111 protein-coding genes, 3 tRNA genes, 1 other RNA gene and 2 pseudogenes (1 of these 117 cut by a window edge) are annotated in these 112711 nt (G+C 69.7%); 69 read left to right on the plus strand and 48 right to left on the minus strand.

Annotation, left to right across the window (positions count from 1 at the left end):
- Positions 1–118: 118 nt before the first annotated feature.
- Positions 119–904 carry an ESX secretion-associated protein EspG gene (locus IF64_RS0111450; RefSeq protein WP_030532052.1) on the plus strand — a complete coding sequence of 262 codons (786 nt, stop codon included), beginning with the start codon at positions 119–121 and terminating at the stop codon, positions 902–904.
- Between the two features lie 148 nt (positions 905–1052).
- Positions 1053–1469: a hypothetical protein gene (locus IF64_RS0111455; protein ID WP_030532053.1), complete on the plus strand. Its 417-nt coding sequence runs from the start codon at positions 1053–1055 to the stop codon at positions 1467–1469.
- Positions 1470–1513: 44 nt separating this feature from the next.
- Here the strand turns inward: IF64_RS0111455 and IF64_RS0111460 are convergent, their stop codons facing one another.
- Complete coding sequence (locus tag IF64_RS0111460) at positions 1514–2788, minus strand: uracil-xanthine permease family protein (RefSeq protein WP_036876412.1); 1275 nt, start codon at positions 2786–2788, stop codon at positions 1514–1516.
- A gap of 179 nt (positions 2789–2967) precedes the next feature.
- Between IF64_RS0111460 and IF64_RS0111465 the strand changes: the two genes are divergently transcribed.
- Together IF64_RS0111465 and IF64_RS26030 are read left to right on the plus strand one after the other, a co-directional pair.
- Positions 2968–3747 (plus strand): thioesterase family protein, encoded by a 780-nt coding sequence (locus IF64_RS0111465; protein ID WP_030532055.1) that lies wholly within the window; start codon positions 2968–2970, stop codon positions 3745–3747.
- Positions 3748–3834: 87 nt separating this feature from the next.
- Positions 3835–4527: a hypothetical protein gene (locus tag IF64_RS26030; protein WP_030532056.1), complete on the plus strand. Its 693-nt coding sequence runs from the start codon at positions 3835–3837 to the stop codon at positions 4525–4527.
- A gap of 46 nt (positions 4528–4573) precedes the next feature.
- Here the strand turns inward: IF64_RS26030 and IF64_RS27480 are convergent, their stop codons facing one another.
- Entirely contained in the window at positions 4574–5605 is a 1032-nt protein-coding gene (locus IF64_RS27480) for an Ig-like domain-containing protein (protein WP_169741944.1), read from the minus strand.
- A gap of 299 nt (positions 5606–5904) precedes the next feature.
- Here IF64_RS27480 and IF64_RS0111480 point away from each other — a divergent pair, with 299 nt between their 5' ends.
- A complete protein-coding gene (locus tag IF64_RS0111480) occupies positions 5905–6867 on the plus strand; it encodes a pirin family protein (protein ID WP_030532058.1) in 963 nt (320 codons plus the stop codon).
- A 60-nt stretch (positions 6868–6927) separates the two neighbouring features.
- On the opposite strand, the gene IF64_RS0111485 is transcribed toward IF64_RS0111480, so the two are convergent.
- The 5 genes from IF64_RS0111485 to IF64_RS0111510 form a co-directional block, all read right to left on the minus strand.
- Positions 6928–7233: a GNAT family N-acetyltransferase gene (locus IF64_RS0111485; protein WP_030532059.1), complete on the minus strand. Its 306-nt coding sequence runs from the start codon at positions 7231–7233 to the stop codon at positions 6928–6930.
- Between the two features lie 41 nt (positions 7234–7274).
- The gene (locus IF64_RS0111490) at positions 7275–8924 is read right to left on the minus strand and encodes a long-chain-fatty-acid--CoA ligase (RefSeq protein WP_030532060.1); all 1650 of its coding nucleotides are present in this window, start codon (positions 8922–8924) and stop codon (positions 7275–7277) included.
- 17 nt (positions 8925–8941) lie between these two features.
- Positions 8942–9907, minus strand: a complete 966-nt coding sequence (locus tag IF64_RS0111495; protein WP_030532061.1) for a cyclase family protein — start codon at positions 9905–9907, stop codon at positions 8942–8944.
- 309 nt (positions 9908–10216) lie between these two features.
- Positions 10217–10675 (minus strand): GNAT family N-acetyltransferase, encoded by a 459-nt coding sequence (locus IF64_RS0111500; RefSeq protein WP_030532062.1) that lies wholly within the window; start codon positions 10673–10675, stop codon positions 10217–10219.
- Positions 10676–10922: 247 nt separating this feature from the next.
- Entirely contained in the window at positions 10923–11714 is a 792-nt protein-coding gene (locus IF64_RS0111510) for a maleylpyruvate isomerase family mycothiol-dependent enzyme (protein WP_030532063.1), read from the minus strand.
- 154 nt (positions 11715–11868) lie between these two features.
- Between IF64_RS0111510 and IF64_RS0111515 the strand changes: the two genes are divergently transcribed.
- The 4 genes from IF64_RS0111515 (at position 11869) to IF64_RS0111530 (ending at position 15433) form a co-directional block, all read left to right on the plus strand.
- Positions 11869–12408 (plus strand): DinB family protein, encoded by a 540-nt coding sequence (locus IF64_RS0111515; protein WP_030532064.1) that lies wholly within the window; start codon positions 11869–11871, stop codon positions 12406–12408.
- On the plus strand, positions 12405–12839 hold the full coding sequence (locus IF64_RS0111520; RefSeq protein WP_030532065.1) for a VOC family protein: 435 nt from the start codon (positions 12405–12407) through the stop codon (positions 12837–12839). Before IF64_RS0111515 ends, IF64_RS0111520 begins: the two co-directional genes overlap by 4 nt.
- Positions 12840–13342: 503 nt before the next feature.
- Positions 13343–14656: a Na+/H+ antiporter NhaA gene (gene nhaA / locus IF64_RS0111525; protein WP_030532066.1), complete on the plus strand. Its 1314-nt coding sequence runs from the start codon at positions 13343–13345 to the stop codon at positions 14654–14656.
- A 93-nt stretch (positions 14657–14749) separates the two neighbouring features.
- Complete coding sequence (locus IF64_RS0111530; protein ID WP_051757809.1) at positions 14750–15433, plus strand: class I SAM-dependent methyltransferase; 684 nt, start codon at positions 14750–14752, stop codon at positions 15431–15433.
- Here IF64_RS0111530 and IF64_RS0111535 read toward each other — a convergent pair.
- Entirely contained in the window at positions 15410–16222 is an 813-nt protein-coding gene (locus IF64_RS0111535; protein WP_030532068.1) for a nitroreductase/quinone reductase family protein, read from the minus strand. The two genes, IF64_RS0111530 and IF64_RS0111535, sit on opposite strands and share 24 nt — an antisense overlap.
- A gap of 277 nt (positions 16223–16499) precedes the next feature.
- On the opposite strand from IF64_RS0111535, the gene IF64_RS0111540 reads away from it, so the two are divergent.
- The 3 genes from IF64_RS0111540 to IF64_RS0111550 are packed head-to-tail and all read left to right on the plus strand — an operon-like array spanning position 16500 to position 19229.
- The gene (locus IF64_RS0111540) at positions 16500–17231 is read left to right on the plus strand and encodes a (Fe-S)-binding protein (protein ID WP_030532069.1); all 732 of its coding nucleotides are present in this window, start codon (positions 16500–16502) and stop codon (positions 17229–17231) included.
- The gene (locus IF64_RS0111545) at positions 17213–18634 is read left to right on the plus strand and encodes a LutB/LldF family L-lactate oxidation iron-sulfur protein (RefSeq protein ID WP_030532070.1); all 1422 of its coding nucleotides are present in this window, start codon (positions 17213–17215) and stop codon (positions 18632–18634) included. The genes IF64_RS0111540 and IF64_RS0111545 overlap by 19 nt, the downstream gene beginning before the upstream one ends.
- Positions 18627–19229, plus strand: a complete 603-nt coding sequence (locus tag IF64_RS0111550) for a LutC/YkgG family protein (RefSeq protein WP_030532071.1) — start codon at positions 18627–18629, stop codon at positions 19227–19229. The genes IF64_RS0111545 and IF64_RS0111550 overlap by 8 nt, the downstream gene beginning before the upstream one ends.
- On the opposite strand, the gene IF64_RS0111555 is transcribed toward IF64_RS0111550, so the two are convergent.
- The gene (locus IF64_RS0111555) at positions 19222–19917 is read right to left on the minus strand and encodes a TetR/AcrR family transcriptional regulator (protein WP_048807598.1); all 696 of its coding nucleotides are present in this window, start codon (positions 19915–19917) and stop codon (positions 19222–19224) included. The genes IF64_RS0111550 and IF64_RS0111555 overlap by 8 nt on opposite strands.
- Before the next feature lie 141 nt (positions 19918–20058).
- Between IF64_RS0111555 and IF64_RS0111560 the strand changes: the two genes are divergently transcribed.
- The gene (locus IF64_RS0111560; protein ID WP_030532073.1) at positions 20059–20508 is read left to right on the plus strand and encodes a nitroreductase/quinone reductase family protein; all 450 of its coding nucleotides are present in this window, start codon (positions 20059–20061) and stop codon (positions 20506–20508) included.
- A 12-nt stretch (positions 20509–20520) separates the two neighbouring features.
- Here the strand turns inward: IF64_RS0111560 and IF64_RS0111565 are convergent, their stop codons facing one another.
- A complete protein-coding gene (locus IF64_RS0111565) occupies positions 20521–21315 on the minus strand; it encodes an IclR family transcriptional regulator domain-containing protein (RefSeq protein WP_246134797.1) in 795 nt (264 codons plus the stop codon).
- Between the two features lie 122 nt (positions 21316–21437).
- Between IF64_RS0111565 and catC the strand changes: the two genes are divergently transcribed.
- Complete coding sequence (gene catC, locus IF64_RS0111570) at positions 21438–21713, plus strand: muconolactone Delta-isomerase (RefSeq protein ID WP_030532075.1); 276 nt, start codon at positions 21438–21440, stop codon at positions 21711–21713.
- A gap of 85 nt (positions 21714–21798) precedes the next feature.
- Here the strand turns inward: catC and IF64_RS0111575 are convergent, their stop codons facing one another.
- The 3 genes from IF64_RS0111575 to IF64_RS26540 all read right to left on the minus strand — a co-directional run bounded on the left by IF64_RS0111575 (position 21799) and on the right by IF64_RS26540 (position 24224).
- Positions 21799–23325 (minus strand): catalase, encoded by a 1527-nt coding sequence (locus IF64_RS0111575; protein WP_030532076.1) that lies wholly within the window; start codon positions 23323–23325, stop codon positions 21799–21801.
- 55 nt (positions 23326–23380) lie between these two features.
- Positions 23381–23851, minus strand: a complete 471-nt coding sequence (locus tag IF64_RS0111580; RefSeq protein ID WP_030532077.1) for a Fur family transcriptional regulator — start codon at positions 23849–23851, stop codon at positions 23381–23383.
- A gap of 106 nt (positions 23852–23957) precedes the next feature.
- Positions 23958–24224, minus strand: coding sequence for a glutaredoxin family protein (locus tag IF64_RS26540; protein WP_030532078.1), 267 nt, complete (start codon positions 24222–24224; stop codon positions 23958–23960).
- A gap of 94 nt (positions 24225–24318) precedes the next feature.
- Between IF64_RS26540 and IF64_RS26035 the strand changes: the two genes are divergently transcribed.
- Positions 24319–25269 carry a hypothetical protein gene (locus tag IF64_RS26035; RefSeq protein WP_051757751.1) on the plus strand — a complete coding sequence of 317 codons (951 nt, stop codon included), beginning with the start codon at positions 24319–24321 and terminating at the stop codon, positions 25267–25269.
- A gap of 105 nt (positions 25270–25374) precedes the next feature.
- Here IF64_RS26035 and IF64_RS0111600 read toward each other — a convergent pair whose 3' ends face one another.
- Positions 25375–27006 (minus strand): ABC transporter permease, encoded by a 1632-nt coding sequence (locus tag IF64_RS0111600; protein ID WP_030532079.1) that lies wholly within the window; start codon positions 27004–27006, stop codon positions 25375–25377.
- Positions 27003–27959 carry an ABC transporter ATP-binding protein gene (locus tag IF64_RS0111605; RefSeq protein WP_051757753.1) on the minus strand — a complete coding sequence of 319 codons (957 nt, stop codon included), beginning with the start codon at positions 27957–27959 and terminating at the stop codon, positions 27003–27005. Before IF64_RS0111605 ends, IF64_RS0111600 begins: the two co-directional genes overlap by 4 nt.
- Positions 27960–28072: 113 nt before the next feature.
- Between IF64_RS0111605 and IF64_RS0111610 the strand changes: the two genes are divergently transcribed.
- The 5 genes from IF64_RS0111610 (at position 28073) to IF64_RS0111630 (ending at position 32391) form a co-directional block, all read left to right on the plus strand.
- On the plus strand, positions 28073–28609 hold the full coding sequence (locus tag IF64_RS0111610) for a GbsR/MarR family transcriptional regulator (RefSeq protein ID WP_084705806.1): 537 nt from the start codon (positions 28073–28075) through the stop codon (positions 28607–28609).
- Between the two features lie 640 nt (positions 28610–29249).
- The gene (locus IF64_RS0111615; protein WP_030532082.1) at positions 29250–29864 is read left to right on the plus strand and encodes an RNA polymerase sigma factor; all 615 of its coding nucleotides are present in this window, start codon (positions 29250–29252) and stop codon (positions 29862–29864) included.
- Entirely contained in the window at positions 29861–30052 is a 192-nt protein-coding gene (locus tag IF64_RS0111620) for a hypothetical protein (RefSeq protein ID WP_030532083.1), read from the plus strand. Before IF64_RS0111615 ends, IF64_RS0111620 begins: the two co-directional genes overlap by 4 nt.
- A 49-nt stretch (positions 30053–30101) precedes the next feature.
- Positions 30102–32063 carry an FUSC family protein gene (locus tag IF64_RS0111625; RefSeq protein WP_030532084.1) on the plus strand — a complete coding sequence of 654 codons (1962 nt, stop codon included), beginning with the start codon at positions 30102–30104 and terminating at the stop codon, positions 32061–32063.
- A 64-nt stretch (positions 32064–32127) separates the two neighbouring features.
- The gene (locus tag IF64_RS0111630) at positions 32128–32391 is read left to right on the plus strand and encodes an antitoxin (protein WP_030532085.1); all 264 of its coding nucleotides are present in this window, start codon (positions 32128–32130) and stop codon (positions 32389–32391) included.
- 32 nt (positions 32392–32423) lie between these two features.
- On the opposite strand, the gene IF64_RS0111635 is transcribed toward IF64_RS0111630, so the two are convergent.
- Together IF64_RS0111635 and IF64_RS0111640 are read right to left on the minus strand one after the other, a co-directional pair.
- Positions 32424–33422, minus strand: coding sequence for a prephenate dehydrogenase (locus IF64_RS0111635; protein ID WP_030532086.1), 999 nt, complete (start codon positions 33420–33422; stop codon positions 32424–32426).
- A 97-nt stretch (positions 33423–33519) separates the two neighbouring features.
- Positions 33520–34749 carry a M20 metallopeptidase family protein gene (locus IF64_RS0111640; protein ID WP_030532087.1) on the minus strand — a complete coding sequence of 410 codons (1230 nt, stop codon included), beginning with the start codon at positions 34747–34749 and terminating at the stop codon, positions 33520–33522.
- Between the two features lie 106 nt (positions 34750–34855).
- Here IF64_RS0111640 and IF64_RS0111645 point away from each other — a divergent pair, with 106 nt between their 5' ends.
- The 4 genes from IF64_RS0111645 to IF64_RS0111660 all read left to right on the plus strand — a co-directional run bounded on the left by IF64_RS0111645 (position 34856) and on the right by IF64_RS0111660 (position 38141).
- The gene (locus IF64_RS0111645) at positions 34856–35338 is read left to right on the plus strand and encodes a tRNA adenosine deaminase-associated protein (protein WP_030532088.1); all 483 of its coding nucleotides are present in this window, start codon (positions 34856–34858) and stop codon (positions 35336–35338) included.
- The gene (locus IF64_RS0111650; RefSeq protein WP_030532089.1) at positions 35335–35811 is read left to right on the plus strand and encodes a nucleoside deaminase; all 477 of its coding nucleotides are present in this window, start codon (positions 35335–35337) and stop codon (positions 35809–35811) included. Before IF64_RS0111645 ends, IF64_RS0111650 begins: the two co-directional genes overlap by 4 nt.
- A gap of 48 nt (positions 35812–35859) precedes the next feature.
- Positions 35860–35944: transfer RNA gene (locus IF64_RS27120), tRNA-Ser, on the plus strand.
- A 334-nt stretch (positions 35945–36278) separates the two neighbouring features.
- Positions 36279–38141, plus strand: coding sequence for an endonuclease/exonuclease/phosphatase family protein (locus tag IF64_RS0111660; RefSeq protein ID WP_425468448.1), 1863 nt, complete (start codon positions 36279–36281; stop codon positions 38139–38141).
- A 57-nt stretch (positions 38142–38198) separates the two neighbouring features.
- On the opposite strand, the gene IF64_RS0111665 is transcribed toward IF64_RS0111660, so the two are convergent.
- The 4 genes from IF64_RS0111665 to IF64_RS0111680 are packed head-to-tail and all read right to left on the minus strand — an operon-like array spanning position 38199 to position 41867.
- Positions 38199–38582, minus strand: coding sequence for a hypothetical protein (locus IF64_RS0111665; protein WP_030532091.1), 384 nt, complete (start codon positions 38580–38582; stop codon positions 38199–38201).
- A complete protein-coding gene (locus tag IF64_RS0111670) occupies positions 38575–41322 on the minus strand; it encodes an FtsK/SpoIIIE domain-containing protein (protein ID WP_030532092.1) in 2748 nt (915 codons plus the stop codon). Before IF64_RS0111670 ends, IF64_RS0111665 begins: the two co-directional genes overlap by 8 nt.
- A 7-nt stretch (positions 41323–41329) precedes the next feature.
- Positions 41330–41590: a hypothetical protein gene (locus IF64_RS0111675; protein WP_030532093.1), complete on the minus strand. Its 261-nt coding sequence runs from the start codon at positions 41588–41590 to the stop codon at positions 41330–41332.
- Positions 41591–41606: 16 nt separating this feature from the next.
- Positions 41607–41867: a hypothetical protein gene (locus tag IF64_RS0111680; protein WP_030532094.1), complete on the minus strand. Its 261-nt coding sequence runs from the start codon at positions 41865–41867 to the stop codon at positions 41607–41609.
- Between the two features lie 200 nt (positions 41868–42067).
- On the opposite strand from IF64_RS0111680, the gene IF64_RS0111685 reads away from it, so the two are divergent.
- The 6 genes from IF64_RS0111685 (at position 42068) to IF64_RS0111715 (ending at position 46691) form a co-directional block, all read left to right on the plus strand.
- The gene (locus IF64_RS0111685) at positions 42068–43672 is read left to right on the plus strand and encodes an FAD-dependent oxidoreductase (RefSeq protein WP_030532095.1); all 1605 of its coding nucleotides are present in this window, start codon (positions 42068–42070) and stop codon (positions 43670–43672) included.
- Complete coding sequence (locus tag IF64_RS0111690; RefSeq protein ID WP_030532096.1) at positions 43669–44229, plus strand: nuclear transport factor 2 family protein; 561 nt, start codon at positions 43669–43671, stop codon at positions 44227–44229. The genes IF64_RS0111685 and IF64_RS0111690 overlap by 4 nt, the downstream gene beginning before the upstream one ends.
- 317 nt (positions 44230–44546) lie before the next feature.
- Positions 44547–45095, plus strand: a complete 549-nt coding sequence (locus tag IF64_RS0111700; protein WP_169741945.1) for a potassium channel family protein — start codon at positions 44547–44549, stop codon at positions 45093–45095.
- 218 nt (positions 45096–45313) lie between these two features.
- Positions 45314–45787 carry a DUF4396 domain-containing protein gene (locus IF64_RS0111705; protein ID WP_030532098.1) on the plus strand — a complete coding sequence of 158 codons (474 nt, stop codon included), beginning with the start codon at positions 45314–45316 and terminating at the stop codon, positions 45785–45787.
- Between the two features lie 208 nt (positions 45788–45995).
- Positions 45996–46322 carry a DUF2795 domain-containing protein gene (locus IF64_RS0111710; protein WP_030532099.1) on the plus strand — a complete coding sequence of 109 codons (327 nt, stop codon included), beginning with the start codon at positions 45996–45998 and terminating at the stop codon, positions 46320–46322.
- A gap of 30 nt (positions 46323–46352) precedes the next feature.
- On the plus strand, positions 46353–46691 hold the full coding sequence (locus IF64_RS0111715; RefSeq protein ID WP_030532100.1) for a DUF8129 domain-containing protein: 339 nt from the start codon (positions 46353–46355) through the stop codon (positions 46689–46691).
- A 91-nt stretch (positions 46692–46782) separates the two neighbouring features.
- On the opposite strand, the gene metH is transcribed toward IF64_RS0111715, so the two are convergent.
- The 8 genes from metH to gndA form a co-directional block, all read right to left on the minus strand.
- Positions 46783–50511: a methionine synthase gene (gene metH, locus IF64_RS0111720; RefSeq protein WP_030532101.1), complete on the minus strand. Its 3729-nt coding sequence runs from the start codon at positions 50509–50511 to the stop codon at positions 46783–46785.
- Between the two features lie 303 nt (positions 50512–50814).
- Positions 50815–50903: transfer RNA gene (locus IF64_RS0111725), tRNA-Ser, on the minus strand.
- Between the two features lie 73 nt (positions 50904–50976).
- Positions 50977–51633: a GNAT family N-acetyltransferase gene (locus IF64_RS0111730; protein WP_030532102.1), complete on the minus strand. Its 657-nt coding sequence runs from the start codon at positions 51631–51633 to the stop codon at positions 50977–50979.
- Between the two features lie 30 nt (positions 51634–51663).
- Positions 51664–52311, minus strand: a complete 648-nt coding sequence (locus IF64_RS0111735) for a potassium channel family protein (RefSeq protein ID WP_036876417.1) — start codon at positions 52309–52311, stop codon at positions 51664–51666.
- A 25-nt stretch (positions 52312–52336) separates the two neighbouring features.
- Positions 52337–52969, minus strand: a complete 633-nt coding sequence (locus IF64_RS28210; protein ID WP_425468447.1) for a potassium transporter TrkG — start codon at positions 52967–52969, stop codon at positions 52337–52339.
- Complete coding sequence (locus IF64_RS28215; RefSeq protein WP_428829418.1) at positions 52957–53094, minus strand: hypothetical protein; 138 nt, start codon at positions 53092–53094, stop codon at positions 52957–52959. Before IF64_RS28215 ends, IF64_RS28210 begins: the two co-directional genes overlap by 13 nt.
- Positions 53095–53100: 6 nt before the next feature.
- Positions 53101–53691 carry a potassium transporter TrkG gene (locus tag IF64_RS28220; protein ID WP_425468445.1) on the minus strand — a complete coding sequence of 197 codons (591 nt, stop codon included), beginning with the start codon at positions 53689–53691 and terminating at the stop codon, positions 53101–53103.
- 1 nt (position 53692) lies between these two features.
- Positions 53693–55132, minus strand: a complete 1440-nt coding sequence (gene gndA, locus IF64_RS0111745; protein WP_030532104.1) for an NADP-dependent phosphogluconate dehydrogenase — start codon at positions 55130–55132, stop codon at positions 53693–53695.
- A gap of 66 nt (positions 55133–55198) precedes the next feature.
- Here gndA and IF64_RS0111750 point away from each other — a divergent pair, with 66 nt between their 5' ends.
- A complete protein-coding gene (locus tag IF64_RS0111750) occupies positions 55199–56056 on the plus strand; it encodes a helix-turn-helix domain-containing protein (protein WP_030532105.1) in 858 nt (285 codons plus the stop codon).
- Positions 56057–56140: 84 nt separating this feature from the next.
- Here the strand turns inward: IF64_RS0111750 and IF64_RS0111755 are convergent, their stop codons facing one another.
- A complete protein-coding gene (locus IF64_RS0111755) occupies positions 56141–56359 on the minus strand; it encodes a hypothetical protein (protein ID WP_030532106.1) in 219 nt (72 codons plus the stop codon).
- Between the two features lie 282 nt (positions 56360–56641).
- Here IF64_RS0111755 and IF64_RS0111760 point away from each other — a divergent pair, with 282 nt between their 5' ends.
- From IF64_RS0111760 to IF64_RS0111770, 4 genes are all read left to right on the plus strand, one after another.
- On the plus strand, positions 56642–56908 hold the full coding sequence (locus tag IF64_RS0111760; RefSeq protein ID WP_030532107.1) for a DUF397 domain-containing protein: 267 nt from the start codon (positions 56642–56644) through the stop codon (positions 56906–56908).
- Between the two features lie 104 nt (positions 56909–57012).
- Positions 57013–57111: signal recognition particle sRNA small type (gene ffs, locus IF64_RS26545), an RNA gene on the plus strand.
- 252 nt (positions 57112–57363) lie between these two features.
- Positions 57364–58767, plus strand: coding sequence for a hypothetical protein (locus tag IF64_RS0111765; protein WP_211252567.1), 1404 nt, complete (start codon positions 57364–57366; stop codon positions 58765–58767).
- 45 nt (positions 58768–58812) lie between these two features.
- Positions 58813–61209, plus strand: a complete 2397-nt coding sequence (locus IF64_RS0111770) for a DNA polymerase III subunit gamma and tau (protein ID WP_030532109.1) — start codon at positions 58813–58815, stop codon at positions 61207–61209.
- A gap of 12 nt (positions 61210–61221) precedes the next feature.
- Here IF64_RS0111770 and IF64_RS0111775 read toward each other — a convergent pair whose 3' ends face one another.
- Positions 61222–62070, minus strand: coding sequence for an N-acetylmuramoyl-L-alanine amidase (locus tag IF64_RS0111775; protein ID WP_084705809.1), 849 nt, complete (start codon positions 62068–62070; stop codon positions 61222–61224).
- Positions 62071–62147: 77 nt separating this feature from the next.
- Between IF64_RS0111775 and IF64_RS0111780 the strand changes: the two genes are divergently transcribed.
- The 8 genes from IF64_RS0111780 to IF64_RS0111815 all read left to right on the plus strand — a co-directional run bounded on the left by IF64_RS0111780 (position 62148) and on the right by IF64_RS0111815 (position 69745).
- Positions 62148–62513: a YbaB/EbfC family nucleoid-associated protein gene (locus IF64_RS0111780; protein WP_030532111.1), complete on the plus strand. Its 366-nt coding sequence runs from the start codon at positions 62148–62150 to the stop codon at positions 62511–62513.
- A gap of 2 nt (positions 62514–62515) precedes the next feature.
- Entirely contained in the window at positions 62516–63112 is a 597-nt protein-coding gene (gene recR / locus IF64_RS0111785) for a recombination mediator RecR (RefSeq protein ID WP_030532112.1), read from the plus strand.
- 20 nt (positions 63113–63132) lie between these two features.
- Entirely contained in the window at positions 63133–63753 is a 621-nt protein-coding gene (locus IF64_RS0111790; RefSeq protein ID WP_048807616.1) for a uridine kinase family protein, read from the plus strand.
- Positions 63754–63947: 194 nt separating this feature from the next.
- Entirely contained in the window at positions 63948–65615 is a 1668-nt protein-coding gene (locus IF64_RS0111795) for an ABC transporter substrate-binding protein (protein WP_030532114.1), read from the plus strand.
- Between the two features lie 78 nt (positions 65616–65693).
- Positions 65694–66698 (plus strand): ABC transporter permease, encoded by a 1005-nt coding sequence (locus IF64_RS0111800; RefSeq protein WP_030532115.1) that lies wholly within the window; start codon positions 65694–65696, stop codon positions 66696–66698.
- Entirely contained in the window at positions 66695–67615 is a 921-nt protein-coding gene (locus tag IF64_RS0111805; protein ID WP_030532116.1) for an ABC transporter permease, read from the plus strand. The genes IF64_RS0111800 and IF64_RS0111805 overlap by 4 nt, the downstream gene beginning before the upstream one ends.
- Before the next feature lie 4 nt (positions 67616–67619).
- A complete protein-coding gene (locus IF64_RS0111810) occupies positions 67620–68618 on the plus strand; it encodes an ABC transporter ATP-binding protein (RefSeq protein WP_030532117.1) in 999 nt (332 codons plus the stop codon).
- 74 nt (positions 68619–68692) lie between these two features.
- Positions 68693–69745 (plus strand): ABC transporter ATP-binding protein, encoded by a 1053-nt coding sequence (locus IF64_RS0111815; RefSeq protein ID WP_051757816.1) that lies wholly within the window; start codon positions 68693–68695, stop codon positions 69743–69745.
- Between the two features lie 19 nt (positions 69746–69764).
- On the opposite strand, the gene IF64_RS0111820 is transcribed toward IF64_RS0111815, so the two are convergent.
- Positions 69765–70685 (minus strand): EamA family transporter, encoded by a 921-nt coding sequence (locus IF64_RS0111820; protein WP_030532119.1) that lies wholly within the window; start codon positions 70683–70685, stop codon positions 69765–69767.
- A gap of 92 nt (positions 70686–70777) precedes the next feature.
- Here IF64_RS0111820 and IF64_RS0111825 point away from each other — a divergent pair, with 92 nt between their 5' ends.
- From IF64_RS0111825 to IF64_RS28320, 4 genes and pseudogenes are all read left to right on the plus strand, one after another.
- Positions 70778–71677, plus strand: a complete 900-nt coding sequence (locus tag IF64_RS0111825; protein ID WP_030532120.1) for a LysR family transcriptional regulator — start codon at positions 70778–70780, stop codon at positions 71675–71677.
- 169 nt (positions 71678–71846) lie between these two features.
- Positions 71847–72761 (plus strand): SDR family oxidoreductase, encoded by a 915-nt coding sequence (locus tag IF64_RS0111830; protein ID WP_030532121.1) that lies wholly within the window; start codon positions 71847–71849, stop codon positions 72759–72761.
- A gap of 39 nt (positions 72762–72800) precedes the next feature.
- A pseudogene (locus IF64_RS28315) lies at positions 72801–72914 on the plus strand (HTH domain-containing protein); the annotation flags it as partial.
- Between the two features lie 316 nt (positions 72915–73230).
- The gene (locus IF64_RS28320; RefSeq protein ID WP_484266849.1) at positions 73231–73800 is read left to right on the plus strand and encodes a helix-turn-helix transcriptional regulator; all 570 of its coding nucleotides are present in this window, start codon (positions 73231–73233) and stop codon (positions 73798–73800) included.
- On the opposite strand, the gene leuA is transcribed toward IF64_RS28320, so the two are convergent.
- On the minus strand, positions 73781–75598 hold the full coding sequence (leuA, locus tag IF64_RS0111840) for a 2-isopropylmalate synthase (RefSeq protein WP_030532122.1): 1818 nt from the start codon (positions 75596–75598) through the stop codon (positions 73781–73783). The two genes, IF64_RS28320 and leuA, sit on opposite strands and share 20 nt — an antisense overlap.
- Positions 75599–76043: 445 nt before the next feature.
- Between leuA and IF64_RS28225 the strand changes: the two genes are divergently transcribed.
- Positions 76044–76343 (plus strand): hypothetical protein, encoded by a 300-nt coding sequence (locus IF64_RS28225; protein WP_425468482.1) that lies wholly within the window; start codon positions 76044–76046, stop codon positions 76341–76343.
- 46 nt (positions 76344–76389) lie between these two features.
- Here IF64_RS28225 and IF64_RS0111850 read toward each other — a convergent pair whose 3' ends face one another.
- Positions 76390–77010, minus strand: coding sequence for a nitroreductase family protein (locus IF64_RS0111850; RefSeq protein ID WP_030532124.1), 621 nt, complete (start codon positions 77008–77010; stop codon positions 76390–76392).
- 171 nt (positions 77011–77181) lie between these two features.
- On the opposite strand from IF64_RS0111850, the gene IF64_RS0111855 reads away from it, so the two are divergent.
- From IF64_RS0111855 to IF64_RS0111870, 4 genes are all read left to right on the plus strand, one after another.
- Positions 77182–78444, plus strand: a complete 1263-nt coding sequence (locus IF64_RS0111855) for an aspartate kinase (RefSeq protein ID WP_030532125.1) — start codon at positions 77182–77184, stop codon at positions 78442–78444.
- The gene (locus tag IF64_RS0111860; protein WP_030532126.1) at positions 78444–79490 is read left to right on the plus strand and encodes an aspartate-semialdehyde dehydrogenase; all 1047 of its coding nucleotides are present in this window, start codon (positions 78444–78446) and stop codon (positions 79488–79490) included. The genes IF64_RS0111855 and IF64_RS0111860 overlap by 1 nt, the downstream gene beginning before the upstream one ends.
- A 187-nt stretch (positions 79491–79677) precedes the next feature.
- Positions 79678–80553, plus strand: a complete 876-nt coding sequence (locus IF64_RS0111865; RefSeq protein ID WP_030532127.1) for a class I SAM-dependent methyltransferase — start codon at positions 79678–79680, stop codon at positions 80551–80553.
- A gap of 55 nt (positions 80554–80608) precedes the next feature.
- The gene (locus IF64_RS0111870) at positions 80609–80983 is read left to right on the plus strand and encodes a hypothetical protein (RefSeq protein WP_030532128.1); all 375 of its coding nucleotides are present in this window, start codon (positions 80609–80611) and stop codon (positions 80981–80983) included.
- Between the two features lie 14 nt (positions 80984–80997).
- Here the strand turns inward: IF64_RS0111870 and IF64_RS0111875 are convergent, their stop codons facing one another.
- Entirely contained in the window at positions 80998–82188 is a 1191-nt protein-coding gene (locus IF64_RS0111875) for an MFS transporter (protein WP_030532129.1), read from the minus strand.
- A 372-nt stretch (positions 82189–82560) separates the two neighbouring features.
- Between IF64_RS0111875 and IF64_RS27485 the strand changes: the two genes are divergently transcribed.
- Positions 82561–83112, plus strand: coding sequence for a hypothetical protein (locus IF64_RS27485; RefSeq protein WP_030532130.1), 552 nt, complete (start codon positions 82561–82563; stop codon positions 83110–83112).
- Positions 83113–83225: 113 nt separating this feature from the next.
- Here the strand turns inward: IF64_RS27485 and IF64_RS0111885 are convergent, their stop codons facing one another.
- Positions 83226–84287 (minus strand): alpha/beta hydrolase, encoded by a 1062-nt coding sequence (locus IF64_RS0111885; protein WP_030532131.1) that lies wholly within the window; start codon positions 84285–84287, stop codon positions 83226–83228.
- A gap of 196 nt (positions 84288–84483) precedes the next feature.
- Here IF64_RS0111885 and IF64_RS0111890 point away from each other — a divergent pair, with 196 nt between their 5' ends.
- Positions 84484–85053, plus strand: coding sequence for an NADPH-dependent FMN reductase (locus IF64_RS0111890; protein ID WP_211252568.1), 570 nt, complete (start codon positions 84484–84486; stop codon positions 85051–85053).
- A 176-nt stretch (positions 85054–85229) separates the two neighbouring features.
- Positions 85230–85706 carry a DNA starvation/stationary phase protection protein Dps gene (gene dps, locus IF64_RS0111895; protein WP_030532133.1) on the plus strand — a complete coding sequence of 159 codons (477 nt, stop codon included), beginning with the start codon at positions 85230–85232 and terminating at the stop codon, positions 85704–85706.
- A gap of 85 nt (positions 85707–85791) precedes the next feature.
- On the opposite strand, the gene IF64_RS0111900 is transcribed toward dps, so the two are convergent.
- Positions 85792–87669 carry a prolyl oligopeptidase family serine peptidase gene (locus IF64_RS0111900; RefSeq protein WP_030532134.1) on the minus strand — a complete coding sequence of 626 codons (1878 nt, stop codon included), beginning with the start codon at positions 87667–87669 and terminating at the stop codon, positions 85792–85794.
- A gap of 58 nt (positions 87670–87727) precedes the next feature.
- On the opposite strand from IF64_RS0111900, the gene IF64_RS0111905 reads away from it, so the two are divergent.
- From IF64_RS0111905 to IF64_RS0111915, 3 genes are all read left to right on the plus strand, one after another.
- On the plus strand, positions 87728–88516 hold the full coding sequence (locus IF64_RS0111905; protein WP_051757761.1) for a potassium channel family protein: 789 nt from the start codon (positions 87728–87730) through the stop codon (positions 88514–88516).
- A 391-nt stretch (positions 88517–88907) separates the two neighbouring features.
- Positions 88908–89732, plus strand: coding sequence for a hypothetical protein (locus tag IF64_RS0111910; RefSeq protein WP_246134796.1), 825 nt, complete (start codon positions 88908–88910; stop codon positions 89730–89732).
- Between the two features lie 170 nt (positions 89733–89902).
- Positions 89903–92197 (plus strand): PQQ-dependent sugar dehydrogenase, encoded by a 2295-nt coding sequence (locus tag IF64_RS0111915; protein ID WP_246134795.1) that lies wholly within the window; start codon positions 89903–89905, stop codon positions 92195–92197.
- 325 nt (positions 92198–92522) lie between these two features.
- Here IF64_RS0111915 and IF64_RS0111920 read toward each other — a convergent pair.
- The 3 genes from IF64_RS0111920 to IF64_RS0111930 all read right to left on the minus strand — a co-directional run bounded on the left by IF64_RS0111920 (position 92523) and on the right by IF64_RS0111930 (position 95896).
- Positions 92523–92596: transfer RNA gene (locus tag IF64_RS0111920), tRNA-Pro, on the minus strand.
- A 46-nt stretch (positions 92597–92642) separates the two neighbouring features.
- Complete coding sequence (locus IF64_RS0111925; protein WP_030532138.1) at positions 92643–93596, minus strand: metallophosphoesterase; 954 nt, start codon at positions 93594–93596, stop codon at positions 92643–92645.
- Positions 93597–93778: 182 nt separating this feature from the next.
- Positions 93779–95896, minus strand: a complete 2118-nt coding sequence (locus IF64_RS0111930) for a transglycosylase domain-containing protein (RefSeq protein ID WP_030532139.1) — start codon at positions 95894–95896, stop codon at positions 93779–93781.
- A gap of 338 nt (positions 95897–96234) precedes the next feature.
- Here IF64_RS0111930 and IF64_RS0111935 point away from each other — a divergent pair, with 338 nt between their 5' ends.
- On the plus strand, positions 96235–96528 hold the full coding sequence (locus IF64_RS0111935; RefSeq protein ID WP_030532140.1) for a WhiB family transcriptional regulator: 294 nt from the start codon (positions 96235–96237) through the stop codon (positions 96526–96528).
- Positions 96529–96571: 43 nt separating this feature from the next.
- Here IF64_RS0111935 and bagB read toward each other — a convergent pair whose 3' ends face one another.
- The 3 genes from bagB to IF64_RS0111950 are packed head-to-tail and all read right to left on the minus strand — an operon-like array spanning position 96572 to position 98990.
- Entirely contained in the window at positions 96572–97705 is a 1134-nt protein-coding gene (gene bagB, locus IF64_RS0111940) for an ATPase BagB (RefSeq protein WP_030532141.1), read from the minus strand.
- A 1-nt stretch (position 97706) separates the two neighbouring features.
- The gene (gene bagA / locus IF64_RS0111945; RefSeq protein WP_030532142.1) at positions 97707–98711 is read right to left on the minus strand and encodes an ATPase BagA; all 1005 of its coding nucleotides are present in this window, start codon (positions 98709–98711) and stop codon (positions 97707–97709) included.
- Positions 98712–98741: 30 nt separating this feature from the next.
- Positions 98742–98990, minus strand: a complete 249-nt coding sequence (locus IF64_RS0111950) for a hypothetical protein (RefSeq protein ID WP_030532143.1) — start codon at positions 98988–98990, stop codon at positions 98742–98744.
- A 41-nt stretch (positions 98991–99031) separates the two neighbouring features.
- On the opposite strand from IF64_RS0111950, the gene sp36 reads away from it, so the two are divergent.
- From sp36 to IF64_RS0111980, 6 genes are all read left to right on the plus strand, one after another.
- Complete coding sequence (gene sp36, locus IF64_RS27125; protein ID WP_005466698.1) at positions 99032–99193, plus strand: Sp36 family protein; 162 nt, start codon at positions 99032–99034, stop codon at positions 99191–99193.
- A 7-nt stretch (positions 99194–99200) separates the two neighbouring features.
- A complete protein-coding gene (locus tag IF64_RS0111960; protein ID WP_030532144.1) occupies positions 99201–99656 on the plus strand; it encodes a RidA family protein in 456 nt (151 codons plus the stop codon).
- Positions 99656–100285 carry a hypothetical protein gene (locus tag IF64_RS0111965; RefSeq protein WP_030532145.1) on the plus strand — a complete coding sequence of 210 codons (630 nt, stop codon included), beginning with the start codon at positions 99656–99658 and terminating at the stop codon, positions 100283–100285. Before IF64_RS0111960 ends, IF64_RS0111965 begins: the two co-directional genes overlap by 1 nt.
- A 36-nt stretch (positions 100286–100321) precedes the next feature.
- Positions 100322–101590 carry a hypothetical protein gene (locus IF64_RS0111970; protein ID WP_030532146.1) on the plus strand — a complete coding sequence of 423 codons (1269 nt, stop codon included), beginning with the start codon at positions 100322–100324 and terminating at the stop codon, positions 101588–101590.
- 91 nt (positions 101591–101681) lie between these two features.
- Positions 101682–102497: an NUDIX hydrolase gene (locus IF64_RS0111975; protein WP_051757818.1), complete on the plus strand. Its 816-nt coding sequence runs from the start codon at positions 101682–101684 to the stop codon at positions 102495–102497.
- A gap of 92 nt (positions 102498–102589) precedes the next feature.
- The gene (locus tag IF64_RS0111980; RefSeq protein WP_030532148.1) at positions 102590–103375 is read left to right on the plus strand and encodes an MBL fold metallo-hydrolase; all 786 of its coding nucleotides are present in this window, start codon (positions 102590–102592) and stop codon (positions 103373–103375) included.
- 55 nt (positions 103376–103430) lie between these two features.
- Here IF64_RS0111980 and IF64_RS0111985 read toward each other — a convergent pair whose 3' ends face one another.
- The 3 genes and pseudogenes from IF64_RS0111985 to IF64_RS0111995 all read right to left on the minus strand — a co-directional run.
- On the minus strand, positions 103431–104699 hold the full coding sequence (locus IF64_RS0111985; protein WP_030532149.1) for an MFS transporter: 1269 nt from the start codon (positions 104697–104699) through the stop codon (positions 103431–103433).
- 686 nt (positions 104700–105385) lie between these two features.
- Entirely contained in the window at positions 105386–106060 is a 675-nt protein-coding gene (locus IF64_RS0111990) for a Crp/Fnr family transcriptional regulator (protein ID WP_030532150.1), read from the minus strand.
- 477 nt (positions 106061–106537) lie between these two features.
- A pseudogene (locus tag IF64_RS0111995) lies at positions 106538–106780 on the minus strand (hypothetical protein); the annotation flags it as partial.
- Between the two features lie 116 nt (positions 106781–106896).
- On the opposite strand from IF64_RS0111995, the gene nth reads away from it, so the two are divergent.
- Genes nth through IF64_RS0112015 form a run of 4 tightly spaced genes read left to right on the plus strand, consistent with a single transcriptional unit; the run spans position 106897 to position 110205 of the window.
- Positions 106897–107694, plus strand: a complete 798-nt coding sequence (nth, locus tag IF64_RS0112000; RefSeq protein ID WP_425468444.1) for an endonuclease III — start codon at positions 106897–106899, stop codon at positions 107692–107694.
- Positions 107691–108314 carry a TlpA family protein disulfide reductase gene (locus IF64_RS0112005; protein WP_030532153.1) on the plus strand — a complete coding sequence of 208 codons (624 nt, stop codon included), beginning with the start codon at positions 107691–107693 and terminating at the stop codon, positions 108312–108314. The genes nth and IF64_RS0112005 overlap by 4 nt, the downstream gene beginning before the upstream one ends.
- Positions 108311–109018 carry an NUDIX hydrolase gene (locus IF64_RS0112010; RefSeq protein ID WP_030532154.1) on the plus strand — a complete coding sequence of 236 codons (708 nt, stop codon included), beginning with the start codon at positions 108311–108313 and terminating at the stop codon, positions 109016–109018. The genes IF64_RS0112005 and IF64_RS0112010 overlap by 4 nt, the downstream gene beginning before the upstream one ends.
- 2 nt (positions 109019–109020) lie before the next feature.
- Positions 109021–110205 (plus strand): MarP family serine protease, encoded by a 1185-nt coding sequence (locus IF64_RS0112015; protein ID WP_030532155.1) that lies wholly within the window; start codon positions 109021–109023, stop codon positions 110203–110205.
- A gap of 87 nt (positions 110206–110292) precedes the next feature.
- Here the strand turns inward: IF64_RS0112015 and IF64_RS0112020 are convergent, their stop codons facing one another.
- Both IF64_RS0112020 and IF64_RS0112025 read right to left on the minus strand, forming a co-directional pair.
- A complete protein-coding gene (locus IF64_RS0112020; protein WP_048807631.1) occupies positions 110293–111966 on the minus strand; it encodes an ABC transporter permease in 1674 nt (557 codons plus the stop codon).
- On the minus strand, positions 111963–112711 hold the 3' portion of the coding sequence (locus tag IF64_RS0112025; RefSeq protein ID WP_084705811.1) for an ABC transporter ATP-binding protein. It continues 286 nt past the right edge of the window; 749 of the gene's 1035 nt are visible here — the last part of the coding sequence; the start codon falls outside the window, past its right edge; its stop codon occupies positions 111963–111965. The genes IF64_RS0112020 and IF64_RS0112025 overlap by 4 nt, the downstream gene beginning before the upstream one ends.

Genomic DNA, 112711 nt, shown 5'->3' on the forward strand with positions numbered 1-112711 from the left:
GCGTCAGTACGTGGTCTCGACCGATGAGGCGTTCGCGTTGACCGAGGACGGCGAAGTGCTGCGCGACCCGACCACCGGCAACGTCGTGACACCCCCGACGATCGGCGAGTAGACCCGCATGACCGTCCTGACTCGACCCGTGACCGTTCCCCGGTCCGTCCTGCTCCACGTGTGGCAACTCGAAGGGCTCGGCGACTCGCCGCCCGTGTTCGGTGCCGACGACATCTACGTCTCCCAACAGCGCCGCGCCGAACACGACCGCGAGTGCTTCCGGCTGCTCGAACAACTCGGCGTTGCGCACGGCGACATGCTGACCCGCGAATTCCGCGTCGCACTGCGGATTCTCGCCGCACCCTCACGCGAGCTGTACTGCTGGAGCACGGTCAACGGCCCTGGGAATGGCCCTGGCGACGGCTCCGGCAACGGCCCTGGGAACGGCTCCGCGAAACGCAAGTTCGCCGCCGCGATCGCAGGCGGCGAAGGCGTCGCTGTCCAGGTCCGTGGAGACCTCGTGTCGTTCGTCGGCTTCGAGGAACGACACTTCATCGACGACTTCGTCTCCGAACTGCCGCAGTACCCGGCCGCTTCCGTGCCCGAAATGCACATCACGCGTGCCGCCTTCGAACAACGCGACGAACGACACGACATGTTCGCCGCCAAACAGCCGCCGGAAAAGCAGCTGGAGAAACTGATGAAGGCGCCCCGGCTCGGCGTGCATCAGGTGTACGTCGCCGGAACTGTCAACGGAACGCACCAGCGCAGCAAGCCGTTCACCGTCATCGACATCCGCGACCAGGGCCGCGTGCTCACCTTCACCGACGGCCGAGGCGACATCCACTGCCTACCCGGAACCCCGGCGAACCTGGCCAAGACGTTCCTCGCCACGTGGCAGTCGATGTCCTGACCCGGCACGCCCGACCACCGCGCTGACCCGGCACGTCCGGACCACCGCGTGCCACCGAACCGGCCCGCCGCGTACCACGTGCCTGCCACACCGGGCAGGCAACCTTGTGCGTGCTTCATCCACCGACGCACAGGAGGAGTGCATGCGGATGACCAGGTTCAGGGCAGCGCTACTGGCGCCCGTCGTGGCCGGCTTGGTGGCCGGGCCGGCTCTCGCCGCGCCTGCACAGGCCGCCGAGGCGGCAGCGCCGCAACCCGCAGCGACCCACACCGCAAGCGCCCAGCAGGGCGGCGTGTCGGCCAGCGGAAGTTGGGTCATCTACGGCGACGGGATCAAGATCCTCGCCCTGCCCGACCCCGCCGCGGAGGTGCGCGGACTCGGTTACTCGGGCCAGACGGTGACGATGCACGCCGAATGGAAACAGCCCGGCACTCCCCCTTACACGTGCTTCTGGGGCCAGGTGACCACGACCTACGTCGACGTCACGGTCGACGAGACCGGCGTGCGCGGCTGGGTACCGGACTGCCACCTGTCGCCGCCTCCCTCGCCGACACCGCCGCAGTGACCCGGCGCCGCGGTCCCGGCTCCCCGGCCCGGGACCGCGGACGCCTACCCGCGCTCGGCGTCGACCGGCTCGTCGGTCGTGACGGTGCCGCGCGCGGATCCGACGATGCGCATCACGTGGTAGACGGCGATGGCCGCCAGCGAGCCGAGCACGATCCCGCCGAACGTCATGTCGCCCACCGTCAGCGTGTAGTCGGCGATGCCCAGGATCAGCGCCACCGCCGCCGTGAACTGGTTGATCGGCTTGCCGAAGTCGACCCGGTTGCTCACCCAGATGTGGACGCCGAGGATGCCGACCAGGCCGTACAGCGCGGTTGTCACGCCACCGAGCACACCGGCGGGGATGGCCGCGATCGCCGCACCGATCTTGGGGGAGAACCCGAGCAGTACCGCCGCCGAGCCCGCCACCCAGTAGGCCGCCGTGGAGTACACCTTGGTCGCGGCCATGACCCCGATGTTCTCGGCGTACGTGGTGGTCGCCGACCCTCCGCCGCTGCCTGCCAACACCGTGCCCAGTCCGTCGGCGGCCAGTGCACGGCCGATCCGCCGGTCGTTGTCGATGCCCGTCATCTCGTTGACCGACTTGATGTGCCCGATGTTCTCCACGACCAGCACGAGCACCACCGGAACGAACATCGGCAGCACTGACAGCGAGAACGTCGGCGCCGTGAACTCGGGCAGGCCGACCCACGGCGCCGACGCGATCGCACCGGTGTCGACCTCTCCCCGCACCAGCGCGAAGACGTACCCGGCGACGACGCTCACGAAGATCGCCAACCTGCCGAGCAGGCCGCGGAACACCACCAGCGAGACGACCAGCAACACGAGCGTCACCGTGGCCGTCACCGGTTCGGCCGCGTAGTTGTCCTTGGCCGACGGCGCCAGGTTGAGTCCGATCAACGCGACGATCGCGCCCGTGACGATCGGCGGCATGCTCAGCTCGATCCACCGCGTGCCCACGAAGTGCACGACCACGCCCACGACGACCAGCAGCACGCCGACCATCACGATGCCGCCCAGGGCCCCCGACTGCCCGTGCGAGGCCGTCGCTGCCGTCACCGGCGCGATGATGGCGAAGCTCGACCCGAGATAGCTCGGCAGCTTGTTCTGCGTGATGACCAGGAACAGCAGCGTGGCCACACCGGAGAAGACCAGCGTCGTACTGGGCGGGAACCCGGTGAGCACGGGCACCAGGAAGGTCGCACCGAACATCGCGACCACGTGCTGCAGTCCGACGCCGATCGTGCGCGGCCAGCTGAGCCGTTCGTCGGGGGCCACGACCCCGCTACCGTCGCTCGGTCGCCATGTCAGCAGCTTCATGGATTCGCCCGCTCCCGTTTCCTCACCTGATCGGCCGAACGCAACCTACCCGCGACGAGGCGCGCGCGGCTGACGCCTGTTCCGCCGGTCACAGCGTCAGACGCGGCACGTTCGCCCCGTTCGCGCGGCCGCCGCCGTTACGCTGACCTCCGGTCGCCGAGCAGGGAGGGATCCGCCGGGTGAGCAGCGGCAGCTACTACGAACGCATCGACGAGCAGCGGTACAAGCCCACCCCGCACACCAGCGGCGCGTGGAATCCGGCGGAGCAGCACTTCAGCCCGCTCGGCGGGTTGATCGCGCACGCCATCGACCTCGACCGTCGCGGCCGTGGCAGCGAACTCGCCGTCTCCCGCCTCAGCTTCGACATCCTCGGCAAGCTCGCGCTCGACGAATGCGACATCCGGGTCGAGGTGATCCGCCCAGGGCGCACGATCGAACTGGTGGAGGCCGTCGCGGTCATCGCCGGACGTCCCGCCGTCCGCGCGAGGGCGTGGCTGCTGGCCCTCGGCGACACCGCTGCGGTCGAGGGTGGGCAGGCGCCGCCGCTCACCCCGCCTGCGGAGCTCGAGCCGTGGTCGGCGAGCGAACTGTGGCCCGGTGGTTACATCGCCTCCCTGGACCTGCGGCCGTGCGCGCCGCCGCAGCCAGGGCGCACCGCTGCCTGGATCTCGTCCACGCTGGATCTTGTCCAGGGAGAGTCCGTCGGCCCGGTCGCCGCGTTCGTGACCCACGTCGATGCGGCGAACGGCATCGCCGTCCGGCGCCCGCCGACGGAGTGGATGTTCCCCAACGTCGACCTGACCGTCCACCTGGACCGGACCCCGCAGATCGGCTGGACCGGCCTCGACACGACCGTCACGTTCGGCCCCGACGGAAGGGGCATCACCAGCAGCGTGTTGCACGACGTCCACGGACAGGTCGGCCACGCACAGCAGATCCTCACCGTGCGTCCGCTGTAGACGCGTGCAACCCCGCGCGCCGTTCGTCCCGTCCTGACACCGAGTCCGCGTGACAGGCACGCGGTACGACATCGCGAGGGGGCTGCGATGAACACCGTCAGGAAGACCATGAAGACCGCTGTCGGCGTCACGACGACGGCATTGCTGGGTGGCGCCATGGTTTCGGCACCCGCCGCCGCGGCTACTCCTGCCACGGCGGACACCGAAGGTGACGCACCGCCGCCGTCGGCCTCGGTTCAGGCCGACATCAACGGCGACGGCGGGCCCGAACTCGTCACGCTGCGCGAGAGCGGCGCCGAACACGTCGTCTCCGCACGGTTCGCCGACCATTCCTATGTGGAGTCCGCATTCCCTGTGGACTCCTCGGGACGTTTCCTGCTCGAACCGCGGGTGGCCGACCTGAATCGCGACGGCACCGCCGAGATCATCGCCGCGACCGAGGCAGGCGCGAACACCGTCACGTTCACCGCATTCACCTACGTTCCCGAACAGGGCCTGGTGCGGATCAGCGACGCCGAAGGCGCCGCCTTCGACTTCCACGATGGTGGCGGCGCGACCGCGCGCGTGTCGTACGGCTGCTACGGCCCGGACGACGACGGTGCCACGTTCCGGATCGTCAAGGCACAGCGCTCCGACGTCGACGGTTCCTATCACGGTGTGCGCACCACGTACGCCCTTCAGGGCGACACGTTCGTCCGGAGTGGACAGGACGCGTTCACCGGACTCTCCGAGGAGGCGCCCGAGCTGCAGGCCGACCCGGCGTCCTGCGACCCGAGCTGACGGGGCGGAGCGCGGCCCGGTCCGCCCGCACCGGGCCGCGCCCACCTCAGCTCCGGCGGTCGCGGCCGAGCATTCGGGCGGTGAGGCCGGCGAGCAGCGCCAGCGCGGACACGATCACGAGCGCACCGATCGGGGCGCCCGGGCCGGTGCGTGCGAGCGGTGCCGTATCGGACGTGCCGGTCGTCGTCGGCGGGGCGGCGTCCTGCGTGGACGACCCGGTCGGCGACGTTCCGGACGACGTGGTCGGTTCCGGCTCGCTGGTCGGCTGATCCGTCGTGGTCGGCGGTTCGGTCGATGTCGTGGTGGGTGGCTGTGTCGTGGTGGGTGGCTGTGTCGTGGTGGGTGGCTGTGTCGTGGTGGGCGGTTCCGGATCGGGCGGCGGCGCGACGTCCACGGTGATCGCGGCGGTGCCGACCGGCTCACCCGCGGCGTCGAACACCGTGTAGGTGGCGTGCGCTTTGCCGCTGAACCCGTCCGACGGGGTGAACACCACCGTGCCGTCGTCGCGCACCGACCACTCGCCGCCGGCCGGATCGCCCGGACTCACCTCGACCCGTGCGCCCTCGGGGACGTTGAGATCGTTGTCGAGCACGGGAATGGTGATCGGCTCTCCGGCGGAGGTGATGGCTGCGTCGTCCACGGCCTCGAACTCGGCGGGCAGTGGCGGTTCGACGGGGGTGATCTGCCAGTTCCAGTGCACCTGGCCGCTCGTGCCCTGTGCCTCGTTGCCGGTGTCGCAGGGCATTTCCACCGTGAAGGTGAAGACACCGGTGCGTTCTCCCGGTTGCAGAACGACGTCCTCCCAGTTCTCGATACCCAGCACGAGGAACGGCGCGATCGTCCCCGTGGCCTCCGAACCGGTGTACGTGATGGACGCGGGCAGGTCGGTGTTGTTGACGATCTGACCCGTGACTTCCGCACGGGCACACGGATACAGGCCGCCGATGTTGAAGGCGGCGGTCCAGCTCGGTTCTCCGAAGGCGCCGATCTCGCCCACCCAGTCGGGCTGCGGATCCTGCGCCTGCGCGGAGGGTGTGGTCGTGATTCCGGGAGCGAGCACGGCGGCGAGTAATGCCATCAGTGCCGCGAATGTGGTGACGTGCCGGGGATTTCGCATGGGATTCGCAATCTGTCGGGGTGCCCAGCGTTTCCTTCGTCGAGCCGTTTCCTTCACGGAACCGTTTCGTACATCGAACCACCGATCCGAAATGTACGCAGATTTCGTCTATTTCGCGCGTCGCGGTGAATGCGATCTGCCATTCGGGCGACGGACGCGGGCGGCGCGTCACCGGGCGCGGCACGCCCCCGGATGCGGCGGGATGATGAGGTGGTGAGCCGGGCGGACCGTCCGCACGGCCGGCGTCCAGGAAGGCCCGCATGAGCAACCTCGACCCCGCACCCGAGGAACTGACCTGCACGTCGGCTCCCAACGCTCACGGCAGGGTGCTCGAACCCCGAAGCGTGCCGCTGGGCGGGCCGCGCGCGATGCCGGTGCGGCGGACGTTGCCGCAGCGCGCGCAGTCGCTCATCGGGGCGTGGTGCTTCGTCGACCACTACGGACCCGACGACGTGTCGGTCACCGGCGGCATGCGGGTCCCGGGCCATCCGCACACCGGGCTGCAGACGGTGTCGTGGCTGTTCCGCGGCGAGATCGAACACCGTGACACCACCGGCGCGCACGCGTTCGTCCGCCCCGGCGAGGTCAACCTGATGACCGCGGGCAGAGGCATCGCGCACTCCGAGTTCTCCACCCCCGGGACCACGACCCTGCACGGCGTGCAGCTGTGGGTCACGCTGCCGGAGCCGGACCGGTTCGCCGAGCCCGGGTTCGAGCACTACACACCCACGCCGGTGGACGTCGAGGGCGCGCGGATCCTGGTCTTCCTGGGATCGCTGGCCGGGCAGGCGTCGCCGGTGCACACCTTCACGCCGCTGCTCGGTGCGGAGATCACCCTGCCCGCCGGTCTGGAACTGCGGCTCGCCGTCGACCCCTCGTTCGAACACGGCGTGCTCGTCGACCGGGGCACGGTCGAGACCTCCGGTGTCACCGCAGGCGACGGCAACCTGGTGCACCGGCCGGCCGGGTCCGGCGCGCTGACGATGCGCGCCCACACCGACGCGCGCGTACTGCTGCTCGGCGGCGAACCGCTCGGCGAGCAGATCGTCATGTGGTGGAACTTCGTCGGCCGGTCGCACGACGAGATCGCCGAGTACCGGCGCGAGTGGGAACGTGCACGCACGACACGCGAGCCGGGGCGGTTCGGTGCGTTCCCCGGCAGCTGGGAGGAGACGATTCCCGCGCCCGAGCTGCCCCACGTCCGCCTGCGACCCCGCGGGTGACGAGCGGGCAACGGTCAGGTGCCCCGGGCGCGCCGGTCAGAGGTGCACCGGTGGCGCAGGTCAGAGGTCGAATCGCGCCCGCTGGTCCTCCGGCACGAGGTCGAGGTACTCGTCGTGCTTGGCGATGTAGTCCCGGACGAACGGACAGTGCGGATGCACCGCCAGCCCCTGGGACCGGGCGTCGTCGAGCGCCCCGCGTACCAACCGGCCCGCCAGGCCCTGTCCCTCGTGGCCGGGGTCGACCTCGGTGTGGGTGAGGGCGATGACGCCCTCGCGCCGCCGGTACTCCGCAATACCCGCGCGGGCGCCGTCGACGTGGATCTCGAACCGCTGCTCGTCGCGGTTGTCGGTCACGGTGGTCGTCATGCCCGCACCCTACGTGCGTGCGGCCGCCCACGCGCTTCTTCTCATCCGCGCAGCTCCCTGCGCAGGAGCTTCCCGGTGACGGTCTTCGGGAGCTCGTCGCGGACCTCGATCTGCCGGGGGTACTTGTAGGCCGCCATCCGTTCCTTGCAGAACGCGATCAGTTCGTCCGGATCGGCCGACCGGCCCGGGCGCAGGCTCACGAACGCCTTCACCGTCTCGCCGCGGTAGTCGTCGGGGACGCCGACCACCGCGGCCTCGCGAACCGCGTCGTGCTCGTACAGCACGTCCTCGACCTCCCGCGGCCACACCTTGTACCCGCCTGCGTTGATCTGGTCCTTCTTGCGATCGACGAGGTAGAACCATCCGTCGGAGTCCATGTAGCCGACGTCGCCGGTGTGCAGCGCGCCGCCGGGAAGGGCCTTCGCCGTCTCCTCGGGCTTGTTCCAGTAGCCGGGCACCACCTGCGGTCCCGACGTGACCAGTTCGCCGACCTCGCCCGGCGGCAGGTCGCGGCCGTCGTCGCCCACCACGCGCACGACCGTGTCGAACACCGGAACGCCGACCGACAACGCGCCCGACGTCGGGTCGACGGGCGCGTCGGCACCGACGGGCACGGCGTGGGACGGCGACGTCGTCTCCGTCAACCCGTAGACGTTGTAGATGTAGTGGCCGAACATGTCCTGGAACGCACGCACCGTGCTCGGCGGGATCGGTGCACCGCCCGAATAGACCTTCGTCAGGCTCGCCAGCGCCGACCTCTCGGCGTTGGGGGCATTCATCAACGCGATGAACACGGTGATCGAACCGGCCGCGAACGTCACCCGCTCGTCGCGGATCGTCTCGATCGTCACCTCGGGGTCGAAGCGGTACATCAACACCAGCGGAGCCCCGGTGAGCAGCGACAACGCGATGTGCGCGATCAGCCCGGTGATGTGGAACAGCGGTGCCGCGCCGAGCAGCACGTCGTCGGGCCCGACGCCGATCCAGTCGCGGTAGGTCTGCGCGTTGAACACGACGTTGCGGTGCGTCGTCATCGCGCCCTTCGGCGGTCCGGTCGTGCCGGAGGTGTAGGTCAGCAGCGCGACGTCGTCCGGGTCGAGCTGCACCTTCGGCGTCGCGGTGCCGCGGAACCGGTCGATGAGTGTCGCCATGTCGACCGTGCCGGCACAGTCGATGCGTTCGACACCCGAGAACACCCGTTTGTCGCAGCGCGTCTGGTGTTCGAGTTCCGACGTCGTGATCACCGTGCGCACGTCCGTGCCGGGCACCACGTCGGCCGCCACGTCGCGGTACAGCCCCTCGAGACACACCAGCACACTCGCCCCTGAGTCCCGCAGGATCAGGTCGAGCTCGCGGGCCCGGTTCATCGGGTTCACCGACACCGCGATGCCTCCCGCCTTCCACGTGCCCAGCTGGGCGATCACGAACTGCGGAACGTTCTGTGCGTAGATGGCCACGCGATCACCGCGGACGAAGCCGGTGTCGGCAAGGCCCGCGGCGAACGCGTCCGACAGCTCGTCCAGCTCGCGTGCCGTGATGCGGCCGTCGAAGTAACGGACCGCGTCGGCGTTCGGCCGCGTCGCGACCGTGGCGGCGAACATGTCCACCACGTTGGCGAACTCCGGGGTGATCCCGTGGGGCTTTCCCTGCTGGTACAGCGCGAGCCACGGTTTGTCGTCGTAGACGCTCATGTTCGCCGCTCCATGCATCAGCGGATCGCGATCGGATTGACCGGCGAGCCCGTCCCCTGAACCACCTTCAGCGGTGCGGCCGCGTACAGGAACGTCCATCGGCCGTCGCGGGCACAGGCCTCGGCGAGGTCGTCGAGCCAGATCACCTCGCTCAGCGTCACGCCGAGATTGCGCATCAGCGCGCAGTGCAGTGGAAGCGCGACGCCGGTTTCGGGTTCCTTCGTGACCTCGTTGGCGATCGTGTCCGTGACGAGATTCGGGATCTCGGTGTCGCGGAACCATTCCACGAGTTCCCGCGAATACGTCAGACCCGGTTCGTTGAAATCCTGGTAGAACTCCTCGGGAGTCGTTCGATACCAGTAACCGATGAATCCGGTGCGGATGAGCAGGACGTCGTGTTTCTCGATCGTCACGCCCTGGGCCGCCGCCGCCTCCATCAGGTCGTGGTGGTCGAACGTCTCGCCCTTCTCCAGGTTGTCCTTGCCCCGGTGGCGGGCCATGTCGATCAGCACACCTCGGCCGACGACGCCCTTCTCGGCGATCGGCAGCACCGACGCCTTGTCGAGTCCGCCCACGGTGGTTTCGGCGTCGTATCCGTTCCAGATCTTGCCGTCGTACCAGACGTGGCCGAGCGCGTCGTACTGCGACGATCCCTGGAGGAAGATCTTCGCGACGTCGTCGGCGTAATGGAGTCCGCCGGGGAAATCAGGAGCGTCCTCTTTGCCCGGTCCCCAACTCGACTCGTCGAGAATGTTCTCGCGGTCGATGCTCTCGCGGCCGGGAAAGACTGGATCGCCCTTCGGATGCCCCATCGGCGTCTGCAGGGTGAACACCTCGCCGGTGCGCACGTGGCGGATCCCCCGCAGAACCTCACCGGCGTCGAGATAGTTCAAGCAGCCGACTTCGTCGTCCGGCCCCCATTTTCCCCAATTGGTCGGTGTGTCCTCGCCCAAGAGTTCCCGCATGGCAGGCGCTTCGGTCATCGGTCAGCTCCTTTGCTGCCGTCGGCTCCGCGGGCTGATAGTGCGGTCGGAGGTGATCGCGTGTCAAGGTTGGCCACCACGACGAGGACCCGAGCATTCTTCCCACGGTTGAGCCGTTTTGCGCCATGTGAGGGAGTGGAATCGTCGGCCCGTGGTCGTCGGAATTCAAGTCCGTAATGCGTGCGCGTGTTGCGCCCTCAGGGTCGCGTGTTGCGCTTCCAGGGTCGCGTGTTGCGTTCCTGGGGTCGCGTGTTGCGGATCCAGGGACGCGTGTTGCGTCCTTGGGGTCCGAAGGTGCCGTGCCCCAACTCAGAGCTTGACCTGGAGCAGCCGTGGGGATACGGCGAAGCCGCGTCTCTCATACGCCGTGACCGCGCGCTTGCTGGAATGCACCGTCACCCACTCGAGGCCGAGTTCGTCGGCCAGTTCGAGCGCGGCGGCGATCATGCGGTCCCCGTGCCCGGACGCCCGGTGTTCGGGCACGACGTACACGCACTGCAGGTCTCCGACGGCACGTCCGGTCGAAAGTGGTGACGGCACGCGGGGTTGGATCGCCAACCAGGTCATACCGATGACGTCGTCGCCACGCAGCATGACGAGCGGTCGGTGACCCTGCGCGTGCGCCCGCGCCCACGTCACGAACGAGTCGACGAACTCACCTCGTCCGATCGAGGGCCGGTCGCCGCGGTCGACCACCCAGCGCCACCGCATATCGGCCAACAGCGGAAGTTCGTCGTCGCGGGCGCCGCGGATCACAATGTCGTCCATACTCGGAATTCTCCAGCAGGCGGCCGGATGTGGGAGGCGATTGCCTGGCACGAGCGGCACGTCGACCTGCTCGGCAGGAAAGAACTCGATGTGGGTTTCCGCGTGATCGTGGCCCGCTGATACGGGACCGGCGCTACGGCGAGACGGCTACGCGAGGTGCTGACACGCGCACCTGGGAACGCAACACGCGTCCCTGGATCCGCAACACGGGCTCCTGGGGGCGCAACACGGGCCTACCACACGCGCCTCACGGTGGCAGGAAGCGTTTCGCCAGACCCGGCGCCAGCCACGGCCTGCGCCCGGAGGCGACGACCTTGCCGGTGAGCGCGGCTCGCGCGGCGCTGCCGCGTCCGTAGACGAGCAGCAGCCACGTCGCGGGGTCGGCGGTGATGCGCACGTCCGGCCGTCCGCTCTCGCCGATGGTCAACGCGCCGTTGCGGAAGGCGTAGATCTGCATCGGGCCCCGCCGCAGCCGGACGTGGTAGGTCGCGGTGTGCCCCGAGGCACGCGCGGGGTCGAGCCAGCCGGGCATGATCTGGTGCATCCCGGTGAGCACCATCGGCACGTACTCCCGCTCGATGGGCCAGCGTCTGCCGAGCGTGCGGGCGATGTCGTAGCCGTGGACGAGGAACTCGCCGATGAGTGTCCCCAGTGCACGGTCGACCCGGATCCGCTGGTCGCCGTCGAACATCATGTGTGCGCCGGGACCGAGTTCGGTGATCGTGGCCAGGAAGTCCTCGAGACCGGCGTGCAGGATCGTGGCGAGGCTGCGCAGGTCGCGGGTCGGAAGGGTGGCGACCTGTTCGGCGTTGAACTCGGGGAGATCCGCCGCGCGCGTGGGCCAGGTGCCGTGGCCGCGGGCGAGGTCGCGGTACCGCGCGGGTTCCATCGCCACGTGTCCGAAGACGTCCGTGATGGACCACGGCGGCGTGGCCGGCACGGCCAGGGTGGGATCGACCGTCGACAGCACGAGTTCGACCAACTGGTCGGCCGCCGCCCGCGCCGCGGCGGGTGTCGGTTCGACGGTGACTTCGGGCATGCGGCGGCTCCGGCTGGGGACGGCGTCGTGACCTCGCGGGAACCGTATCCCGGACGTTCGGCCTCCGGCCACGTCGACGCGGCTGTTCGGGCGACAACGTCGGTGGCGGCGGCTACGCTGCGCCTTTTCCACGCCGGGACGATTCGGAGCGCACATGTCTGATGTGGACGAACAGGGCAGAACGGAACCACCGCTCGAAGGCGGCGAGGAGGACCAGCTCCTGGGGTTCCTCGACTATCAGCGCCAGACGCTCGAATGGAAGTGCTCCCGGCTGGGTCCCGATGCGCTGCGCGCGACGACGTCCGCCTCGGCCATGACGCTGGGCGGGCTGCTCAAGCACCTGTCGTTCGTCGAGAACCACTGGTTCGCGCGGCGGCTGCACGGCCTGCCCGCCGAGCCGCCGTGGGACGCGGTCGACTGGGCGCGCGATCCCGACTGGGAGTGGCGGACCGCCGCGGACGACACCCCCGAGGAGCTGTTCGCGCTGTGGCGCGACACGGTCGTCGCGTCGAGGAGGCTGACGGCCGAGGCGATCGCCGAGGGCGGTCTCGAGCGCATGGCCGACGCGCCGTGGCCGGACGGGCGGGCGCCGAACCTGCGGTGGATCGTGCTGCACATGATCGAGGAGTACGCGCGGCACAACGGGCATGCCGATCTGCTGCGCGAGTCGATCGACGGGGAGACCGGCGAGTGACCCGCGGCGTGCTGCATCACCTGGAACTGTGGGTCGACGCCCTGGACGTGGCCGAGCGGGAGTGGGGCTGGCTGCTCGGCGAGCTCGGTTACGAATGCGCGGACCTCTGGCGCGCCGGGCAGAGCTGGCGGCACCCGGAGGCCGGATACGTGGTGCTGGAGGCGGGGCCCGATCGCCGAGCAGGCGGCCACGACCGGATGCGCGCCGGGCTCAACCACGTCGCGTTGTGGGCGGGCACCCGAGCGGACGTCGATCGGCTCGCGGCGGAGGCGCCCGGGCACGGCTGGCGACTTCTGTTCGCCGATCGGCACCCGTACGCGGGCGGCCCGCACCACTACGCGGCATTCGTCGAGAACAGCGAGGGATTCGAGGTCGAACTCGTCGCAGGTCCGGAGGCTGCGCATGCCGACATTACTCCCCCAATTGGGTGAGTTCGAACGTCGGGCGTCATCGCGGGCGCACTGAGCCGTTCCCTCTACGTGCGGTCCCCTCCCTCCCCCAGAGGGGCCCGCACGCGCCGGCCCTTGGACCCCCAGCGAGGGCCGGCGCCCCAAACCTCTCCCGTCCCCAGGAACCCCGGGGCGCCGTGAACGACACCGGCGCCCCGGGTTTTTTCGTGCCCGCGCCCGGCCGGGGCGCTTCCGCGGAGTCGATCGTTGCGGCGGAGCGTGACCACCCCGGTACGATGCGTCGATGAACACGGCCGGTAAGTGATCATCGAGGTACATGTCACAGTCAGTCACGCCGGCGCTGGTGCTCGATGTGCGCGGGGACGAAATCGCAGGTAGTGGTGTCAAGTCGAACGTGTTCGACGGCCGCCGAGGGCGCTCGCAGGGGCTAGTCTTCCCGTTCGTGACCACTATCCTGGCGGGCAAAGGTGCGCCGGGAAGTCTGGTCGGCAATGGCCCTGACCGCTGCCTTCCCTGGAGTGTGAATGTCGCAATCGTCTTCCCACGACTACGAGACGTTCGGTCGCGGGTCGTGGTCGGAGACTCGCCGAATCGGGGACATCCTTCGCAAGGAGACCGTCGGCGGAACTCTGCTGATCATCGGCGCGGTGCTCGCGCTCATCTGGGCGAATTCGCCGTGGTCGGAGTCGTACCAGTCGCTGGTGTCGTTCAAGTTCGGCCCGGAGTCGCTGCATCTCGATCTGACCGTCGCCCACTGGGCCTCGGACGGCCTGCTGGCCATCTTCTTCTTCGTCGTCGGACTCGAACTCAAACGGGAGTTCGTCGCCGGCGATCTGCGTGACATCCGCAAGGCCATGGTCCCGGTAGTCGCCGCGGTCGGCGGTGTCGTCGTCCCGGCCCTGATCTACGTCGCCTTCAACCTCGGGGGCGCGGTTGGCGGCTGGGCGATCCCGACCGCCACCGACATCGCGTTTGCCGTGGCGATCCTGGCCGTGGCGGGGCCTTTTCTGCCGTCCGCGCTGCGCATGTTCCTGCTGACGCTGGCCGTTGTCGACGACCTCATCGCGATCCTGATCATCGCGCTGTTTTTCACCGACGAGCTCGCGGTCGTCCCGCTCGTGACGGCCCTGATCCCGCTGGGCATCTTCACGTTCCTGGTGCAGAAACGCATCCGGTCGTGGTGGTTGCTCCTGCCGCTCGCCGCCGTGACGTGGGCCCTGGTGCACGCCTCGGGCGTGCACGCCACGATCGCCGGTGTCGCGCTCGGCATGGTGGTACCGGTGCTGCGCAGCGAGAAGGCGGGCGGTAAGGACGCCGGACCCGGTCTCGCGGAACACTTCGAGCATCGGTTCCGCCCGATCTCGGCAGGGATCGCGGTTCCCGTGTTCGCGTTCATGGCGGCTGGCGTGACCGTCGGCGGCTTCTCCGGGCTCGTTGAGTCGTGGCAGGAGCCCGTGTCGCTCGGCGTCATGGTCGGGCTCGTCGTCGGAAAGACCGTCGGCATCGTCGGTGCGACCTGGTTGATCACGAGGCTCACCGGAGGCCGCATGGCCGAAGGGATCGCGTGGATCGACGCTGTGGGTGTCGCCATGCTCGGCGGGATCGGGTTCACGGTGAGCCTGCTGATCGGTGAACTCGCGTTCGGTGTCGGAACGCCCGAGGACGACCACGTGCGCATCGCGATCCTGTCCGGATCGCTGCTCGCGGCGCTGCTCGGCACGGCGGTGCTGAGGACCCGTAACCGGGTTTACAAGCGGCTCTACGAAGAGGAGAACCGCGACGAGGACGCCGACGGCGTGCCGGACGTCTACCAGACGAAGGGCGACGACACCGCGTAAGCGCGACGAGTCCGCGTGATGTGAACCGACGCGGCGGCGGTGCGGATCATCGCACCGCCGCCGCGTTCGTGTGCACGGGGGCACACTGGGGGCGTGACGAGCGACAACGCCCGATGGCAGCGCTACTGGGACAAGCATTCCGGCGACTACGACCGGCAGATGGCGCTCTGGGAACGCAGGCTGTTCGCCGACTCGCGGGCCTGGGCGGCCTCGCGTGCCCGCGGAGAGGTGGTCGAGGTAGCCGTCGGTACCGGCCTCAACCTGCCGTGGTACCCGCACGGAACCCGGTTGACGGGTGTCGACATCTCCGCGGGCATGTTGGAACGGGCACGTACCCGGGCCGCCGAGCTGGGCACGGCCGTCGAGCTGCGCCAGGCCGGTGCGGACGACCTGCCGTTCGCCGACGCCTCGTTCGACACGGCCGTGTGCACGTTCGGGCTGTGCGCGATCCCCGACGAGGACGCCGCGCTCGGTGAGATGGCCAGGGTGCTGCGTCCTGGCGGCAGGCTGGTGCTGGTCGACCACGTCGCGGCGACGTCCCGGTTCGTGCGGCTGGCGCAACGTCTACTCGAGGCCGTGACGGTCCGCCAGGCCGGTGAGCACTTTCTGCGCAGGCCGTACGAGCGGCTCGGTGGCCACGGGTTCGAGGTCGTCGAACACGAGCGGTTCGGCTTCGCGGGTGTGGTGGAACGCCTCGTCGCGGTGACGCCGGACCGGTCCGCCGCCTCGGAGACGTCAGAGACGTCAGAGACGTCACCAACCGGCCAGCAGGGGTAACAGCCACTCCTCCTCGTCGTCGAGATGCCGCTCCAGCTCCGTGGTGAGCCGGACGAGTTCGGCGCGGGCGACGTCGCGGGACTGTGCGTGCGCCGCGGCCCGGAGCCGTTCGGTGGTGTCGGCGATCCGCTCGTGGTCGGCCTTCAGCCGCTCCAACACGGACGAGCTGCCGGGATGGCGTTCGGCGATCGCGGGGAACAGGCCGGTGTCCTCGCCGACGTGGTGCTGGTGCAGGCCCTGGCACAGCGTGAGGCAGTTGATCCGCAGCTGCGCCCCCAACAGCGATCCGGAGGAATCGAGTTCGGTCCGGATGCGGTGCAGTTCGGCGCGGAAGGCCTCGTGCACGCCGACCAGCAGCTCGGTGATCGACCCGGCGGGCGGACCGCCCACCGGGTCGAGCGCGACGACCGGGAGCGTCCGGTCGGTTGCCCGCTGGTACTCGTCCCAGCCGGGGTCGGCCTCGACCGCGCGGGCGAACGCGGCGTCCCGTTCCTCGCCCTCCAGCACGGTGGCGGTCGCGGCATACGTGAAGGCGCCGTCCTCGACGGTGACGTTCGGGTCGGCCAGCACGTTGTGGAACCAGTCGGGATGCGAGTCGGCTCCGCCCGCCGAGCCGATGACGAGGACGCGCCCGCCGTCGGGCAGGTAGCCCAGCGGCGTGGTGTGGGTCCGCCCGGTGCGGGCGCCGGTGGTGGTGAGCAGCAACAACCGCGCGCCCTCGAACGGGCCGCCGACCCGTCCACGCTGGGCACGGAACTGCTCGATGACAGACTTCTGGACATCGTTCATGCGCACTGCTTTCGGTAGGTGGTGTTTCTGACCTGCGGAAATACAGTGCGCTGAGGCGGGCTTCGGGCCCGCCGCGCGGTCACGCGGAGGCCGGGAACCGCTCTCGTGAATGGCCGCGCGACGCGGCCGACCCGGCAGTCACGAGGCCGACGCTAGCGCGCCCGGTTCGCCGTGGTCAACGCTCGCGTGTGAGCCTGCGGCGTCGTAAGCTCGGGGCCGTGGTGATCGGATACGGGACACGGAAGTCCACTGAGGACGGAAGTGGGGCGGTTCCGGGATGAGCGGACCGCGCGTCGCACTGTTCATGACCTGCCTCACCGACACGCTGTATCCGAACACCGGCAAGGCGCTCGTGCGGCTGCTGGAACGGCTGGGTTGCGATGTCGACTTCCCGCTCGATCAGACCTGCTGCGGGCAGATGCACTTCAACACCGGCTACCGCGAGCACGCCCGCCCCATGGCGGAGGCCTACGCGTCGGTGTTCGGCGGCTACGACTATGTGGTCGCGCCGTCCGGTTCGTGTGCGGGCATGGTGCGCGAGATCCATCCGGGGCTGTGCGGCACCTCGCCCGCCGTCGAGCGCACCTACGAGCTGAGCGAGTTCCTCGTCGACGTGCTGGGCGTGACCGACGTCGGCGCCTACTTCCCCCACCGCGTCACCTACCACCCGACGTGCCACTCGCTGCGGATGCTCGGGGTCGGGGACAAGCCGCTGCGCCTGCTGCGGGCCGTGGCCGGTCTGGACCTTCGCGAACTGCCGCAGGCCGAGCAGTGCTGCGGTTTCGGTGGGACGTTCGCGTTGAAGAACGCCGAGACGTCGACGGCGATGCTCGCCGACAAGATGCGCTGCGTCCAGGACACCGGAGCCGAGGTCGTGTCGGCGGGCGACAACTCGTGTCTGATGCACATCGGCGGCGGACTGTCGCGGCTGCAGGCCGGTGTCCGGGCCGTGCACCTGGCGGAGATCCTGGCGAGTACGGAGGAGGAACCGTGGGCCGCAACCCCGTGACCTGGCTCGGCAGTCCGACGTTCCCGGATGCGGCCCGTGCCTCGCTCACCGACACGCAGCTGCGCGGCAACCTCAGGAAGGCCACGACGACCATCCGCACGAAACGTGCGGCCGCCGTGGGCGAACTCGACGACTGGGAACGACTGCGGCGCGCGGGTGAGTCCATCAAGGACGACGTGCTGGCCGATCTGGACTTGCATCTGGAACGCCTCGAGGCCGCGGTGACGGCGCGCGGCGGGGTCGTGCACTGGGCGCGCGACGCCGACGAGGCCAACCGCATCGTCCTCGACCTCGCTCGCCAGGAGGGCGCCGACGAGGTCGTCAAGGTCAAGTCGATGGCCACGGCCGAGATCGGGCTCAACGAGGCACTGGAAGCCGGCGGGATCCACGCCGTCGAAACGGATCTGGCCGAGGTGATCGTCCAGCTCGGCGACGACCGTCCCTCGCACATCCTCGTTCCCGCGATCCACCGGAACCGGGCGGAGATCAAGGAGATCTTCGCGAAGATGCCCGAGCCGCCGACGTCGGACGATCCGCGTGCGCTGGCCGAGGCGGCGCGCCGGTACCTGCGCCGGAAGTTCCTCTCCGCGAAGGTCGCGATCTCGGGTGCCAACTTTGGCGTCGCCGACACCGGGTCGATTGTGGTCGTCGAGTCGGAGGGCAACGGCCGCATGTGCCTGACATTGCCGGAAACGCTGATCACGGTGATGGGCATCGAGAAGGTGCTGCCCAGTTGGCAGGACCTCGAGGTGTTCCTCCAACTGCTGCCCCGCTCGTCCACGGCCGAGCGGATGAACCCGTACACCTCGATCTGGTCGGGCGTGACGCCGGGCGACGGTCCGCAGAAGTTCCACCTCGTGCTGCTCGACAACGGCAGGACGGCGACGCTGGCCGACGAGGTCGGCAGGCAGGCGCTGCGCTGCATCCGCTGTTCGGCCTGCCTCAACGTCTGCCCGGTGTACGAGCGCACCGGCGGCCAGGCCTACGGCTCGGTGTACCCGGGTCCGATCGGCGCGATCCTGGCTCCGCAGCTCGGCGGCGATCTCAGTGATCCGCAGGCGGCCTCGCTGCCGTACGCCTCGTCGCTGTGCGGCGCCTGTTACGAGGTCTGCCCGGTGCGGATCAACATCCCGGAGGTGCTCACGCACCTGCGTGGCGAGGTCGTGGAGGCCAAGGGCAAACGCACCGGCGAGGCCGCGGCGATGTCGGCGGCGGCGTGGATGTTCCGCGACCGCAGGCGCTACGAGGCCGCACAGAAGGCGGGGTCGCTGAGCCGGTTCATCGCGCGCGGCGGCACCATCTCGTCGCTGCCGTGGCCGGGTTCGAAGTGGACGGACACGCGTGATGTGCCCGCGGTGCCGAAGGAGTCGTTCCGGGCGTGGTGGAGGCGCAATCGTGGCTAGCGCTCGTGAGGAGATTCTGGGCCGGATCCGGAGCGTTCCGCGCCCGCCCGCGCCCGAGACCGTGCGCGACTACGACCGCGAACGCGGTTACGAGGACGTCGTCGCACTGCTCGACGAACGGATCACCGACTACCGCGCGCGCGTGCACCGCGTGGCCGCCCACGAGTTGCCGTACCGGATCGGCGAACACCTCGACGGCCGCGGCCGGATCGTCGTGCCCGCGGACGTACCCGCCGCCTGGCGCGTACCGGGAGTCGAGTGGTTGCCCGACGAACCGCCGCTTCCGCTGTCCGAACTGGACTCCGCCGACGGGGTGCTGACCGGATGCGCGCTGGCGATCGCCGAGACCGGGACGATCGTGCTCGACGCGGGTCACGCGCAGGGCAGGCGCATGCTGACACTCGTACCCGACTACCACCTGTGCGTGGTGCACGCCGACCAGGTGGTGGGCGCCGTGCCCGAGGCGGTCGCGGCGCTCGAACCGACGCGGCCGCTCACCTTCGTCAGCGGCCCCTCCGCGACGAGCGACATCGAGCTCGACCGCGTCGAAGGGGTGCACGGCCCGCGGACGCTCGAGGTGCTGCTCGTCAGCTGAGTCCAACGAGGTGCACCTGGAGTTCGACCGCGTGGGCGACGTAGTCGTCGGCCGGGTCGAACGAGCCGACGAACTGGCCGTTGATCTCCAGCGCGATCGCGCCGAACAACTGCGTCCACGCATCGATCGCCGCGACGACGGCGTCGTCGGGCAGGTCGGGTAGCTCGAGGGCGTCGATGATCTGCCGAACCTGGGTGTGTGGTGCCGAGACGGGGGACGGATCCGGCGGGTCGAGGGTGCCCGCCCGCCACGCATCGGCGACGATCCCGAGGAACGCACCCGGGACGCGGCCGGCAGGGCCGACCGTGTCGCGCGGCGCCTGATATCCGGGCACGGGCGTGCCGTACAGGAGCGCGTACTCGTGCGGATGGGCGTGTGCCCAGTCGCGCATGGCGTGGGCGGCGGCCCGCCAGCGGTCGGCGAACGTGGCTTCGCCTGCCGTCTGCACGGCTGCGTCCAGCGCGTCGGCCAGTGCCGTGTAGGCGTCGAGGATGAGCGCGGTGAGCAGGTGGTCGCGGCTCGGGAAGTAGCGGTAGATCGCCGACGAGACCATGCCCAGCTCGCGGGCGACCGCGCGGAGGGACAGGCCGCCTGCGCCCCGGTCGGCCAGCTGTATGCGCGCCTCCTCCTTGATCGCCACGGTGAGTTCGGCTCGGGCGCGTTCGCGCGCGGTTCGATGGGCGGGCATGTCCGGCATCCTGACATCGAAGTGATCGCCGCACCAAATCGAGAGCAGTGCTCTTGCTTTTCGGCGCTCGGAAGGGCACTCTGAAGGAACAGAGAGCAGTGCTCTCGAATCAGTTCGGTGGTCTCCCGAAGGGTGTGGATGATGGATCAACAGGCGCGATACCTCGAACCGAGCAGGTCGGCGGTGTGGTTCAACGCCGTCGTGGCACGGATGACGAAGCTGGGCGTGAGTCTGTGGGGAAGCCGGGTGCTGTCGGTGCGCGGGCGGACCAGCGGGCAGTGGCGATCGGTACCGGTCAACGTGCTGACGATCGACGGTGAGCGCTACCTCGTCGCCGCGCGCGGGCACACCCAGTGGGTGCGCAATCTGAGGGCCGCGGGCGCGGGCACCCTCCGCGTGGGCAGGCGGGTCGAGGGGTTCCGGGCGACGGAACTGGCCGATGTCGACAAATCGCCGGTGGTGCGTGCCTACCTCGCACGCTGGGCGTGGGAGGTGGGCGCGTTCTTCGACGGGATCAACGCCAGGTCGTCGGAGGACGAGTTGCGTGCGGCCGCTCCGGGGATCCCCGTGTTCCGCATCGAGCCCGCCTGAACAGTGCGGTCGTCAGGGCCTGGACGGTCTGGAGGCCGGGTCGCCGAGCTGTTTGCCGATCTCGGCGGCGGCCTCGACGACCACGGGCAGGACCTCACGGTGGATCTCGTCGACGCTCAGTTCGCTGGCCGGCACCGACATGCTCAGTGACGCGATCGTCGCACCGTGGGCGTCCCGCACCGGTGCCGAGAACGACCGCACGCCCTCCTCGAACTCCTGGTCCACGAGGGCCCACCCGCGGGCGCGGGTGGTCGTCAGCGCCGAGGCCAGCTCGTCGGCCGTCACCTTCGTGTGCGTGGTCAGGCGGGGGAACGGCGCCTTGGCGAGGAAGTCCTCGACCTCGTGGTCGGGAAGGCCGGCCAGCAGCACCCGGCCCATCGACGTCGCGTAGGCGGGCAGGCGAGTCCCCGTCGTCAGGGTGTGGCGCATGACCTGCCGGGACGGAACACGGGTGACGAACACGGCGTCCTCGCCGTCAAGTACCGAGAGCGAGCACGTGTGGCCGGTGACCTTCGTGACGTTCTCCATGAACGGCTGTGCCACCTGGGTCAGGTTCAACGACGACAGGTAGGCGTGGCCGAGCGCCAGTACGCGCGGCGTCAGTGAGAAGTCCCGGCCGTCGGTGCGGACGTAACCGAGGCGTTCCAGGGTCAGCATCACGCGGCGGACCGTGGGGCGCGACAGGCCCGTGACCTGCGCGACCCGTGCCAGCGTCATCCGCGGGCCGTGGTCGGAGAACGCGAGGATCACGCTCAGACCGCGTTCGAGCGACTGCACGTAGTCCTTGTCCTCGGGCGCCTTCACCACGGGGAGGCTCCTCACGTGTGTACGCATTGCGTAACGGTTGTTCGCTATCCGACTGCTAGGTACTGTGCGATCGCCTGGCGAAGGTGTCAAGTTCCGCCGATCTGCGAGCAGGAGGGAAGCCGATGCTCTTCCACGTGGAAATGCAGGTGAATCTGCCGCCCGACATGGACCCCGACGCGGCCGCGAAGCTCAAGGCCGACGAGAAGGCCATGTCGCAGGAGTTGCAGCGGGCGGGGACCTGGCGGCACCTGTGGCGGGTCGTCGGCCAGTACTCCAACGTCTCGGTGTTCGACGTCGCCTCCGGCGACGAGCTGCACGAGATCCTGTCGAACCTGCCGCTGTTCCCCTACATGGACATCACGGTGAAGGCCCTCACGCGGCATCCGTCCGCGATCTGACCCGCCCTGCACACGAAACCGGGCACGGACCTCCGCGAGGGAGATCCGTGCCCGGTGGATTCGGACGCGATACCGGAGGGCCGGCTCAGGCCTTCTGCTGCATGCTGCTCCGCGCGGGATTGGCCTGCTGCTCGGCCTTCGGGTCCTTCTCGTCCTGTTTGGCGCGCACGCCGTCCTCGATGCGCTTGCCGACGGTCGGGTCGATGTTCTTCCAGTACTCGAACGCGCGCTCCAGCACCGGTTCGGTGACGCCGTTGAGCAGGTGGCCCACGACGTTGTCGACGAGCCGGTCGCGCGCCGCGTCGTCCATGACCTCACGCACCAGGGTGCCCGGCTGTGACCAGTCGTCGTCCTCCGCGTGCGACACGTAGGCCGCGCGCGTGATCTCCCCGTCCGCGTGCCACGTCGGCGGTGTGTTCCGCTCGGAGTCCGCGGCGGGGCCGCCCTTCGAGTTCGGTGCGTACACCGGATCGGTCACCTTGCGGTACGCCATCGTGCCGTCCTTCGAGTACGACTGGAGCGGCACGACCGGAGCGTTCACCGGAATCTGCTGGTAGTTCACGCCGATCCGCGCGCGGTGGGCGTCGGCGTAGGAGAACAGGCGCGCCAACAGCATCCGGTCGGGGCTCGGGCCGATACCGGGCACGAGGTTGTTCGGCTGGAACGCGGCCTGCTCGATCTCGGCGTGGTTGTCCGTGGGGTTGCGGTCCAGCGTCATGCGGCCGACCTCGATGAGCGGGTAGTCGCCGTGCGGCCACACCTTCGTCAGGTCGAACGGGTTGAACCGGTAGGTCTTCGCGTCCTCGTACGGCATGATCTGCACGTACAGTGTCCAACTCGGATAGTCGCCCGCCGCGATGTGCTCGAACAGGTCGCGCGTGTGGTAATCGGTGTCCGCGGCGGCCATCTGGTCGGCCTCGTGCTGGGTGAAGCACTCGATGCCCTGATCGGTCTTGAAGTGGTACTTGACCCAGAACTCCTGGCCCTTGTCGTTGATCCACATGTACGTGTGGGACGTATAGCCGTTCATGTGCCGCCACGTGCGCGGGATACCGCGGTCGCCCATCAGCCACGTCACCTGGTGCGCCGACTCCGGCGAGAGCGTCCAGAAGTCCCACTGCATGTCGTGGTCGCGCAGGTTGTTGTCGGCGCGGCGCTTCTGCGACCGGATGAAGTGCTGGAACTTCATCGGATCCTTGACGAAGAAGACCGGCGTGTTGTTGCCGACCATGTCGTAGTTGCCCTGCGACGTGTAGAACTTCAGCGCGAACCCGCGCGGGTCACGCCACGTGTCCGGGCTGCCGCGCTCACCCGCGACGGTCGAGAACCGCGCCATCATCTCGGTCTTCGCGCCCGGCTGGAACACGGCGGCCTTCGTGTACTGGCTGACGTCGTTCGTGACCTCGAAACGCCCGAACGCGCCGCTGCCCTTGGCGTGCGGTTGCCGCTCCGGGATGCGTTCGCGGTTGAACTGGGCCATCTGCTCGATCAGGTAGGCGTCCTGCAGCAGGATCGGCCCGCCTGCGCCCACGGTGAGCGAATGTTCGTCGCTTTCGACGGGGGCGCCGGAATCGGTGGTGGTGGCGGGGCGGTTGTTGGTGGGTGCGGCCATGTTCGTCTCGATCCTCCTCGTCGCGCCGCCGCGGACACCGTCGGAAGGCTCCGGGTCAACCGCCGGACGCGGTGTGCTGGAGTTCCGATTCGTCCCGCTGCCTCCTGCGGCACGCGGGACACAGGCCCCAGAACATGACCTCGGCCTCGGCGATGTCGAAGCCGTGGTAATCGCTCGGAGTCAGACACGGTGACGCGCCGACGGCGCAGTCGACGTCTTCCGTCCGCCCGCATGACTGGCAGACGAGGTGGTGATGGTTGTCGTGCACGCGCCGTTCGTAGCGGGCCGCGTGTCCCGCCGGCTGGATGGAACGCACCAGACCGGCCTCCTCGCAGGCGCGCAGGACGTCGTAGATCGCCTGGCGCGACACCGAAGCCGGCTGACCGCGGACACCCGCCCATACGGCGTCCGCGGTGGAGTGCGGGTGGTGTTCGAGCCAGTTGAGTACGCGTCGGCGTGGGCCGGTGACCCGCAACCCGGCCGAGCGAAGCAGCTCCGCGACGTCCGACGGTGAACCTGCATCCATCGCACGCGAACTACCCCGATCTGTACCCCGTCAAACCGCACGCCCCACACCCATGCCCGGGTTACACCCGTTCGGCGTAGGCGGAGCTCCGGGGGTGCTGGGGCTGTCAGTTGTCGAGGAGTTGCGGCGCCTCGGCGCGGACGGCGTCCATGAGCTCGGTCATGCTGGGGTTGACCAGCGAGCGCTCGCCGACGAACACGGTCGGCACCGTCTCGTTGCCGTCCGCGGCGGCCTTGACCCGGTCGGCGGCGCCGTCGGTTTCCCAGATGTTGATCTTGCGTACCGGCAGGTTCGTCGCGTCCAGCTGGGCCTCCAGCATCATGCAGAAGGGGCAGCCGGGTCGCCAGTAGAACTCGATCTCGTCATTCGCCACGGTGTCGACGGTACGTCGCCCATCGCACCGCTTGGCCCCGATGTGACACACGTCGACCTGCGTCGGTGCGCGGCGGCCCGGCATCCTGAACGACATGGACGTCGACGCCGCGTTGGACTCGGTGGCCGCGGAGTTGTACGCGGTCGACCGGGACGAGTTCGTACGCGAACGCGACGCCCGCGCTCGTGCCACCGAGGACCGCGATCTGGCCGCGCGGATTCGGAAGCTGTGCAAACCGACCGCCGCGGCGGCACTGGTGAACCGGTTCGTCCGCGAGCAGCCCGACCGCGTGCGCGAGCTACGTGATCTCGGGGACGCGCTCAGGCAAGCACACCGCGACCTCGACGGCGTGCGCATTCGAGAACTTTCTCCACAGCGCGGCCGGCTTGTGGATGAACTGTCCACAATGGTGACCGACGGGGCGAGTGACACGGTGGCGCGCGAGGTACGCGAGACGCTCGACGCCGCGGTCGCCGATCCGGACACCGCCGAGGAGGTCGCACGTGGACAACTCGTGACAGCCCTGCATCCCGGGACCGGGATCGGGGACGACGACATGGCCGCGTGGTTCGCTTCGGCCCCCGCGTCGGGAGGAACGGTCGACACCGAGTCCGGCTCCCGTGCGAAGGAACGTGGCAAGTCCGACCGGAAGCCGGAACAGCGCCGCGACGAGAAGCGGCAGCAGCAGAAGCGACAACCGGACGAACAGCGCCGGCAGGAGCAGCGTCTCCGCGAGGAACAGGAACAAGAGGAAGAGCAACAAGAGGAAGAGCGGCGAGAGGAACAGAAACGAGCGAAAGAGTACCGAGAGAAACAGCGCCGAGAAGAACGGCAGCGACAACAGCAGCGAGAGCAGCAGCGACGGCTCCGGGTGCGACTCGACGAGGCGAGGCAGCGCCGGAACGCGGCGGTCACCGAACTCCGGGAGGCCGAGGCTGCCGAAGCGCAGGCCCGGCGGCGGGCCGCCGACGCGCGTAAGGAGTTCGAGGCGGCCGATCGTGAGGTGAGCGACGTGGAAACGGAACTGTCCGAACAGGACTCCTGACGGAGGAGTCCGGCTCGCCGCGGTGCGGCGGTCGAGCGGGCCGGCCCCGAATGTGGCCCGCCCGACCGCCTTCCCCCGGCTCCTGCACCGCCCCCGCGGGCAGGGTCACCCGATGTCGCGCCTGCGGAACGCCGTCGCGCCCAGCACCGCGAGGGCCGCGGCCACGACCGTCAGCCACACCATCGGCGTCATCGTGAACTCGGCGTTCGGCAGCTGGGGCACGTGCCCGAACGGCGAGAGGTTCAGCACCGCCTGTGGCAGTTCGAGGATCGGGCCGAACATGCTGATCAGAATGAAGGCCGCCGCCACTCCCCACGCCGCCACCGACGCGTTCGGCACCAGACCGAACAACGCGGCGGCCGCACCGGCGACGACCCACATCGCGGGCAGTTGGGCCAGCACCGCGCCGAACACGCGTGGCCATTCCCCGGCCACGTCACCGGAGCGCAGTCCGTACCCCAACGCGAGCAGGGCCGCCGCGACCGCGAGCACGACCGCCGTGCCTGCGAAGACGAACAGCAGGTGCCCGCCGAGCCAGCGCAGCCTGCCCACGCCGCCGGAGAGCAACGGCTCGACACGCAGCGCCGTCTCCTCCGCGCGCATGCGCAGCGTGGCCTGCACGGCGTACAGCGCACCGATCATCGCGATCATGCCTGCCATCGTGGCCAGGAAGGCGTCCTCGATGCCCTGTGCGCCGCCCATCTGCTGCAGGATGCGCTCCATTTCCGCGCTGTCGCCCACGATGTCGGACACGCCGGAGGCGAGCGAACCGAACAGCCCGCCCATGACCGCGAAGCCCACGATCCAGCCCAGCAGCGCGCCGCGGTGCAGGCGCCACGACAGCGCCAGGGAGGTCCGTAGGCCGGGAGTCGCCGCGGACGGACCCGGCCTGCCGGGGATGAGGCTCATGCCGACGTCGCGCCGCGGCAGCAGGGTGTACGCCACAGCGCACAGCACGGCCGTGGCCGCGAGGGGCAGAGCGAGCACCGCCCACTCCTCACCGGCGAACGCGCGCACCCGATGCACCCAGCCGAGCGGCGACAGCCACGACAGCCACTCCATGTCCGACGTGTCCCCCGCGGCGCGGATCAGGAACAGCACGCCGAGTGTGGCCCCGGCCAGGGTGTTCGCGGTGCGGGAGTACTCGGCGAGCTGCGCGGTCACGGCAGCCACGCCGGTGAACACGAGCCCGCACAGGGCGACCGCGGCGCCGAACGCCACCGATCCGGCGGGCTCGGCACCGATGCCCGCGGTCATGGCCGCGAGCAGGACACCGGTCAGCACGCTGAACCCACCGGCGGTGGCGATGCCGGCGGTCAGGGGCGCGTACCGGCCGACGACCGTCGACGACAGCAGCTCCTGCCTGCCCGTGTCCTCCTCCTGGCGGGTGTGCCTGGTGACGGTGAAGGCCGCGACCAACGACGTCAGCAACGCCGCGATCGTGCCGAAACGCCAGACGGTGAACCCGCCCGCGGTCTCGAGGTTGTAGGCCGGACCGAAGATGATCGCGAACGACGGGTTCGCCCCGACACTCGAGCTCAGTGCGGCGCGCTCGGCCGCGTTCGGGTACAGCGCCTCGTAGGCGCTGCCGCCCGAGGCGGCGAGCACCCCGATGACGACCGCCCACACCGGCAGCACGATGCGGTCGCGGCGGGCGGCGAGCCGGACCAGCGCTCGGGTGCCCGCCAGTGAACCCGCCCGTACCCGGGGCGCCGCGGTGGTCACGGTGGCGGTCATGATGCCGCCCCCGCTGCCACCGGCAGTTCGTCGGTGTAGTGGCGCAGGAACAGCTCCTCCAACGTCGGCGGCGTGCTCGTCAGGCTGCGCACCCCGATGTCGGTGAGTCTGCGCAGTGCTTCGTCGAGCGCGTCGGTGTCGACGTCGAACCGCACCGTGTTGCCGTCCACCCGGAGGTCGTGCACGTGCGGAAGGCTCGCCAAGCCGTTCGGGTGCCCGGCGAGTTCGGCCGAGATGGACGTGCGCGTGAGGTGACGCAGGTCGTCGAGCGTCCCGGTCTCCACCGTGCGCCCGGCCCGGATGATGCTCACCCTGTCGCACAGCGCTTCGACCTCGGCGAGGATGTGCGACGAGAGCAGCACGGTACGGCCCGCGTCGCGGGCCTCCCGGATGGTCTGCTGGAACACCGCCTCCATCAGCGGGTCCAGTCCCGACGTCGGCTCGTCCAGGATCAGCAGCTCGACGTCGGAGGCCAGCGCGGCCACGAGTGCGACCTTCTGCCGGTTGCCCTTCGAATACGTGCGGCCCTTCTTCGTCGGGTCGAGTTCGAAACGTTCGACCAGTTCTGTCCGCCTGCGGGTGTCGAGTCCACCGCGCAGCCTGCCGAGCAGGTCGATGACCTCGCCGCCAGACAGATTCGGCCACAGGTTGACGTCACCGGGCACGTAGGCGAGCCGGCGGTGCAGCGTCGCGGCCTGGCGCCAGGGATCGCCGCCGAGCAGGTGGACGTCCCCCGCGTCGGCGCGCAGGAGGCCGAGCAGCACGCGGATCGTCGTCGATTTGCCGGATCCGTTGGGGCCGAGGAACCCGTGGACCTCGCCGGTAGCGACGTGCAGGTCGAGACCGTCCAGTGCCGTGGTCCGGCCGAAGGTCTTCCGCAGCCCGGTGACGTTCACCGCGTCGTCGGCGGGTGTGCCGCGTCGAGGGGAACTGCTCGCGACGTTGTGTGTCATGCCGACGAAGCTACACTGATTTCACGAAGTTGTGAACAATCAAAAATTCATGATCCTGATGTGGCATGTGATCATCGGTTGCGGTGCGAGAGGAGTGGCCGTGGTGAGGAAGGATGAACGCCGTGGTCGGTGAGTCGGGCAGGGAATCGGTTGACGGGCAGGACACGGCGCAGGACGGAACAGGCCGGGACGAGGACGCCGTCGCCAAGTACGTCGAGAGCCTCGGCCTGACGCTGAATCAGATCGGCCTTCCGCGGATGCCCGCGCGCGTGTTCGCGGTGCTGCAGACCTCGGACGAGGGGGAGATGACGGCTGCGGAGGTTGCGGAGCGGCTCTCGGTGAGTCCCGCCGCGGTCTCCGGGGCCGTCAAGTACCTCGAGCAGATGGGACTCATCGCCAAGGAACGCGCGCCCGGTGCGCGGCGCGATCACTACCGCGTCTACGACGACTTCTGGTTCGCGTCGATGCTCAAACGCGAGCGCATGATCGCGATGTGGCGCGACGCCACCCTCGAAGGCGTGCGCGCGCTCGGCGAGGACACGCCGGCTGGTAAGCGGCTCAGCTACATGGCCGACTTCCTCGACTACCTCGCGGTCGAGATCCCGAAGCTGTTCGAACGGTGGGAGACCCTGCGCAGAGCGCAGGACTGAACGGATCACCCGAATCGGAGATTCGGCGGGAAAAGTAGTGGTCCGCATGTATCTGGTGCGGCTCAGCCGTCTCCTGTGAGGTATCGGGCACTGCTCGAAGGTGGTGGCCGGCAGCCGAGGGGGCCGTCGGCCACCACCGCCCGGCGACAGCGATCGGCACAACTGACCGGCGGTGCCGCTCGATCGCGCTCTTCGATTGCGCCGTTCGGCCTGCCCTTCCCGGACGAGGCGACTGGCCCGGGACGAGGCGCGAATCGGGTCCAGATCACCGCCCGATCGAGGGAACCGAGGAGGCGTGCCGGCAGTCGGAGAGGTGTTCCCGCCGAGAACCACGGCTGGCCGGCCGTCGTGCACCGCGCGGCCGCTGGGGGTGCCGGCCATTCGTAGCCGTCGGCGGGGAATCGGGCGCCGGGGCCGGCGCGGTTCGGAGAGGACGACCGCACCGGTACCCGACGTCCGCTGGGGCGAACGGGTGACGCGGCCAATGGTCTGGACCCGTCGACTCCACCGCCGGTAGACCGGCGATACTGCGGACGCGTGCGAGGGGGCGCGCTCGGCGGCGTTCGGGCCGGCGGTCGGCGTGTCCGCGCCTCGCCGGCCCGACGGAGCCGATCGGCACCGTTCGGGAGGGGGGAATCCCATGGCTGAATCCACCGGGTCAGGCGGCATGCCCTGGGAGGGGCTCGAAGGTCATGACCTGCACGCCGCGTGTCTGACCGCGGCGCGCGCCGGTGATCGCAGGGCGATGAACCGGCTGGTGGCCGAACTGAGCCCACTGGTGTGGCACGTCGCGCGCGGCAACGGGCTCGACGCGCACGCCGCCGAGGACGTCGTGCAGACGGTGTGGCTCACGTTGCTGCGGCGGATCGGCGAGGTGGGCGAACCGCGTGCGCTCGCGGCCTGGCTGATCACCACGACGCGCAGGGAGGCTCTTCGCGCGGGCAGGCGTGCCGAAGCGCTCACGCTGACCGACGACGTCGCCGACGCGGCGGCCGGAGCGCATCCGCCGCCCGAGGACGTGGTGCTGCGTGCCGAACGCGACCGCAGTCTGTGGCGCGCGTTCCGTGGACTGTCGACGCGCTGCCAGGAACTGCTCCGCCTGACGGTGCTCGCGGGCAAGGCCGAGTACCGCTACGTCGCGGACGCACTCGGCATGCCGCACGGCAGCATCGGTCCCACGAGGAGCCGGTGCCTCGCGCGGATGCGGGAGCTGCTGTCGGCGTCCCGGCCCGATCCGACGGAGGGGCAGGCATGAACCGTTGTGTCCACGGATGCGCCGGACTGTTCACCGATCCCGATCTGTCCCTGGCTGCCGAGCTGCGCCGCCTCGTCCTCGACCTCGATCGCATGCCGGACGGGCTCGTCGAACGGGTCCAGACCACGCTCGACGGCGCGCACGGCGCCCATCACGACGTGGCCGACCCGCCGATCTTCCGGTACTGATCGTTTTCGGTACTCGTGACCCGAGGCGGCGATGGGTCAAGATGGGGGCGTGAGTCCGCCCCGAGCCGATCTGCCCGCGCCACGTTGGCTGGTGCACCTGTTGCGCACCGACCCGGCTCCCGTTCCGTGGAGCAGGGTGTTGCGGGCCGTGGTGGGGTTCACCGCGCCGATCGCGATCGGCTACCTCGCAGGTGAACCGGCGATCGGCGCGCTCGTGTCCGCGGGTGTGCTGCCGACCGTGATGGGCGACGGCTCGGGTCCGTACGCGTACCGGGCGAAGCGACTCGGGATCACGGTGTGTGCCGCGGTGTTCGGCTTCGCCCTCGGTCTGGTGACGGGGACGGACCCGTGGCTGTCGCATCCGACGGTGGTGCTCGTGGCCGCGGTGTCGGCGCTCGTCAGCACCGGTGGCAACAACGCCTCGTTCGCCGCGCTGCAGCTGTTCGTGTTCGTCACGCTCGGCACCGGGCAGGCCGAGGCGGGTACGGACGTGGCCGTGGCGGTGGCCTGTGTCGTCACCGGCGGACTCTGGGGACTGCTCCTGGCGTTGTCCGGGTGGACGGTGCACGCGACCTCGCCGGAACGTCAGGCCGTGGCGCAGGTCTACATCGAGTTGGCCGCGATGCACTCGGCTCAGGACGAGGCGACCTCGCTCGCGGCGCGGCAGCAACTGACCACCGCGATGAACACCGCCTACGACCGGTTGCTGACGGCGCGATCGTGGTTGTCCGGGCGCGACGCCACGTACCGGACGCTGCTCAACCTGCTCTCGGCCACGACTCCCGCCGTGGAGGCGTCCGTGGCCATGGTCAACGCGGGCGAACGCGCCCCGCGGGACGTGATCGCCCACTTCACTGACCTCGCCGCCGCGGTGCTGGCCGACGCGCCGTTGCCCGCGCCTCCCCGTGGTGGGGACGGTGGCCGGGACGATCCGGCCGACCCCGCCGACTCGACGACCGCGGCGCTGTACCACGCGTTGACGAAGATCAACACCGAGGAGGAACGCAGCCGCAGGGACCGGGTGCCGTGGTTGCAGAAGGTCCGCGACTGGGTCGAATCGCTGGCCTCCGGTCCGCTCACGTGGATCGCCGCGGCGCGGCTCACCCTGTGTGTCGCCATCGCCGAGCTGGTCCGGCTGACCGTTCCCCTCGACAACCCGTACTGGCTCACCCTCACCGTCGGCCTGGTGCTGAAGCCGGATTTCGGCTCGGTGTTCGGCCGTGCCGTGCTCAGGGGCGTGGGAACGGTGGTCGGCGTCGGTATCGGGGCGGCGATCCTCGGACTCGGCGCACACGGTCACGGACCGGTGTTGATCGCCCTCGTGGCCGTGCTGGCCGCGGGCCTCGTGATCGGCAAAGTGCGCAACTACGGCATCCTCAGCGCCTTCGTGACGCCCCTGATCATCCTGCAGATGGACCTCACGATCGGCGGCGACTGGGGCGTCGTGCTGGCCCGGCTCACCGACACGGTCGCCGGCTGCGCCATCGTGCTCGTGTTCGGGTACCTGCTGTGGCCGGGCAGCAGGCGCCCGCGGGTCGGGGGCAGGCTGGCCGACGTCGCCGACACCGTGGCCAGGTACGTCGAGGTGAGCCTCGGCCCCGACGCCGACCGCATGGAGCGCTCGCGGTGCAGGCGGCAGGCCTACCGCGGACTGGCCGATCTGCGTACCGCGTTCCAGCAGCTCGTCGTCGAACCGTCGCCCGCGGGCAGACAGGCCGCGGCGTGGTGGCCCGCCATCGTGGCGCTCGAACAGGTGACGGATGCGGTGACCGCCGCCGTCGTGGGGCTCTCGCACGGCGCCGACCGGCCCGCCGCATCGGACGTCCGCCTCGTCACCGCGGCACTGGCCGAACTGGCCTCGGCGGTGCGTGACCAGCGTGATCCGGTGGACGTCGACCTGCCCGACACCGAGCAGCTCGCCGGTGTCGCCGACCAGCTGGACACGGCGTTCGACGCGGTGCGCGGACCGGACTTCACCCGTTCGAAGTTCACATTCCGGCGCAGAAGGTGACTATTCGGTCTCCGGTGCCTCATCAGGGTTTGCGCTGGAGCGCCGATGCTGGTGCATTGGTCACATGGGCATCAACTTCGATGACATCAAGAAGAAGGCTCAGGACACGCTGAGCAAGAACAGTGACAAGGTCGAGCAGGGCCTGGACAAGGCGAGCGGTTTCGCCAAGTCCAAGTTCGGCGACAAGGCCGACAAGATCGACGATGTGACGAAGAAGGCCAAGGACGCGCTGCACAAGCAGACCGGCGAGTCCGGTGAGCAGGGTGGCCAGTCCGGGCCCTCCGGCCCCTCGGGTCCGTCCGGTCCTTCGGGTCCGTCCGGCCAGTGAGGCGGTGACCTCGCAGGGCGAGGTGTGCCTGCTCAGGCCACCTCGCCGTGGAGGATGTCGCCGTCGAGCGCGGTGAACCATCCTCCCCGCTGACCGAACGAGAGGAGACCTTCGCGGGCGTCGGGAGCGCGCAGATCGAGCGTGACCGGCGTGCGCGGGGCGCCCTGTTGCTCGGTGAGCGAGACCAGCGCGTCGTGCCCCGCGTCGATGGTGGCCTTGAGCCCACCGGTCGACGCCAGCGAGCCACGTGCCGCGCCCAGCAGGCCGAGCGCCTCGTCGAGGACCGGCAGCAGCGCGGCACGGTTGCCCTCGGTCATCGCGCGCACCAGCTCGGGACGGGTGCCGGCGACCCGGGTTCCGTCACGGAACGACCCGGCGGCGAGTGCACCCGCGAGCGGACCGCCGACGGAGGCCACGTTGGCCAGCACGGCGGCCAGCAGGTGCGGCAGATGCGACGTCCTGGCGACGGCGCCGTCGTGGGCGAGTGCGGGCAGTGGCACCACCCGCGCGCCTGCGTCGAGGGCCAGCGCCGCGGCCTCCCGCCACGCGGTGAGGTCCGGTTCGCCGTCGCTCCCGCCTTCGTCCTCCTCGGCGCAGACGACCCACGTCGCACCCTGGAACAGCGTCGCTGTCGCGGCCTTCCAACCGGACTCGGCCGTGCCCGCCATCGGATGTCCACCTGCGTAGCGCGCGTCGGGCGCCAGCCGGGTGACCGAGTCCAGCACCGGACCCTTGACGCTGGTCACGTCCGTGAGCAGGCAGTTCGGCGCGTGGGCTGCGACCAGCCGGAGCACGTCGTCGACCGCGGTGAGCGGCACCGCGAGCACCACCAGCGCGTCGCCGTCGGCCGCGCGGGTCAGCGCCCCGGCGACGTCGGTGCTCGCGTCGAACCCGTCGGCCACGGCGGCGTCGACGTCCTCCTGCGATGCCGACGCGCCCCACACCCTTCGGCCTGCCGAGGACGCGGCGCGCAGCACCGATCCGCCGATGAGTCCCAACCCGATCACGCACACGTCACGCACGGCACACATCCTCGCACTCCGGGGCGCAGGCTGAAACGCTCCGGCGGCGCAATGCCCCGGCGCACAGCGGACGGCTGCGCAGGCGCCAAGGCAGCAGCAGCCGACGTCAGCGCAGCAGCGACAGCGCGTAGGCGGCGTGCATGGCGACCCCGTGCGCCATCGCGTCCTCGTGGTGGCGGACGCGGTTGGAGTGGTTGGCAGGCGCCTGTGCGGGGTCGACGTCGGGCGGGCACGCGCCGAGCAGCGCGAACGCGCCGGGGACGCGCTGCAGGACGTAGGAGAAGTCCTCCCCGCCCATGATCGGCTCCGGCAGCAGCGCGGCGTTGTCGGGTCCGAGGACCGTCGAGGCCAGCTCCAGCACCCGTGCGGCCTCGTCGGCGTCGTTGACGGTGGTCGGATAGCCGGGAGTGAGGTCGATCTGCGCGCGGCAGCCGTAGGCCGCGGCGATGCTCTCGCACACCGACTCCATCTCGGCGCGCACCTTCGACCGGGCCGCATCGGACAGCGTGCGCATCGTGCCCTCGAGGAACGCCGTCTCCGGGATGATGTTCGTCGTCGTGCCCGCCTCCATGTGCGTCACCGACAGCACCACGGGCTCGGTCGCGGCGAACCGCCGTCCCGTCATCGTGTGCAGCGCACCGACCATGGCCGCGGCCGCGGGGATCGGATCGCAGGCGGCCTCGGGTACGGATCCGTGTCCGCCCTTGCCGACGACGCGCACGTGGAAGTCGTCGACCGAGGCCATCAGCGGGCCCGGCCTGGTGTGGACCCTTCCGCTCGGCAGCGTCGGGTAGATGTGCACGCCGAACGCGTGTTCCACCCGCTCGCCCGCCGCGTCGAGCACACCCTCGTGGATCATGTGCCGCGCGCCGTGCTGACCTTCCTCGCCGGGCTGGAACATGAACACCACCGAGCCGGCCAGGTCGTCGACGTGCCGGGACAGCAGCCGAGCCGCCGAGGCCAGCATCGCGACGTGGGTGTCGTGACCGCAGGCGTGCATCGTGCCGTCGGACTCGGAGGCGAACTCCTCTCCGGACTCCTCGGTCACCGGCAGCGCGTCCATGTCGCCGCGCAGGAGAACGGCAGGGCCCGGCTTGGCTCCGCGCAGCACCGCGGTCACCGACGTCGACGTCGTTCCCGTGGTGACCTCGAGAGGCAGGTCCTTGATCGCCTCCAGCACCAGCTCCTGCGTCCGCGGCAGGTGGAGGCCGATCTCGGGCTGCCGGTGCAGCCGCCTGCGCAGCGCGACCGTGTCCGGCTGCAGGGCCCGCGCCTCGTCCGCGAGCTGCGGAAGCACCAGGTCGGGAAGGGAGGGAAGCTGTTCGGGTCCGGTCATGTGATCGATCCTGGCACGTCGGCCGGCGGGCCCGCGTGCGGTGCGGGAGAACCGACAGGCCGCTTTCGAGCCGTCACCGATGGTCACGCGGGTATACGGTGGGCCCATGCCGGTGGACGAGTCGATCACGGGATTCGCAATGGCCGTGGTGCGCGAGGACGGTCAGTGGCGATGCAGCGCGCTGGAGCAGGCCGCGCTCGCCGAACTCGACGCGGCCATCACGGAGCTGCGCAAGCTGCGTTCGACGGGCGCGGTGTTCGGGATGCTGGCGGTGGACGACGAGTTCTTCGTCATCGTGCGCCCGACGCCGGGCGGTGCGCAGTTGCTGGTGTCGGACGCGGCCGCGGCGCTGGACTACGACATCGCCGCCGACGTGCTCGACCTGCTGCGCGTCGACCCGCCCGACGAGGACGACGACACGATCTGGCCGGAAGGCGACCTGGAGATCCTCGCCGACCTCGGGATGCCCGCGCCGGAACTCGAGGTCATCGCGGGTGAGACCGAGCTGTACCCGGACGAGCAGCTGGGCATGATCGCGCAGCGGTGCGGGTTCGGCGAGGCGTTCAACAAGGCCCTCGACGAGCTGTGAACCCGGCGGCGGCCGACGAGTCCGCGGTCCGGGAGGCGCTCGGGTACGCGCGGCGGGCGCGTGGCACGCGCGACGTGCCCATCGGGGCCGTCGTGTTCGCCCCCGACGGCCGGGTGCTCGCGGGCGCGCACAACGCGCGTGAGCACCTCGGCGACCCGACCGCGCACGCAGAGGTGCTGGCGTTGCGGGCCGCGGCCGCGGAGTACGGCGACGGTTGGCGCCTCGCAGGCTGCACCCTCGCCGTGACGGTCGAACCCTGCACGATGTGTGCGGGTGCGCTCGTGCTGGCCCGTGTCGCGCGGGTGGTGTTCGGCGCGTGGGAACCGCGGACCGGGGCGGTCGGCTCGTTGTGGGACGTGGTGCGGGACCGGAGGTTGAACCACCGCCCCGAGGTGATCGGCGGAGTGCTCGAGCACGAGTGCGCGGAGCTGCTCGACGAGTTCTTCGCAGCGCACCGGGTCGATCCCGGCTGAGGCGGACCCCGTGCGATCGGCGAAGGGGCGTCGAGTAACCTATTTAGCGGTAGCGTGTCCGAGCGGCCGAAGGAGCGCGACTCGAAATCGCGTGAGGTGAGAGCCTCCGTGGGTTCGAATCCCACCGCTACCGCTCGTGCCGAAGGGGCGGGTGTTCGAGACCGAGCACCCGCCCCTTCGCCGTTCTCGGAGTCGTTCTCGCAGTCGTGCGCCGGAGTCGGCGTGTGGGGGCCGCCGACGGTCCGATCGTGCTGTGGCGTGACTACTTCGACTGGACGACGGTGCCGGCCTCGAGCGCCCGCGGCGGGGTTGCGGCGTTGGCTCACGCGGTGCGATCGGCACTGGGACGAAACGGCGGCTCGGTGACCGGCCGCCACCCCCGATCGGCGGAGTGAGCCGACGAACGGACTCCTCCGCGTCGGCCAATCTTCTTCCGGTGCTCACCCGGATGGGCAAAGATGCCTCGCGTGACCGCACTCAGCAGCAGAGCGACGCGGGTCGTTTCGGCGTTGTCCGCGACAGCGGTGGCCACCTCGATCGTGCTCGCCGCCCCCGCGACCGCAGACACCACCGAGACCCGCATCCACGACGTCCAGGGCACGGGCCGCATCTCGCCCATGGTCGGCGAGTCCGTCACGGTGCCGGGCATCGTCACCGCCACCCGTGACTTCGGCAGCGCCCGCGGCTTCTGGCTGCAGGACCCCGAACCGGACGGCGACCCGCGTACCAGCGAGGGCATCTTCGTCTACACCGGTGAGCAGAGCCCCGACGTCACGGCAGGCGACGAGCTGTCCGTCACCGGCGAGGTCACCGAGTACCGCCCGGAGAGCCAGGACTCGGCTTACCAGTCGACCACGCAGCTGACCGGTGCCGAGTGGACGGTCTCCTCGACCGGCAACGAGCTTCCGGAGGCGGTGGAGATCACCGCCGACACCGTGCCGGACACGTTCGCGCCGCCGGAGGGCAACCTCGACGAGCTCGAACTCCAGCCCGACAAGTACGCCCTCGACTTCTGGGAGTCCACGGAGGGCCAGCGCGCCGTCATCGGTGACGCGCGCCTGGTGAGCCCCAGCACGCAGTACAACGAGCTGTACGTGACCACCAAACCGGGCGAGAACCCGAGTGCGCGCGGCGGTGCTGTCTACGGCGGCTACGACCGGGCGAACACGGGTCTGCTGAAGATCGAGTCGCTGATCCCGTTCGACGAGCGTCCTTTCCCGACGGCCAACGTCGGCGACACCCTCACCGGCACCACGGCGGGGCCGATCGAGTACGACTCCTACGGCGGCTACACGCTGATGGCCACCGAACTGGGCGAGGTGGCCGACAACGGTCTCGAGCGGGAGGTGACGGCGAAGCAGAGCCGCGCCGACCTGTCCGTGGCGACCTACAACGTCGAGAACCTGTCCGGCGTGGACGATCAGGCCAAGTTCGACGACCTGGCAGGCGGCGTGGTCGAGAACCTGCGTTCGCCCGACATCGTGACGTTGGAGGAGATCCAGGACAACAACGGCGCCGACGGCAACGGCGACGGGGTCGTGGCTGCCGACGAGACGCTGGACCGGTTCGTCGACGCGATCGCGGCCGCGGGCGGGCCGCGGTACGAGTGGCGCCAGATCGACCCGGAGGAATCGGCCGACGGCGGTCAGCCGGGCGGCAACATCCGCGTCGGTTTCCTGTACAACCCGGACCGGGTGTCGTTCGTGGACCGTGCGGGCGGAGACGCGACCACACCGGTCGAGGTGGAGAAGTCGCGCTCGGGCGCGGCGCACCTGTCGGTGTCGCCCGGCCGGATCGACCCGCAGAACGAGGCGTGGGCCGACAGCCGCAAGCCGCTCGTCGGCGAGTTCACGTTCCGTGGGCGCACGGTGTTCGTGGTCGCCAACCACTTCGCATCGAAGGGCGGCGACGAGCCGACGCACGGCAGGTTCCAGCCGCCGGCGCGCTCGTCGGAGGAGCAGCGGGTGAAGCAGGCGCAGGTGGTGCGCGGCTTCGTCGACGAACTGCAGGCGGCGCAGCCCGATGCGAACGTCGTCGTGGCCGGTGACCTCAACGACTTCCAGTTCTCGGAGACGCTGGGCACGCTCACCGAGGGCGGCGCGCTGTCGGCGTTGATCGACACGCTGCCCGTCGACCAGCAGTACAGCTACGTCTACGAGGGCAACTCGCAGGTGCTGGACCACATCCTCGTGTCCGACTCGCTGCGGAGGGTCGACTACGACGTGGTGCACATCAACGCCGAGTTCGCCGACCAGGCCAGCGACCACGACCCGCAGATCGTCCGCTTCCGCCCCTCTGCGTCCACCCGGACCGACTGGCCCACCAACTGAGCACTGCTCCCGAGGGCCCCATAGTTGCACTCAACGCGACCATGGGGCCCTTGGGAGCTACTTGCGGGCCCGCCAGCCGAGTTTCAGGACGGCCTGGGTGAGTTCGTGGTAGGCGGGGCGAATGTCGTCGGCGTAGCGGGACGCCTGGTCGCCCCTGGCCGAGGCGACGGGCGTGGGCTCCTCGCCGACGTCGAGCCACGACAGCCGTGCCACGTTGTCCCTCGCCATCGACCACCAGCGGCGCGCGCGCTCGGCCATGGCCTGCTCGGCCTCGGCCGCGGCGTGCACGTTCTGCTCTGCCGCCGCGATCTCACCGTGCAGCTGCTGCTCGCGCGCCTGCTCCCACGCACGCAGATCCTCGGCGGCCTTCCGTGCCAGGCCGATGATCTCCTTGTAGCGCGCGGCCGCGTCCACCCGCGTCTCGGGCGGCTGCTCAGTCATCGAGGTCCTCCTCACGGCGGAACGGGATGACGATCTCGGGCGAGCTCAACGTCGTCCGGTCGAAGAACAGGGCGCGGTCGGGTCGCGGCGACCAGTGCACGACCTGCCCTGCGGCCAGCGGACCGAGTTCGTTGCCCTGCACGTCGAGCGCGACCCAGGCGCCGACGTCATCGGTTCCGCCGAACCCGAGTGTGTCCTTCAGGCGCGCGATGCTCCGCCACCAGCCGAGCACGTGCACCCCACGTGCGGGTCCCTGCTTCAACAGGGTGCGCAGGTGGTCCAGGCCGCTGGTCCTGCCCGGTTCCTTCGCCTCCAACACGGGCAGGGCGGCGTCGACGCCGTAGAGGACGGCGATCCGCCGGGCGGCTCGCTGTGATCCGTCGGCGAGTTCGCCCGCCCACGCCGTGACGGTCTCGACGACGGTGTCCGCCGTGACGGTCTCGGCCTTGTGCCCTTCGGCGTGCAGGCGTTCGGCGAGGGCGGTCACCGCGGGTTCGCACCGGTCGACGAGGCAGAAGAGCGCGAACTCGACGTCACCGGGGGCGAACTGCCTGGCCACCGAGCGGACGGCGGAGTCGAGGATCGACACCGCGTCGCGTTGCGTCGTGCCCAGCACGGCGAGGTTGCGTCCCGGTGCGGTGGACAGCTCGACGGTGTGCGCCACGTCGGCGACGTCGATGGACTGCCCAACGATCGCATGTGGACGGTCCGAAGGCGACAGCGCGGTGAACGCCGTCGACTCGGCGAGTCGCGGAGCGTGGGCACCGTCGAACAGGCGCGGCACGGACGTCGATCCGTAGCGTTGCCACAGTTGCCGTTGCAGGGCGGGGAAGACGCCGCCCGAGCTGGCGTCCGGCACGTGGGCGAGCTGGTTGCCGTGCCCGATTCCGGAGTCGTGATTGACCACCGCGTGCCAGCGCGGCGCGGCGACGGCCGCCTGGTTGGCCTCGGCGAGCACGCGCCTCGCCTTGGGCATCGCGATGCGCAGGGTGCACTGTTCGAACACGGCGGGCTTGCCCCAGAACGCCTCGATTCCGGCGATGTCCTGACTGGCCAGGATGAGGTGGATGCCCTGGGACCGGCCGCGCCGGGCGACGTCCTCCAGCAGCGAGGTTGCCAGTGTCGTCACCGTGTCGCGTTCGCCGAAGAGGTACTGGAACTCGTCGATCACCGCCACGATGCGGGGCCAGTGCCCGTTCGGATCCTGCTCGCGCAGTTCCGACAACGTCGTGACCTCGTGTTCCTTCGCCGCCGCCGACCGCCTGCGCAGTTCGTCGGTGAGGAACCGCAGAAGTGCCAGGCCGAACTCGCGGTCGGTGTTGACGTTGACGCCCACGAGCCGCGCGTGCGGAAGCCAGCTCTCGTCCTTGCGGCCGGGAGCGAGCCCGGCGAACGACACGCCCTCCTTGAAGTCCAAAAGGTACAGAGCAAGTTCGTTCGGCGAGTACCGCGCGCACAGCGAACCCAGCAGGGCGTACAGGAAGTTCGTCTTGCCCGAACCGCTCGGCCCGCCGATCAGGGCGTGCGGGGTGGCGTCGCCGATCACCACGTCGACGGGCTCGCCCTCGTGGAACCCGACGGGTGCCCTGAGCTCCACGGCCGACGAGGCGGTGCCGTACTCGGTCGGCAACAGGTCGTCGAACGTGCGCGGCCCGCCCTGCCTGGCCATCAGCGCTTCGGCGATCCGGGACGACGCGGTGGCGACCTGGCCGCCCGGCAGCGGCGGATCGAGGCGCACCGCCAGGTCCGGGCCCGTCATGCTCGTGACGGCGGTGCGGTCGGCGGTCACGTGCACGCTCTCGACGGCGCCGTCCAGCATCGTGGGCACGTCCACGAGGATGAGCGACATCCCCGCCTCGATCGCGCCGCTGGCGACGCGTTTGATGTCGCGGATCTGTTCGGGCTGCAGGTCCTCCCCGTTGCCGTAGAGCACGCCGATCCGCCACGGTTCGAGCCGCTTGCCCGTGGCGGCCCGCATCGCGCGCAGCGAGACGTGCCCTGCCTGCATGGTGTAACCGTGAATGCGGCGGATGTGGCCTGCGAACTCGTCGAGCAGGTCGGACAGGCGGGTCGGGTCGTGCACCGTGACCGCACTCGTCCTGGACAATGCGTAGAAGTTGGGCAGCACCCCGGTCAGCTGGCCGATGTCCCACAGGTGGATCTTCACCGCGCCGGGTTCGAACGTCGACAACACCCGCATCAGCAGGTTCTCCACCAGTCCGTCCACGGTGGACCGCGTGTTGGGTGCCGACGTCACGGCCAGGTGGGAGGAGTCGAGCAACGGCACTGCGACGTCGAACGCCGAATCCGCGCTTCCGTCCACTGTGGTCTCGCCGATCCGCCACAGCTGCGGCGTCGTGAGCCCGGACGACGTGCCCACCCTGCCGAGCCATTCGCCCGCGGGCGCCGACGCGGGACCGGGTGCGGTCTCGGCGACGAGTTCACGCAGCCGCCGCGGCCCCGCCGTCCACTCGGCGTAGAACTGTTCGCGCACGCTGGCGAGCTTGTGCACCACGCTCGCCATGGCCGGCGTGGTCATCCGGGCTGCGAGTTCCGGGTCCGCGGCCGCCCGGTCCATGCCGGTGCGCACCACGTCCTGTTCGAGGCGGCGCTGCGCGAGCTCCTGTTCGGCCTGCGCGTGCGCGTTGCGGGCGGCCCCGAGCGCGAGGCCGATCTGGTGGCGGAGGTGGTCGAGCGCGGTGACGACGCGGGCTCGCTGCTCGTGGACCTTCCTGCCCATACGCCTGCTACAACCTTGCTTCGTAGTGGTTCAGGGCTTGCTCGACGCCGCCGAGCTGCCCTGTGTGGTCGTCCAGCTGGTCGAACGCTCGCGCCAGCTGGGCGGGTAGCCACGGCTCCCCGCTGCTGCCCGCGGTGCCGCTCTGGGCATCCAGCAGTGCGCGCCGGTACTCCTCGAGCAGTTCCCTGGCGTGTGCGGCCTGCGCGGCGGCGTCCGTGAGGCTCGTGCGGACGGCGTTCAGCGAGGCGTGCAGCTCGTACAGCGACATGGTGGCGGACCGGGGCTCAGAGCCGCGCCGCGTAACCCTCGGTGGACGAGATGCAGGCCTGGATGGTGCTCTGGGTGCCGGTGATGCCCTGAATGGCCTCGGCGAGCAGTCCGTGTGCCTGGCTGACGTCCTCCTGCGCGCTGCCCTGGGTCGCCATCGCCAGTGTCTGCTGCGCTTCCTCGAGGGTCTGCGCGGCTTGCTGAAGTGCGGCGATGCTGGCGGAAGCCTTCTCGTTCGCGGCGGCGATCCCCGCGCGGATCTCTTCCACTCCGGCCATGGGGCGGGCTCCTTGGACATGTCGGTACGTGTCGTGATCCAACTTAGCGTGACCATCCGATGGCAGGCGTGTGGAGGTGGGCGACATCCGGTCACCGTCCGTGGCGATCACGGCCAGCGGATGTGGCTGCGGGCGCTCCGTGCCATTGACTGAAGCGGCTAATCGCTTAGCATGGTTATCCTCGATTGAGGGGAGAGCTCATGGACGAGTTCGACGTCGTCGTGCTGGGTGCGGGCGCGGCCGGACTGACCGCGGCCCTGGCTGCCGCCGACGCCGGAGCCTCCGTCGGGCTCTTCGAGAAGTCGTCCCTCGTCGGAGGGACGACGTGTCTGTCGAGCGGCGTCGCCTGGCTGCCCGACAACCGCTACGCACGCGAGGCCGGAGTGGCCGACTCGCGTGCCGAGGGCATCCGCTACCTGCGGTCGCTCTCGCGCGACATGATCCGGCCAGGTATGGCGGAGGCCTTCGTGGACGGTACGGCCGAGGTCACCGAATGGCTCGAGAGGCGGACCCCACTGCACCTGAGCCTCGTGCCCGGCTATCCCGACTATCACCCCGAACACCCCGGCGGAAAACCGCAGGGCGGGCGTTCGGTCGAGCCGCACCTGTTCGGCTTCGACGCCCTCGGCGCGTGGGCCGACCGTCTCGAGGGGCGACCGCGACGCATGATGGTCCGCGAGACACCCGTGGGCGGCGGTACGGGTGTCGTCGCGCCCGACGAGGCCGACCGGCGGGAGGCGCAGCGACTCGAGGGTCTCGGCCGCGCGATGATCGGCGCCCTGCTGAAGGGATGTCTGGACCGCGGCACCGAACCGGTCACCGACGCCGCTGCCGTCGAGCTCGTCCAGGACGGCGACCGGGTGCGCGGGGTCCGCTTCGCCGACGGGTCCGCGGTGTCGGCGCGGCGTGGTGTCGTGCTCGCGACGGGAGGCTTCGAGTGGGACCCGGGTCTGGTCAGGGATTTCCTGCGCGGACCGATGTCCTATCCGGCGACGGTGCCCACCAACACCGGGGACGGCCTGCGGATGGCGATGAAGGCAGGCGCGCGGCTCGGCAACATGCGGGAGGCGTGGTGGGTGCCGGTGTGCGTGCTGCCGGGGCAGTCGAACCACGGTGAGCAGGCCGTGCACCTCGTGCTGCGCGAACGCACCCTGCCCGGTTCGATCATGGTCAACCGCGACGGCGTGCGGTTCACCAACGAGGCGGCCAACTACAACGCGCTGGGCGGCGCCTTCCACCAGCTCGATCCCGGCAGCTTCGACTACGTCAACGATCGGTGCTGGCTGGTGTTCGACGCGCGGCACGTCGAGGAGTACGGCGGATTCACGCTGCCGCCGGGGCAGGCACCCGAGTGGGCCCAGCGCGGCGACAGCGTCGGCGAACTCGCCCGCGCGATCGACGTCGAACCGGCCACATTGGAGGCCGAGGTCACCCGGTTCAACGCCATGGCGAAGGCGGGCGACGACGAGGACTTCGGCCGGGGACGCAGCGCCTACGACGGATTCGTCGGCGACAAGCGGCACTACCCCGGTGCGGCGTCGACGCTGGGACCGCTCGAGCGTGGGCCGTACTACGCCGTGCGGCTGCACCTCAGCACCCTCGGCACCAAGGGCGGTCCACAGACCGATGTGGATGGTTCTGTGTTCACTGTGGACGGAGATCCGATTCCGGGTCTGTACGCCGCAGGAAACGCCATGGCCGGGCCGACCGGAATGGTGTACGGCGGGGCGGGCGGCACGCTCGGGCCCGCGCTCGTGTTCGGATACCGCGCCGGGCGCGCGGCGGCTTCGGGAGGCAGACGATGACGGACGCACTTGAGCGGCGAATCCAGCGGATCGAGGACAGGGCGGCGATCCAGGACCTGGCCGTGCTCTACGGCTACGTCATGGACGAACGCGACGAGGACGGGATTCGCAAGCTCTTCTGCGAGGACGGCACGTTGCGGTCGGCGGACGGGGTGTTCGCGGCGAACGGCATCGACGAGATCGTCACGACGTATCTCGGCCGGTTCAAGGCCCTGGGGCCGACGAACCACTTCACGCACGGTCACGTCGTGCGGTTCGACGACGCCGATCCGGACGTCGCCTACGGCCAGCTCGCCTCGCACGCCGAGGTGGTCCGCGACGGCAAGGCCATGGTGGTCGCGCTGCGGTACCAGGACGTGTACCGGCGCACGCCGACCGGCTGGCGGTTCGCCGACCGGCTGATGTCGTACATGTACTACACCGAGGTCACCGAGTACGCGAACGTGCTCGGCCGCGACCTGCGGGTCCGCGCCTACGGCGACGAGCGCCCCGGCGACTGGCCGGAACTGCTCACCAAGGGCCACCCACCGGAGTGGCTGAAGTCCTACCTCCCCTGACCGCCCAACCCCGTGTTGCGGTTCCGGGGGCGCGTGTTGCGGATCCAGGAGCGTGTGTTGCGCACTCGGGGGCTCGTGTTGCGCCTTCGCGGTGCCGTGTTGCGGTTCCGGGAGCCCGTGTTGCGCATGCGGGGGCGGGTGTTGCGCTTCTAGGGGCGCGTGTTGCGGGTTCGGGGGGCTGGTGTTGTGTCCAGAGGTAGCCCAACTCCGCGGTCCAACGCCGCCACCGCGCAGCGCCCGCCGTGTCACGTGTCGACGAGTGCTGCGGGGGTATCCGTGCTCGTGACGTGCACGTTTGCGGTGCGGAGGTCGGATCCGTGGGACGACGGCGATTCGAGGACCTGCCGGCCCGTGCGCGCCGACGGTTCGTGGCGGGCGCGGTTCTGCGGACGCTGCTCAGCGCTGGACTCGTGATCACCGGGTACTACCTGGTGCCGCTGGACCGTCCGCTCGAGGTCGGCCCGTGGCTGCGGTTCGGGATCGCGCTGGTGGGCTTCGGGTTGGCCATCGCGTGGCAACTCAGGGTCATCGCTGTTTCCGGGACTCCGCAGCTGAGGGCCGTTCAGCTGGTCGCTGTCGGCTTTCCGTTGCTGCTCGCGCTTTTCGCGTCCGCGTACGCGGGACTGGCGCGGACGCAACCCGGAAGTTTCAGTGAGGAACTCGGACACACCGACGCGCTGTACTTCGCGCTCACGGTCTTCGCCACGGTCGGCTTCGGTGACATCGTTCCGCGCACGGAGGCTGCGCGGATTCTGACCATGATCCAAATGTCGGTGGGGCTCGTCGTCGTGGCCTTCGCCGCGCGGGCGGTCGTCGGTGCGGTCCGGACCGCACTGCGTCGCGCCGACGAGGAGCAGCGTGGCTAGGGAGCCGACGTCGTCCTGCGGCCGCCTGCGCGCTGTACGGGTCGCGGGATGCGCTCATCTCGCGGTTCGGCGCAACACGAGCTCCGGAATCGGCAACACGCGACCCTGAACCCGCAACACGAGCCCCCGAAAGCGCAACACGGCTTGGTCGGAATACCCCCTGGGGGTTTGTTTGTTGGTGCTGGGACAGGTGAATTCATGCACTCGCACCGGAGGTCATGGTGTCGGAACAGCACACGCATCATCAGCCGGCGACCGCGACCTGGGCGATGGCCGTGACCGCGACGTTGCACTGCCTGCTCGGATGCGCACTCGGCGAGATCACGGGCATGGTCATCGGCACGGCGCTGGGTTGGCACGCGGCGGGCACCGTCGTGCTGTCGGTCGTGCTGGCATTCCTGTTCGGGTACGCGCTGAGCATGCGGGGTGTGCTGCGCGCGGGCGTCGGGATGCGCCAGGCGCTCAAGGTGGCGCTCGCCGCGGACACCGTCTCGATCGCCGTCATGGAGTTGACCGACAACGCGTTCATGGTGCTTGTTCCCGGCGCGATGGACGCCGGTCTGGCCACGGCGCTGTTCTGGGTGACGCTCGCCGGCGCGCTGGCCATCGCCTTCGCCGTGACCGTGCCTGTGAACCGCTGGCTGATCGGCAAGGGACGCGGACACGCGGTCGCGCACGCGTACCACCACTGACCACCGGGACGCCGCAACACGCGCCCCTGAAGTCGCAACACGCGCCCCCAGGCCCGCAACACGCGCTCCTGAACCCGCAACACGGCGCCCTGGGGACGCAACACGCGCCCCTGGGCCCGCAACACGGGCCCCCGAAGTCGCAACACGGGTTTGCTTTGGTCGGTGGGCGGGTAGGACCGGCGGAGCGGCCGAGCAGAAGGGGGTTGGTATGAGTACGGACCGCGAATCGCTCAAGGAAGCGCTCTCGTCGGTGGATTTCCCCGCCGACAAGGAGACGTTGGTGTCGCACGCGCAGACTCGCAGCGGCGACGACAGCGTGGCGCAGGCCCTGCGCGCGATGCCGCCTGCGGAGTACGCGAACCTCGGCGAGGTGATCCAGTCGGTGCCCCTGGACAGCGACGCCGAGGAAGGCCGGTCGAGTTCGGACAAGGCACAACAGGCCCGCCACAACTCCCGTTCCGGACTGGCCGAGCGCGAGACCGAGACGCCCGCGAACCCGATCGCCCGCGAACTCGGCGAGAACCGCGGCAGCTGACCCGACGACCGTTCCCGCGAGGTGTGTCCGATGACGTCCGACAGTGCCCTGCCCCTGCCCGACTACGACGAACTGCCGATCACCGAGCTGCAGCACCGGATCCGCTCGCTCCCCGACGAGGACCTCCGGACGCTGATCGACTACGAGGAGTCCCACGCGAACCGCACACCCGTGTTGGAGTTGCTGCGCACCCGGCAGTCGGAACTCGCCGAAGGGGCCGAGCCGTCCGGCGGCGATCAGCAGGCCGACAGCGGCAAACCGGCGGACACGTCGCACGGATCGCCGGTGTCGGCAGACAGCGCGGCCCAGCCGAGCGGCCCACTGCGGCACGGCGTCGCAGGCCAGACACCGGGCCGGGACCGCCCCTGACCGCCACGCCGCAACACCCCACGGCGCAGCACCCCACGCAAAACGCCGGGTGGTCCACTGGACCACCCGGCGTTTCACCGGATACGGCTGATCAGTCCTCGGGGTCGTAGCCCAGGTTCGCCGACAGCCAGCGCTCGGCCTCGGCGAGCGACCAGCCCTTGCGCTTGGCGTAGTCCTCCACCTGGTCGCGGCCGAGCCTGCCCACGACGAAGTACCGCGACTCGGGGTGGCTGAAGTAGAAGCCGGACACCGCCGCACCCGGCCACATCGCCATCGAGTCGGTGAGTTCGATGCCGACGGTCTCCTGCACGTCGAGCAGGTTCCACAGCGTCTGCTTCTCGGTGTGCTCGGGGCACGCCGGGTAGCCGGGCGCGGGCCGGATGCCGTCGTACTGCTCCTTGATCAGGCCGACGTTGTCCAGCTCCTCGTCGGGCGCGTAGCCCCAGAACTCCTTGCGCACGCGCTCGTGCATGCGCTCGGCGAACGCCTCGGCGAGCCGGTCGGCCAGCGACTCGAGCAGGATCGCGTTGTAGTCGTCGAGGTTCTCCTTGAACTCGGCGACCTTCTGCTGCGAGCCGAGGCCCGCCGTCACCGCGAAGCCGCCGACCCAGTCCTGAAGGCCTGTCTCCTTGGGCGCCACGTAGTCGCCGATGGAGCGGTTCGGGATGCCTTCGCGGTGCTCGCCTTGCTGGCGCAGGTTGAACAGCGTCGTGAGCGTCTCGGTGCGCTGATCGTCGGTGTAGAGCTCGATGTCGTCGCCGACGGCGTTGGCGGGGAAGAAGCCGATCACGCCTGCGGCCGTGAGCCACTTCTCCTCGATGAGCTTGTCGAGCATGGCCTGCGCGTCGTCGTACAGCTTGCGCGCGGCCTCACCGGTGGCGGGATTGTTGAGGATGTCGGGGAAGGACCCCTTCATCTCCCACGCGTTGAAGAACGGCTGCCAGTCGATGTAGTCGCGCAGCTCGGCCAGGTCGTAGTCGGAGAAGACGTGCACGCCCGGCTTGGCCGGCACCGGCGGGGTGTACGACGACCAGTCGATCGGTGTGCGGTTCTCGCGTGCCTGCTCGAGCGTGACCATGGGCCGGTCCTGCTTGTTCGCGTGCCGGGCCCGCAGCGCGTCGTAGTCGGCCTGCACCTCGGACATCAACGTCTCGCGCTGCTCGTCGTGCAGGAGCGAGGCCACCACGGGCACCGAACGCGAGGCGTCCTTCACCCACACCACGGGGCCGTCGTACTTCTTGTCGACCTTCACGGCCGTGTGGGCACGCGACGTGGTGGCTCCGCCGACCAGCAGCGGCACGTCGAACTCCTGCCGCTGCAGTTCGGAGGCGAAGTTGACCATCTCGTCCAGCGACGGGGTGATCAGCCCGGACAGGCCGATCACGTCGGCGTTGTGCTCCTTGGCCGCGTCCAGGATCTGCTGCGCGGGCACCATCACGCCGAGGTCGATGACCTCGAAGTTGTTGCACTGCAACACGACGCCGACGATGTTCTTGCCGATGTCGTGGACGTCGCCCTTCACCGTGGCGAGCACGACCGTGCCGTTGGTGTCCTTCTCGCCGGTGGTGCCCGCGTCGGCCTTCTCCTGCTCGATGAACGGGATGAGGTAGGCGACGGCCTTCTTCATCACGCGGGCGCTCTTGACCACCTGGGGCAGGAACATCTTGCCCGCGCCGAACAGGTCGCCGACGACGTTCATGCCGTCCATCAGCGGGCCCTCGATGACCTCGATCGGGCGGCCGCCGCGCTGGGCGATCTCGTTGCGCAGCTCCTCGGTGTCGGCCTCGACGTGGGCGTCGATGCCCTTCACAAGCGCGTGCGTGATCCGCTCGGCGACGGGGAGTTCGCGCCATTCGTCGGCGGTCTCCTCGTCGGCCGAACCGTTGCCCTTGTGCTGTTCGGCGAGTTCGAGCAGCCGCTCGGTGGCGGCCTGCGGGTCGTCGGTGCGGTTGAGGACGACGTCCTCGATCGCGTCCCGCAGTTCCTTGTCCACCTCGTCGTACACCGCGAGCGCACCCGCGTTGACGATGCCCATGTCCAGGCCCGCCTCGATCGCGTGGAACAGGAAGACCGCGTGGATCGCCTCACGCACGGTGTTGTTGCCGCGGAAGGAGAACGAGACGTTGGAGATGCCGCCGGAGATCTTGGCGCCCGGCAGGTTCTGCTTGATCCAGCGCGCGCCCTCGATGAAGTCGAGGCCGTAGGTCGCGTGCTCCTCGATGCCGGTGGCGACCGCGAACACGTTGGGGTCGAAGACGATGTCCTCGGCGGGGAAGCCGACCCGGTCGACGAGGATGTCGTACGCGCGCCTGCAGATCTCCTTGCGGCGCTCGAGGTTGTCGGCCTGGCCGTCCTCGTCGAAGGCCATCACGACGACGGCGGCGCCGTACTTCTTGCACAGCTGCGCCTGCTGGACGAACTCGTCCTCGCCCGCCTTCAGCGAGATGGAGTTGACGATGGGCTTGCCCTGGATGTTCTTCAGGCCCGCCTCGATGACCTCCCACTTGGACGAGTCGACCATGATCGGCACGCGGCTGATGTCCGGTTCGGACGCGATGAGCTTGAGGAAGCGGTCCATCGCCTCGACGCCGTCGATCATGCCCTCGTCCATGTTGACGTCGATGACCTGCGCGCCGTTCTCCACCTGCTGCACGGCCACCGAGAGGGCGGTGTCGTAGTCGCTGTCCTTGATCAGCTTGCGGAACCGGGCCGAGCCGGTGATGTTGGTCCGCTCGCCGACGTTGACGAACAGCGAGGAGTCGTCGATGTTGAACGGCTCGAGACCCGAAAGGCGCATCGCGGGCTCGGGCTGCGAGGGAACGCGGGGCGGCAGTCCCTCGGCGGCCTTCGCGATGGCGCCGATGTGCTCGGGCGTGGTGCCGCAGCACCCGCCGAGCACGTTGACCAGGCCGGCCTCGGCGAACTCCCGGACCACGGTCGACATCTGGTCGGGCGTCTCGTCGTACTCGCCGAACGCGTTGGGCAGACCGGCGTTCGGGTAGCAGTGCACGAAGCAGTCGGCGACGCGGCTGAGCTCGGCGACGTACTGGCGCATCTCGGCGGCACCGAGCGCGCAGTTGAGGCCGACCAGCAACGGGTTGACGTGCCGGATGGAGTTCCAGAACGCCTCGGTCGTCTGGCCGGACAGCGTGCGGCCGGAGGCGTCGGTGATGGTGCCCGACACCATGACCGGCCAGCGGCGGCCGCGCTCGGCGAACAGCGTCTCGAGCGCGAAGATGCAGGCCTTGGCGTTGAGGGTGTCGAAGATCGTCTCGATGAGCAGCAGGTCGGCGCCACCGTCGACCAGGCCGTTGGCCTGTTGCAGATACGCCGTGACGAGGTCGTCGTAGGAGACGTTGCGGGCGCCGGGGTCGTTGACGTCCGGGGAGATCGATGCCGTGCGGTTCGTCGGCCCGAGCGCGCCGGCCACGAACCGCGGACGGTCGGGGGTCGCGTACTCGTCGGCTGTCGTACGGGCCAGCCGGGCGCCCTCGTAGTTGAGCTCGTAGACCAGCTCCTGCATCTCGAAGTCGGCCTGGGCGATCGTCGTGGCGCTGAACGTGTTGGTCTCGACGATGTCCGCGCCCGCCTCGAGGAACCGGCGGGTGATGCCGCTGATCAGGTCGGGCTGGGTCAGCGTCAGCAGGTCGCTGTTGCCCTTGACATCACAGCCCCAGTCGGCGAAGCGTTCGCCGCGGTACTCGGCCTCACCCGGCGACTCCTGCTGGATCATCGTGCCCATTGCGCCGTCGATGATCAGGATCCGCTCGCGGAGGAGCGCGGCGAGTTCGTCGGTGCGGTCTGGCTGGATGTTGCTCATACCCTGCCTTCCTCGTCGGAAGGCGTCCTTGGTGTTCTCGCCGAGCGTGGCGGGCAGCCCCCTGGCGATGGCGGCCCGTTGCAACGCCTCTCGGCACGCCCCAGCCTAAGGCGTGCCCGGCCGGTGTTCGCGAGCGTTTCGGCCTCAGATGCGAGGAACCTCACCGATCACGGGCCTCATGGAGGCGGGGAACTCAGCCGAATGGGCCTTGACCGCACGGCAGCGTCGCGTCCGATTGCGCTGCGTACAGGCCGCACATGCAAAACGCCGGGCGGCCCCGATGGGAGCGCCCGGCGTTCTCGCTGGCGGAGGATACGGGATTCGAACCCGTGAGGGCTGTTAACCCAACACGATTTCCAATCGTGCGCCTTAGGCCGCTCGGCCAATCCTCCGCGAAAAAGGGTACAGGACTCTGCGTGATCACCGATGGGAGGGTCGGCTGCCCGGGCTGCACCGAGGCCGGCCTCACCGAGAGGAGGAGCCGGCGCCGAGCAACGGCAGACACGGTGCGAGGCCCTCGACGGTGACCTCGACCGTGCGGTGACGCTGCCACGCCTCGCGGGTGAGCAGCAGCCGCCGGGCCGTGCGCCTGCGGCCTTGCACGGAGTACGTGGCCGTTCCGTCGTCGGCGTAGCCCAGCTTGTGCGAGACCGCCATCGACGTGGGGGTGTCCTCGAACGACTCCGACCTGGCGGTGTCCGCGCCGAGTTCGGCGAACGCCAGGTGGAGCACCGCGGCGCGCATCTCGGTGCCGATGCCCTGGCCCTGGTGGGCACGGCCGAGCCAGGAACCGCTGCCGACCTCGCGGGTGACAGCGAAGTCCGTGGCCTGCAGGCCCTGTGTCCCCACGACCGTGCCGTTGTGCAGCACCGTCAGCGGCAGGGTCCACGACTCATGGGTGACCTCGCTCCGGATGCGGTAGTGGCGCTGGACGACCGACCTGGCCAGGGCATCCGGCGCGGCGTCGGTGAACGGATGCAGGAAAGGCATCTCGCCGGGCGGGTGGATGCCGGCGACGGCGAGGTCGGCGAGCGCGGCCAGCTGGGCGTCGTCGGGCACGCGCAACTCCAGTCGTGGGGTGCGCAGCCTCAGACCCGCGAGCGGGAACACCTCGGCCAACATGCGCCCATTGTCGACCGGGCGTCGAGCGAATTACCGCGGCGAGGACGTCAGGTTGGCGAAGGACTCCACCTGGTCCCTGCGGCCCGCGACGACGAGGAGGTCGTGGCGCTCGACGATGCTCTCCTGGGTGGCGTAGGTGAACTTCTCGCCGGGGCGCTTGATGCCGGCCACCGTGACGCCGTAGCGCTTGCGGATCGAGGTCTGGCCGAGGGGCACGCCCAGCACGTCGTCGGGCGCCGTCGTCTTGACGAGGGCGTAGTCGTCCTCGAACTCGATGTAGTCGAGCATGCGTCCGGTCACCAGGTGCGCCACGCGTTCGCCCATGTCGTGCTCGGGCAGCACCACGTGGTGGGCGCCGACGCGTTCGAGGATGCGCCGGTGCCTGCGGTTGGTCGCCTTGGCCCAGATGCTCGCGATGCCGAAGTCCGACAGCACTGACGTGGTGAGGATGCTCGCCTCGATGTCGTCGCCGATGCTGACGACGGCGCGTTCGAAGTCGGGCACGCCCAGCTGGGTCAGCGCGTCCGGGTCGGTGGTGTCGGCGACGGCGGCGTGCGTCAGGTCGTCGGCGTAGCGCTGCACCAGTTTCGGGTCGCGGTCGAGACCGAGCACCTCGAACCCGCTGCCGACGAGTTCCAGCGCCAGCGAGCTGCCGAACCGGCCGAGACCGACGACCACGACGCGATTGACGTCTTTCGAGGACCTAGCCAACGATGGGCCTCTCTTCCGGGAGTTCGTACCGACGCGAACGGTCGCGCAACGCCAGCGCGGACGCCAGCGTGATCGGACCGACGCGTCCCAGGAACATCAGCAGGGACAACACGAGGTGGCCGGCGGGGCCCACGTCGGCGGTGATTCCGGTGGACAGACCGACCGTGGCGAACGCCGAGATCACCTCGAACAGCACCTGTTCGACACGGAACGGGGTGATCGCGAGCATCGCCAGCGTGGCGAGCATGACGGCTCCCACGCTGAGCAGCACCACGGTCAGAGCCTGCCGCTGCACGAGCGCCGGAACCTTGCGGCCGAAGGCGTGCGTGGACGGTTCGCCCTTGATCTCGGAGTAGATGACGAACGCGAGCAGGGCGAACGTCGTCACCTTGATGCCACCGGCCGTACCCGCGCTGCCGCCGCCGATGAACATCAGGATGTCGTTGACCAGCAGCGTGCCCGACTCCATCTCGCCGACGTCGACGCTGTTGAACCCGGCGGTTCTCGGCATGGCGCCGTGGAACAGTCCGGCGAGCAGCTTGCCTCCGACGCCGAAGCCGCCGAGCGTCTCGGGGTTGTTCCACTCCGCCGTCGTGATCACCACCGCGCCGATCAGCAACAGCACGCCGCTGTGATCAGGGTCAGCTTGGCGTGCATCGACCAGCGGACGCGGCGGCGCCGGTGCTTCCACAGCTCGATCCACACGGGGAAGCCGAGACCACCGGCCAGCATCGCGAGCATCACCGGCACGCACACCTACGGGTCGGTCGCGAAACCCATGAGGCTGTCGGAGTACAACGCGAACCCGGCGTTGTTGAACGCCGAGATCGCATGGAACACGCCGTGGTAGACCGCGCGCCCGGTCTCGTACCCGTACCCGATCGCCAGCCGCGCGGTCAGCACCGCCGCGACGATCAGCTCCAGCACGAGCGACACGGTGATGACGCCGCGCACCACGCGCCGCACGTCCCCGAGGTCGAGGGCTTTCGTCTCGGCCTGTGCGGTGAGCCGCATTCGCAGCCCGAACCGGCGCGAGACGAGCAGGCCGAGCAGCGAGGCGGTGGTCATGATGCCGAGACCGCCCAGCTGGATCAGCCCGAGGATCACCAGCTCGCCGAACGTCGACCAGTACTCGGGCGTGTCCACGACGATCAGTCCGGTCACGCACAACGCCGAGATCGACGTGAACAGCGCCGTCACGAACCCGGTCGCCTCGCCCGACTCGCTCGACGCGGGCAGGGCGAGCAGCACGGTGCCGCAGGCTGCGGCGAGCGCGAAGCCCACTACGACGATGCGAGCAGGCTGCCGCCACGTGGGCAGCAGTCGCCTCAGTACGCCGGTACGCACCTCACGCGGAGCGTTCGGGGCGGCCCTCGGCCGCCCACTCGGTGTGGAACACGCCCTCCCGGTCCACCCTGCGGTACGTGTGCGCGCCGAAGTAGTCGCGCTGGCCCTGCACGAGCGCCGCGGGCAGCCGCTCGGCGCGCAGCGCGTCGTAGTAGGCCAGTGCCGTGGAGAAGCCCGGCGTCGGGATGCCGAGCCGGACGGCGGTCGAGACCACCGAACGCCAGGCGTCCTGCGCATCCTCGACGGCCTTGCGGAACCCGCCGCTGGTCAGCAGCGTCTGCAGGCCCGGCTCGGCCTCGTAGGCGGCACGGATGTCGTTGAGGAACCTGGCGCGGATGATGCAGCCGCCGCGCCAGATGGACGCGACCGCACCCAGGTCGATGTCCCAGCCGTACTCGGCGCCGCCCGCGAGGATCTGGTTGAAGCCCTGCGCGTAGGCCACCACTTTGGACGCGTACAGGGCCTGCTCGACGTCGTCGGCGAACCGGTCGGCGTCCGAACCGGACAGCGGCGCCCGCGTCGGACCGGCCAGTCCGCGAGCGGAGGCACGCAGGTCGGCGTGGCCGGACAGCGACCTGGCGAACGTCGCCTCGGCGATCCCCGTGATCGGCTGGCCGAGGTCGAGTCCGATCTGGACCGTCCAGCGGCCGGTGCCCTTCTGCTCGGCCTGGTCGGCGACGACGTCGACGAACGGCTTGCCGGTCGCGGCGTCGGTGTGGCCGAGGACCTCGGCCGTGATCTCGATGAGGTACGACTCGAGCCGTCCGGAGTTCCAGGTGCGGAACACGTCGGCGATCTGTGCCGGCTCGTAGCCGAGTGCGCCGCGCAGCAGGTCGAACGACTCGGCGATCAACTGCATGTCGGAGTACTCGATGCCGTTGTGGACCATCTTGACGAAGTGGCCCGCTCCGTCCGGCCCGACGTGGGTGCAGCACGGGTCGCCGTCCACCTTGGCCGAGATGCTCTCCAGGAGCGGCCCGAGCGACTCGTACGACTCGGCCGACCCGCCGGGCATGATGCTCGGGCCGTGCAGCGCGCCCTCCTCGCCGCCGGACACTCCCGTGCCGACGAAGTGCAGGCCGCGTTCGCGCAGCGCCGCCTCCCTCCTGCGGGTGTCGGCGAAGTGGGCGTTGCCTGCGTCGACGATCACATCGCCCGGTTCGAGCAGCGGTGCGAACTCCTCGATCACCGCGTCGGTCGGCTCGCCCGCCTTGACCATGATGACGAGCTTGCGGGGACGTTCGAGCGCGTCGACGAACTCGCGCGCCGAGTACGTCGGGAGGAACTCGCCCTCGTCCCCGAACTGCTCGACCAGCTCGCGCGTGCGTGTTTCGGACCTGTTGTGCAGTGCGACCGCATGCCCGTGGCGGGCCAGATTGCGGGCCAGATTGCGCCCCATGACGGCGAGTCCGGTGACGCCGATATCGGCCTTCTTCGTCATGTGGCCGACCCTACTCCGACCTCGGGCTTTGGGGCAGAGCCGGAAAACGGTAACGTTTGCGCCGCCATGGCCAGTACCGTGACCTCCCGCCGCAAGCAACTCGGCAACGAGTTGCGGCATGCGCGTACCAACGCGGGGATGACCCAGCAGCACGTCGCGGAGATCCTCGGCTGCACGCAGGGCAAGGTCAACAAGATCGAGTCCGGTGCGGTCGGTGCCAAGCTCGGCGATGTCCGAACCATGATCGACGCGTACGGCGTCACGGGTGAGGAAGCCGACACGCTCCTCAACCTCGCGCGCGCGGCCGCGGGACAGCGTGGCCACTGGTCGGGCTACCGGTCGGTCGTGCCGCACTGGTTCCGCACGTTCACCGACCTCGAGCCCGCAGCCGCCGAGATCATGACGTGGCACGGTGAGCGCATCCCCGGTCCGCTGCAGTCCGAGCACTACATGCTCAAGCAGTTCACCGAGTTCGGTTCCGGCGACATCACGTCGCTGGTGCGCAATCGCCTCGACCGCAAGGCCGTCTTCGACCAGGAGCAGCCGCCGTACTACCGGTTCATCCTGTCCGAGGGGGCGCTGCGCAGGGCGCCGGGAGGCCGCTCACCCGGCGTGATGCTGGACCAGATGGAGCACCTCATCGAGCTGGACCGCCGCAGCAGGGTCTACATCCACGTGCTGCCGTTCGAGGCCAAGCTCGCCGCCGTGCCCAACGACTTCACGATCATGCGATTCCCCGACCGCACCCGGGACTTCGTCTACGTCGAGCACTCGGCGGGCGGGATCTACCTCGACGACATGAAGGACTTCCAGATCTTCGTCGACTCCTGGGACCGGCTGCGCGGTGCTGCGCTGGAGCGCAACGAGACGCGTGAGTTCGTGCAGGAGATGGCCGATCACTACCGCTCGCAGCTCGTCACCTGAGGCGCGGGGTCGCTCGGCGCATCCGCGCGGCGCGCGCCGGGAGGTCGCGGTGGGCCGGGTGGGGGTTCGGACTCGGAGAGTGGCTCAGAGACGGACGACGTAGCGCGAGGTGAGCCTGCGGTCGTCGAGGGGGTAACCGGCCGTTTCGGCGGCGTCGCCGACGTCGCTGCGCGTACTCGGCCTGCGCGCGACGAGTCCGGGACCGAAACGACGTGGTTTGCGCGGAGACGGCAGCGACGGCTCGGTCACGTCGTGTTCCGTGCCCGAAGCGCCTGCCCGGGTCATCTCGAGTCGTACGGCCATCTGCTTCCACCCCCGCCTTGTACTGCGGTTTCTCTGCGGACCTGTGGTGTCCCTCGCAAGCGGACGGGCCGGGGTCGACCCGTCGCCTAGCGTTAGGAATAATCCTAGGAGGGGATTAATCACGGTGTCGACCGGCGGACGTGAAGTTCCCACGGATGGACGCACGCTTCGGCGGGTTTGGCATCGATACACAGGGAGAAACCGGATGGGCAGGGCAGAATCGGGCCGGACGGCAGGTCGTCCGGGGCGTTGACCTGCACTCTGACCGGTACGGAGGTAGACATGGCCGACCGCACAGTTGAAGAGGATTATTACGACCCTGCAACCGTGTCGAGCAGGTTCGACCCGATCGGATGGCAGAAGTCGTTCGCCAGTGAGCCGAACGGGGGCAACTGCGTCGAGGTCAACTTCGGTGACAGAGCCGGCGACGGCCATGTGGGTGTACGCGACACCAAGCTCGAAGACAGCCCGGTCTTCATGTTCACGCGCGGTGAATGGAACGCCTTCGTGACCGCGGTCAAGGCAGGTCAGTTCGATCTGCCCGCCTGAGCACGGAATCCGGTGCGGCGACGGCGGGCTGGTACCCGCCCCAGCTGCACCCGTGGCCACGCGGCCCCCGGCGTATCGACCGGGGCCGTGAGGCCGTAGACTTGGAATCGGACCCCCGCGGCGTCCACCCTGCGAACCTCCCCAGGGCCGGAAGGCAGCAAGGATAAGCAGGCTCTGACGGGTGCGGGGGTCCCCTTATTTTTTCCCGGCCTCGCTGTGTCCGGCCTCGCTGTGCCGGACCGCATGTCCTCCCTCGAGCACCGCTGTGACCGTTATGAACGAAACCGGTCGCCATGTCGTTGCCGTGCCTAGCATCAGCCCTCGCGCGACGAGGCGCTGACCGCGAGGAGGCCGGTATGGCAGCCGCAGCCACATCTCTGTCAGGGCGAGGCCCGGGACACGGCAGGCCGCCGGGAAGGCGCCGCCGCCGCGTCCTCCTTCGCGGAACCACAGCCGTGGCCGTCGGCCTCGCATCCCTGACGACACCGCTACCTGCGTCCGCCACCCCGGCGACCGAGCCGGGGAACGCCCGGCCCACGGTCACGGACTGTCCGGCGGACATCGCCGACCTCGCGACCTGTTATCGCGGCCAGGACGTCAACGGCGCCTACTACGCCATCGCGGTCCCGCACGAGTGGAACGGCTCGCTCGTCATGCACGCGCACGGCGGGCCCGATCTGGAACCCGAGGGCTCCGATCCCGAACGGAGCGTCGACGACCTCGAACGCTGGACGGTCATGGTCGAGGAGGGCTACGCATGGGCCGGCTCGTCCTACCGTCGCGGTGGATACGGCGTCCGGATGGCCGCGGAGGACACCGAAACCCTGCGGCAGCTGTACGTCGACCACTTCGGCCAACCGCGCAGGAACTTCGTGCACGGCCAGTCGTGGGGCGGGAACGTCGCCGCCAAGATCGCCGAGATCGACGCCGCCCGTGAGCGGCCCGCCTACGACGGTGCGCTGCTGACCAACGGCCTGGTGGCGGGCGGATCCCGCGGTTACGACTACCGCGTCGATCTGCGGGTCGTGTACCAGTACTACTGCGGCAACCATCCGCGTCCGACGGAGCCGCAGTACCCACTGTGGATGGGTCTGCCGGAGAACTCGACCATGACCCAGGACGACCTGCGCGCGCGGCTCGACGAATGCACCGGCTACTCGTCCCGGCCCCAGGAACGCACGGCAGGCCAGCAGCAGCGTCTCGACGACATCCTCGCGGTGACGCGGATCCCGGAGCGCTCCCTGGCCTCGCATCTCAACTGGGCGACGTTCACGTTCCGGGACATCGTCCACAACCGGCTCGACGGCCGGAACCCGTTCGGCAACCGCGGGGTGCGCTACACGGGTTCGCACGACGACAAGGCACTCAACGCAGGAGTCGAGCGGTTCACCGCCGACCGTTCCGCCCGGCGCGACCTCTCGTACGACAGCGACCTCACCGGTGCCGTGTCGATGCCGGTGCTGAGCCTGCACGCGATCGGCGACCCCACCGTCTTCGTCGAACACGAATCGGCCTACCTGGCGAGTCTCGAGGGCGCGGGCACCGACGAGCACCTGGTGCAGACGTTCACGACCGAGACCGAGCACAGCTCGCTGAGCGATGCCGAGTACGCGAATTCGATCGCGGCACTGTCGACATGGGTCACCACCGGCAGGAAACCGACGCCCCGTGCGATCGCCGCCACGTGCCCCTCGTTCGACGCGGTCTACGGGACGGGTTGTCACTACCGGCCCGACCACCGTCCCGCCGACTATCACTCCCGCATGTATCCGCGGCAGGGCGAACGGGACTGGCCCGCGCTCACCGCCGAACGGGAGGAGCACTGGAGTCACCGGCCCGGGGTCGGTATCGAGCCCTGACCCGCTCGGCGCGCGGTGTCGGTGGGGGTCGGTACGCTCGCTGCCGTGGCTCTCGCTCTGTACCGCAAGTACCGGCCCTCGACCTTCGCCGAGGTCGTGGGGCAGGAGCACGTCACCGAACCGCTCCGGACGGCGTTGGCTGCCGGGCGCATCAACCACGCCTACCTGTTCTCGGGCCCCCGCGGGTGCGGCAAGACCTCGAGCGCGCGCATCATGGCGCGCTCGCTCAACTGCGAACAGGGACCGACGCCCGACCCGTGCGGTGAATGCGGCCCCTGCAGGGCGCTCGCGCCCGAGGGGCCGGGCAGCGTCGACGTCACCGAGCTCGACGCCGCCAGCCACGGTGGTGTCGACGACGCCCGCGAGCTCCGCGACCGCGCGTTCTACGCGCCCGCCGAATCGCGGTACCGCGTGTTCATCATCGACGAGGCCCACATGGTCACGACGCAGGGCTTCAACGCCCTGCTGAAGATCGTCGAGGAACCGCCCGAACACCTCATCTTCATCTTCGCCACCACGGAGCCGGACAAGGTCCTGACCACCATCCGGTCGCGGACGCACCACTATCCGTTCCGGCTCATCCCGCCGACGGCGATGCGCGAACTGCTCGAACGCAACGTCGCCGCCGAGGGCATCCAGGTCGAGCCCGCGGTCTACCCGCTCGTGGTCCGCGCGGGAGGCGGCTCGGCGCGCGACACCCAGTCGGTGCTCGACCAGTTGCTCGCCGGCGCCGGCCCCGAGGGCGTCACCTACGACAGGGCGGTCGCCCTGCTCGGCGTCACCGACGCCGCGCTGATCGACTCGATGGTCGACGCCCTCGCGGCGGACGACCACAAGGAGGTCTTCGGCACCATCGACCGGCTCGCCGAGGCGGGCCACGATCCGCGGCGGTTCGCCAGCGACCTGCTCGACCGGTTCCGCGATCTGATCCTGCTGCGTTCCGTCCCGGACGCCGCGGCGCGCGGCATGGTCGCCGCGCCGGAGGAGGAGCTGAGCCGCATGGTGGCGCAGGCCGAGCGCCTCCAGCCCGGCACGCTCACGCGATACGCCGAGCTGTTGCACAACGGCCTGCTCGAGATGCGAGGCGCCACCGCGCCGCGACTGCTGCTCGAACTCCTCGCCGCGCGCATGCTGCTGCCCGAGGTCGCCGACGACGAGGGCGCGGTGCTGCAGCGCGTCGAACGGCTCGAACGCCGCATGACGGCGGGAGGTTCGGCACCGGGGGGTGAGCCAGCCCCCGAGCGCACCTTCGAACGGCCTTCGCAGCGTGTGCAGAAGCCCGACCCCGCGCCCCAGCAGCAGGCTCAACCACAACAGCAGGCCGAGCAGCAACCGCGGGCCGCCGAGAGTCCCGCCGCGCAACCGTCTGCCGCACCCGCGGCCCAGGCTCCGCAGCAGCCCGCGGCCCCGGCCGGTCCCGCTGCCGACTCTCCTGCCGAGCCTGCTGTCGACTCTGCTGCGGCGTCCACGGGTTCCGCGGCGAATGCCACCGCGGGCGCGGTGGCCGAACCGGCACAGCAGGACCCCGCAGCACCGGAACCGGCGGCGAGCGCCGACGGCGAGTCGTCCGGCGCGCCGGGAGCCATCGACGCCGCTGCGCTGCGGCAGTACTGGCCGCAGCTGCTGTCCACGGTGCGCAAGGCCAGCCGCAGCACCGAGGCGATGCTGACCAACGCGACCGTGCACAGCGTCGAGGGCAACGGCGTGACGCTCACCCACACCGCCGAACCACTGGCCAGGCGGCTGTCCGAACCGCGCAACGCCGATTGCATCGCCGCGGCGTTGGCCGAACTGCTCGGCGGGCAGTGGCAGGTGCGATGCCTGCACACCAGCGCCGTCTCCGCGGCCGCACCGTCAGCCGCGTCGCAGGGCGCTGCGCCGAATGCCCCGCAGCGCAGGCAGGCCGCCCCGGCACAGCCCGCGCCCGGCAACAACTCCGGCAATGGCTTCAACGCTGGCTCCAGCGCCGGCTCCGGTGCCGGCTCCGGTGCGCAGAACGGTTCGGGTCCGGCCCATGAGCCGGCACGGGGCGACTCGGCGCAGCGTGGCCCGGCTGAGCGTGGCTCGGCGCCGCCCGCCGCAGGCGCCGCGCCGGACGGCGGATCCGCCAGTCAACCGCAGGCAGCCCGGGAGCAGGCTGTGCCCGGGGGCCACCAACCGCAGCAGGCCGCCGACCGTCCCGGCAGGCCGACGCCGACCACGACCGAACCCGACATCCCCCTTCCCCCCGAACCGGACGACGACGAGTACGGCGAACCCGAGCCGCCGTCGCCGGAACAGACGGGGAACGCGCGGGCACAGCAGGCGTCACCGGGAGCCGCCTCAGGAGCTGGAACATCAGGAGCCGGAGCACCCGGGGCCCAGGACGCCGGCTCGGACGACCCCGACGCCGTGGCCGAACGTCTGCTGTCCGACCACCTCGGCGCGCGGCCGATCGACTGACGAACCGGCCGCTCAGCGGTCGAAGTAGTCCTCGATGCCGCGCGTGATGGCCTCCGCGTAGCGTTCGCGGCCCTCGGGCGTCGACATGGCCCTGGCCTCGTCGGGGTTGCGCATGTTCCCGCACTCGACGAGTACGGCGGGCACCGTCGACAGGTTCAGCCCCGCGAGGTCGTCGCGTCCGTCGAAGCCCTCGGTGGAGGCGATGTAGTCGGCGGTCGACAGTCCGGCATCGGTCATCCCCGCCACCATGGCCCGCGCCAGGCGCACGGCAGGTCCGCGCTGGGCGTCGTTCAACGGAGGGTCGGAGTAGATGACGTGGAAACCGCTCGCGTCCGAGTCCGTCCCGTCGGCGTGGATCGACACGACCGCGTCGGCGCCGGCCCGGTTACCGATGGCGGCGCGCTCGTCGACGCACGGTCCGACGCCGTCGTCGTCCTCTCGGGTCAGCTGCACGCGCACGCCCTGACGGGTGAGCCGGTCGCGTACCGCCTCGGCGACGGCGAAGTTGAACGCGTGCTCGCCGTAGCCGTCGTCGGTGCTGGTGCCGGTGGAGTTGCAGTGCTTGCGTTCGCCCCGGCCGTTCGGCACCTTGCGTTCGATCCGGTCCAGATTGGCGCCGTTGCGGCCGTTGTGCCCGGGGTCGAGGACCACGAGGGGTGCGTCCGCGCGAGGGGGAGCCGCGCGTTTCGGCCGGTCCGCGGCCGACGAGGCCGCGCCGCCGGACTCGCCGGGAGCCGGGTCTGCCGCGGTGCACGACGCCAGCAGCACACCCGCGCAGACCACCGCGACCACGCCGCGCAGCGACCTGCCCGCGCTCCTGCGTGGTGGCTTTGCCGTTTCGGAGCCCCCCGAACCTCGCACGGCATCCACGTTGCCACACTCGGGGCGACTAGGCTGACCGATACAGCCACTCCAGCGACGAGATCGGATCGACCACCATGGTGCAGCCCGGCGGCGGAATGCCCGACATGCAGCAGATCCTGCAGCAGGCCCAGCAGATGCAGCAGCAGATGCTCGAGGCGCAGCAGGAGATCGCGCAGGCCGAGGTCACCGGCACCTCGGGCGGTGGCATGGTCACCGCCACGGTGAGCGGTGAGCTCGAGCTCAAGAAGCTCGACATCGACCCCAAGATCGTGGACCCCGACGACGTCGAGACGCTGTCCGACCTGGTCGTCGCGGCTGTGCGGGACGCGACGAGCAACGCGCAGCAGCTCCAGCAGGAGAAGCTCGGCCCGATCGCGGGCGGGCTCGGCGGCGGTGAGGGTCTGCCCGGCATGGGCAACCTCGGTCTTCCCGGAATGTAAGCGTGTACGAAGGTGTCGTTCAGGACCTGATCGACGAGCTGGGCCGGCTGCCCGGCGTCGGTCCGAAGAGTGCCCAGCGCATCGCGTTCCACCTGCTGGCCTCCGACCCGCAGGACATCGGCAGGTTGCGCGAGGTGCTCGGCAAGGTCGCCGAGGGCGTCCGGTTCTGCGAGGTGTGCGGCAACGTCTCCGAGGCCGAGCGCTGCCGCATCTGCAACGACGTGCGGCGCGACTCGTCGTTGATCTGTGTCGTCGAGGAACCCAAGGACGTACTGGCAGTCGAGCGCACGCGCGAGTTCCGTGGCCGCTACCACGTGCTGGGCGGCGCTCTGGATCCGTTGTCGGGCGTGGGCCCCGATCAGCTTCGGATCAAGGATCTGCTCACCCGGATCGGCGCCGAGGAGGTCACCGAGGTGATCATCGCGACCGACCCGAACACCGAGGGCGAGGCGACCGCCACCTACCTGGTGCGGATGCTGCGTGATTTCCCCGGCCTCAACGTGACCCGCCTGGCCTCGGGCCTTCCCATGGGCGGCGACCTCGAGTTCGCCGACGAGTTGACGCTCGGCCGCGCGCTGTCCGGCCGGCGCGCGCTGTAGTCCCACCGAGGCTGCCGACGATGCGCCCGGCAGACACCGGGGCGGGACCGGACCCGGCCACGACCGAGCGGTTCGCCGCCGAAGCGGCGACCCGGGTGCTGGCCGCGCCGCCGCGGCTCGGCTCCGTTCGTCTGCTCGCCGTCGACGGCCCTTCCGGTGCGGGCAAGACGCGGCTGGCTGCCGAGATCGGTGACGTCCTGCGCGCCCGCGGAGTCGACACCGCTCAGGTGAGCACCGACGACTTCGCGACGTGGGACGAACCGGTGTCGTGGTGGCCGCGACTCGCCGCGGGCGTGCTGGAGCCGCTCGCGGAGGGGCGGCCCGGTCGGTACCGGCGCACCGAGTGGTCGGCGCATGGTCAGCCGTACCCGGGGTCGTGGGTGGACGTTCCGGCAGCCGACGTGCTGGTGCTCGAGGGAGTCTCCTCCGGGCGCCGCTCGGTGCGCGGCGTGGTGTCGGTGCTGTGCTGGCTGGACCACGGTGACGAGGCGGCGCGACTCGAGCGCGCCGTCGGCAGGGACGGCGAGTGGTCCAGACCGCACCTGCGCGCGTGGCAGCGCTTCGAGGCCGGATGGTTCGCGGTGGACGAGCCGTGGAAGGCGGCACACCTTCGGTATTCGGCTGAATGGACTAACCACTGAACGAGAACGGGCCGAAACTGCAGGAATTCGGGCACGTTCCGTTGTCGTAATTCCGATTGCCAGCGCCATTCCGGGCGTCAAGTAGCGCGATCGTAACCTCAGGCGCTTAAGGAAACGGCAACCAAGCGCTAAGGTCTGCCTCCATCTGCGCCCGTCTGGGCGTTACCGAACTGACCTTCTCAAGGGGTGCGAACATGCTCCACTCACGAGTGACGCGCACGCGCCGCCTCGCCCTGATCGGGCTGGCAGGCGCACTCGCGTTGTCGGCTTGTGCCTCGGAACGCGACCAGGGCTCGGGCAGTGATGCGAACACGCTGGTCTTCGGCGCCGCAGGTGCGCCCAAGAACTTCGACCCCGTCTTCAACGACGACGGGGAGAGCTTCCGCCCGATGCGGCAGATGTACGAAACCCTCGTGGCGTACAAGCCCGGAAGTGCAGATCTCGAGCCCGGCCTGGCCACCGAGTGGGAGCCGAGCGCCGACGGCAAGACCTGGACCTTCAAGCTCCGTGAGGGCGTCAAGTTCCACGACGGCACCGATTTCAACGCCGAGGCCGTCTGCTTCAACTTCGACCGCTGGCACAACATGCCGGGAGAGGCCGCGCAGAGCCAGATGATCTACTACGGCGACGTCTTCGAGGGATTCGCCGAGAACAAGGGCGATGCCACCGGCGACCCGGTGTACAAATCCTGCGAGGCCAAGGACGAGCACACCGCCGTCCTGCACCTGAACAAGGCGAAGGGCGCGTTCCCCGACGCGTTCGGCCTGACGTCGCTGTCGATGTCCAGTCCCGATGCGCTGAAGAAGCACAACGCCGACGAGGTCACGCAGAGCGGGGACTCGTTCAGCTATCCCGCTTACGCCAACGAACACCCCACGGGCACCGGCCCGTACAAGTTCGAGTCCTACGACAAGTCCGCCAAGACGATCACGTTGACGCGCAACGAGGACTACTGGGGCGAGAAGGCCAGACTCGAGAAGATCGTCTTCCGCGTCATCGAGGACGAGAACACGCGCAAGCAGGACATGATCTCCGGGCAGATCGACGGCTACGACCTGCCGAACCCGGCCGACTACCAGGCCCTCCGCGACGCAGGCGCCCAGGTGATGGTGCGTCCGGTGTTCAACATCCTCTACCTGGGCATCAACCAGGCGAACACGCCCGAGCTCAAGGACGTCCGCGTCCGCAAGGCGATCGAGTACGCCATCAACAAGGAGCAGCTCGCCAAGAACCAGCTGCCCGAGGGCGCGGAGGCGCGCGACCAGTTCGTGCCTGAGGAGACCGACGGCTACACCGACGAGGTCGAGAAGCACGAGTACGACGTCGAGGAGGCCAAGCGGCTGCTGAAGGAGGCCGGCGCCGAGGACCTGACGCTCAAGTTCTACGTGCCCACCGAGGTCAGCAGGCCGTACATGCCGAACCCGGTCGACATCGCGGGCGCGGTGTCGGACGACCTGAAGGCCGCGGGTATCGACGTCGAGATGGTGCAGCGTCCGTGGAACGGTGGCTTCAAGGACGACGTCCAGAAGGCCGGTAAGCACGACATCCACCTGCTCGGCTGGACCGGCGACTACGGCGACGCGGGGAACTTCGTCGGCACGTTCTTCGGCAGGGAGAAGGCGGAGTTCGGCTTCAACGACCGCGAGGTGTTCAAGGCTCTGTCCGATGCGGACTCCAAGGTCGACGACGAGGAGCAGAAGCAGGCCTACGAGAAGGCCGCGGTGACGATCTCCGAGTACGTGCCCGCGGTGCCGTTGACCTCGTCCCCGCCCGCGATCGTCGTCGGCGGTGACATCCAGGGTCTCGTTCCGAGCCCGCTGACCGACGAGCGGTTCGCTCCGGTCCACAAGGGCGAGAGCTGACGCTCAGCCGTCATCCCACCGGGAGGCAGTGCGCCGACGCGGCTGCCTCCCGGTCTCATGGGAAAAGGCACGTAATACATGCTCAGGTTCACTGTGCGTCGGTTGCTGCAGGCGATTCCGACGCTGTTCGTACTGTCCGTTCTGGTCTTCGCGTGGTTGCGCCTGCTGCCGGGTGGCCCGGCGACGGCGCTGCTCGGCGACAAGGCGACTCCCGAGAAGGTCGCGGCGATGAACGCCGTGCTGGGACTGGACGATCCGATCGTCATCCAGTACTTTCGCTTCCTCGGCCGTGTTCTGACCGGTGACTTCGGCGCCTCGCTGATCACCGGCGATCCGGTGATGACCGAGGTCGCCCGGGCCTTCCCCGCGACGCTCGAGTTGTCGGTGGCGGCGATGTTCCTCGCCGTGCTGTTCGGGATTCCGATGGGCTATCTGGCCGCTCGGTTCCGCGGACGGTTCCTCGACAACGCGACCGTGGTGACGACCCTGGTCGGCGTCGCGGTGCCGGTGTTCTTCCTCGGCTTCCTGCTCAAGTACGTGTTCACGCAGGAGATCGCGCTCCTTCCGCCGTCCGGCAGGCAGGACGTGCTGATCGATGCCACCCGGGTCACCGGAATTGCCACATTGGACGGTCTGCTGACCGGCGAGTTCGACGCGACGTGGGACGCGATCCTGCACCTGATCCTGCCGTCGATCGCGCTGGCGAGCATCCCGTTTGCCGTCATCGTGCGGATCACGCGGGCTTCGGTGCTGGACGTGCAGGGTGAGGACTTCGTCCGCACCGCCGACTCGAAGGGACTGACCACACCCGTCGTCCGCAGGCGACACGTGCTGCGGAACGCACTGCTGCCGGTGTCGACGACGATCGGCCTGCAGACCGGTCTGCTGATGTCGGGTGCGGTGCTGACGGAGAAGGTGTTCGCGTGGGGCGGCCTCGGCACCCTGCTCGAACAGGCCATCCAGCAGCGTGACTACCCACGGCTGCAGGGCCTGATTCTGCTGTTCGCGACGGTGTTCGTGTTGGTCAACCTGCTGGTCGACATTTCGTACGCAATCATCGACCCGAGGGTGCGTGTGCGATGAGCATTCTTTCCACGCGTAAGGCCGACAAGATCGATGCGCTCGCCGAGGGCGGCACGAGCCTGGCGATGGACGCGCTCCGGCGCACGTTCCGCAACCCGGTCGCGATCATCGGACTCGTCATCGTCGCGTTGTTCGTCATCCTCGCGATCATCGCGCCGTTCATCGCACCGAAGGACCCCTACGTCCCGTATCCGGAACTGCAGAACCAGCTGACGCCGTCGAACATCCCCGGGCCGATGCCGGGGTTCGTCCTCGGCAGCGACCAGAACGGATACGACTTCTTCTCGCGGCTGCTCGTCGGCGCGCAACAGACCCTGTTCGTGGGCGTGTTCGCGACGCTGATCGGCGTGGCGATCGGCATGGTCATCGGCGGACTTGCCGGTGCGTTCGGCGGCTGGGTCGACACCGTCCTCATGCGACTCACCGACATCATGCTGTCGATTCCGTCGCTGTTGCTCGCGATCTCGATCGCCGCGCTGCTGCCGGGTAGCCAGTGGACGGTGATCATCGCGGTCGCGATGATCGGTGTTCCCGTGTTCGCACGGTTGTTGCGCGGGGCGATGATGGCGCAACGGTCGAGCGATCACGTGCTGGCCGCGACGGCACTGGGCGTCAAGCGCAGGACGATCGTCTTCCGGCACATGCTGCCGAACTCCATCGGACCGGTCATCGTGCAGGCGACGTTGACGCTCGCCACGGCCATCATCGACGCCGCCGCGCTGTCGTTCCTCGGGCTCGGCGATTCGGACTGGCGGCGCGCGGAGTGGGGACTGATGCTCGGCAAGGCACAGGAGCTGCTGAGCGTCAAACCGTCGCTGGCGTTCTACCCCGCGATCGCGATCATCATCGTGGCGCTCGGATTCACACTGCTCGGCGAGTCGATGCGCGAATCGCTCGACCCGAAGAACAGGCGGTAAGGGCATGGCACTACTCGACGTACGCGACCTGAGCGTCGTGTTCAAACGCAAGGGAACCCGCCCGTTCACCGCGGTCGACGGCGTCAGCTTCTCGGTGGAACCGGGGCAGACCGTGGGCCTGGTCGGCGAGTCGGGCAGCGGGAAGTCGGTGACGTCCCTGGCGATCATGGGCCTGCTGCCCAAACGCGGTGCCGAGGTCACCGGCTCGGTGACGTTCTCCGACACCGAACTGCTGACGCTGTCGGACAAGCAGCTGAGGGATCGCAGGGGCCGCGATCTGGGCATGGTGTTCCAGGACCCGCTGTCGTCGTTGAACCCGGTGATCACCATCGGCTTGCAGATCACCGAGGTGCTCGAACGGCACCGCGGCATGTCGAGGAAGGAGGCCAGGTCGGAGGCCGTCGAACTCCTCGGCCGCGTCGGCCTGCCCGACCCGCAGCGGCGGATCGGCGAGTATCCGCACCAGCTCTCCGGTGGCATGCGGCAGCGAGTGCTGATCGCGATCGCGTTGGCCTGTCAGCCGAAACTGCTCATCGCCGACGAGCCGACGACCGCGCTCGACGTGACGATCCAGGCACAGATCCTGTCCCTGCTGTCGGAGCTGGTGTCCGAAACGGACACCGCGCTCATCATGATCACCCACGACCTGGGTGTCGTGGCCGGCCTGTGCGACGAGGTCAACGTCATGTACGGCGGCCGGATCGTGGAGCGGGCCGAGCGGCACGGACTGTTCGCACGGTCGCGGCATCCCTACACCCACGGTCTGCTCGAGTCGATCCCGCGGCTCGACGCTCCGCGCGGTGAGCCGTTGCGGCCGATCAAGGGTTCGGTGTCGGACAACATCGAGTGGAGTCAGGGCTGCGCGTTCGCCCCGCGCTGTCCGAACGCGACGGACGTGTGCTGGAGCGATCCGCCCGAGCTCGTCGAGGACCGGGGCGGGATGCTGCGGTGTCACAACCCGGTGGCGGCGGCCGAGGACGCGGTTACGGAGGGAGCGCTGTGAACACCGAGGGCGCTGTGAACACCGAGGGTGCTGCGAGTACCGAGGGTGCGGGCACCGGCCACGAGAGCGGCGAGGTGCTCGTCACCGTCGAGGGGCTCGAGGTGCACTTTCCCATCAAGCGGGGGATCGTGCTGGAGCGCACGGTCGGCCACGTCTACGCGGTCGACGGGGTGGACCTGACGGTCCGGCGGGGCGAGACCTACGGTCTGGTCGGCGAATCCGGCTGCGGCAAGACGACCCTCGGAAGGGGGTTGCTCCGGCTCGTCGAACCCACGGGCGGGCGGGTCGTGTTCGACGACACCGACGTCTCGACGCTCAAGGGCGAGACGCTGCGCAAGGCCAGGCGGCGGATGCAGATGATCTTCCAGGATCCGCTGTCCAGTCTGGACCCGCGGCAGTCGGTCGAGTCGATCCTCGTCGAGGGCATGCGAGCGCACGGCCTCGACAAGGGCAAGGAGTCGACCAGGGCCCGGCTCGTCGAACTGCTCGACGCCGTCGGACTTCCCGAGAGCGCGTTGCACAAGTATCCGCACGAGTTCTCCGGCGGTCAGCGTCAGCGCATCGGGATCGCCCGTGCGTTGGCGGTCGAGCCGGACCTGATCGTCGCCGACGAACCGGTGTCGGCGCTGGACGTGTCGGTGCAGGCGCAGGTGCTGAACCTGTTGGAGGAACTGCAGGATCGCCTCGGGCTGACGTACCTGGTCATCGCCCACGACCTCGCCGTCGTACGGCACATCTCCGACCGCATCGGCGTGATGTACCTCGGCTCGCTCGTGGAGGAGGCGACGTCGGACGCGCTGTACGCCGAGCCGCTGCACCCCTACACGAAGGCACTGTTGTCGGCGATCCCCGTGCCGGACCCGGCGGTCGAGGACTCCCGCGAGCAGATCCTGCTCTCCGGCGACCTGCCCTCGCCCGCGAACCCGCCGACGGGGTGCCGATTCCACACGCGGTGTCCGTGGAAGCAGGAGACCCGGTGCGACACCGATCGGCCGGAGCTGCGCGACGTCGGGGACGGCCATCGCGTGGCGTGCCACTACGCCGAGGACATCCTCGCCCGAACGATCACGCCGCACGAGGTCGAACCCGAGGTGGTCGACCAGACCCAGGAGGCCCCGCTGCCGTAGGCGGAGTGGGCCGGGCGCGTCAGGTCAGCGCCGGGTCGTGGTCGGCGGAGGTGGCGTGGGCGCGTCTTCTGGCAAGGCGAGCGCCCGCCGAACCGAGGAACACGCCTGCCACCACCACGGCGCTGGCCGCGATCTCGATCGGCGTCGGCCGTTCGTCGAGCACGACGAACGCCAGCGTGAGTCCCACGACCGGAACCAGCAGCGAGAACGGTGCGACCGTGCTCGCCGGGTTCCGCCGCATGAGCGTCGACCAGATGCCCGCACCGACCGCCGTACCCAGGATCGCGGTGTAGGCCAGTCCGGCCACGGCGAGCCACGCCGTCGCGTCGTCGATCGTGGCCAGGCTCTGCCACCCCGCCGCGGGACCCTCGAACACGAGCGAGAGCGCCAGCATCGGCACCGGCGGCACGACCGACATCCACAGTGTCAGGTGCAGCGGGTTGCTCGGTTCGGCCTTGCGCAGGCACAGGTTCCCCACCGCCCAGCTCAGGGCGCCGAGCACGGTCAGGAGCACGGGAAGCAGCGTGGCGTGTTCGGCGCGCTGCCAGGCGATGGCGCACATGCCCACCACCGCGAGTCCGATCCCGGCCACCTGCCAGCGCGACAGTTTCTCGCCGATCAGCAGCCAGCCCAGCAACACCGTGAACGGGGCCGAGGCCTGGAGCACGAGGGAGGCGAGCCCGGTCGGCATCCCCGCGACCATGGCGATGAACAGGAACGCGAACTGCAGCGTGCCGAAACCCAGCCCGTAGCCGATGAACCAGCGCAGCTTCACCTTCGGCCACGGCACGAGCACGACGACCGGCAGCACGAGGACGGCGAACCGCAACGCACCCGCGAACAGCGGTGGGAAGTGTCGGAGGGTCGCGTCGATCGCCAGGAAGTTGCAGCCCCACAGGACGGCGGTGAGGGCGGCCAGCAGCCGATCGCGCACGCTCATGCCACCAGCTTGCGGCTCCTAACTATGAAGTTCCAGCGATATTATTTTCACCGTCCTTCCAAGTCTCCTTCACTGTCTGGTTGACTGTGGGAGTGGATCTGGGGAAGTTGCGCACGCTGAGGGAATTCGCCGACCGGGGGAGCGTCGTCGCGACGGCGCAGGCGCTGCACTGCACACCGTCGGCCGTGTCCCAACAGCTGAAGGCACTGCAGGCCGAGACCGGCGTCGCGCTGACCGAACCCGCAGGCCGGGGGCTTCGCCTGACCGACGCGGGTGCTGCCCTGGTGGCCAGGGCCGACGAGGTGCTTGGCGCCGTCGAACGGGCGGAGGCCGAGCTCGACGCATATCGCGAGTCCCCGCGCGGACGCGTGCGGCTCGCGATCTTCCCTTCGGCCGCGGTGCTGTTGCTGCCCGGTCTGCTCACGCGGTTCGCCGAGTTCACCGGACTCGACGTCGACGTACGCGATGTCGACATGACGCCCGACGAGGTGCCGGGGCTGCTGGCCGACTTCGACATCGTCGTCACGCACCGGGACGAACACGCCACGCCGATCGAGTCGGAGCGACTGCGCGTCGTGCCGTTGTTGCGCGAACCGCTCGACGTCGCTCTGCCACAGGGGCATCCGCTGGGCGGAAAGGAGCGGCTCGAACTCGCCGACCTCGCGAACGAGCGGTGGATCAGCGTCGACGTCGGATTCCCCGTCGACGACGTGCTGCTGTCCCTGGCCACTCGCACCGGGGTGCGGCCACGGGTGGTGCAGCGGATCAACGACTTCCACATCACCGAGGCACTCGTCGCGGCGGGCCACGGGATCGCGTTGCTGCCCCGGTACGCGGTGGACACCACCCGGGTCGTTCGGCGGCCGCTGGCCGGCATCCGCGTGGCTCGGAACGTCGAGGCCGTTGTCCGGCACGGGGGGCCTGTTCGGCCTGCTGTCAGTGCCGTTCTGGAGGCCGTGCGGGCCGAGGCCGGGGAGGTCGCCCTGGGGTGACGCCCGGCGGCGTTTCGGCAACTCGCGTCGCCGTGTTGGCATCTTGCGTCGTCGTGTTGGCACTTGGCGGCGTTGTGAACCGCACCGAACCGCACGCACGAACCCTTCCCCGAACCCGGCCACGAAACCATGCCGCACCCTGACAGGGTTCACCGCCAGCCTGGACCCCATGGACTCACTGACAGGACGGACGGCGGTCGTAGCAGGCGGGACCCGTGGGGCCAGCCGCGCCATCGCCGTGGAACTGGCCCGCCGCGGCGCATACGTGTACGTGACCGGGCGCAGCTCGGGCGAAACGCGGTCCGAAGTGGATCGGCCGGAGACGATCGAAGGCACGCTGGAGCTCATCGGCGAGGCGGGTGGGCACGGGACGGCCATTCGCGTCGACCACCTCGAACGGGAACAGGTGCGGGAACTGGCCACGCGGATCGACGCCGAACGCGGCCGGGTCGACATCCTGGTCAACGGACTCTGGGGCGGCGACAACTACATCGGCTGGGACGCACCGGTGTGGGAGCATCCACTCGACGACGCGCTGCGCATGATCAGGCTGAGCATCGACGCGCACATGATCACCAGCCATCATCTGCTCGGCCTGATGATCCGGCGGCCTGGCGGACTCGTCGTCGAAGTCACCGACGGCACCGCCGAACACAACGCGGCATACCGCGAAGGCACGTCACTCGGGTTCTACGTCGCCAAAGCCGCCGTACACCAGCTTGCCATCGGCCAAGCCCACCAACTGGCCCCGTACGGCAGCACCGCCGTCGCCGTCACACCCGGCTGGCTCCGCTCCGAAGCCATGCTCGACCACTACGGCGTCACCGAAGACAACTGGCGCGACGCGCTCACCACTGTGCCGCACTTCTGCATCTCCGAAACTCCCACCTTCACCGGCCGCACCGTCGCCGCTCTCGCTGCCGACCCCGACAAACACCGCTTCGCCGGGCAAACCCTGTCCAGCGGCCACCTGGCCCAGATCTACGACATTGATGACGTCGACGGCAGCCGGCCCGACGCGTGGCGCTACATCGCCGAAGTCGAACAACCCGGCAAACCCGCCGACGCCACCGGCTACCGGTAACCCCTGCGCACCGGCAACGACCGGCGCACAATGCAACCCATGCGAGCCGAACGCCTCGTGGCGCTCCTGTTCACCCTGCAACGCCGCCAAACCGCGACCATCGCCGAACTCGCCGAGGCACTCGACGTCTCCGAACGCACGATGCACCGCGACATCGCCGCACTGCAGAACGTCGGCGTACCACTGTGGACAGAACCCGGCCGCCACGGCGGCGTCCGCCTCGTCGACGGCTGGCGGAGCCGACTCGACGGCCTCACCACCCGCGAAGCCGTCGCCATCTTCGCCATGGGCGTCCCCCGCGCACTCACCGAACTCGGCCTCGGCAACGCCGTGGCCGCCGCCCACGCCAAAGTCACCGCGACCCTGCCCACCCCCGCTACGCGACCAAGCCCAACACGTCGCCCAACGCTTCCACCTCGACGCACCCACCTGGTTCAGCGGCGGCGACGGAGGCGACCACAACGAAGGCGTGCTCGGCGAACTGGCCGCCGCCGTGTGGCACCAACGGCGCATGCGCATCGACTACCGGCGCGGCGACACGAACGTGACACGCACCGTCGAACCGCTCGGCCTCGTACTCAAAGCCGGCGTCTGGTACCTCGTCGCGCGTGTGAGCGGCACCGACGACATCCGCACCTACCGCGCAGGCCGCATCGGCAACGTCGACGACCTCGGCGAACCGTTCGACCGGCCCACCGACTTCGACCTCGCAGGCTGGTGGCAACGATCGTCGGCACGCTTCGAACGGTCCGTGCGGCGCTGCGACGTGCGGGTGCGGCTGAGCCCCGTCGGCATGCGCATCCTGCCGCGCGCCCTCGACGCCGAGGTCGTCGCCGGCGCCCTCGCCACCGCGGACGAGGGCGCCGACGGCTGGACCGACGTCACGCTCGCGCTCGAGGAACCGCGGATCGCGGCCGGCCAACTACTGCCGTTCGGACCCGAGGTGCACATCGTCGAACCCGCCGAGGTGCGCGACCACTACGTCGACCTGGCGACGCGGATGATCGAACGGAACACGCTCAGCGGTGTGCGCGGTTGATGGCCGAGACCACCGCGCGCAGGGACGACGTGACGATCGACGGGTCGATGCCCACGCCCCAGTACACCTTGTCGCCGATGCCGCACTCGATGTACGAGGCGGCACGCGAGTCGTCACCCGGCGACAGGGTGTGTTCGCTGTAGTCCATGAGACGCAGGTCGTAGCCGACGGTCGCCAGCGCGTCGAAGAACGCCGCGATCGGGCCGTTGCCCTGGCCGCTGATCTCCCGCTCGTCGCCGTCCACGAGGACGGTCGCCGTCACCTCGTAACCGTCGGCCGTGGCGGAGGCGTGCGCGTTCTCCAGCTTCAGCGGAGACGTCGACTCGAGGTACTCGCGCGAGAACGCCGTCCACATCGTCTCCGGGTCGACCTCGCCGCCCTCCGAGTCGGTGTAGTGCTGCACGACCTGGGAGAACTCGATCTGCAGGCGGCGCGGCAGGTCCAGCTGGTGCTCGCTCTTCATGATGTAGGCGATACCGCCCTTGCCGGACTGCGAGTTCACGCGGATGACGGCCTCGTAGGTGCGGCCGACGTCCTTCGGGTCGATCGGCAGGTACGGAACCTCCCACGGGAACTCGTCGACCGGTGTGCCCGCCTTGTCGGCGGCGGCCCGCAGCGCGTCGAAGCCCTTGTTGATCGCGTCCTGGTGGCTGCCGGAGAACGCGGTGAACACCAGGTCGCCGCCCCATGGACTGCGCTCGGGAACGGGCAGCTGGTTGCAGTACTCGACCGTCCGCTTGATCTCGTCCATGTCGGAGAAGTCGATCTGCGGGTCGACGCCCTGGCTGAACAGGTTCATGCCCAGTGCGACGAGGTCGACGTTGCCGGTGCGCTCGCCGTTGCCAAACAGGCAGCCCTCGATGCGGTCGGCACCGGCCTGGTAGCCGAGCTCGGCGGCGGCGATACCGGTGCCACGGTCGTTGTGCGGGTGCAGCGACAGGATGATCGAGTCGCGGCCCTCGAGGTTGCGCCCCATCCACTCGATCGAGTCGGCGTAGACGTTCGGTGTCGCCATCTCGACCGTCGCGGGCAGGTTCATGATCACCGGCCGGTCCGGAGTCGGCTGCCAGATGTCGGCCACCGCGTTGCACACCTCGGCGGCGTAGGACAGTTCGGTGCCGGTGTAGGACTCGGGCGAGTACTGGAAGCGGAAGTCGGTGTCGGAGTACTTGGCCGCGTACTCGGCAGCCAGCTCGGCGCCCTGCAGCGCGATCTTCTTGATGCCCTCACGCTCCTCGCGGAAGACCACGCGCCGCTGCAGGATCGACGTCGAGTTGTAGATGTGCACGATCGCGCGCGGTGCGCCCTCGAGTGCCTGGAAGGTGCGCTCGATCAGCTCGGGGCGGCACTGGGTCAGCACCTGGATGCGTACGTCGTCGGGGATCGCGCCGTCGGTGATGATCTCGCGGACGAAGTCGAAGTCGGTCTGGCTGGCCGCGGGGAAACCGACCTCGATCTCCTTGTAGCCCATCCGCACGAGCATGTCGAAGAACTTGCGCTTGCGGGCCGGCGACATCGGGTCGATCAGTGCCTGGTTGCCGTCGCGCAGGTCCACGGCGCACCACAGCGGCGCGCGCTCGATGCGCTTGTCGGGCCAGGTGCGGTCGGGGAGCTGGATGTCCTCGACCAGGCGATGCCACGGCTGGTAGCGGTGGTACGGCATCGACGAGCCGCGCTGCGGGTTCCACACCTTCTGGTCGGCGGGCGCGGGCCGGGAGGGCGTGCGGATGTTGCTCGCGGACGACACGGAAGACGCGGAGGAATTGGTCTGAGGGATTCCGCTCTCGGGCGTGCTCATGAAGGTTTCTGCTCCTGCTCGCTTCTGAAAAGGGCCTCGGTCTCAGACCGGCACGACGAAACCCCGCGACGGGGAGCCGGTCCGATCAGGCCCCGTCGCGGCAGCGAAGCAGGAGTGCGCGTGCCACGGGCTCGAGGCTAACCCAAGCCGTCAAGTGTTGACGAGGGTGTCGGTGACATCGAAACGTTACGCGGGAGCGTCAACGGGAGGTTACTGGCACGTAGCAAATGCTCATGGGACGTGTCAGACTGCCGGTATGGGTGAGCACACGGAGAAGAACGCGCAGGGTAGCGCGGGTGGCGGCGTCGGTTCCGAAGCCGCCCAGGTGCCTCAGCCGTCGGTCCCCACGGAGACGAACGAGGCCACTCAGCAACCGCGCGAGAACACCACCGGACAGGGTTCGAGGCGCGCGGAGAAGAAGTCGCCCTCGGTCGACTGGTCGGCGATCCGCGAGCGTGCCGTGGGCCTGCTCGCCGGGATCGTCCGCTGGGCCGGCCTGATCTTCGCGCTGATCCTCGTCGGGCACATCATCTTCGTGATCGGCGAAGCCAACCCGGACAACAGCATCGTGTCGTGGGCCGCCGACTGGTCGGAGGGGCTCGCCCTGGGATTCCACGACCTGTTCCAGCCCACCGACCCCAAGCTGAGCGTGCTGATCAACTACGGCATCGCGGCGATCTTCTGGCTCGTCGTGTCCTCGATCGTGGCCAAGGTGATCCGCCGGGTCGGGGGCGGCTCGGTCTGATCGCCCGCGCCGCCCGCATCGCCCGGCGGGCGGCGCGCACGGACCGTCAGTGCTCTTCGGGGAAGGGCTCCTCGGGGAAGACCGGTCTGCCCCACGTGCCGGTGTGGGCGAGATCGGACAGGGGCAGCCGGCTCCTCGGCGCGCGTTCGCGGTCGACGTCGCGCTGCTCGCCCAGCACCTCCGCCTCGGCCTGGACGCCGACGGCGATCGCGACCAGCGGTTCGACGTCCGCGGGCACGGCGAACGACCGGCGCACCTGCTCGGCGTCGAAGCCGGCCATCTGGTGCACCACCAGCCCTTCGGCGACGGCCTGCAACGCGAGGTTCTCCGCCGCGAGCCCGGCTCCGTACTCGGCATACGGCACCTCGCCCTTGGCGTTGCGCCGTACGGCCAGGCCGACCAGCAGCGCACCGGCGCGGTGGGCCCACGAGCGATTCCGCTCGGTCAGCGCGGCCAGGATGAGGTCGTAGGTCTCGTCGCCGCGCAGGCCAACGAGGAACCTGGCGGGCTGCGTGTTGCCGAACGACGGCGCCCAGCGCGCCGCTTCGAGCAGCCGACGTAGTTGGTCGAGTGTGACCTCGCTCATTGCATCGAGCGCTCGGGGACTCCTCCTGCGTGCGATCAGATCGTGGAGTCCGGCACCCGTTTCCGCTTGCTCGCCACCCATTACGCCACTCTACGGGTAGGAAACCAGCAGCTAGACGGCGTGCCGGGGGTCACAAAGCCGGATGGCATCCGGGTGAACGACCGGTACCCTTAACGGCGACGATACGGAGCGTGCGCCCCTTGCGACCAGGCTGCGAAGCGGGCGCCGTTCCCTCGAGGAGGTTCGGCCAAAGTGGCGCTCGTAGTCCAGAAGTACGGCGGTTCGTCGCTGGAGAGCGCAGACCGGATCAAGCGTGTCGCCGAGCGCATCGTTGCCACGAAGAAGGCAGGCAACGAGGTGGTCGTCGTGTGCTCCGCGATGGGGGACACGACCGACGAGCTGCTCGACCTCGCGGAGCAGGTGAACCCCGTCCCGCCGGAGCGCGAGATGGACATGCTGCTGACCGCGGGTGAGCGGATCTCGAACGCGCTTGTCGCGATGGCGATCTCGGCGCAGGGCGCCGAGGCGTGGTCGTTCACCGGCTCGCAGGCGGGCGTCGTGACGACGTCCGTGCACGGAAACGCCCGCATCATCGACGTCACGCCGGGGCGCGTGACCGAGGCTCTCGACCAGGGTTACATCGCGCTGGTCGCGGGCTTCCAGGGTGTTTCACAGGACACCAAGGACATCACCACGCTCGGCCGGGGTGGCTCGGACACGACGGCCGTCGCGCTCGCCGCTGCGCTCGGAGCCGACGCGTGCGAGATCTATTCCGATGTGGATGGTGTGTACACCGCCGACCCGCGGATCGTGCCGGATGCGCGCAAGCTCGACACGGTGCCGTACGAGGAGATGCTCGAGCTCGCGGCGAGCGGCTCGAAGATCCTGCACTTGCGCTCGGTCGAGTACGCCAGGCGATACGGCGTGCCGATCCGGGTTCGCTCGTCCTACAGCGACAAGCCGGGCACGACCGTGACCGGCTCGATTGAGGAGATCCCCGTGGAACAGGCGTTGATCACCGGTGTGGCGCACGACCGCTCCGAAGCGAAGATCACGGTCACCGGGGTCCCCGACCATGCGGGCGCGGCGGGCCGCATCTTCCGCACGGTCGCGGACGCCGAGATCGACATCGACATGGTGCTGCAGAACGTGTCCAACACGGACGGCCGCACGGACATCACGTTCACGCTGTCGAAGGCCAACGGGCCGAGCGCGGTCAGCGAGCTCGAGGCGCTCAAGGAGGACATCGGCTTCTCCGCGGTGCTCTACGACGACCACGTCGGCAAGGTCTCGCTCGTCGGTGCCGGCATGCGTTCGCACCCGGGCGTGACGGCCTCGTTCTGCGAGGCGCTGGCCGAGGCCGGGGTGAACATCGAGATCATCAACACCTCGGAGATCCGCATCTCGGTGCTGATCCGCGACGAACACGTCGACGACGCCGTGCGTGCGATCCACGAGGCGTTCGAGCTCGGCGGCGACGAAGAGGCCGTCGTGTACGCGGGGAGTGGTCGCTGATGCCGAACGGTCTGCGAGTCGGCGTGGTCGGTGCGACCGGCCAGGTCGGCGGTGTGATGTTGCGGTTGCTGGAGGAGCGGAAGTTCCCGATCTCCCAGCTGCGGCTGTTCGCCTCGGCGCGGTCGGCGGGTTCGACGCTGTCGTGGGGTGGCAAGGAGATCGAGGTCGAGGATGCCGCGACGGCCGATCCGTCCGGGTTGGACATCGCGTTGTTCTCTGCCGGTGGTTCGACGTCGAAGGCGCAGGCACCTCGCTTCGCCGAGGCCGGCGTGACGGTGATCGACAACTCGTCGGCGTGGCGTCTCGATCCGGACGTGCCGCTCGTGGTGAGCGAGGTGAACCCCGGCGCGATCGACAGTGCCCGCAAGGGCATCATCGCGAACCCCAACTGCACGACCATGGCCGCGATGCCGGTGCTCAAGCCGCTGCACGACGAGGCGCGGCTGACGCGCCTGATCGCCAGCACCTACCAGGCCGTGTCGGGCAGCGGTCTCGCCGGCGTCGAGGAGCTGGCGAGCCAGGTCGACGCGGCGGGTGCGCGGGCCAAGGAGCTCACGCACGACGGTGCGGCCGTGGACTTCCCCGCGCCGAACAAGTACGTCGCGCCGATCGCCTTCAACGTCCTCGCGATGGCCGGGTCCGTTGTGGACGACGGGACCGAGGAGACCGACGAGGAACAGAAGCTGCGCAACGAGAGCCGCAAGATCCTCGACACTCCGGAGCTCGCGGTGTCCGGCACGTGCGTGCGGGTTCCCGTCTTCACGGGGCACTCGATCTCGGTGAACGCGGAGTTCGCCTCCGCCCTCTCGCCGGACAGGGCGCGGGAGCTGCTGGCCGACGCCCCAGGGGTGCAGCTCAGCGACGTCCCGACGCCGCTGGCGGCAGCCGGTAAGGACCCGAGCTTCGTGGGCCGGATCCGTAACGATCCGGGCGTTCCGGACGGGCGTGGCCTTGCGCTGTTCCTCGCGGGCGACAACCTCCGCAAGGGCGCCGCGCTCAACGCGGTGCAGATCGCCGAGCTGGTCGCCGACCGGATCGGCGGCTGAGGAAGTCCGTTTTCGGCGCGCATATCTGATTCGCGAAAACCGCGGAGGGTCCGGCCCTCCGCGGTTTTTCGCTTTCCGGAAGGGAATGTGACGTGAGCGGTGATCCGTGTCTCGGATAGTTGTAGACGCTAAGTAAACGCTGGTACGACTCGTGATGGAGCGGTTACACGGCGAAAGGGGTGCGGACATGGCAGGCGAGTTGCGCGACTGGGACATCGTGTCCGGTGTGGGCATCACGGCACTCGGGGTCGCTGCCGCGAGGGCCGTCGAGACCAGCCGTCCCGACCCGCTCGTGCGGGATCCGTACGCCGCGGACTTCGTTCGTGCCGCGGAATCCCCCGTTCCCATGCCGACGCGGGCCGAGGAGGTCGACGACGACGAGTACCAGTGGTCGATCATGTCCGTGTTCCTCGGGTTGCGATCGCGATTCCTCGACGAGTATCTCCGCGACTGCGTCGACACTGCGGGAATCCGTCAGGTCGTGGTGCTGGCGGCCGGTTTGGACAGTCGGGCGTTCCGTCTGGAGTGGCCGGAGGACACGACCGTCTACGAGGTCGACCAGCCGCGCGTGCTGGAGTTCAAGGACGAGGTGCTCCGCCGGAGTGGGGCCGAGGCGAGGTGTGAACGCCGTGCGGTCCCGGTTGACCTGCGCGACGACTGGGCAACGGCGCTGCGCGACGCGGGCTTCGATCCGAAGGCGCCGACGGCGTGGCTCGCCGAGGGGCTCATCATGTACCTGCCCGAGGAGGTCGCCGAGCGGCTGCTGACGACCGTGCACGCGCACTCCGAACCCGGCAGCGCGATCGCCGTGGAGTACATGCCCGGGGTTCGCTCCGCTCTCGCCGACTCGGCAGCCGCCACGTTGGCGGAGCGCACGGGTATCGACATCACGTCGTTGCTGCCGGACGCGGACTACGACCCGCACGTGCGCCTCGGCGAGCTCGGCTGGTCGGTGGACGAGGTGACCGTTGCGGAGCTGGCGCAGCGGTACGGAAGGACGTTCGACGACGAGGTCTCCGAACTCGCGGGCAACGGCCGGTACCTGACGGCGCGGAAGCGGTGACCTGCTCGCGGGGAAACGGCCACGGCGGCGGTGTTTCCCGGTAGGTTGCAGGGCCATGTGGACAAGGACGGTGCCCGCCGCCGCGCTGGGAATGATGTTGCTCGCCGGATGCTCCGAGGCCGCGGAGATGCACGACACCGTGAACGGTGCCGCCGACAAGGCCAGTGTGTGCGGGCAGGCACTGGGCATCGTGGACCTGAATCCGAGTGTCGACGCGGAGAAGGTCAAGTCCGAGGCCGGCGAGAAGGCGCGGAAGCTGCGTGATCTCGCCTCCGACGTCGCCGAGCAGGACGTCAAGCAGAACCTGACCGCGCTGGCCGACGGCTACGTCGAACTGGAGCAACGCCGTGTCGACCGCATGAGCGACTTCAACCAGTGGGTCCAGCGGAACCTGAACAACCTGGAGAACCTCCGGAAGGCCTGCCTGTAACCGCGGGCTCTGGTTCAGACCGGCTGCGGAACCGGCGCAGGGGCGCGGCGGTGCAGGAGTGCGCCGACGGCCGCGAACGCCAGGCCGCCGAGACCGGCCGCGACGAAGCCGAGGCTCGGTGACGTGTGGTCCATGACGAATCCGACCACGGGGCTGCCCAGTGCGAGGCCGATCCGGGTGGCGGAGTCCTGGACGCCCATCGCCTCGCCGCGTACCTCGGGCGGAGCCAGGCGGGACACCTGTTCGGTCGTCGCGGCGAGCGTCGGTGCGCACACGAGATTGGACGGCACCAGCACCAGGGCGAGCAGCCACCACGGCTCGTCGACCAGTGCCACGGGCACCGTCAACACCGCCAACGCCACCATGAGCGGCATCTGCGAGGCCGAGCGGCGGGCAATGCCGTGCACGATGCCGCCGAGCAGCGAGGCCAGGCACATCACGGCGATGACCACGCCCGACCAACTGACCTCGCCGGACTCGCGGAGCGCGGCCAGCACCGCGAGCTCGGCGCCGACGAGGACGAACAACGCCCCGGTGGCGACGAGCAGGGTCGCGAGCATGCGCGGCCCGAGCCACGACCGCAACGGCGGCCGCGCGTCGGCGCGGGCGCGGCCGGCCTCCTCCGCCGTCCGCACCGGAGGGTTGACCACGTAGAGCGCCACCGCGCAGGTGCCGAACAACGCGCCGATGCCCGTCAGCGCGGCAGTGGAGGACACCTGGGTGCTGACGAGGATGCCGAGCGCGGGGCCGGTCATGAAGGTCAACTCGACGAGCACGGAGTCGAGGGAGTAGGCGGTCCGGCGCTGCCCGGCAGGGACGAGCGCGGCGATCACCTGCCGCGCGATCGGGCCCGCGGGCACGAGCAGCGCCCCGGCGGGGAACGCCGCCACGAGCAGCACCGGGTAGGGCAGGTGCGGTGCACTGATCCAGAACGTCGCCGACGTCGTGCCGCAGACGGCGACGACGGGGCGCAGGCCGTACCTGTCGATCATCCTGCCGAGCAGCGGTGCCGCGGTGGCGGTTCCCGCCGTCGTGGCGGTGCCGACCAGCCCGGCCGCGCCGTAGCCGTGTCCGAGGGTGCCCACCACGTGGAGGGTCAGCGTGACGCCGGTGGCGGTCATGGGCAGTCGGGCGAGCATGGCGACGAGCGTCGAGGTGGCCATGCGAGGAATGCGGAGAACGTGCAGGTACGCCATCAACGACACACCTCGACGTAACCGCACCTCGGTACGGGCGTGCAACTTTTTTCGGTCACATCACGCCCGCGGCTCACGGGTGACGCGCCTGCGGGTGAACACGCCGCCGACGGGCGCCCACGGCTACTTCGAGGGACGGGAATGGGGTGTGTGGTGGACGGGCGGACCACACGGTGACGCCCGGATCGCTCGTCTCGGTACTTGTCGCACCGGCGAACGGGTGAGGCGCCACTTGAACAGCCCAGTGCGCCGCCCACGCCGCCGACACCCGGGGTAGTCGAATCACGCCACGGAATCGGGGGATTGCAGCGTGTGCCCCCCGACTCCGGTTGGTACGGCTTGAAGTGTTCGTTGCTCTTCCACGCCAGGAGGTTGGCAGACATGAAGTCCGGATTCGCTCGCACGGTGGCCGCGGTGTTGTCGGGAGCGGCGATCGCCGTCTCCACGTCGGGGATCGCGGCAGCCGCGACCATCAGCGACGGCGGCAGCGGCTCGGCCACGACCCAGTCCACCGCGCACCGCCTGCTGGACCTGCGTGACCAGCTCACCAATCGGGCTTACTCCGGTGACGTGCAGGGCACGGAACGCGCGCTCGACCAGATGGCCCCGGTGCTCGACAAGCTCGCCGCCACCGAGACCAGCAGGGCGACGGTCGGTGACGCGAAGGAGGCCTTGGCACAGAACCAGCAGGTACAGAAGGTCCTCGCGGACCCGAGCGCGCAGCCGCGCACCTACACCGCCGACGCCGAGACCAAGCAGCTGCCGGAACTGCCCGATCCGCTCAGCGCGGTGAACGGCCTGCTGCAGTCGTTGCTGGCGACGGTGCAGGGTCTGCTGGGCGGTCTGCTCGGCGACGTCCCGGCCGTGCCGGAGGTTCCGGGCGTGCCCGAGGTGCCTGAGGTGCCCGAGGTGCCGGACGTTCCGGCGCCGTGACGCGCAGCTGAGCCGGGACCGATCGGGTCTGCCCGGGTCGGCATCATCCGAGAAGAAGCCCCGGGGCCCACGTCGACGTGACGTGAGCCCCGGGGCTTCTGTGTGCCGAGCCGTTAGCGGGCGTAACCGGAAAGGCCCATGCGCAGCGCGCCCGCCGCCTCGGCGGTGGCCTCACGGAAACGGGTGCCGATGCCGAGGAAGTTGACGAACCCGTGGATCAGGTCCTCCTGCCTGCTCAGGCCGACGGGCACGCCCGCCTCGGCCAGTTTCGCCGCGTAGGCCTCGCCCTCGTCGCGCAGCGGGTCGAAACCCGCGGTCACCACGAAGGCAGGCGGCAGGCCGCTGTGGTCCTCGGCCAGGAGTGGGGACAGCAGCGGGTTCGACCGGTCGACACCTTCCGGTGCGTACTTGTCGATGAACCAGTCCATGTGTTCGTCGGTTAGGAAGAAGCCGTCGGCGAACAGCTCGCGCGAACGCCTGCGGGTGGTGCCGTCCGTCGTCGGGTACAGCAGCAGCTGGAAGGCCGGCGCCGGACCGCCGCGCCGGGTGGTGACCAGCGCCGTGACGGCCGCGAGGTTGCCGCCCGCGCTGTCTCCGCCGACGGCGATGCGGTCGGGATCTGCGCCCAGGTCGGAGGCTTTGGCGTGCGCGAAGTCGAACGCGGTGAGCGCGTCCTCCTGCGCCGCCGGGAACGGATGCTCGGGTGCCAACCGGTACTCCACGGACAGCACGCGGACGCCGGCCTGCTTGGCGAGGAACCGGGCGGTGTTGTCGTGGCTGTCGCGCGTGCCCAGCACGAAGCCGCCTCCGTGGTAGAAGACGAGCATCGGCGATCCGGGTGCGAGGCCCTGCGGTGTGTAGAGGCGCGCGGGGATGTCGCCGTGGTCGGCGGGGATCATCACGTCGCGCGCAGCCACCGGCTGGATCGGCGGGCCGCTCACCAGGTGCCGGGAGACGTCGAGGCCCGCGCGGGAGCGCTCGACGTCGAGACTGGAGTGCACCAGCGACGTGCCGGACAGCTGCTGCATCCGGAGCAGGACCTGTACGTCCAGCGCGAGCTGTTGCCCGTCCCGTTCGATCTGCTTGCCCGCGATCAACCGCCGGATCGGCCGCGGCAGTGCGTAGATCGCCTTCATCGCCGCTGCCTGGATCCGGATCTGGGCTGGAATCGCCATCGGTGGTGCCTCCCGTCGACTCTGACTGCGCACCGAGGCTACTAATCAGTAGCCTTCGCGGCCAGGAGCGTGCTCGCCACGTCGGTGTGGCGTGTCCGACAGTGCTCTGCCGATCACGGTGGGCGAGGTGTGACGGATGTCGTGTCACCGCCATCACGCTGGACCTCGACCATGGTCGAGCCCTTAGCCTCGAAGGGTGACTTCTTCAGGTGCGGTCAAGGTGCTCGGTATCGGAGGCTCGCTGCGCGACGGCTCGCAGTCCGAACGCGCGCTGCGCGTGGCGCTCGACGCGGCCGCGGAGGCGGGCGCCGAGACGTCGGCACTGTGCGGCACCGCGCTGAACCTGCCGTTCTACGACGCGAGCTCGGTCGAACGCACCCAGCAGGCACGCGATCTCGTGGAGGCGGTGCGCGGGGCCGACGGGCTGATCGTCGTCTCGCCCGGATACCACGGCGGACTGTCCGGCCTGGTCAAGAACGCCCTCGACTACGTGGAGGACCTGCGCTCGGACGAACGCCCCTACCTCGACGGGCGCGCCGTCGGGCTGATCGGCGTCGCCTACGGATGGCAGGCGGCCGTCACGACACTCGAGCAGCTGCGCACCATCACCCACGCGTTGCGAGGCTGGCCAAGTCCGCTCGGCGGCTCGGTCAACTCGGCCGAGGTCAAGTTCGACGACGAGGGCGGGGTTTCCGACGCCAAGGTGGAGCGCAACCTGCGGATCATCGGCGCCCAAGTGACGGAGTTCGCCCGGCGCCGCGTGTGATCATCCGCGTTTCGCATCCTCCGCGCTCGGCTACTCCCGTGGTGGACGACGTGCGAGTCCGTCGGTCCTGAGGTAGGCAGGGACGGGCGCCCGCGGCGGACGTGTCGCATGTGCCGCGCAGGATGGGCATCGCGGGCGAGGTGTAGTCCGGGACGAGCACAACGCAGGAGGAACAGATGGCCAAGTCGCCGATCAGCAGCCCTCTCAAGGAGAGCGACAAGGAAGTGACCGCGAACGTGCTGCAGAGCACGCTGGTGGACCTGATCGACCTGTCGCTCGTCGCCAAGCAGGCGCACTGGAACGTGGTCGGCCCCAACTTCCGCAGCGTCCACCTGCAGCTCGACGAGCTCGTGTCGGCGGCCCGCACCTACACCGACTCGGTGGCGGAGCGGGCGAACGCCATCGGGGTCTCGCCGAACGGCAAGGCCAAGACGGTCGCGGGAGCCTCGGGGCTGACCGAGTACCCCGACAACTGGCAGGACACGAAGGCAACCGTCGACGCCATCGTCGAGATCCTCGCCGAGATGATCGAACGGCTGCGCAAGAGCATCGACGAGACCGACAAGGCCGACCTCGTCACCCAGGACCTGCTCATCGAGATCGCGGCCGAACTCGAGAAGCAGCACTGGATGTGGCAGGCCCAGCAGAAGTGAGCCCCCAGCGGCCGCACGTGTTGCCCCCGAGGGCCCCATAGTTGCGTTCAACGCAACTATGGGGCCCTCGGGGGCTTTCTGCGCCCTACGTCAGGCCAACGGCCTTCATGGCGAAGTGGACCTCGATGGTGGTCTGCTTCATGGTCTCGGAGATCACCAGCGAGCCGTGTCCCGCGTCGTAGCGGTAGAACTCGAACGGAACCCCGCGCTCGCCGAGCCGGTCGAGGTAGTTCTCGATCTGGCGGATCGGGCAGCGCGGATCGTTGTCCCCGGCCAGCACGAGCACGGGGACGTCGACGTTGTCGATGTAGGTCAGCGGCGAGCACTCCCGGTACACGTCGGGCACGTCCTCGGGCGAACCGCCGAACAGTGCCCTGTCGAACGACCGCAGCTGCTCCATCTCGTCCTCGTAGGCCGCCACGTAGTCGGCGACCGGCACGCCGGCGACTCCCGCCGTCCAGCGACCGGGCTGCGTGCCGAGCGCCAGCAGGGTGAGGTACCCGCCCCACGACGCGCCGCTGACGACACACCGCTGCGGATCGGCCACCCCCTCGGCCACCGCCCAGTCGTGCACCGCGGCGACGTCCTCCAGCTCGGTCAGCCCCGGACGGCCCTCGATGGCGTCGCGCCACGCCGACCCGTAGCCCGTCGACCCGCGGTAGTTGACCTCCACCACGGCGAATCCGGCGTCGAGCCACACCGCGCGGTAGGCCGAGAACCGGTCCTCGTCGGCGGCGTGCGGCCCGCCGTGCAGCACGAACACGGTGGGGTACGGCCCGTCGGCGCCCTCGGGCCTGGCGACGAGGGCGTGGATGCGCCCGCCCGGACCTTCGACGAACGCGTCCTCGAGCGGACGCGACCCGGGTGCGGCCTCACCGGGCGGGCTGAGCAGCACGGTGTCGGTCCCGTCGGTCCTGCGCACGCGCACCACCGGCGGCTCCGCGGCGTTCGACCACGAGTACTCGACGTCGCCGTTCGGGCGCACGCCCGCACCGCCGATCCGGCCCGGCGGGGTCTCCAACGCGGTGAGCGTGCCGTCGCCGAGGTCGTAGCGGTGCAGCGAGCTGCGGCCCTCGTGGAAGTGGACGATCAGCAGCGCGTCGGCCTCCGGGTACCAGGTCGCGGCGACCTCGCCGGGCAGGTCGAGGGTGATCTCCTGTTCGGTGTCGGCCTCGACGTCCCAGATGAGCAGCTCCTCCTTGCCCCTGCGCTCGTGCAGGAGCAGCAGCCGCCCGTCCCCGCTGACGGGGGAGAACTCGAGCGCCTCGAGGCCCTTGCCCTCGCCGTCCCACTTGTCGGCGACGGTGGCGAACCCGTCGGTGCCCAGCACCCGCACGGCAGGATGCCGCGAGTCGCCGTGCTCGGAGTGGGAGATCGCCAGCAGCTGCTCGTCGCGGGACAGCGCGGAGACACCCGCGTCGTCACTGTGGGTGTAGAAGCGCGTGGTCGTGCCGCCTGCCTGGGCGTACAGCGAACTACCTTCGTCGGTCGACACCCCGACCGCGACCAGCCGGTGGCCGATCTCCAGGCCTGCCGGGTAGCCGTCGGGGACGTCGGCCAGTGCCCGTTCGGCGCGTGCCGCCTCCTCGCGCGGTGCGCCCGCGGCTGCGCTCGCGTCGAACGGCTGGCGCACCCACGAGCCGAACTCGTCACCGTCGGTGTCGTCGAACCACCAGATCCACGCCCCGTCCGGCGACGTGGTTGCGTGCAGTGTCCCGTTGGGACGGTCGGTCACCTGGCGGCTCTCGCCCGTCGCGCGGTCCCAGGCGTAGATCTCCCACACGCCGCTGGCGTTGGAGACGTAGATGTTGGCATCGGGGGCGTCGAGCGACCAGCTCGGCACCGACACGCGCGGCGCGAGGAACCGCGCCCGCCAACGCTGCTCCCGTACGTCGTCGGGAAAGAGCCGGGCGGGTGCGTGCGGGGCCGGGTGCTGCTTCGGGGCGGGCTGCTGTGACGTCACACCCCGATCCTGCCAGGCCTGGTGTCGAACGGCGGCCGAGGCGTCATGATGAGCGGCGATGTCTGCTGAACCAGTGCGCTCGGGCGTCCGCACCTCCGACGTCGAGCACGAGGAACCCCGGCTGCATCGGTGGGAACAGCGCACCGAGTGGCCGCTCATCGGGCTGTCGGTGCTGTTCTTCGCCGCCTACGCCTGGACCGTGCTGCAGCCCGGCATGCCCGCGAAGCTGAAGGTCGGCCTCGACTTCTCGATGTGGCTGACCTGGGTCGTGTTCGCCGTCGACTACGTGATCCGGCTGGCGCTGGCGCGCCGGCGCGGACGGTTCGTGGCACGGAACGTGTTCGACCTCGTCGTGATCGCCGTGCCGATGCTGCGGCAGCTGCGCGTGTTGCGGCTGGTGATGGTGCTGGTTCTGATCAACCGCCGGATCCAGGGACGGGTCCGCGGGCAGGTCGTGGTGTACGTGGCGGGCGCGACGGTGCTGGTGGGCGTGTCCGCGGCGCTGGCCGTGCTGGATGCCGAGCGGTACGCGCCCGACGGGACCATCACGCACTTCGGTGACGCGTTGTGGTGGACGATGACCACCATCACCACCGTCGGCTACGGCGACTTCTCCCCGGTGACCGCGAACGGCAAACTCATCGCAGCCGGCCTCATGCTCGCTGGCATCGCCCTGCTCGGTGTCGTCACCGGTTCGATCGCGTCCTGGTTCGTCGAGAAGTTCGGTGGCATGGAGGAGCAGGCGCAGCAGGCGAGCGAGGCCGAGGCGGCCGACGTCGCGCGCACGGAACAGCTCCGGAACGAGGTCGCCGAACTGAAGGCCGAGATCGCCGCCCTGCGCAGGTAACTGACCGGCTCGGGGCGCGGTGATTCGCCCGCATAGCCGGGCCGCGGTGGAGGTGTTCCGGCTCGGGGATTCGGGGCGGGAGGTCCCTGTTCGCCGGCGGTCCGTCCGGCTCCCGTGGTGGCGCTGAGTAGGCCCGCGCGTGTCCATCGAGTCCGATTCCGCATCGGTCTTGCGGTTGTGGATCACCGCTCCTATGCTTCCGGGAAGCGCTTTCCGAAAGCGCTTACAAAGACGAGTCGTACGGCGAGCCAATGGAGGTGATCGCTGAGTTTCTTCGCGCCTGGCGCCGGCTCGTCGACATGACCGCTCGTCGAGGTGGCGGCGGGTGCATGAGTTGCCCAATCGCATCATCCGCGGCATTTGTGTCGCGACTCGCCGAGCGGGGAGGACCATGCACCGCACGCTTCCGCACGCCCGAACATCCGACATCCGGCAGGCCGCCAGCCACGGCGATCGGCCGCGCGCTCGCCGCACGCCTGCCCTCGCGGCGCTGACCGCCGTCGCGGCGTTGACGCTCACCACGTGGCCTGCCGCGGCCGCGGCCTCGCCACACATGTCCGACCCGGGACCCTCGCGGCCGGGTTCTTCGGCCGCCGCTTCCGGTTCCGCCGCAGCCGGAATCGCCGTGGTGCGGCCCCACGCGACCGAACGCGACTGGTCACCGCTGAGCCCCGAGAAGTGGGCGTTCTCCGGCGGCGAGGTGATCCAGGTCGAACGCGGCGACGAGCCCGAAGGACCGCGGCGCCCGTTCGAGTACGCGATCGTCGACAAAGGACCGGAGCTCGAATCCCTGCGCTACACCGCGAGTGTGCGCATCGACGAACCGGTCGAACGGGATGACCGCGACGTCATCCTCGTGTTCAACTATCGCTCGCCGACGCAGTACTACTACGTGCACCTGTCGCAGGACAACACGATCTACGCGCACAACGGCATCTTCAAGGTCGACGACGCCGACCGCGAGCGCCTCGACGACCAGTGGGACGGCGAGGCCGGTGCACCGCCTGCGATCGACGATCTGGACTGGCACGACGTCCGGCTCGACTACCACGCCCCTTCCGGGCGGATCGCGGTCTACGTCGACGGCGGCCGGCCGCTGATGACCGCGACCGACGCGACGTTCTCCGGTGGGCGCATCGGCTTCGGTTCGTTCGACAACTACGGACGGATCAAGGACGTGACGGCCATCGGTACGCGGGCACGCACCGGGCACTGACCCGGCACAGACGCGGCGCGGCGGAGGTGTTCCGCCGCGCCGGAGTCCACCGTGGACGGACCAGGTGGGCATCGATCGCTGGCACCCGAGGTGCCAGAACCAGAAATCCAGGCACGTGAACAAGCAGGCACGTGGGATGGAGTCCAATGATGGGCAGAAGGAAATGGTGGGTGACCGCGGCGACCGCCGCGGTCCTGGGGGCGTCGTTGGTCGCACCGCCGGCGATCGGCGCCCCGCCGACGAGCGACGAGCCGATCACCGACCCGATTCCGGAGGATCCGGAGCCGGCCGAGCTCGGCCTCGTGCTGTCGGAGTACGCACAGTTGCCGGAGACGGACACGACGCCGCCGACCGACGACAAACGGTTGATGCGGCACAATCGCATCAACTACATCGGTGACGTGCCGGACGGTTCGGGTAGGCAGTACGTGCCCGACCTGAACGGCCCGATCTACCTTCTCGACGACGGGCAGCAGCACGAGTACCTGGATCTGCGCGACCACGACGAGCACTTCTTCTCCGGTCGCGGCATGGGTTCGGGCGCCGGGTTCATCACGTTCCACCCCGAGTTCGAGAAGAACGGCAAGTTCTACACCGTGCACTCGGTCGGCGAGGAGGGCATCGCGGCAGCCGAGCCGACGTACCCGAACCAGCCCGACTCGGTGGTGCAGAGCGTCGTGACCGAGTGGACGGCCGACGATCCCGGCGCGGACACCTTCTCCGGCACGCACCGCGAGATCTTCCGCTACGGGTTCGGGACCTACACCCACGCGGTCCAGCAGATCGACTTCAATCCCACGGCCGAACCCGGTGACGAGGACTACGGGCTGCTCTACATGGCCGTCGGCGACGGCGGAATCGGCCTGGACACCGACATTCCGCAGGACCTGAGCGAGCCGGGCGGAAAGATCTTCCGCATCGACCCCGAGGGCGACAACGGTCCCAACGGGCAGTACGGCATTCCGCCGTCGAACCCGTTCGTGGGCAAGAAGGATGCGCTGGGCGAGATCTACGCGCTCGGCATGCGCGATCCGCACCGGTTCACGTGGGATCCCGAGGGCAAGCACGAGATGTATCTCGGCCACATCGGACAGCGCGCGCTCGAGGCGGTGTACCAGGTCGAGAAGGGCGACAACCTCGGCTGGGCCGAGCGTGAGGGCCGGTTCGTGTTCGATCCGGAGACGCAGTGCGCGTTGTTCCCGTTTCCGCCGGACGACGCGAAGTACGGCTACACGTATCCGGTGGCCGCCTACGACCACGACCCGCCGTACAACTGGCCGTGCAATGAGGACAGTGGGCACGCGCTGTCCGGTGGTCAGGTGTATCGCGGCGATGCGCACCCGGAGCTGGAAGGCAAGTACATCTTCGGGGACCTCGTCGACGGTGAGGTGTTCTCGACCGAGACCGACGAGATGCGCCGGGGTGCCGGCCGCGCTCCGATCACGCAGGTGCAGCTGTTCGATGACGACGGCAAGCGCATGCGGATGAGTGATTTCGTCGGGGACGGCCGGGTCGATCTGCGGTTCGGTTCGGACACCGAGGGCGAGTTGTACCTGCTGGCGAAGGCGAACGGGAAGATCTGGAAGGTCACCGACGTCAAGGAGGCCGAGCCCACGGAGGTCACCGACGCGGTGTCGGAGAACCTCGTGTCGCACTACGACTTCGAGCGTCCGTTCGCGGTCGACGGTGCGAAGGAGAACGATCAGGGCAGTGCCAACACGCTGTTGGATCTGATCAACGGCGGCGAGGACATGCGCGTCGACGACGGCGCGTTCCCCGGCAGCAACAACGCGTTGGAGTTGAAGCAGGTCAATCCGGGCGAGGTCGGTAACGACGACTGGAAGGCCGGCGTGTGGGACGGTGACGCCAACGGTGTCGAGTCGTTGGAGGCGTTCAACGCGGTCGACGGCATCACGGTGATGGGTTGGGTGAAGATGACGGGTGAGAACCCGAGCCCCGACCCGTCGGCGGGTGATCCGGATGCGCGGTACAACTCGGTCGGCCTGGCCGGTGTGCTGAGCGGCGAGTCGGACGGGCACGACGTGCGGGCTCTTCTCGAGTTGATCGAGGTCGACGGCGAGATGCGGCTCGTGGCTCTTGGCCGGCGGCTGGACGACGGTGAGTCGCAGACGTTCGCGGCGCAGCAGGATTGGCGTGAGCTGCTGCCTCAGGGCGAGTGGGTGCATCTGGCGGCGACGTTCGATTACACGACGGGCGAGATGGCGTTGTATCGCAACGGCGAGCCGGTGCCCGGCTTCTACGTGCAGGACGGGGATCCGTGGCAGGTTGACGGTTCGCCGACGAGTGCGACGAACCCGCGGGGCATCAAGATCGGTGGGAGTTACCCGCAGAATTCGCAGGAGAAGAATCCGTGCAACTGCCGCATGGACTCGTTGATGTTCCTCGACAAGGCGGCTGACGCCGACACGATCGCGGAGCAGTACGCGAGGTTCCAGGGCAACTAGCCCGCCAACACCGAACCCCCGAGGGCCCTATGGGTGCGTCCAACGCACCCATAGGGCCCTCGGGGGTCCCGCTGAAGCCAACACGGCGACGCAGAACGCCAACACGGCGACGTGGGATGCCAACACGGCGAGGAACGCAGGCCGGTGAGCGAAGCGAACTCGCCCGGGCCCCGCACTCAACGTGAGGACAGGAGCGAAGCGCAACCCGAGGCAGGGGTCCGGGGGCGGAGCCCGCCGGGCTGGGGGTGTGGGGGCTGCGCCCCCACAGCAATAAAGAAAGAGACCCCCGTCCACGCATTCCGTGGACGGGGGTCTCCCTCTTTCGTCGGGGTGGCGGGATTTGAACCCACGACCTCCTCGACCCGAACGAGGCACGCTACCAAGCTGCGCCACACCCCGATTTGTGTTGTTCACCGGTCTCCCGGTGAGCGGGTCGCCAACTAGTTTAGCGGACCTCGCTGCGGGCTTTGCGGCGGGTGGTCCTTCGCGCCTTGACGGCTTTGCGGGACGGTTCGGAGCCGCGGGGGACGAGGGTGAGCAGGCTGGCTTCCGGCGGGCAGGCGAACCGTGCGGGTGCGTACGGGGAGGTGCCGAGGCCTGCGGAGACGTGCAGCCACATGTCGGCTCCCCAGCGGGAGATGCCGCGGGCGCGGGAACGGTCCAGCTCGCAGTTGGTGACGAGCGCGCCCACGCCGGGGACGCGGAGTTGGCCGCCGTGGGTGTGGCCTGCCAGCACGAGGTCGTAGCCCTCGGATGCGAACGGGTCGAGCACCCGCGGCTCGGGCGAGTGGGTGATGCCCAGCTTGAGCACGACCTCGGCGTCGACGGGGCCGGAAATCTCGGCGAACCGGTCCCGGTGCAGGTGCGGGTCGTCGACGCCCGCGGCGAAGATCCGCTGGCCCGCGACGTCGAACGTGGTGCGCTGGTGGGTCAGGTCCTGCCAGCCGTGTTCGATGAACGCGGCTCGCAGGTCACGCCAGGGCAGGTGGTGGCCGTGGATGCGCTTCTTGCGGCCCTTGGGCATGAGGTATCGGGCCGGGTTCTTGGGTTTCGGCCCGTAGTAGTCGTTGCTGCCGAAGATGAACACGCCGGGCCGTTCGAGCAGCGGCCCGAGTGCGCGCAGCACCGCGGGCACGGCGCGGCGATGGGCCAGGTTGTCGCCGGTGTTGACGACGAGATCCGGTTCGAGTTCGTCGAGGGCGGCGACCCAGCGTTGTTTCGACGTCTGGCCGGGCAGCATGTGCAGGTCGGAGATGTGCAGGATGCGGATGGGGTCGGCGTCGTCGTCGAGTACGGGCAGTTGGCCGGTGCGCAGTGTCCAGTTCCTGCGTTCGATGCCGACGGCGTAGCCGAGCGTCGCCGCTCCCGCCGCCGCGGTCGTGGTGACGAGGCGCTTCATGAACTCTCCCTTGCCCTGCCGGTGCACCCGCTCAGCCTACGCGCGAGGGCCGGGGGTGCGGCCGGTGCGGAAAGCGAGCCGAGGGCGTGCCCGGAGTGGACCGGAGCACGCCCTCGGCGGTGTCGATGTTCAGGGTCGATCTGCTGCCGACCCGCGTCGCGGGTGGCCGTTACTCCTGCCCGTCACTCGTAGCGCGGACTGGGCTGGGGCAGTGGTCGCGGCGGTTCGCCTTCGAGGATCTTCGACATGGCGTTGAACCACGTCCTCGCAGGCGCCTTGCCACCGAAGATGTTGCCGCCGCCCTCGCCGACCGAGTAGACGTTGCCGGGTCCGGCGTCGACGATGCCGCCCGCCGGGTTGTCCGGCTTGAACACCATCGACGCGCCGGCCAGCTGCGGGGTGGCGCCGACGAACGCCGCCGAGGCGTTGGACTGGGTCGTACCGGTCTTACCGATCATGGGCCTGCTCCAGCCCACCGAGGACGCGGCTTCCGCGGACGTCCCGCCGCCGACGTCGTCCTTGCTCATACCCACGGCGAGCGTGTTGGCGAGATCCTCGTTGACCGCCTGCTCGCAGGGCTTCTCCTTGATCTGCACCGGCTTGCCGTTGCGGTCGGTGACCTCGGCGATCGGCGTAGGCGGACACCAGGTGCCCCCGCTCATGATCGTCGCGGCGACGTTGGCCATCTCGAGCGGGTTCGTGGGACTGACGCCGAGGGTGAACGAGGGCATGCCTCGCGAGTTCTCCCGCGGGCCGTAGAACTTGCGCTGTTCCATCGACCACGCGTTGCTCTCGTTGTCGGGGTCGACCGGTCCGCCGTTGGCCGCGTTCGACGTCATCGTGCTGCGGAGGCCGAGCTTGTAGGCCATGTTGAGGATGGGCTTCATGCCGATCCGGTCGACCAGGTGCACGAACGTGGTGTTCGGTGACGTCGCCAGCGCCTGCTGCAGCGTCATGCTGCCGGGATAGGTGCCCGCGTTGCCGACGGTGTAGGGAGCGCCGCCGTTGGTGTACCGCGTCGACGTGTACGACCCCGGCGAGGGCACCGAGTCGAAGATCCCCACCGCGCCCTGCTGCAGGGCGGCCGCGGCGGTGAAGATCTTGTAGCTCGAGCCGGCACCCGTCACGTTGGCGGTGCTGGAGGGCAGGGCGTAGATGGTCTGGCCCGCCTCCTTGTCGATGCCGTAATCGCGGTTGGCGGCCAGCGCCACGACCTCGTGCCGGTCCTTGCCCGGCTTGACCAGCGACAACGTGTTGGCGACGTTGTCCTGGGTCTTCGAGACCTGCTCCTCCGCGGAGCGCTTGGCGATGCGGTTCGCCTCGCGGTCGAGGGTCGTGCGCACCGTGTAGCCGCCGCTGTAGAGCTCGTCGGCGTCCATGCCGTGCGTGGTGAGGTAGTCCTCGACGTACTGGCAGAAGAAGCCGTGTTCCGGTCCGGCGCCGACACAGTTGGCCGCCGGCTTGTTCGGCCCACCTGGCACGACGCCCAGCGGCTCCTTCTTGATCCGCTCCGCGTCCTCCTTGGCGAGCTTGCGGTTGTCGACCATCGAGTCGAGCACGACGTTCCGGCGGTGCGTCGCCGCCTCCGGGTTGCTCCACGGGTCGTTGACCGCCGGGTTGTTGACCATGCCCGCCAGCAGTGCCGACTGCTTGACGTCGAGCTTGTCGGGCGTGGTGTTGAAGTAGGCGCGCGCCGCGGCACCGACGCCGTAGATCTGCCGGGAGAACTCGACGACGTTCAGATAGCCGGCGAGGATCTCCTCCTTGCTCATCCGCGTCTCGAGCTGGATCGCGATCCGCGCTTCCTTGAGCTTGCGGCCGACGGTCTGTTCCTGTGCGCGCTGCTGCCCGAGCTCGTCGTTCCGGTAGATGACGTTGATCAGGTAGTTCTTCACGTACTGCTGGGTCAGGGTCGAGGCGCCCTGCGTGTCCCCACCGGAGCTGTTGCTGACGGCGGCGCGCAGCGTGCCCTTCCAGTCGACGCCGTTGTGCTCGTAGAAGCGGCGGTCCTCGATGGAGATCAGCGACCACTTCATCGCGTCGGAGATCTGGTCGGGCTTGGTCGGCACGCGGTACTGGTCGTACAGCGTCGCGATCGGCTTGCCGTCCTTGTCGGTGATCGTGGTCAACTGCGGGGGCGGCTCGTCGGCGAGCTCGGCCGAGGTCGACTCGACGGTCTCGCTCGCCTGGTTCGACACGACGCCAGCCAACCCGACCACGGGGAAGAGGATGCCCGCGACCAGGACACCGGCCAGCAGGCAGAGCCCGAACATCTTCAGCAGACCGCTTCGATTGCGCACGGACCCAGGGTACGCATCCGGGGCGTGACGTGCGGGTTGGCTACCGCGTGGCGCCGGCCCGTCACCAGCCGAATTGGTGGATACCGCACATACCTGAGCCGAAACATTGTAGACACCTGTGGTTGACCGCGAGGTCATTCGCGAAAAGAAATCCCCAATTCGTCGGTTGGCGTTGGAACCGACCACGCCTACAGTCCGTCAACATCTCACGAGGTAGCGCTACAAGGGGAGGCGCTGCAGGAGGGACCGTGAGAGCACAAGAAGATCCGCCGCGGCGGGTGGGTCGTCAGGCACCGTCGCCGCGGCTGGTCACGACAGGGTAGGAGCTGGGGGTTGTGATGAGCACCAACCAGTCGAGCTGGCGGATCCAGGCGTACTGCAGGGACACCGACCCGGACGGGTTGTTCGTCCGTGGCGCCGAACAGAATCGCGCGAAGGTCATCTGCATGGGCTGCCCCGTGCGGACCGAATGTCTCGCCGAAGCCCTCGACAACCGCATCGACTTCGGCGTGTGGGGAGGCATGACCGAACGCGAGCGCCGTGCGCTGCTGCGTAAACGTCCCGAGGTCGACAACTGGTGGGACCTGTTGGAGTCCGCCAAGCGCGAGTACGAACCGGCCGCGAGCGGCTGAGCTCGATGCGTTCGTCTGGCGGGCGCGGTGGGCGCCTCGCGGCTCACGCGCCTGCCAGGCGAGCTCCGATGTCCCGCAGGCCGTCGATGTCGTGGACGTCGGCGGCCAGCGCGGGCACCCGCCGCACCGGGACGCCGGGATGCGCGCGGGTGAAGCGTTCCAGCAGACGTGATTCCCGTTCCTCGAGCTGCACCCGGTCGGCGTGCAGGCGCAGCACCGCGGCGGCGAGCGGAGCGTTCGTCTCGCTCTTCTCGAGTGCCTCGGCCGCGGCGAGCGCGTCGATGGCCGTCAGATCTGCCAGCACCGGATGCGTCCGGTTCGCCACCAGCCCGGACAAGGGCATCGACTCCTCGGACAGCCGCTCGACGAAGTAACTCGCCTCGCGCAGCGCATCGGCCTCGGGAGCGGCCACGACCAGGAACGACGTGCCCTCGGAACGCAGCAGCTCCTGGGTCTTGGCCGCGCGTTCGCGGAACCCGCCGAAGGTCGAGTCGAACGCCTGCATGAACGCCGACGCGTCGGCCAGCAGCTGTCCGCCGAGGATCGTCGAGACGGCCTTGGCGAACATCGAGAAGCCCGCGCTCATCACCTTGCGGATGCCCCAGCCGCCCGCCCTGGCGGGACTGGTGAGCAGGCGGATCATCCGTCCGTCGAGCGCGGCCGACAACCTGCTCGGCGCGTCGAGGAAGTCCAGTGCCGACCTGCTGGGCGGGGTGTCGACGACGATCAGATCCCATTCGCCGGTCGCGGCCAGCTGCCCGAGCTTCTCCATGGCCATGTACTCCTGCGTTCCGGAGAACGACGTGGAGATGGTCTGGTAGAAGGGGTTGCTCAGCAGCTGTTCGGCGCGGTCGGGGCCCGCGTGGCGCCGCACCATGTCGTCGAACGTGCGGCGCATGTCCAGCATCATCGCCCACAGCTCACCGTCCGGTTCGAAACCGTCGACGGCGACCTTGCGGGGATGATTGCCCAGTTCACGAAGGCCGAGCGCCTGTGCGAGCCGCCGGGCGGGGTCGATGGTCAGTACCACCGTCTGCCTGCCGCGTTCGGCCGCACGCAGCGCCAGTGAGGCCGCGGTGGTCGTCTTGCCGACACCGCCCGAGCCGCAGCACACCACGACGCGCGTGTTGGGATCGTCGATGAGCGCGTCCACGTCGAGGTTCTTCGCCTTCGCCACGTCAGCGCACCCCCTGAGCGCGGAGCGACTCCGCGAGTTCGTACAGCGCGGCCACGTCGACCCCGCCGGAGAGTTCGGTGAGCTCCAGGGAGGGCAGGTCGCTCTCGGACAGCTGTTCCCTCGCGGTCTTCTCGGCCTCGACCCGGGCCGCGTGCTCGACGGTCTCGGTGACCAGCGCCTCGAGCGTGTCGTCGGACAGGTCCAGACCCGCGGCGGCCAGGCCGGAACGCACCCGTGCGGCGTCGACCCTGCCGTCGGCCGCGGGCGACACCGAACGGGACGGCAGCCTCGGCGGGCGTACCCGGTTGATCAGCACCGCGCCGGGGCGCAGATCCGCGCCGTCGAGCTCGGCGACCGCCTCCAGCGTCTCGCGCACCGGCATCTCCTCGAGCAGCGTCACGATGTGCACCGCCGTCTGGCCCGAGTGCAACAGCCGGACCACGCCGTCGGCCTGCGAGCGGATGGGACCGGTCTTGGCCAGGTCGGTCAGAGCCCTGGTGACGTCGAGGAACTTGACCACCCTGCCGGTCGGAGGGGCGTCGACCACGACCGCGTCGTAGAAGTGCCGCCCGTCCGAGTCGGTACGGCCCACGCACTCCTTGATCTTGCCGGTGAGCAGCACGTCCCTCAGCCCGGGAGCGAGCGTCGTCGCGAACTCGATCGCGCCCATCCTGCGCAGCGTCCTGCCCGCGAAACCGAGGTTGTAGAACATCTCGAAGTACTCGAGCAGCGCAGCCTCGACGTCGATGTGCAGGGCCCGCACCTCGCCGCCGTTCGGCGCGGAGGCGATGCGCTGCTCGGCGTAGGGCAACGGCTCGGTGTCGAACAGCTGCGCGAAGCCCTGCCGCCCCTCGACCTCCACCAGCAGGACGCGCCTGCCGAGCCCGGCGAGCGCGAGCCCCAGCGAGGCGGCGAGCGTGGTCTTGCCTGTTCCGCCCTTACCCGTCACGAAATGCAGCCGGGTGCGGGTGAGCTCGTCGGTCCAGCCAGCAAGCGCGGTGGTCACGCCGAGCAGCGTAAGACATCGCAGCAGGCGTCAGCTCGCGAACGCGAGCACGGCGACGAACACCGTCAGCCCGCCCGCCAGCCACCACGACACGTCCGCGGGCAGCGTCGTCAGCATGAGTACGCAGGTCAGCAGCAGTGCCGTCACCCCGACCAGTGCCGCGACGGCGACGGCCTGCCAGCGTCCGGTCTTCTCGCGCACCCGCGCCATGACGATCAACACAGTCAGCAGGCCCGACACGCCAAGCAGCGCGGTCGCGAAAATCCGCCACGTTTCCACGCGGGCAACGCTACTGGCAGTGGTTGTCTAGGGTGGCGCCCATGAGTGCCACCAAGTGGGAGTACGCCACGGTTCCGCTGTTGATCCACGCCACCAAGCAGATCCTCGACCAGTGGGGCGAGGACGGCTGGGAGCTGGTGACCGTCCTGCCGAATCCGAGCGGCGAACAGCACGTCGCCTACCTGAAGCGCCCGAAGGACTGAGGCCGCCATGAGCGCCAGCGAGAAGCTCGCCGAACTCGGTATCGAACTTCCGGGGGTGGCGGCTCCGGTCGCGTCCTACATCCCCGCGGTGCGCACGGGCGCGCACGTCTACACCTCCGGCCAGCTGCCGTTCGTCGAGGGCGCCCTCGCGGCGACCGGCAAGGTCGGCGGGGAGGTCAGCCCCGAGGAGGCCAAGCAGTACGCGCGGACGGCGACGCTGAACGCGTTGGCCGCCGTTCACGACCTCGTGGGCATCGACGCGATCACCCGCGTCGTCAAGGTGACGGGTTTCGTCGCCTCCGCGGAAGGCTTCAACGGCCAGCCCGCGGTGATCAACGGTGCGTCCGAGCTGCTCGGTGAGGTCTTCGGCGACGCGGGCGCTCATGCCAGGTCGGCCGTCGGCGTCGCGGAGCTTCCGCTCGGCGCTCCGGTCGAGGTCGAACTGATCGTGGAGGTGGCGTGATGGACCCGGACGTCGAACTGGCGTGTCACGAGCTGCTGCTGCGGTTGTCGGGCCGATTGCCGGACAACCTCGTGTGGCGGTTCCGGGACTGGCTGGGTGAGGGTGCGGCGAGCACGCTCGCACGTGTCCTGCCGAAGACTTTGCTTAAGCACAGAGTTGATCTGGACCAGGCCGAGTACCGCTTGATGGTGGCCGGCCTCATCCCGCACGGCGCGGATTGGCACCAGGTCAGTTCGACGCTCGGGGTAGACGCACCGTCAGAGAGCGGGTACACATTCACCGCGAGTACGCCTAACTGGGTGAACTCCGTCGATTCGGCAGCCGCCGTGATCGACGCAACGTTGCGACGGCGTCCCGAAGTGGGTGAAGTTCGGGAAGCTTGGCGGCAGGAACGTGGGTCCGGTCCTGAGGGGGCGAAGCGCATCCTGCTCGTCACCGCGGTCTCCGGGCTTCCCCGGTTGACTGGCGAACTGCAGCGGGTTCTGCGCGTACTGGGCGACGAAGCCCCGTGCGTGGAGGTGTTGCCCACGCGGTTCGAGCTTCCGGCTTACCACTCCGAAGCGCTCGCGAACTCGCGGTTCGTGTGCGCGGGAGCGGCCGGCGCCGGTCAGCAACTGGTACCCGCATAAACGCTCGCGGCCGGCGGGCTGGAGGGAGAGCGGCGAATGGTGGATGTCCACGGCTCCACCGGATTCTCCGGTGACCACGACGGCTTCGGCGTCCCGCTGCGCCTGTACAACGTCCTGCTCGGACTCGCGGGCAGGCTCGACGACAGCGCGCTGTCCGAGGCGCGCGAGCTGGTCGCCCGCTCGCACCTCGACGACGCGGCCGAGCTCACCGTCGGGTCGCTGATCGCGGGCCGTATCCCGGTGCGGCCGTCCGAGCAGCGCGAACTGGCGCAGCTGCTGGAGATGACCCGCTCCGAGCCCGCGCTGGCCGACCAGCTCACGGTCGTCGACGACATCGCCGTGGCCGAACACCGCTTCAGCAGGGAGAACGAGCCCGACGCGGGGATCGGCGAGGCGCTCGACCGGGTCCTGCGCGTGCTGCCGGACCTGCGTTCGGTGCACGCCGCGTGGCGCAACACGCCCGCGGGCAGCGTGCCGGGTCCGCTGCCGCAGCGGGTCGTCCTCGTCGACATCGGTCCCGAGGCGCATCCGCCCGCCGTCGCGTTCCGCGTCGCCGACGCGCTGCGCAAGGCCGGGATCGCCGCCGTCGTCGAGGTGACCGGCGCCGGTTCCGAACGCACCTCCTACCACGAGGGTGCGCTGTCGTCGGGCGTTCCGGTCTGGCTCGCGGGCCCGGACACCGCGAGGGCAGACTCGGTAAGAGCCGAGCCGGCTCGTTCTGAGCCGGCACGAACCCACGTCGGGCCTGCCAGCGTTCCGGCGCCGCCCGAGCCGGAACCCGAACCCGAGCCCGTGCGGTCGGCGCCACCGGCGCCCGAGCCCGCACCGGCGTCGTCGTCGAGCTGGACGGCCGAACCGCCGAGGTCGACGTCGCGGTCACGCGGTGAGGGCAGGCGGTCGCGGCACTCGGGCCGCGGCCAGGACGCCGACGTCCCCGAATCGTCCGGTGGTCAGCTGCCGGCGGGCGGGGACCAGGCCGAGCAGGGCGGACAGGTGGTCGCGTTCCCTCAGCCCTCCGCCGAGGCGGAGGAGGACAACCGGTCGGCGCAGACCACCGAGATGTCCCGTGAGGAGGTCGCCCAGCTCAGGGCGGCGATCGCCCAGGACAAGGACAAGGGCATGGCGCTCGCGTCGGCCGACCTCAGTGCCGACGACCTGGCGCAGATCCCCGACCTGAACCTCGACGATCCGCAGCTCACCGACCGCGACCGCAAGCTGCTGCGCGAACTGCACGCCGAGTTGGCCCAGCGGGAACGCGCCGAGGCCGAGCGTCTCCGGTCCAACGGCACGGGCTCCAACGGATGAGGCTCGACGGCGGGCCGGCCGCCGACGGGACCGACCCTCGTTAGCACGGCGCATCGCCTCGCGACGCGGCGGTATGTTGCGGGACGTGTCGATGAACTTTCACGTGCCCAGGAGCGCCGTGCCCGATCTGCCCGACCCCGACGAGGCCGCGTCGGCGACACCGGTGGAGCCGGTGGTTCCGAGGGAAGCGGCCACGGTGATGCTGCTGCGCGACACTCCCGACGGCATCGAGGTCTTCCTGCAGCGCAGGGTCGCGGCGATGAAGTTCGCCGCCGGGATGACCGTCTTCCCCGGCGGCGGGGTCGACGAACGGGATGCCGACGCGTCCATCGCGTGGGCCGGTCCCTCCGCGGCCACGTGGGCGGAGTGGTTCGGCTGCGACGAGCCGCTCGCCAGGGCGCTGGTGTGCGCCGCCGTGCGGGAGACGTTCGAGGAGTCCGGCGTGCTGCTCGCCGGTGCGGGGCCGGACGAGACGGTCACCGACACGTCCCGGTACGCCGACGCCAGGGCTGCGCTGGTGGGCAGGCAGCTGTCCCTGGCGGCCTTCCTCGCCGAGTCCGGTCTGACCCTGCGCGCGGACCTGCTGCGCCCGTGGGCGAACTGGGTCACGCCCGAGCAGGAAAGCCGCCGCTACGACACCCGGTTCTTCGTGGCCGCCCTGCCTTCGGGGCAGACGGCCGACGGGGAGACGACGGAGGCGTCGTCGTCCGGCTGGCGCAGACCGGCCGACGCGATGGCCGACGGCACGGCTGGCCGCAGCATGCTGATGCCGCCGACGTGGGCGATGCTCGAGGACCTCGCGGAATGCGCGACGGTCGCCGACGTCCTCGCCACCGAGCGGACACCCGTGCCCAAGGTCATGCCCACGCTGCACGTGGACGGGGACACGGTTCTGGTGCAGTTGTGACCGCGAACGAAACAAGCGCTGACGAAACAAGCGCTGACGAAACCAGCGCGCACGGAACAGGGGCGAACGGACAGGTGGCGAACGGAGATCCGATGGCCGGGGGCGGGACACATCCGGCCTACGAGACGCGACGTGTGGTGACCTCGGCTGCCGCCGTGGTCCTCGAGGACAACCCGTCGAACATGACGCTCGAGGGCACCAACACGTGGCTGCTGCGCGGCCGGGACGCAGCCACGAGCGTCGTCGTCGACCCGGGTTACCTCGACACCGAACACCTCGAACGGGTCGTCGAGGCGGCCGGGGACGTCGAACTGATCCTGCTGACCCACCACCATCCCGACCACGCCGACGGAGCTCCGTGGCTGGCCGAACGCACCGGGGCGCCGGTGCGGGCGTTCGACCCCGGTCTGTGCATCGACGGCGATCCGCTCGGCCACGGCGACCTCGTGCGTGCGGGCGGTCTCGAGCTGACCGTCCTGCACACGCCAGGGCATTGCGGCGACTCGGTGACCCTGCGGTTCGACCACGAGGGCACCACGCACGTGCTCACCGGCGACACGGTCCTCGGCCGCGGCACCACGGTCGTCGAGCACATCGGTGACTATCTGCGCTCGCTCGAGGTGTTGAGCGAATTGCCTGCCGGATCGCTCGGTCTGCCGGGGCACGGTCCGGAACGCACCGACCTGCTGGAGACCGTGGAGCAGTACCGCAGGCATCGGCAGCAGCGCCTCGAGGAGATCCGGTCCGCGCTGCGCACCCTCGGCGAGGACGCCACGCCGCGGCAGATCGTGGAGCACGTCTACGCCGACGTCGACCGTGCCCTGTGGCCCGCCGCCGAAAGCAGCGTGACCGCTCAGCTGGAGTACCTGCGCAGCTGAACCCGCGTTCGTCCCGGCCGTGATGTGCCTGTGGTGTGTGCCTGCCTGCGCGTGGTCAGGCGGCCAGCGCCGGCTTCCGCCCCGCGGCGGGTGTGTGCGGGCGGATCGTGCCGCGCAGCAGAGCCACCGCCCCGGCCAGCGCGAGCGCGACGACTCCCGCGACGAGGAACGCCACCGACGGGCTGGCGTGTTCGACCAGGTAGCCGCTCACCGACTGGCCGAGGGCGATACCGAGCGTCACCGACGTCAGCACCCAGGCGAACGCCTCCGCTGCGGTGTCCTTCGGTGCGGTGACCTCGATCGTCGTCGAATGGGTCGTCGACTGCGGGGTGATCACGGCGCCTGCGGCCAACATCGCGATGGCCAGCCCCCACAGCGTCGACGGCCACGCCATGAGCCCGACGAGTGCGCCGAACGCGCCCAGTAGCACGGGCAGGCGCACCGGCAGCGTCCGCGGCCACGGCCGCAGGCTGTAGGCCACGCCGAAGGCCACCGAGCTCACCGACCACAGCGACAGCAACAGTCCGCCGAGCGAGACGTTGCCCGCGGCCTCGGCGGCTGCGGGCACGGCGACCTCCACGAACCCGATCACGATGCCGAAACCGAGGGCCGCAATGGCCAGGGTTCGCATGCCGGGGCTGGCCAGCGCGCCCAGCATGGAGGAGCCTGCCTGCGGATTCGGCCCCCATTCCCGGACGGCGGGGCTGAGCGCGAACATCGCAGCGCCGAACGCCATGCAGGCGCCGCCGAGCACCAGTCCCGTCCCCGGCCACGGCAGCGCGATGAGCACCCCCGCGAGTCCGGGACCGAGGATGAAGAACGTCTCCATGCTGATGGCCTCGTACGAGTAGGCCGCCTCGCGTGCGGGTCCCTCGGGCACGAGCCGTCCCCACAGTGCACGCGAGGCCGAACCCGTCGCCGGTTCGAACAACCCCAGCGCGGCGGCGCAGGCGACGAGGGCGGGAACGGGGGCGTGCATCTCGATCGCGACGACGAGTGATGTCAACGCGGTCACGAACAGGCCGGTGACCACCAGAAGTGGGCGTGTCGGGCCGAAGCGGTCGATGATCCGCCCCTGCACGACCGAGCCGACGGCCACGCCGGCGAGCACGGAGGCCGAGACCAGTCCCGCCGCTGCGAACGTGCCCGTCTGGTGCTGGACGTACAGCAACGCCGAGATGCCGATCATCGCGATCGGCAGCCTGGCGAGCACCGAGGCCACCAGTGGCCTGCGAGAACGCGGCGTGCTCAGTGCGTTGCGGTAGTCGGCCAGCGACGTGCGGCCGTGGGACTCGGGGCGCGTCTCCCCCTCGGAGTGGGACATGCGTACCAGTATGGCACGCCCGTACCACTCCGTTTTCTTGACCGGGTCCACCGCGGCGGGCCGAAATTCAGGTGCATGACCCGCCCGATCCGGGTATCCATATCTCAGTTGGGTAACAGAACAGCGTTTTCGGGCATCTATCGGCGCCCTGGAGCGTCCTTGAGGGTGAAGACACTTGAACAGCAGGGTGGGTGTCGTGCGATCGTGGAATCAGTCATCGAATCCGCGTCATGAGACTCGGGAACACGAGTCCCACCCATGCAGACGGTGAAGTCGTCCCGAAGCTAAGCCCGGTGCTTGGATTCGGTGGACCGGCTTCCACCGTCGAGTCGTCAACTACATAGGCTGTAAGAACAGACTTCTGCGAGAGCGGGCGAGGCGTCGCCCGCCGCACAGTCTCCCTCCGGGATTCGGGTCGGGGCCTTTCAACCGGAGGGCGGGGAGCGTGGGCTGTCGGGGGATGGTCCACGCACAGGCAAAGGGCCGGTGCGCCACGTCGGGGGTGGCGCCCGGCCCTTTGTCATGTCTTCACGGCCCCGGCCGCGCCGGAGCGGGCCGTGCCGGGTACGGGTTGTCGCCTCGATCGGGGCCACTGGTCTCGACCCCGACCGGATCGTCGCCACTGGTGCGAACCGGACATGGCCCGAGTATGCGACGTAGCCCACATTGAGTGGGGTAACCCCAGGTCAGCGGGCGCGTCGCGCGAGGCGCTCGGGGTCGAGGATCAGCACGCTCTTGCCCTCGAGGCGCAGCCAGCCACGGTGGGCGAAGTCGGCGAGCGCCTTGTTGACGGTCTCGCGCGAGGCGCCGACGAACTGGGCGATCTCCTCCTGGGTCAGGTCGTGCGTCACGCGCAGCAGACCCGCCTCCTGGCTGCCGAACCGCTGGGCCAGCTGCAGCAGCGCACGCGCCACCCGGCCGGGAACGTCGGTGAAGATCAGCTCGGCGACCATGTTGTTGGTGCGGCGCAGCCTGCGGGCCACCACGCGGAGCAGCTGTTCGGCGATCTCGGGGCGCGTGGAGATCCACTGCCGCAGTGCGGAGCGGTCCATCGTCACCGTGCTGACCTCGGTGACGGTCGTCGCCGTCGAGGTGCGCGGCCCCGGGTCGAAGATCGACAGCTCGCCGAACATGTCCGACGGGCCCATGATCTGGAAGAGGTTCTCACGGCCGTCGGCCGACTTGCGGCCGATCTTCACCTTGCCCGACTTGATGATGTAGAGCTTGTCGCCGGGCTCGCCCTCGTTGAAGATCACGTGGCCACGCGGAAAGTCCACGGTCTCCAGGGTCTGTGCGAGCGCTTCGGCCGCAGCCGGTTCCACGCCCTGGAAAATGCCCGCCCTGGCCAGGGTCTCGTCCACCTCGTGCCTCCTTTGAGAAGCGACCATCGCACCCGTCGGCGGGAGCGTGGCGCCGGTCACTACGTGCAGTGTAGGGCGTGCCCTCAAGATCGCTTCCCGGCTCGCCGATCCGCCGTAGTGGTCCCCCGTCCCGGGTGACGTACACGGCATCACCCGGCGCTGGGCGCTGCCTGACACAGCTCGTCGAGACCGTACACAGGCGATCTCCGACCGGAAAGTTTAACCCTGACGTAACTGGCTCCGGTCACCGCCTCCGGCCGGGGCTTCGTGACGGCACAGCGGGTGGCGAGCCCACTACGGGCAGGTCACAGGGCCTGCAGCAGGTGTGGGTGCTTCGCCGGTCTCCGCGGGTCAGCCTGCCTTGCGCGGTCTGTCCGGTGCGGTGGGATCCGCCGGCGTGGCCGGACCGGCGGGCGCGTCGCTGTCGGCGCCGGCCTGACCGGCCTGGGCAGCCTCCTGCGTGGCCGCGCCGGAGCGGCGGTTCTTGCCGAAGCGGTTGCCGGAACGGCCGCCGAACCGGCGGCGGCGGAACAGTTCGAGTGCCCGCCCGATGCCGTGCCCATAGAGGGCGCGCACCTCCTCGGGCTGGGCCTGCTCGAGGAACTCCTCGACCTCCTCGCCGCGCACGGACACGTGCTGGAGCCGGTGTTCGACGCGTTCCATGCCCAGTGCGAACAGCATGACCACCAGGGGCACCGCGATGACGAACCAGACGGTCATGTCTCTCCATATCCGGCGGTCAGGGGCACATCCTCGGCCTCACGGCTGATCCGGCCTGGCCCGAGCGTAATCAAGCGCATGCCCACCCTGTCGGAGGCCGCACGTAGGCTAACGATGTGTCGTCAGCGGTTCCGGACCACCCCCGAAAGGGGAGTCCCCGAAAGAGTGCTGCCCGGTCGCGGCCGCTCACCGAGGAGAGCCGGTTGTCCTTGGTGCGGCGGGCGCGACGTATGAAGCGTTGCCTGGACGAGGCGTATCCAAACGCCGAGTGCGAACTGGACTTCTCCACCCCGCTCGAGCTTCTCGTGGCCGTGATCCTGTCCGCGCAGTGCACCGACAAACGGGTGAACCAGACGACACCCGCGCTGTTCGCGAAGTACCGCACCGCGGCCGACTATGCCGGTGCCGACCGCACCGAGCTCGAGGAGTACATCCGGCCCACCGGCTTCTACCGCAACAAGGCGACGTCGTTGATGGGGCTGGGTGCGGCGCTGGTGGAGCGGCACGACGGCGAGGTGCCGAACACGCTCGACCAGCTCGTCAAGCTGCCCGGCGTCGGCAGGAAGACGGCCAACGTCGTGCTCGGCGAGGCCTTCGGTCTTCCCGGCATCACGGTCGACACGCACTTCGGGCGCCTCGTCCGCCGCTGGGGCTGGACCGCGGAGGAGGACCCGGTCAAGGTCGAGCACGCGGTCGGCGAGCTGTTCCCGCGCAAGGACTGGACGATGCTCTCGCAGCGGGTGATCTGGCACGGACGGCGGATCTGCCACGCGCGCAAACCCGCGTGCGGCGCGTGCCCGCTCGCGCGCGACTGTCCGGCGTTCGGCGCCGGGCCCACGGAGTTCGACGAGGCCGCGGCCCTGGTCAAGGGTGACGAACGCGAGCACCTGTTGGCGTTGGTGTCGAACCGGTGACTCCCGCGACACGATGGGCGCTCGTGGCGGGTGTGCTGGCGCTGGCCGCACTCGTCGCGGTGCTGCCGCTGGTGAACTCCTCCGACGAGCAGACGCCCGCGTCGGAGGATCTCGGTCCGGTGCGGCAGGCCGCCGACGTGCGCCCGTGCCCGAGCGGGCAGCAGGCCGTCGGCGAACTGCGCGGCGTCGAGGCGGTGTGTCTCGCGGACGGGTCGACCGTCGACGTGGGCGCGGTGGCCGGCGCCGACGACCGGCCGACCCTCGTCAACGTCTGGGCGACGTGGTGTCAGCCGTGCCGGGAGGAACTGCCGCTGCTCGACGCCTACGCGGACGAGCCGGGTGCCGCGCGCGTGCTGACGGTGCAGGTCGCCAGTGGTCAACGCGAGGGGCTGGAGCTGCTCGACGAACTCGGGGTCGACCTGCCCGGCGTCTTCGACGGCGAAGGCGAGAGCGGACCCGTCCGTGAGGCACTGTCGGTGCCGCGTGCGCTCCCGGCGTCCTATCTGGTCAGCCCCGACGGGGAGGTCGAACTCGTCCGCGACCCGCGCCTGTTCACCTCGGCCGAGCAGATCCGCGAGGTCGTCCGCAGTGCGACGGGACCGACGGGAAGGACGGGATGAGCCTCGAGACGACCGGTCCGCTCGTGGACCCCCGTGACGTGCCCGGCTGGCTGGCCCGGCTCGTCGAGGCGACCGCGGACACGGACGCCGAGGCGTTCACGCGGCTGACCGTGCCCGAGGGGGAGGATCCCCGCGCGGCGTCGGTGCTGGTGCTGTTCGGCGAGGAACCCGGCCACGGACCGGATGTGCTGTTGCTGCGCAGGGCCGACACCCTGGGTTCCCACGCGGGGCAGGTGGCCTTCCCCGGCGGGGGCGCCGACGAGGGAGACCGCGGCCCGATCGACACGGCCCTGCGCGAGGCGGAGGAGGAGACCGGCGTCGAGGTGTCCGGAATCCGGCCGGTGGCGCTGTTGCCCCGCCTGTACATCCCGGTCTCGCGGTTCGCCGTGACACCGGTGCTCGCGCACTGGGCCGAGCCGTCTCCGGTGCACGCGGTCGATCCGGGTGAGACCGCCGCCGTCGCACGGGTGCCGGTCGCTGAGCTCGCCGACCCGGCGAACCGGTTCCTCGTGCGCAGCCCCGACCGGCGCTACAAGGGGCCCGCCTTCACCGTCGGTGAGCTGTTCGTATGGGGTTTCACCGCAGGCGTGTTGGCGGCGCTGCTCCGCCTCGGCGGCTGGGAACGCCCATGGGATCACACGGACGTGCGAGACCTTGACGTAGCGTGGGCGCGGCACATGGAGCGTGGGACGAGCCGGGAGTGACGGTGAACTGGGTCGACGTGCTGGTGGTCGTGCTGGCACTGCTTGCGGCGGTGTCGGGTGCGCGCCAGGGAGTGCTCGTCGCACTGCCCGCCTTTCTCGGGGTGGTCGCCGGTGCCCTGCTGGGGATCGAGGTCGCTCCGTGGCTTGTGGACTCCTTCGAGGAGCCGGCCGCGCGGGTGGCGATCGCCGTCGGCACCGTGGTGTTCCTCGTGGCACTCGGCGAGACCGTCGGCGTGCTCGCGGGAAGTCAGCTGAAGAACCGCATCCGCTCGCCCAAATTGTCCAGTGTGGACAGCACGTTGGGTGCGATCGTGCAGGGCGTCGTGGTGTTCGTGGTCGCGTGGCTCATCGCGCTGCCGCTGACCAGCGTCGCCGCGCTCCCCGGTCTGGCGAAGGCGATCAACGACTCGTCGGTGCTCGGTGGCGTCAACGACGTCATGCCCGACGCGGCGCAGGGCCTGCCCGGCGATCTGCGTCAGCTGCTCGACGCCTCCGGCTTCCCGTCCATTGTGGATCCCTTCCAGCAGGCTCCGGTGCGCGAGATCTCGCCGCCGGACAGGTCGCTGCCGACCAGTCAGGTCGTGCGCGAACTGCAGCCGAGCGTGCTGAAGATCCGCGGCGTCGCCTCCTCGTGTTCCCGTTCGCTCGAGGGCAGCGGGTTCGTGGTCGCGCCGCAGCGGGTGATGACCAACGCACACGTCGTGGCGGGCACCGATCAGGTTGCCGTCGAAACGGCGCAGGGCCGCGAGGACGCCACGGTCGTGCACTACGACCCGGGCACCGACCTCGCCGTGCTCGCCGTGCCCGGACTCGAGGCGCCCGCGCTCGACCTGCGGGAACAGTCCGCCGTGGAGGGCGACGACGCGATCGCGCTCGGCTATCCGCTCGACGGCCCTTACACCGCGTCGTCGCTGCGGATTCGGCAGCGGATCAACCTCCGCGGCCCCGACATCTACGACGCCAACACGGTCCTGCGCGACGTGTTCACCGTTCGCGGGCAGGTCCGCAGCGGCAACTCGGGCGGGCCGATGATCGACCGCGACGGTGACGTCGTGGGCGTGGTGTTCGGCGCATCGGTCGAGGACCCCGACACCGGCTTCATCCTCACCGCCGACGAGGTGCGGGACGAGTACGAACAGGCGCCCGCCTACGGCTCCGAGGTCAGTACCGGGCAGTGCACGTCCTGAGCCGACCGGCCAGCGGTGCTCCTCGCCGTGCCGTGACCCCGATGGCGGGGCCACGGCACGGCCGTGACGGCTCAGCTCGGGTCGAGCTCAGGCGGTGATGAGGTCGCGGCGACGGAACCCGGCGGCCCCTGCGCCCACCAGCAGGGCACCGACGGCCGTCAGGATTCCCACGGCGCCCCAGGAGATCGTCTCGGCCGGATGCTGGCCGATGTGCTGGAAGGGGGAGGTGTCCAGCATCGCCTGGTCGAACTCCAGCATCTCGCCGAACAGGCTGAGCACCGTGCCGTAGACGAACACGATCCACACCAGCCCGACGAGGCGCGGCGCCAGTCCGTACAGGGCGACGGCCAGCCCGAGGAAGAGCCAGGCGGCGGCCACATGTACCGCGTGGCCGAGCACGACCGGGCCGAACAGCTCCCCGCTTCCGGTGCCGATCAGCGTGCCGGCCCCCTGGCCGAGGCCGGCGAGCAGCAGCAGCCACAGGGCGCCGGCCGCGGTGACGGCGGTCCAGGAGCCCAGCCAGGACGACCGGCTCACGGCCGTGGCCAGGACGGGTTCGGTACGCACGCCCTGCTCCTCACCGCGCAACGACTGCACGGACAGGATCACGTACGCGGCGACGACCAAGGCGAAGTAGATCCCCATGAAGCCCAGGTAGCCCTCGAGGAGTCCGTCGGCCCCGCCCATGACGGCGACGATCTCCTCGGGCATGTCAGCCGCACCCTCCTGCATGGGTTCGGCGAAGGCACCGAAGGTGACGCCGGCGAGCACCATCGCGACGGACCAGCCGATGATCGACGGACGCTGGAGCCGGTACGCCAGCGCGAGCGGACTGCGCAGCCACCTGGCCGCACGCGCCGCGCCGAGCCGGTCGGGCAGGACGCCCGCGGCGAGGTCCCGCCGGGCCTGCAGGGCGTAGCCGACTCCGGCGCCGGCCACGGCGAGCGCGACCGACAGCAGCAGTGGCCACCACCGGTCCAGCGTGAACGGCGCGGTCTGCTGCGCCCACCCCAACGGAGAGAGCCAGGACAGCCATCCGAGACCGCCGTCCTGAGCGGTCGACATGTCGCCGATTCCGCGGACGACGAATGCGGCCCCGAGCACGGCACCCGCGATGCCGGACCCGGCTCGCGAGAAGGCCGACAGCTGCGTGGTGATCGCTGCGATGCCGGCGAAGGCCAGCCCCGTCGCGCCGATGCCGGCGCCCATGAGCAGCGAGGATCCCGCCTCGGGCGGCGGGTCGATCGCCGCGCCCAGCGTCACCACGCCGATCAGCGCGGCCACCAGCAGGTTCATCACCACCGCCATGATCAGCGCCGCGGTGAGCTGGGCGTGCCGGCCGAGCACGTTCGCGCGGACCAGTTCGGCCCGCCCGGTCTGCTCCTCGACCCTGGTGTGCCGGGAGAGCGTCGTGATGGACATGAAGGCGGCGCCCAGCATCAGGTACAGGGCGTAGAAGCCCGCCACGAGCCTGGCGACCGTGATGTCGTCGAAGCCGTAGCCGGGTCCGCCGATCAGCGCCATGACCGGGTTGGCTGCCATCGTCGCCATGGCGCTGAGGCTCTCGGCGTCCATGATGGTGCCCAGTGCGTTGGCGAAGTAGGCCCACAGGGCCGTCAACCCCAGCACCCAGGCGGGCAGGCGCACGCGGTCGCGGCGCAGCATGAAGCGCAGCAGGGTTCCGGTGCCGGTCAGCGTGCCGCGCTGGCGGGCGGTGGCCGCCGGCGGCGCGGCGCCGGGCCGCTCGGTGACGGCGGTCATGATGCGGCTCCGTTCCTGGTGGAGCGGGCCCTGCCGGCCCGGCCCTTGCCCGAACCGTTCCCGCCGGCCCCGTTGGTCGAGGCGCCGCCGGGTCCATCACCGCCGAGTTCGTCGCCGCGCAGTTCATCGCCGTAGTGCCGGAGCAGCAGCTGCTCCAGCGTCGGCGGGGTGGCGGTCAGGGCCTGCACGTCGTGAGCCGCGAGGTCGCGCATGATCGCGGGCAGGTGCTCGGAGTCGACCTCGAACCGGGTCTGCTGGCCCTCGGCGTGCAGGTCGTGCACGCCCTGCCTGCGGGCGAGCTCGGTGAGGGGCTTGTCGGTCAACGCGGTCACCGTCGTCCGGGACAGGTGCCGCAGATCCTGCAACGTGCCGGACTCGACGACGGTGCCCTTGCGGATGATGGAGATCCGGTCGGCGAGGATCTCGACCTGCGCCAGGATGTGGCTCGACAGCAGCACGGTGACGCCCGCGTCCTTGGCCTCGCGGACGCACTCCTGGAAGACGACCTCCATCAGCGGGTCGAGGCCCGCGGTGGGCTCGTCGAGCAGCAGCAGGTCGACGTCGGAGGCCAGTGCGGAGATCAGGGCGACCTTCTGCCGGTTGCCCTTGGAATAGGTGCGGCCCTTCTTGCGCGGGTCGAGGTCGAACCGTTCGATGAGCTCGTCGCGCTTGGCCGCGTCGACCCCGCCCCGCAGCCGGGCGAAGAGGTCGATGGCCTCTCCGCCGGTGAGGTTCGGCCACAGCT

The organism is Prauserella rugosa (genome assembly GCF_000719975.1).
GTDB classification, from domain to species: domain Bacteria; phylum Actinomycetota; class Actinomycetes; order Mycobacteriales; family Pseudonocardiaceae; genus Prauserella; species Prauserella rugosa.

Coding starts and splice junctions, on each gene's coding strand:
- IF64_RS0111450 (WP_030532052.1), top strand. CDS start 119: ATGACCGTCCTGACTCGACCCGTGACCGTTCCCCGGTCCGTCCTGCTC.
- IF64_RS0111455 (WP_030532053.1), top strand. CDS start 1,053: ATGACCAGGTTCAGGGCAGCGCTACTGGCGCCCGTCGTGGCCGGCTTG.
- IF64_RS0111460 (WP_036876412.1), bottom strand. CDS start 2,788: ATGAAGCTGCTGACATGGCGACCGAGCGACGGTAGCGGGGTCGTGGCC.
- IF64_RS26030 (WP_030532056.1), top strand. CDS start 3,835: ATGAACACCGTCAGGAAGACCATGAAGACCGCTGTCGGCGTCACGACG.
- IF64_RS27480 (WP_169741944.1), bottom strand. CDS start 5,605: ATGGCATTACTCGCCGCCGTGCTCGCTCCCGGAATCACGACCACACCC.
- IF64_RS0111480 (WP_030532058.1), top strand. CDS start 5,905: ATGAGCAACCTCGACCCCGCACCCGAGGAACTGACCTGCACGTCGGCT.
- IF64_RS0111485 (WP_030532059.1), bottom strand. CDS start 7,233: ATGACGACCACCGTGACCGACAACCGCGACGAGCAGCGGTTCGAGATC.
- IF64_RS0111490 (WP_030532060.1), bottom strand. CDS start 8,924: ATGAGCGTCTACGACGACAAACCGTGGCTCGCGCTGTACCAGCAGGGA.
- IF64_RS0111495 (WP_030532061.1), bottom strand. CDS start 9,907: ATGACCGAAGCGCCTGCCATGCGGGAACTCTTGGGCGAGGACACACCG.
- IF64_RS0111500 (WP_030532062.1), bottom strand. CDS start 10,675: ATGGACGACATTGTGATCCGCGGCGCCCGCGACGACGAACTTCCGCTG.
- IF64_RS0111510 (WP_030532063.1), bottom strand. CDS start 11,714: ATGCCCGAAGTCACCGTCGAACCGACACCCGCCGCGGCGCGGGCGGCG.
- IF64_RS0111515 (WP_030532064.1), top strand. CDS start 11,869: ATGTCTGATGTGGACGAACAGGGCAGAACGGAACCACCGCTCGAAGGC.
- nhaA (WP_030532066.1), top strand. CDS start 13,343: ATGTCGCAATCGTCTTCCCACGACTACGAGACGTTCGGTCGCGGGTCG.
- IF64_RS0111535 (WP_030532068.1), bottom strand. CDS start 16,222: ATGAACGATGTCCAGAAGTCTGTCATCGAGCAGTTCCGTGCCCAGCGT.
- IF64_RS0111540 (WP_030532069.1), top strand. CDS start 16,500: ATGAGCGGACCGCGCGTCGCACTGTTCATGACCTGCCTCACCGACACG.
- IF64_RS0111555 (WP_048807598.1), bottom strand. CDS start 19,917: ATGCCCGCCCATCGAACCGCGCGCGAACGCGCCCGAGCCGAACTCACC.
- IF64_RS0111560 (WP_030532073.1), top strand. CDS start 20,059: ATGGATCAACAGGCGCGATACCTCGAACCGAGCAGGTCGGCGGTGTGG.
- catC (WP_030532075.1), top strand. CDS start 21,438: ATGCTCTTCCACGTGGAAATGCAGGTGAATCTGCCGCCCGACATGGAC.
- IF64_RS0111575 (WP_030532076.1), bottom strand. CDS start 23,325: ATGGCCGCACCCACCAACAACCGCCCCGCCACCACCACCGATTCCGGC.
- IF64_RS0111580 (WP_030532077.1), bottom strand. CDS start 23,851: ATGGATGCAGGTTCACCGTCGGACGTCGCGGAGCTGCTTCGCTCGGCC.
- IF64_RS26035 (WP_051757751.1), top strand. CDS start 24,319: ATGGACGTCGACGCCGCGTTGGACTCGGTGGCCGCGGAGTTGTACGCG.
- IF64_RS0111600 (WP_030532079.1), bottom strand. CDS start 27,006: ATGACCGCCACCGTGACCACCGCGGCGCCCCGGGTACGGGCGGGTTCA.
- IF64_RS0111605 (WP_051757753.1), bottom strand. CDS start 27,959: ATGACACACAACGTCGCGAGCAGTTCCCCTCGACGCGGCACACCCGCC.
- IF64_RS0111610 (WP_084705806.1), top strand. CDS start 28,073: ATGAACGCCGTGGTCGGTGAGTCGGGCAGGGAATCGGTTGACGGGCAG.
- IF64_RS0111615 (WP_030532082.1), top strand. CDS start 29,250: ATGGCTGAATCCACCGGGTCAGGCGGCATGCCCTGGGAGGGGCTCGAA.
- IF64_RS0111620 (WP_030532083.1), top strand. CDS start 29,861: ATGAACCGTTGTGTCCACGGATGCGCCGGACTGTTCACCGATCCCGAT.
- IF64_RS0111630 (WP_030532085.1), top strand. CDS start 32,128: ATGGGCATCAACTTCGATGACATCAAGAAGAAGGCTCAGGACACGCTG.
- IF64_RS0111635 (WP_030532086.1), bottom strand. CDS start 33,422: ATGTGTGCCGTGCGTGACGTGTGCGTGATCGGGTTGGGACTCATCGGC.
- IF64_RS0111640 (WP_030532087.1), bottom strand. CDS start 34,749: ATGACCGGACCCGAACAGCTTCCCTCCCTTCCCGACCTGGTGCTTCCG.
- IF64_RS0111645 (WP_030532088.1), top strand. CDS start 34,856: ATGCCGGTGGACGAGTCGATCACGGGATTCGCAATGGCCGTGGTGCGC.
- IF64_RS0111665 (WP_030532091.1), bottom strand. CDS start 38,582: ATGACTGAGCAGCCGCCCGAGACGCGGGTGGACGCGGCCGCGCGCTAC.
- IF64_RS0111670 (WP_030532092.1), bottom strand. CDS start 41,322: ATGGGCAGGAAGGTCCACGAGCAGCGAGCCCGCGTCGTCACCGCGCTC.
- IF64_RS0111675 (WP_030532093.1), bottom strand. CDS start 41,590: ATGTCGCTGTACGAGCTGCACGCCTCGCTGAACGCCGTCCGCACGAGC.
- IF64_RS0111680 (WP_030532094.1), bottom strand. CDS start 41,867: ATGGCCGGAGTGGAAGAGATCCGCGCGGGGATCGCCGCCGCGAACGAG.
- IF64_RS0111685 (WP_030532095.1), top strand. CDS start 42,068: ATGGACGAGTTCGACGTCGTCGTGCTGGGTGCGGGCGCGGCCGGACTG.
- IF64_RS0111690 (WP_030532096.1), top strand. CDS start 43,669: ATGACGGACGCACTTGAGCGGCGAATCCAGCGGATCGAGGACAGGGCG.
- IF64_RS0111705 (WP_030532098.1), top strand. CDS start 45,314: ATGGTGTCGGAACAGCACACGCATCATCAGCCGGCGACCGCGACCTGG.
- IF64_RS0111710 (WP_030532099.1), top strand. CDS start 45,996: ATGAGTACGGACCGCGAATCGCTCAAGGAAGCGCTCTCGTCGGTGGAT.
- IF64_RS0111715 (WP_030532100.1), top strand. CDS start 46,353: ATGACGTCCGACAGTGCCCTGCCCCTGCCCGACTACGACGAACTGCCG.
- metH (WP_030532101.1), bottom strand. CDS start 50,511: ATGAGCAACATCCAGCCAGACCGCACCGACGAACTCGCCGCGCTCCTC.
- IF64_RS0111730 (WP_030532102.1), bottom strand. CDS start 51,633: ATGTTGGCCGAGGTGTTCCCGCTCGCGGGTCTGAGGCTGCGCACCCCA.
- gndA (WP_030532104.1), bottom strand. CDS start 55,132: ATGACGAAGAAGGCCGATATCGGCGTCACCGGACTCGCCGTCATGGGG.
- IF64_RS0111750 (WP_030532105.1), top strand. CDS start 55,199: ATGGCCAGTACCGTGACCTCCCGCCGCAAGCAACTCGGCAACGAGTTG.
- IF64_RS0111755 (WP_030532106.1), bottom strand. CDS start 56,359: ATGGCCGTACGACTCGAGATGACCCGGGCAGGCGCTTCGGGCACGGAA.
- IF64_RS0111760 (WP_030532107.1), top strand. CDS start 56,642: ATGGCCGACCGCACAGTTGAAGAGGATTATTACGACCCTGCAACCGTG.
- IF64_RS0111780 (WP_030532111.1), top strand. CDS start 62,148: ATGGTGCAGCCCGGCGGCGGAATGCCCGACATGCAGCAGATCCTGCAG.
- IF64_RS0111790 (WP_048807616.1), top strand. CDS start 63,133: ATGCGCCCGGCAGACACCGGGGCGGGACCGGACCCGGCCACGACCGAG.
- IF64_RS0111795 (WP_030532114.1), top strand. CDS start 63,948: ATGCTCCACTCACGAGTGACGCGCACGCGCCGCCTCGCCCTGATCGGG.
- IF64_RS0111800 (WP_030532115.1), top strand. CDS start 65,694: ATGCTCAGGTTCACTGTGCGTCGGTTGCTGCAGGCGATTCCGACGCTG.
- IF64_RS0111805 (WP_030532116.1), top strand. CDS start 66,695: ATGAGCATTCTTTCCACGCGTAAGGCCGACAAGATCGATGCGCTCGCC.
- IF64_RS0111810 (WP_030532117.1), top strand. CDS start 67,620: ATGGCACTACTCGACGTACGCGACCTGAGCGTCGTGTTCAAACGCAAG.
- IF64_RS0111820 (WP_030532119.1), bottom strand. CDS start 70,685: ATGAGCGTGCGCGATCGGCTGCTGGCCGCCCTCACCGCCGTCCTGTGG.
- IF64_RS0111830 (WP_030532121.1), top strand. CDS start 71,847: ATGGACTCACTGACAGGACGGACGGCGGTCGTAGCAGGCGGGACCCGT.
- leuA (WP_030532122.1), bottom strand. CDS start 75,598: ATGAGCACGCCCGAGAGCGGAATCCCTCAGACCAATTCCTCCGCGTCT.
- IF64_RS0111850 (WP_030532124.1), bottom strand. CDS start 77,010: ATGGGTGGCGAGCAAGCGGAAACGGGTGCCGGACTCCACGATCTGATC.
- IF64_RS0111860 (WP_030532126.1), top strand. CDS start 78,444: ATGCCGAACGGTCTGCGAGTCGGCGTGGTCGGTGCGACCGGCCAGGTC.
- IF64_RS0111865 (WP_030532127.1), top strand. CDS start 79,678: ATGGCAGGCGAGTTGCGCGACTGGGACATCGTGTCCGGTGTGGGCATC.
- IF64_RS0111870 (WP_030532128.1), top strand. CDS start 80,609: ATGTGGACAAGGACGGTGCCCGCCGCCGCGCTGGGAATGATGTTGCTC.
- IF64_RS27485 (WP_030532130.1), top strand. CDS start 82,561: ATGAAGTCCGGATTCGCTCGCACGGTGGCCGCGGTGTTGTCGGGAGCG.
- IF64_RS0111885 (WP_030532131.1), bottom strand. CDS start 84,287: ATGGCGATTCCAGCCCAGATCCGGATCCAGGCAGCGGCGATGAAGGCG.
- dps (WP_030532133.1), top strand. CDS start 85,230: ATGGCCAAGTCGCCGATCAGCAGCCCTCTCAAGGAGAGCGACAAGGAA.
- IF64_RS0111905 (WP_051757761.1), top strand. CDS start 87,728: ATGTCTGCTGAACCAGTGCGCTCGGGCGTCCGCACCTCCGACGTCGAG.
- IF64_RS0111910 (WP_246134796.1), top strand. CDS start 88,908: ATGCACCGCACGCTTCCGCACGCCCGAACATCCGACATCCGGCAGGCC.
- IF64_RS0111925 (WP_030532138.1), bottom strand. CDS start 93,596: ATGAAGCGCCTCGTCACCACGACCGCGGCGGCGGGAGCGGCGACGCTC.
- IF64_RS0111935 (WP_030532140.1), top strand. CDS start 96,235: ATGAGCACCAACCAGTCGAGCTGGCGGATCCAGGCGTACTGCAGGGAC.
- sp36 (WP_005466698.1), top strand. CDS start 99,032: ATGAGTGCCACCAAGTGGGAGTACGCCACGGTTCCGCTGTTGATCCAC.
- IF64_RS0111960 (WP_030532144.1), top strand. CDS start 99,201: ATGAGCGCCAGCGAGAAGCTCGCCGAACTCGGTATCGAACTTCCGGGG.
- IF64_RS0111965 (WP_030532145.1), top strand. CDS start 99,656: ATGGACCCGGACGTCGAACTGGCGTGTCACGAGCTGCTGCTGCGGTTG.
- IF64_RS0111970 (WP_030532146.1), top strand. CDS start 100,322: ATGGTGGATGTCCACGGCTCCACCGGATTCTCCGGTGACCACGACGGC.
- IF64_RS0111975 (WP_051757818.1), top strand. CDS start 101,682: ATGAACTTTCACGTGCCCAGGAGCGCCGTGCCCGATCTGCCCGACCCC.
- IF64_RS0111980 (WP_030532148.1), top strand. CDS start 102,590: ATGGCCGGGGGCGGGACACATCCGGCCTACGAGACGCGACGTGTGGTG.
- IF64_RS0111985 (WP_030532149.1), bottom strand. CDS start 104,699: ATGTCCCACTCCGAGGGGGAGACGCGCCCCGAGTCCCACGGCCGCACG.
- IF64_RS0112010 (WP_030532154.1), top strand. CDS start 108,311: ATGAGCCTCGAGACGACCGGTCCGCTCGTGGACCCCCGTGACGTGCCC.
- IF64_RS0112020 (WP_048807631.1), bottom strand. CDS start 111,966: ATGACCGCCGTCACCGAGCGGCCCGGCGCCGCGCCGCCGGCGGCCACC.